The 115,343-nt window shown below is 72.7% G+C and carries 96 protein-coding genes (2 of these 96 running past the window's edge); 44 read left to right on the forward strand and 52 right to left on the reverse strand.

Features of this window, described 5'->3' with window-relative positions:
* Positions 1-1,842 carry the 3' portion of a fumarate reductase/succinate dehydrogenase flavoprotein subunit gene (locus AC0VX6_RS23620; RefSeq protein ID WP_475466103.1) on the forward strand. 267 nt of this gene lie to the left of the window's left edge, so only the last 1,842 of its 2,109 coding nucleotides appear in the window; the start codon falls outside the window, past its left edge; the stop codon is at positions 1,840-1,842.
* On the forward strand, positions 1,839-2,630 hold the full coding sequence (locus tag AC0VX6_RS23625; RefSeq protein ID WP_130395164.1) for a succinate dehydrogenase/fumarate reductase iron-sulfur subunit: 792 nt from the start codon (positions 1,839-1,841) through the stop codon (positions 2,628-2,630). The genes AC0VX6_RS23620 and AC0VX6_RS23625 overlap by 4 nt, the downstream gene beginning before the upstream one ends.
* Before the next feature lie 74 nt (positions 2,631-2,704).
* On the opposite strand, the gene AC0VX6_RS23630 is transcribed toward AC0VX6_RS23625, so the two are convergent.
* Positions 2,705-3,373, reverse strand: coding sequence for a hypothetical protein (locus AC0VX6_RS23630; RefSeq protein WP_475483701.1), 669 nt, complete (start codon positions 3,371-3,373; stop codon positions 2,705-2,707).
* A 336-nt stretch (positions 3,374-3,709) separates the two neighbouring features.
* Positions 3,710-3,808 carry a DUF397 domain-containing protein gene (locus AC0VX6_RS23635; RefSeq protein WP_475466105.1) on the reverse strand — a complete coding sequence of 33 codons (99 nt, stop codon included), beginning with the start codon at positions 3,806-3,808 and terminating at the stop codon, positions 3,710-3,712.
* A gap of 198 nt (positions 3,809-4,006) precedes the next feature.
* Between AC0VX6_RS23635 and AC0VX6_RS23640 the strand changes: the two genes are divergently transcribed.
* Positions 4,007-4,204, forward strand: coding sequence for a hypothetical protein (locus AC0VX6_RS23640; RefSeq protein ID WP_274974709.1), 198 nt, complete (start codon positions 4,007-4,009; stop codon positions 4,202-4,204).
* 132 nt (positions 4,205-4,336) lie between these two features.
* Positions 4,337-4,852 (forward strand): hypothetical protein, encoded by a 516-nt coding sequence (locus tag AC0VX6_RS23645; RefSeq protein ID WP_274974710.1) that lies wholly within the window; start codon positions 4,337-4,339, stop codon positions 4,850-4,852.
* A gap of 124 nt (positions 4,853-4,976) precedes the next feature.
* Here AC0VX6_RS23645 and AC0VX6_RS23650 read toward each other — a convergent pair whose 3' ends face one another.
* From AC0VX6_RS23650 to AC0VX6_RS23660, 3 genes are all read right to left on the reverse strand, one after another.
* Positions 4,977-5,612, reverse strand: a complete 636-nt coding sequence (locus tag AC0VX6_RS23650; RefSeq protein WP_274974711.1) for an MBL fold metallo-hydrolase — start codon at positions 5,610-5,612, stop codon at positions 4,977-4,979.
* Between the two features lie 98 nt (positions 5,613-5,710).
* Positions 5,711-6,694 (reverse strand): adenylate/guanylate cyclase domain-containing protein, encoded by a 984-nt coding sequence (locus AC0VX6_RS23655; protein WP_274974712.1) that lies wholly within the window; start codon positions 6,692-6,694, stop codon positions 5,711-5,713.
* Between the two features lie 293 nt (positions 6,695-6,987).
* The gene (locus tag AC0VX6_RS23660) at positions 6,988-7,848 is read right to left on the reverse strand and encodes a biotin--[acetyl-CoA-carboxylase] ligase (protein WP_274974713.1); all 861 of its coding nucleotides are present in this window, start codon (positions 7,846-7,848) and stop codon (positions 6,988-6,990) included.
* A gap of 183 nt (positions 7,849-8,031) precedes the next feature.
* Here AC0VX6_RS23660 and AC0VX6_RS23665 point away from each other — a divergent pair, with 183 nt between their 5' ends.
* Positions 8,032-8,739, forward strand: coding sequence for a Uma2 family endonuclease (locus AC0VX6_RS23665; RefSeq protein ID WP_475466107.1), 708 nt, complete (start codon positions 8,032-8,034; stop codon positions 8,737-8,739).
* A gap of 80 nt (positions 8,740-8,819) precedes the next feature.
* Here AC0VX6_RS23665 and AC0VX6_RS23670 read toward each other — a convergent pair whose 3' ends face one another.
* Positions 8,820-11,465, reverse strand: a complete 2,646-nt coding sequence (locus tag AC0VX6_RS23670; protein ID WP_475466109.1) for a phosphoenolpyruvate carboxylase — start codon at positions 11,463-11,465, stop codon at positions 8,820-8,822.
* A gap of 312 nt (positions 11,466-11,777) precedes the next feature.
* Here AC0VX6_RS23670 and AC0VX6_RS23675 point away from each other — a divergent pair, with 312 nt between their 5' ends.
* The 3 genes from AC0VX6_RS23675 to AC0VX6_RS23685 all read left to right on the forward strand — a co-directional run bounded on the left by AC0VX6_RS23675 (position 11,778) and on the right by AC0VX6_RS23685 (position 15,460).
* Positions 11,778-13,388: an acyl-CoA carboxylase subunit beta gene (locus AC0VX6_RS23675; protein ID WP_248772010.1), complete on the forward strand. Its 1,611-nt coding sequence runs from the start codon at positions 11,778-11,780 to the stop codon at positions 13,386-13,388.
* Positions 13,385-13,609: an acyl-CoA carboxylase subunit epsilon gene (locus tag AC0VX6_RS23680; protein ID WP_274974715.1), complete on the forward strand. Its 225-nt coding sequence runs from the start codon at positions 13,385-13,387 to the stop codon at positions 13,607-13,609. Before AC0VX6_RS23675 ends, AC0VX6_RS23680 begins: the two co-directional genes overlap by 4 nt.
* Positions 13,610-13,690: 81 nt before the next feature.
* Entirely contained in the window at positions 13,691-15,460 is a 1,770-nt protein-coding gene (locus AC0VX6_RS23685; protein ID WP_475466112.1) for an acetyl/propionyl/methylcrotonyl-CoA carboxylase subunit alpha, read from the forward strand.
* Positions 15,461-15,590: 130 nt separating this feature from the next.
* Here the strand turns inward: AC0VX6_RS23685 and AC0VX6_RS23690 are convergent, their stop codons facing one another.
* Positions 15,591-16,253 carry a Uma2 family endonuclease gene (locus AC0VX6_RS23690; protein WP_475469428.1) on the reverse strand — a complete coding sequence of 221 codons (663 nt, stop codon included), beginning with the start codon at positions 16,251-16,253 and terminating at the stop codon, positions 15,591-15,593.
* A gap of 431 nt (positions 16,254-16,684) precedes the next feature.
* On the opposite strand from AC0VX6_RS23690, the gene AC0VX6_RS23695 reads away from it, so the two are divergent.
* The 3 genes from AC0VX6_RS23695 to AC0VX6_RS23705 all read left to right on the forward strand — a co-directional run bounded on the left by AC0VX6_RS23695 (position 16,685) and on the right by AC0VX6_RS23705 (position 21,698).
* The gene (locus tag AC0VX6_RS23695) at positions 16,685-18,130 is read left to right on the forward strand and encodes a dicarboxylate/amino acid:cation symporter (RefSeq protein ID WP_475466114.1); all 1,446 of its coding nucleotides are present in this window, start codon (positions 16,685-16,687) and stop codon (positions 18,128-18,130) included.
* A gap of 351 nt (positions 18,131-18,481) precedes the next feature.
* A complete protein-coding gene (locus tag AC0VX6_RS23700; protein WP_475469430.1) occupies positions 18,482-19,726 on the forward strand; it encodes a chemotaxis protein CheA in 1,245 nt (414 codons plus the stop codon).
* Between the two features lie 673 nt (positions 19,727-20,399).
* The gene (locus tag AC0VX6_RS23705; RefSeq protein ID WP_475469432.1) at positions 20,400-21,698 is read left to right on the forward strand and encodes an HNH endonuclease signature motif containing protein; all 1,299 of its coding nucleotides are present in this window, start codon (positions 20,400-20,402) and stop codon (positions 21,696-21,698) included.
* A gap of 309 nt (positions 21,699-22,007) precedes the next feature.
* Here AC0VX6_RS23705 and AC0VX6_RS23710 read toward each other — a convergent pair whose 3' ends face one another.
* From AC0VX6_RS23710 to AC0VX6_RS23720, 3 genes are read right to left on the reverse strand one after another with little or no spacing between them, the layout of a single operon-like run.
* Positions 22,008-22,649, reverse strand: coding sequence for a P-loop nucleotide/nucleoside kinase family protein (locus AC0VX6_RS23710; protein ID WP_274974718.1), 642 nt, complete (start codon positions 22,647-22,649; stop codon positions 22,008-22,010).
* A 34-nt stretch (positions 22,650-22,683) separates the two neighbouring features.
* Entirely contained in the window at positions 22,684-23,079 is a 396-nt protein-coding gene (locus AC0VX6_RS23715; protein WP_302475368.1) for a TFIIB-type zinc ribbon-containing protein, read from the reverse strand.
* Positions 23,080-23,127: 48 nt separating this feature from the next.
* Complete coding sequence (locus AC0VX6_RS23720; RefSeq protein ID WP_274974720.1) at positions 23,128-24,507, reverse strand: NAD(P)H-quinone dehydrogenase; 1,380 nt, start codon at positions 24,505-24,507, stop codon at positions 23,128-23,130.
* Positions 24,508-24,672: 165 nt separating this feature from the next.
* Here AC0VX6_RS23720 and AC0VX6_RS23725 point away from each other — a divergent pair, with 165 nt between their 5' ends.
* On the forward strand, positions 24,673-25,227 hold the full coding sequence (locus AC0VX6_RS23725) for a gamma-glutamylcyclotransferase family protein (RefSeq protein WP_475466116.1): 555 nt from the start codon (positions 24,673-24,675) through the stop codon (positions 25,225-25,227).
* A gap of 87 nt (positions 25,228-25,314) precedes the next feature.
* Positions 25,315-26,139 carry a purine-nucleoside phosphorylase gene (locus AC0VX6_RS23730; RefSeq protein ID WP_274974722.1) on the forward strand — a complete coding sequence of 275 codons (825 nt, stop codon included), beginning with the start codon at positions 25,315-25,317 and terminating at the stop codon, positions 26,137-26,139.
* A gap of 411 nt (positions 26,140-26,550) precedes the next feature.
* Here the strand turns inward: AC0VX6_RS23730 and AC0VX6_RS23735 are convergent, their stop codons facing one another.
* From AC0VX6_RS23735 to AC0VX6_RS23755, 5 genes are all read right to left on the reverse strand, one after another.
* Positions 26,551-27,180: a PH domain-containing protein gene (locus AC0VX6_RS23735; protein WP_274974723.1), complete on the reverse strand. Its 630-nt coding sequence runs from the start codon at positions 27,178-27,180 to the stop codon at positions 26,551-26,553.
* The gene (locus AC0VX6_RS23740) at positions 27,180-28,274 is read right to left on the reverse strand and encodes an adenosine deaminase (protein WP_212642816.1); all 1,095 of its coding nucleotides are present in this window, start codon (positions 28,272-28,274) and stop codon (positions 27,180-27,182) included. Before AC0VX6_RS23740 ends, AC0VX6_RS23735 begins: the two co-directional genes overlap by 1 nt.
* Before the next feature lie 194 nt (positions 28,275-28,468).
* Positions 28,469-29,707: a M20 family metallopeptidase gene (locus AC0VX6_RS23745; protein ID WP_274974724.1), complete on the reverse strand. Its 1,239-nt coding sequence runs from the start codon at positions 29,705-29,707 to the stop codon at positions 28,469-28,471.
* 25 nt (positions 29,708-29,732) lie between these two features.
* Positions 29,733-30,905, reverse strand: coding sequence for a glutamate--cysteine ligase (locus AC0VX6_RS23750; RefSeq protein WP_274974725.1), 1,173 nt, complete (start codon positions 30,903-30,905; stop codon positions 29,733-29,735).
* A 181-nt stretch (positions 30,906-31,086) separates the two neighbouring features.
* Positions 31,087-32,211 carry a YihY/virulence factor BrkB family protein gene (locus AC0VX6_RS23755; protein WP_475466118.1) on the reverse strand — a complete coding sequence of 375 codons (1,125 nt, stop codon included), beginning with the start codon at positions 32,209-32,211 and terminating at the stop codon, positions 31,087-31,089.
* Positions 32,212-32,444: 233 nt separating this feature from the next.
* Here AC0VX6_RS23755 and AC0VX6_RS23760 point away from each other — a divergent pair, with 233 nt between their 5' ends.
* Both AC0VX6_RS23760 and AC0VX6_RS23765 read left to right on the forward strand, forming a co-directional pair.
* Complete coding sequence (locus AC0VX6_RS23760; RefSeq protein ID WP_274974727.1) at positions 32,445-33,566, forward strand: galactokinase family protein; 1,122 nt, start codon at positions 32,445-32,447, stop codon at positions 33,564-33,566.
* A 183-nt stretch (positions 33,567-33,749) separates the two neighbouring features.
* Complete coding sequence (locus tag AC0VX6_RS23765; RefSeq protein ID WP_274974728.1) at positions 33,750-35,045, forward strand: LCP family protein; 1,296 nt, start codon at positions 33,750-33,752, stop codon at positions 35,043-35,045.
* A 564-nt stretch (positions 35,046-35,609) separates the two neighbouring features.
* Here AC0VX6_RS23765 and AC0VX6_RS23770 read toward each other — a convergent pair.
* Both AC0VX6_RS23770 and AC0VX6_RS23775 read right to left on the reverse strand, forming a co-directional pair.
* Positions 35,610-36,827, reverse strand: a complete 1,218-nt coding sequence (locus AC0VX6_RS23770; RefSeq protein WP_013154964.1) for an NADP-dependent isocitrate dehydrogenase — start codon at positions 36,825-36,827, stop codon at positions 35,610-35,612.
* 183 nt (positions 36,828-37,010) lie between these two features.
* Positions 37,011-37,496, reverse strand: coding sequence for a DUF3017 domain-containing protein (locus tag AC0VX6_RS23775; protein ID WP_475466120.1), 486 nt, complete (start codon positions 37,494-37,496; stop codon positions 37,011-37,013).
* Between the two features lie 525 nt (positions 37,497-38,021).
* Here AC0VX6_RS23775 and AC0VX6_RS23780 point away from each other — a divergent pair.
* Entirely contained in the window at positions 38,022-38,627 is a 606-nt protein-coding gene (locus AC0VX6_RS23780) for an FHA domain-containing protein (RefSeq protein WP_274974730.1), read from the forward strand.
* Between the two features lie 327 nt (positions 38,628-38,954).
* Here AC0VX6_RS23780 and AC0VX6_RS23785 read toward each other — a convergent pair whose 3' ends face one another.
* Genes AC0VX6_RS23785 through purN form a run of 3 tightly spaced genes read right to left on the reverse strand, consistent with a single transcriptional unit; the run spans position 38,955 to position 42,029 of the window.
* Positions 38,955-39,812 (reverse strand): bifunctional methylenetetrahydrofolate dehydrogenase/methenyltetrahydrofolate cyclohydrolase, encoded by an 858-nt coding sequence (locus AC0VX6_RS23785; protein ID WP_274974731.1) that lies wholly within the window; start codon positions 39,810-39,812, stop codon positions 38,955-38,957.
* Between the two features lie 16 nt (positions 39,813-39,828).
* Complete coding sequence (gene purH, locus AC0VX6_RS23790; protein ID WP_475466122.1) at positions 39,829-41,397, reverse strand: bifunctional phosphoribosylaminoimidazolecarboxamide formyltransferase/IMP cyclohydrolase; 1,569 nt, start codon at positions 41,395-41,397, stop codon at positions 39,829-39,831.
* A complete protein-coding gene (purN, locus tag AC0VX6_RS23795) occupies positions 41,394-42,029 on the reverse strand; it encodes a phosphoribosylglycinamide formyltransferase (RefSeq protein ID WP_274978244.1) in 636 nt (211 codons plus the stop codon). The genes purH and purN overlap by 4 nt, the downstream gene beginning before the upstream one ends.
* Positions 42,030-42,468: 439 nt before the next feature.
* Between purN and AC0VX6_RS23800 the strand changes: the two genes are divergently transcribed.
* From AC0VX6_RS23800 to AC0VX6_RS23835, 8 genes are all read left to right on the forward strand, one after another.
* Entirely contained in the window at positions 42,469-42,861 is a 393-nt protein-coding gene (locus tag AC0VX6_RS23800; protein ID WP_274974733.1) for a DUF4190 domain-containing protein, read from the forward strand.
* Between the two features lie 215 nt (positions 42,862-43,076).
* Positions 43,077-45,680 (forward strand): lipopolysaccharide biosynthesis protein, encoded by a 2,604-nt coding sequence (locus AC0VX6_RS23805; protein ID WP_475466124.1) that lies wholly within the window; start codon positions 43,077-43,079, stop codon positions 45,678-45,680.
* Positions 45,680-47,107 carry a ligase gene (locus AC0VX6_RS23810; RefSeq protein ID WP_475466125.1) on the forward strand — a complete coding sequence of 476 codons (1,428 nt, stop codon included), beginning with the start codon at positions 45,680-45,682 and terminating at the stop codon, positions 47,105-47,107. The genes AC0VX6_RS23805 and AC0VX6_RS23810 overlap by 1 nt, the downstream gene beginning before the upstream one ends.
* Positions 47,104-48,327: an aminoglycoside phosphotransferase family protein gene (locus AC0VX6_RS23815; RefSeq protein WP_274974735.1), complete on the forward strand. Its 1,224-nt coding sequence runs from the start codon at positions 47,104-47,106 to the stop codon at positions 48,325-48,327. The genes AC0VX6_RS23810 and AC0VX6_RS23815 overlap by 4 nt, the downstream gene beginning before the upstream one ends.
* 144 nt (positions 48,328-48,471) lie before the next feature.
* Complete coding sequence (locus tag AC0VX6_RS23820) at positions 48,472-49,353, forward strand: sulfotransferase domain-containing protein (RefSeq protein ID WP_475466127.1); 882 nt, start codon at positions 48,472-48,474, stop codon at positions 49,351-49,353.
* Positions 49,323-50,990, forward strand: coding sequence for a lipopolysaccharide biosynthesis protein (locus AC0VX6_RS23825; RefSeq protein ID WP_475466129.1), 1,668 nt, complete (start codon positions 49,323-49,325; stop codon positions 50,988-50,990). Before AC0VX6_RS23820 ends, AC0VX6_RS23825 begins: the two co-directional genes overlap by 31 nt.
* 256 nt (positions 50,991-51,246) lie before the next feature.
* The gene (locus AC0VX6_RS23830) at positions 51,247-51,705 is read left to right on the forward strand and encodes a glycosyltransferase family 28 protein (protein ID WP_013154976.1); all 459 of its coding nucleotides are present in this window, start codon (positions 51,247-51,249) and stop codon (positions 51,703-51,705) included.
* Positions 51,702-53,264, forward strand: coding sequence for a glycosyltransferase (locus AC0VX6_RS23835; protein WP_274974738.1), 1,563 nt, complete (start codon positions 51,702-51,704; stop codon positions 53,262-53,264). Before AC0VX6_RS23830 ends, AC0VX6_RS23835 begins: the two co-directional genes overlap by 4 nt.
* A gap of 98 nt (positions 53,265-53,362) precedes the next feature.
* Here AC0VX6_RS23835 and AC0VX6_RS23840 read toward each other — a convergent pair whose 3' ends face one another.
* The 8 genes from AC0VX6_RS23840 to AC0VX6_RS23875 form a co-directional block, all read right to left on the reverse strand.
* On the reverse strand, positions 53,363-54,352 hold the full coding sequence (locus tag AC0VX6_RS23840; protein ID WP_372491863.1) for a glycoside hydrolase family 26 protein: 990 nt from the start codon (positions 54,350-54,352) through the stop codon (positions 53,363-53,365).
* Positions 54,353-54,590: 238 nt separating this feature from the next.
* The gene (locus AC0VX6_RS23845) at positions 54,591-55,481 is read right to left on the reverse strand and encodes a sulfotransferase (protein ID WP_274978245.1); all 891 of its coding nucleotides are present in this window, start codon (positions 55,479-55,481) and stop codon (positions 54,591-54,593) included.
* 241 nt (positions 55,482-55,722) lie between these two features.
* Entirely contained in the window at positions 55,723-56,883 is a 1,161-nt protein-coding gene (locus AC0VX6_RS23850) for a S8 family peptidase (protein ID WP_475466131.1), read from the reverse strand.
* Between the two features lie 536 nt (positions 56,884-57,419).
* Entirely contained in the window at positions 57,420-58,703 is a 1,284-nt protein-coding gene (cysN, locus tag AC0VX6_RS23855) for a sulfate adenylyltransferase subunit CysN (RefSeq protein WP_475466133.1), read from the reverse strand.
* 176 nt (positions 58,704-58,879) lie between these two features.
* Entirely contained in the window at positions 58,880-59,809 is a 930-nt protein-coding gene (gene cysD, locus AC0VX6_RS23860) for a sulfate adenylyltransferase subunit CysD (protein WP_047869798.1), read from the reverse strand.
* A gap of 50 nt (positions 59,810-59,859) precedes the next feature.
* A complete protein-coding gene (locus tag AC0VX6_RS23865; RefSeq protein ID WP_026338425.1) occupies positions 59,860-60,651 on the reverse strand; it encodes a 3'(2'),5'-bisphosphate nucleotidase CysQ in 792 nt (263 codons plus the stop codon).
* A gap of 3 nt (positions 60,652-60,654) precedes the next feature.
* Positions 60,655-62,223 carry a sugar transferase gene (locus AC0VX6_RS23870; RefSeq protein WP_475466134.1) on the reverse strand — a complete coding sequence of 523 codons (1,569 nt, stop codon included), beginning with the start codon at positions 62,221-62,223 and terminating at the stop codon, positions 60,655-60,657.
* A gap of 309 nt (positions 62,224-62,532) precedes the next feature.
* Complete coding sequence (locus AC0VX6_RS23875) at positions 62,533-63,519, reverse strand: DsbA family oxidoreductase (protein ID WP_475466135.1); 987 nt, start codon at positions 63,517-63,519, stop codon at positions 62,533-62,535.
* Between the two features lie 73 nt (positions 63,520-63,592).
* On the opposite strand from AC0VX6_RS23875, the gene AC0VX6_RS23880 reads away from it, so the two are divergent.
* A complete protein-coding gene (locus AC0VX6_RS23880; RefSeq protein WP_475466136.1) occupies positions 63,593-64,177 on the forward strand; it encodes a TetR/AcrR family transcriptional regulator in 585 nt (194 codons plus the stop codon).
* 257 nt (positions 64,178-64,434) lie between these two features.
* On the opposite strand, the gene AC0VX6_RS23885 is transcribed toward AC0VX6_RS23880, so the two are convergent.
* Positions 64,435-65,754 carry an SGNH/GDSL hydrolase family protein gene (locus AC0VX6_RS23885; protein ID WP_475466137.1) on the reverse strand — a complete coding sequence of 440 codons (1,320 nt, stop codon included), beginning with the start codon at positions 65,752-65,754 and terminating at the stop codon, positions 64,435-64,437.
* A gap of 108 nt (positions 65,755-65,862) precedes the next feature.
* Complete coding sequence (locus AC0VX6_RS23890) at positions 65,863-66,879, reverse strand: LacI family DNA-binding transcriptional regulator (protein ID WP_212642792.1); 1,017 nt, start codon at positions 66,877-66,879, stop codon at positions 65,863-65,865.
* Positions 66,880-67,042: 163 nt separating this feature from the next.
* Between AC0VX6_RS23890 and AC0VX6_RS23895 the strand changes: the two genes are divergently transcribed.
* Positions 67,043-68,212, forward strand: a complete 1,170-nt coding sequence (locus tag AC0VX6_RS23895; RefSeq protein WP_475466139.1) for an endo-1,4-beta-xylanase — start codon at positions 67,043-67,045, stop codon at positions 68,210-68,212.
* 79 nt (positions 68,213-68,291) lie between these two features.
* On the opposite strand, the gene pth is transcribed toward AC0VX6_RS23895, so the two are convergent.
* From pth to glmU, 4 genes are all read right to left on the reverse strand, one after another.
* The gene (gene pth / locus AC0VX6_RS23900; RefSeq protein WP_274974747.1) at positions 68,292-68,957 is read right to left on the reverse strand and encodes an aminoacyl-tRNA hydrolase; all 666 of its coding nucleotides are present in this window, start codon (positions 68,955-68,957) and stop codon (positions 68,292-68,294) included.
* A 91-nt stretch (positions 68,958-69,048) separates the two neighbouring features.
* Positions 69,049-69,672, reverse strand: coding sequence for a 50S ribosomal protein L25/general stress protein Ctc (locus AC0VX6_RS23905; protein WP_274974748.1), 624 nt, complete (start codon positions 69,670-69,672; stop codon positions 69,049-69,051).
* A 610-nt stretch (positions 69,673-70,282) separates the two neighbouring features.
* A complete protein-coding gene (locus AC0VX6_RS23910) occupies positions 70,283-71,251 on the reverse strand; it encodes a ribose-phosphate diphosphokinase (RefSeq protein WP_013154993.1) in 969 nt (322 codons plus the stop codon).
* Positions 71,252-71,268: 17 nt separating this feature from the next.
* The gene (gene glmU / locus AC0VX6_RS23915; protein ID WP_274974749.1) at positions 71,269-72,729 is read right to left on the reverse strand and encodes a bifunctional UDP-N-acetylglucosamine diphosphorylase/glucosamine-1-phosphate N-acetyltransferase GlmU; all 1,461 of its coding nucleotides are present in this window, start codon (positions 72,727-72,729) and stop codon (positions 71,269-71,271) included.
* A 569-nt stretch (positions 72,730-73,298) separates the two neighbouring features.
* Here glmU and AC0VX6_RS23920 point away from each other — a divergent pair.
* From AC0VX6_RS23920 to AC0VX6_RS23935, 4 genes are all read left to right on the forward strand, one after another.
* Positions 73,299-74,261 carry an acyl-CoA desaturase gene (locus AC0VX6_RS23920; RefSeq protein ID WP_475466143.1) on the forward strand — a complete coding sequence of 321 codons (963 nt, stop codon included), beginning with the start codon at positions 73,299-73,301 and terminating at the stop codon, positions 74,259-74,261.
* 14 nt (positions 74,262-74,275) lie between these two features.
* Positions 74,276-74,932, forward strand: coding sequence for a TetR family transcriptional regulator (locus AC0VX6_RS23925; RefSeq protein ID WP_475466144.1), 657 nt, complete (start codon positions 74,276-74,278; stop codon positions 74,930-74,932).
* 85 nt (positions 74,933-75,017) lie between these two features.
* Positions 75,018-75,527, forward strand: a complete 510-nt coding sequence (locus tag AC0VX6_RS23930; protein WP_274974752.1) for a MarR family winged helix-turn-helix transcriptional regulator — start codon at positions 75,018-75,020, stop codon at positions 75,525-75,527.
* Positions 75,528-75,781: 254 nt separating this feature from the next.
* Positions 75,782-76,765 carry a GDSL-type esterase/lipase family protein gene (locus AC0VX6_RS23935; RefSeq protein WP_475469434.1) on the forward strand — a complete coding sequence of 328 codons (984 nt, stop codon included), beginning with the start codon at positions 75,782-75,784 and terminating at the stop codon, positions 76,763-76,765.
* A gap of 64 nt (positions 76,766-76,829) precedes the next feature.
* On the opposite strand, the gene AC0VX6_RS23940 is transcribed toward AC0VX6_RS23935, so the two are convergent.
* Complete coding sequence (locus tag AC0VX6_RS23940) at positions 76,830-77,324, reverse strand: glutathione peroxidase (protein WP_475466145.1); 495 nt, start codon at positions 77,322-77,324, stop codon at positions 76,830-76,832.
* Positions 77,325-77,606: 282 nt separating this feature from the next.
* Between AC0VX6_RS23940 and AC0VX6_RS23945 the strand changes: the two genes are divergently transcribed.
* Both AC0VX6_RS23945 and AC0VX6_RS23950 read left to right on the forward strand, forming a co-directional pair.
* Positions 77,607-77,858 carry a type II toxin-antitoxin system Phd/YefM family antitoxin gene (locus AC0VX6_RS23945; protein ID WP_475466147.1) on the forward strand — a complete coding sequence of 84 codons (252 nt, stop codon included), beginning with the start codon at positions 77,607-77,609 and terminating at the stop codon, positions 77,856-77,858.
* Entirely contained in the window at positions 77,855-78,115 is a 261-nt protein-coding gene (locus tag AC0VX6_RS23950; RefSeq protein ID WP_475466149.1) for a Txe/YoeB family addiction module toxin, read from the forward strand. The genes AC0VX6_RS23945 and AC0VX6_RS23950 overlap by 4 nt, the downstream gene beginning before the upstream one ends.
* 90 nt (positions 78,116-78,205) lie before the next feature.
* Here AC0VX6_RS23950 and AC0VX6_RS23955 read toward each other — a convergent pair whose 3' ends face one another.
* On the reverse strand, positions 78,206-79,984 hold the full coding sequence (locus AC0VX6_RS23955; RefSeq protein WP_475466150.1) for an ATP-binding cassette domain-containing protein: 1,779 nt from the start codon (positions 79,982-79,984) through the stop codon (positions 78,206-78,208).
* Positions 79,985-80,054: 70 nt separating this feature from the next.
* Positions 80,055-80,993, reverse strand: a complete 939-nt coding sequence (locus AC0VX6_RS23960) for a sugar-binding transcriptional regulator (protein WP_274978246.1) — start codon at positions 80,991-80,993, stop codon at positions 80,055-80,057.
* 177 nt (positions 80,994-81,170) lie between these two features.
* Between AC0VX6_RS23960 and AC0VX6_RS23965 the strand changes: the two genes are divergently transcribed.
* From AC0VX6_RS23965 to AC0VX6_RS23980, 4 genes are read left to right on the forward strand one after another with little or no spacing between them, the layout of a single operon-like run.
* Entirely contained in the window at positions 81,171-82,172 is a 1,002-nt protein-coding gene (locus AC0VX6_RS23965; protein ID WP_274974758.1) for a zinc-dependent alcohol dehydrogenase family protein, read from the forward strand.
* An 18-nt stretch (positions 82,173-82,190) separates the two neighbouring features.
* Positions 82,191-83,549 (forward strand): ABC transporter substrate-binding protein, encoded by a 1,359-nt coding sequence (locus AC0VX6_RS23970; RefSeq protein WP_274974759.1) that lies wholly within the window; start codon positions 82,191-82,193, stop codon positions 83,547-83,549.
* Positions 83,546-84,502: a carbohydrate ABC transporter permease gene (locus tag AC0VX6_RS23975; protein WP_274974760.1), complete on the forward strand. Its 957-nt coding sequence runs from the start codon at positions 83,546-83,548 to the stop codon at positions 84,500-84,502. Before AC0VX6_RS23970 ends, AC0VX6_RS23975 begins: the two co-directional genes overlap by 4 nt.
* Entirely contained in the window at positions 84,499-85,395 is an 897-nt protein-coding gene (locus tag AC0VX6_RS23980) for a carbohydrate ABC transporter permease (protein WP_274974761.1), read from the forward strand. The genes AC0VX6_RS23975 and AC0VX6_RS23980 overlap by 4 nt, the downstream gene beginning before the upstream one ends.
* Before the next feature lie 120 nt (positions 85,396-85,515).
* Here AC0VX6_RS23980 and AC0VX6_RS23985 read toward each other — a convergent pair whose 3' ends face one another.
* The 3 genes from AC0VX6_RS23985 to AC0VX6_RS23995 form a co-directional block, all read right to left on the reverse strand.
* Positions 85,516-86,415, reverse strand: a complete 900-nt coding sequence (locus AC0VX6_RS23985; protein WP_274974762.1) for a transketolase family protein — start codon at positions 86,413-86,415, stop codon at positions 85,516-85,518.
* Between the two features lie 9 nt (positions 86,416-86,424).
* Entirely contained in the window at positions 86,425-87,129 is a 705-nt protein-coding gene (locus AC0VX6_RS23990) for a thiamine pyrophosphate-dependent enzyme (RefSeq protein WP_274974763.1), read from the reverse strand.
* 83 nt (positions 87,130-87,212) lie between these two features.
* Positions 87,213-88,193 (reverse strand): 4-(cytidine 5'-diphospho)-2-C-methyl-D-erythritol kinase, encoded by a 981-nt coding sequence (locus AC0VX6_RS23995; protein WP_475466152.1) that lies wholly within the window; start codon positions 88,191-88,193, stop codon positions 87,213-87,215.
* Positions 88,194-88,455: 262 nt separating this feature from the next.
* On the opposite strand from AC0VX6_RS23995, the gene AC0VX6_RS24000 reads away from it, so the two are divergent.
* Entirely contained in the window at positions 88,456-90,408 is a 1,953-nt protein-coding gene (locus AC0VX6_RS24000) for a serine/threonine-protein kinase (protein WP_274974765.1), read from the forward strand.
* Positions 90,409-90,679: 271 nt separating this feature from the next.
* Here the strand turns inward: AC0VX6_RS24000 and guaA are convergent, their stop codons facing one another.
* Positions 90,680-92,260: a glutamine-hydrolyzing GMP synthase gene (guaA, locus tag AC0VX6_RS24005; protein ID WP_274974766.1), complete on the reverse strand. Its 1,581-nt coding sequence runs from the start codon at positions 92,258-92,260 to the stop codon at positions 90,680-90,682.
* 136 nt (positions 92,261-92,396) lie between these two features.
* Positions 92,397-93,410: a UDP-glucose 4-epimerase GalE gene (gene galE, locus AC0VX6_RS24010; protein ID WP_475466154.1), complete on the reverse strand. Its 1,014-nt coding sequence runs from the start codon at positions 93,408-93,410 to the stop codon at positions 92,397-92,399.
* Between the two features lie 203 nt (positions 93,411-93,613).
* Here galE and AC0VX6_RS24015 point away from each other — a divergent pair, with 203 nt between their 5' ends.
* The 5 genes from AC0VX6_RS24015 (at position 93,614) to AC0VX6_RS24035 (ending at position 98,330) form a co-directional block, all read left to right on the forward strand.
* Positions 93,614-95,098, forward strand: coding sequence for a sensor histidine kinase (locus tag AC0VX6_RS24015; RefSeq protein WP_475466156.1), 1,485 nt, complete (start codon positions 93,614-93,616; stop codon positions 95,096-95,098).
* Positions 95,095-95,790: a response regulator gene (locus AC0VX6_RS24020; RefSeq protein WP_475466158.1), complete on the forward strand. Its 696-nt coding sequence runs from the start codon at positions 95,095-95,097 to the stop codon at positions 95,788-95,790. Before AC0VX6_RS24015 ends, AC0VX6_RS24020 begins: the two co-directional genes overlap by 4 nt.
* Positions 95,791-95,926: 136 nt before the next feature.
* Complete coding sequence (locus AC0VX6_RS24025) at positions 95,927-96,826, forward strand: ABC transporter ATP-binding protein (RefSeq protein WP_475466160.1); 900 nt, start codon at positions 95,927-95,929, stop codon at positions 96,824-96,826.
* Positions 96,823-97,578 carry an ABC transporter permease gene (locus tag AC0VX6_RS24030; RefSeq protein WP_368045804.1) on the forward strand — a complete coding sequence of 252 codons (756 nt, stop codon included), beginning with the start codon at positions 96,823-96,825 and terminating at the stop codon, positions 97,576-97,578. The genes AC0VX6_RS24025 and AC0VX6_RS24030 overlap by 4 nt, the downstream gene beginning before the upstream one ends.
* On the forward strand, positions 97,578-98,330 hold the full coding sequence (locus AC0VX6_RS24035; RefSeq protein WP_475466161.1) for an ABC transporter permease: 753 nt from the start codon (positions 97,578-97,580) through the stop codon (positions 98,328-98,330). Before AC0VX6_RS24030 ends, AC0VX6_RS24035 begins: the two co-directional genes overlap by 1 nt.
* A gap of 73 nt (positions 98,331-98,403) precedes the next feature.
* Here AC0VX6_RS24035 and AC0VX6_RS24040 read toward each other — a convergent pair whose 3' ends face one another.
* The 5 genes from AC0VX6_RS24040 to AC0VX6_RS24060 form a co-directional block, all read right to left on the reverse strand.
* On the reverse strand, positions 98,404-100,836 hold the full coding sequence (locus AC0VX6_RS24040; protein ID WP_475466162.1) for an endonuclease/exonuclease/phosphatase family protein: 2,433 nt from the start codon (positions 100,834-100,836) through the stop codon (positions 98,404-98,406).
* Between the two features lie 319 nt (positions 100,837-101,155).
* Entirely contained in the window at positions 101,156-103,750 is a 2,595-nt protein-coding gene (locus AC0VX6_RS24045) for a polynucleotide kinase-phosphatase (RefSeq protein ID WP_475466164.1), read from the reverse strand.
* Positions 103,747-105,333: a 3' terminal RNA ribose 2'-O-methyltransferase Hen1 gene (locus tag AC0VX6_RS24050; protein WP_475466165.1), complete on the reverse strand. Its 1,587-nt coding sequence runs from the start codon at positions 105,331-105,333 to the stop codon at positions 103,747-103,749. Before AC0VX6_RS24050 ends, AC0VX6_RS24045 begins: the two co-directional genes overlap by 4 nt.
* A gap of 67 nt (positions 105,334-105,400) precedes the next feature.
* On the reverse strand, positions 105,401-105,868 hold the full coding sequence (locus AC0VX6_RS24055; protein WP_475466167.1) for a transporter: 468 nt from the start codon (positions 105,866-105,868) through the stop codon (positions 105,401-105,403).
* A gap of 47 nt (positions 105,869-105,915) precedes the next feature.
* Positions 105,916-106,947 (reverse strand): hypothetical protein, encoded by a 1,032-nt coding sequence (locus AC0VX6_RS24060; RefSeq protein ID WP_274974777.1) that lies wholly within the window; start codon positions 106,945-106,947, stop codon positions 105,916-105,918.
* Between the two features lie 272 nt (positions 106,948-107,219).
* Between AC0VX6_RS24060 and AC0VX6_RS24065 the strand changes: the two genes are divergently transcribed.
* Positions 107,220-108,203 (forward strand): ABC transporter substrate-binding protein, encoded by a 984-nt coding sequence (locus tag AC0VX6_RS24065; protein WP_475469435.1) that lies wholly within the window; start codon positions 107,220-107,222, stop codon positions 108,201-108,203.
* Positions 108,204-108,335: 132 nt separating this feature from the next.
* Here AC0VX6_RS24065 and glpD read toward each other — a convergent pair whose 3' ends face one another.
* Positions 108,336-110,057 carry a glycerol-3-phosphate dehydrogenase gene (glpD, locus tag AC0VX6_RS24070; RefSeq protein WP_274974778.1) on the reverse strand — a complete coding sequence of 574 codons (1,722 nt, stop codon included), beginning with the start codon at positions 110,055-110,057 and terminating at the stop codon, positions 108,336-108,338.
* A gap of 165 nt (positions 110,058-110,222) precedes the next feature.
* The gene (locus tag AC0VX6_RS24075) at positions 110,223-111,779 is read right to left on the reverse strand and encodes an MFS transporter (protein WP_475466170.1); all 1,557 of its coding nucleotides are present in this window, start codon (positions 111,777-111,779) and stop codon (positions 110,223-110,225) included.
* A 108-nt stretch (positions 111,780-111,887) separates the two neighbouring features.
* On the opposite strand from AC0VX6_RS24075, the gene AC0VX6_RS24080 reads away from it, so the two are divergent.
* Complete coding sequence (locus AC0VX6_RS24080) at positions 111,888-112,400, forward strand: MarR family winged helix-turn-helix transcriptional regulator (RefSeq protein WP_274974780.1); 513 nt, start codon at positions 111,888-111,890, stop codon at positions 112,398-112,400.
* Between the two features lie 176 nt (positions 112,401-112,576).
* On the opposite strand, the gene AC0VX6_RS24085 is transcribed toward AC0VX6_RS24080, so the two are convergent.
* The 3 genes from AC0VX6_RS24085 to guaB all read right to left on the reverse strand — a co-directional run.
* Positions 112,577-113,446, reverse strand: coding sequence for a lytic transglycosylase domain-containing protein (locus tag AC0VX6_RS24085; RefSeq protein WP_274974781.1), 870 nt, complete (start codon positions 113,444-113,446; stop codon positions 112,577-112,579).
* Positions 113,447-113,638: 192 nt separating this feature from the next.
* A complete protein-coding gene (locus AC0VX6_RS24090) occupies positions 113,639-114,742 on the reverse strand; it encodes a GuaB3 family IMP dehydrogenase-related protein (protein ID WP_047868966.1) in 1,104 nt (367 codons plus the stop codon).
* A 120-nt stretch (positions 114,743-114,862) separates the two neighbouring features.
* Positions 114,863-115,343 carry the end of an IMP dehydrogenase gene (guaB, locus tag AC0VX6_RS24095; RefSeq protein ID WP_274974782.1) on the reverse strand. It continues 1,016 nt past the right edge of the window, so 481 of the gene's 1,497 nt are visible here — the last part of the coding sequence; its start codon lies off the right edge, out of view; its stop codon occupies positions 114,863-114,865.

A 115,343-nucleotide genomic window follows, 5' to 3' on the forward strand; every position in this document is an offset into this window, starting at 1 on the left:
CGCATGGCCGAGCTGCACGCCCGCGAGGCGCCCGAGCGCATCCTCGAACTGGAGTACTGGGGCGCGCTCTTCGACCGCACCGCGGAGGGGAGGATCAGCCAGCGCAACTTCGGCGGCCACGAGTACCCGAGGCTGGCGCACGTGGGCGACCGCACCGGCCTGGAGATGATCCGCACCCTCCAGCAGCGGGTCGTCGCGCTCCAGCAGGAGGACGCCGCGGAGCTGGGCGACCCCGAGGCGCGCATCCGCGTGTTCGCCGAGACCGCGATCACCCGCCTGATCACCGAGGACGACGGACCCGGTGCCGGTTCGGGTGCCGCCGTGGGAGGCGGTGCCGGTGCGACTGCCGTGGACGCGGCCGGGCGGCCGGGCGGCTGCGCGGACGGGGCCACCGCCGTGGACCCGGACACGGATGGAGCCGGGGACGCGGGCGCGGGCGCGACTGGGAACGCGAGGACGCCGGGACGGATCGTCGGCGCGTTCGGCTACCGCCGGGTGGACGGCGGGTTCGTCCTGTTCGAGGCGCCCTCGGTGGTCCTGGCCACCGGCGGCATCGGCAAGGCCTTCCGCACCACCTCCAACTCCTGGGAGTACACCGGCGACGGCCACGCGCTGGCGCTGCGGGCCGGGGCCTCCCTGATCAACATGGAGTTCGTCCAGTTCCACCCCACCGGGATGGTCTGGCCTCCGTCCGTGAAGGGCATCCTCGTCACCGAGTCGGTGCGCGGCGACGGCGGCGTGCTGCGCAACTCCGAGGGCGAGCGGTTCATGTTCGGCTACGTGCCGGACGTGTTCCGCTCCCAGTACGCCGAGAGCGAGGAGGAGGCCGACGGCTGGTACGACGACCCCGGCAAGCACCGGAGGCCGCCGGAGCTGCTGCCCCGCGACGAGGTCGCGCGGGCGATTAACACCGAGGTCAAGGAGGGCCGGGGATCGCCGCACGGCGGCGTGTTCCTGGACGTGTCCACCCGTCTGCCCGCCGAGGAGATCGTCAAGCGGCTGCCGTCCATGCACCACCAGTTCAAGGAGCTGGCGGACGTGGACATCACCGCCGAGCCCATGGAGGTGGGCCCCACCTGCCACTACGTGATGGGCGGGGTGCGGGTGGACGCCGACACCGCCGCCTCCGACGTGCCCGGGCTGTTCGCGGCCGGTGAGGTGGCGGGCGGCATGCACGGCTCCAACCGGCTGGGCGGCAACTCCCTGTCGGACCTGCTGGTGTTCGGTCGCAGGGCGGGGCTGGGCGCTGCGGCCTACGTGGACGGGCTCGGCGACCGGCCCGCACCGGCCGGGCTCCTGGACCGGGCGGCGGACGAGGCGTCCTCGTACGCGCTGCACTTCCTGAGGCAGGGCGGCGGCGAGAACCCGTACACGCTGCACACCGACCTCCAGGAGACCATGAACGACCTGGTGGGCATCATCCGCAAGGGTCCGGAGATGGAGCGGGCCCTGGAGCGGCTGGACGAGCTGGCGGAGCGGTCGCGCGCGCTCAGCGCCCCGGGCGACCGGGTCTACAACCCGGGCTGGCACCTGGCGCTGGCGCTGCCCAACATGGTCCTGGTCTCGCGCGCGGTGGCCGCGGCCGCCCTGGAGCGCACCGAGTCGCGCGGCGGGCACACGCGCGAGGACTTCCCCGGCATGTCGGCCGAGTGGCGACGGGTGAACCTGGCGGTGCGGGCCGACCGCTCCGACCGGGTGTCGCTGTCGCGGCTCGCGCTCGCCGACATCCCGGCCGGGCTGCTCGCCCTCTTCGAACGCGACGAGCTGGCCAAGTACCTGACGGAGGAGGAGCTGCCCGCGGCGGGGGCGGCGGACGGCGCGGCCGAGGAGGGCCAGTCATGAGCGAGCGTGTGTTCCGGGTGTGGCGGGGTTCGGGCGAGGGCGGGCTCGCCGAGTACCGGGTCGAGGTCAACGAGGGCGAGGTGGTGCTCGACGTGCTGCACCGCCTCCAGGCCACGCAGACCCCGGACCTGGCGGTGCGGTGGAACTGCAAGGCGGGCAAGTGCGGTTCGTGCTCGGTGGAGATCAACGGCCGTCCCCGGCTGTCGTGCATGACGCGGATGAGCGTGTTCGAGGACGACGAGGTGGTGACGGTGACGCCGATGCGCGCCTTCCCGGTGGTCCGGGACCTGGTGTGCGACGTGTCGTACAACTACCAGAAGGCGCGGGAGATCCCCTCGTTCACACCGGATCCGGCCAAGGCCCCGGGTGACTTCCGGATGAGCCAGGAGGACGTGGAACGCCAGCAGGAGTTCCGCAAGTGCATCGAGTGCTTCCTGTGCAACAACACCTGCCACGTGATCCGCGACCACGAGGAGAACAAGGAGCACTTCTCGGGTCCGCGCTACCTCATGCGGGTGGCGGAGCTGGAGATGCACCCCGAGGACACCGCCGACCGCAGGCTCATCGCCCAGGAGGAGTTCGGGCTGGGGTACTGCAACATCACCAAGTGCTGCACGGAGGTGTGCCCGGAGAACATCCGCATCACCGACAACGCGCTGATCCCGCTCAAGGAGCGGGTGGTGGACCGCAAGTACGACCCGCTGGTGTGGCTGGGGTCCAAGATCGGCGTGCGGCCCAAGGACACCCCGCCGGTGCCCAACGTCGGGCGGTACTCGGACCTGACCTGAGGCCGGTCCCGTCCGCCGACCCGGCACTGTCTTGCCTGGTCGGCGGACGGGGTGCTCCCCCGGGGCGGTGGCGTTCACGCCGTCGCGCCCTGCCGCTGCTGGAGCAGGAGGCGGATGCGGGAGGTGAGTTCGTCCCACTCTCCGTCCGGGGCGGGTGCGGGCGCGGGTCGCGGGGGTCCGACGACGCCGAACCGGGGTGCGGGGCCGCCGAGCAGGTCACCGCCGGGGTCCTCCCGCCACTGCCGGACGATGGCGGCGGCGCGTATCCGGACCTGCTCGAACGCGCGGCGCACCTCCTCGGTCTCGGTCTCCCGGGGTGCGGAGCTACCGGGCGCGGGACTGCCGGGCGCGGGGGTCCTGCGTTCGGCCTTGCGGGGTGCGGGAACCCGGGGCTCGGCGGCGCGGAGGCTTTCGTGGGCGGTGAAGTAGGGGCGTACGAGGGCTACTTCCTCTGCGTCGATCTGTTGCCTGGGCGGAGTGAGCCGCGGCGCGGGAACCCCGGGGCGCGCGGACGTTTCGCGGGGCCCGGAAGGCGCGGAACGTTCCGGAACCGCGCGACGTGAGGAGGCCGGGCTCCGACCGGCCTGCACGGGAGCGGCGGGCGGTGAGGGAGCGTAGCGGCGGACGCGGGAGGAGCGTCGGCGGCGGCCGACAACCGTGGAGTGGCGTCCGCACGGGTAGGAGAAGAACGCGATCAGCGGGCCGAGGGCACGGCTGAGAAGCGCAGCGCTAAACTGGCGCATGCTGGCAAATTCCTTGATCTAAAGGGTGGATGTTGCTGGCCACGACCCCGGGCGGTGGGAAACCGTCGCGGGGTCTTTCCGCGTATGGAGTTGTGTGTTCGGGTAGAAGATTAGGGCACACCGAGCGTGATGGCGAACTTTTCTTCGAACCCGGTTCGAAGAAACCACCCGGTCGGACATAAGCCCGGATCAGAGCACACGCCGGAAAAGGACAGGTGAGTTTTCATCCCCTGTCAGCTTTATTCTCTTCGCCCGAATTGGAATCATTTGTGAGTGCTCTGGCAGGCATGAAGGGCAGCGCCTCCCGTGGAGGTGCTGCCCTTGGTCAGGTGGACGTCAGCCGTGGAACTTGAGGGAGTCCACGAGCGCGGTCCACTCGCTGGCGGCGAACTCCAGCTGCGCCAGCTCGCGGTCCTGGGTGTCGCGCACGTCCACGCCTCCGGCGTGCTCCCGCGCCTCGACACAGTTCGAATGGTTTCCGCCGCGCCCAGACGACCATCACCCGTGTCCACCCCACCGCGCACTGGCGCTGCCCCGTGTCCGGCTGCGCGTGGACCTCCGTCAACCCGACTCTCCACGGTCCCTGTCCCGCCCCGGGATGAGCCCCCGACCCCCGAAACGGAACCGCACCCCGTGTCCACACTCATCACCGACCTCCTCGTCGCCCTGACCGAGGTCCACCGGCTCGCCCTGACCATCGGCGCCCACGACGAGGCGCCGACATCGCCCGCCTCATCAACACCCTCCGCACCACCGCCTGAATCCACAGAAGACCGCCGTCGAAACACCCGGCCGAACCGGTCGAACTCATCCGGGCATCGCATTCGGTGAAGCCCCGAACACTGGAAGCTCCATTCGAAGCGGCATCGACCACCCCGAAATGGAACGCGTTCGGACCTGCGCTAGCCTCTCTCCAGACACAGGACATTCTCGGGCTCGCGGTCGATATCTCCAAGAGCAGAAATGGAGATCCACATGAGCTTCCGCCATCGGCTGCGGCGATTCCACCTGATCCCCCTCATCGCGGTGGTCTCGGTCACACCCCTCGGCTGCGGCGTTCCCGCGCAGTTCTACGCCCATCCGGGAGGGAGGATCTCCCGCGAACACGTGATCGGCACGTGGGAGAACAGCCAGGGCCAGACCATTGAATTCCAAGAGGGCCATGCCTACACGGCCTTCGGTGACACCTTCGGCCCGGGCAAAGGGCAAGAGGTCCCGAATGGTCGCCTCGACGGCTCCTGGGAGCTCTGCTACAACATCGAGGAACTGGAAGAGCAGGAAGTCGGTGACCCGACGGGTCAAGGCGAATGCCTGATCAACTCGACAGGCCATTGGCTGTCCATGGATTCCCCTGACGTCTGGCAGGGTTACATGGTCGTCTCCTTCGATGAGGCGGACATCCGGCTCTATCTGTACACGCCCGGAGAAGGCCGTCACGACGACGACTTCTACACGAGGGCCGACCCGACTCCCTGGTGAGCCTTCGGCGGCACGTCGACGGCGGTCCGGGAAGCGGGCACCGCGGTCAGGCCCCGGGCCGGGGCCGTGAGGACCGGACTCCGTACCGGACCGGGGCGTTCCTCGTGGCCGGAGGTCGCGGAACTCAGAACCCCCGGGCCGCCCAGGCGTCGAGGTGCTCGGCTGCCTCGGCCACGGTGGTGGACTCCCCGTGGCCTGGGTGGACGACGGTGTCCGGCGGCAGGACCGCGAGGTGCTCGCGGATCGAGGCGATGATCGTCGGGAAGTCCGAGAACGGCTGCCCGGTGGCGCCGGGGCCGCCCGGGAAGAGGGTGTCGCCGGTGAAGACCGCCCCGAGCGCGGGCGCGTACAGGCACACCCCGCCCGGCGTGTGGCCCGGTGTGTGCAGCACCTCCAGCTCCACTCCCCCGACCATCAGCGTCTCGCCGTGCACCAGCAGGGCGTCCGGCTCCCGGTGCGGGTGCACGCGGTACCACAGTTCGGCGTCGTCGGGGTGCAGCAGGATCGGGCAGTAGGTCAGGTCGGCCAGCGCGGCGGCCGCGTTGACGTGGTCGTTGTGCCCGTGGGTGGCCACGATGGCCATGAGTTCGCGGTCGCCCAGGCCCCGGGCGATCGCCTCGTGGTCGTGGGCGGCGTCGATGACGATGGCGCTCTCGTCGTCTCCGACGATCCAGACGTTGTTCTCGACGTCGAAATCGCTGCCCTCAAGGCTGAAGACACCCGAGGTGCGCAGACGCTGGACGGGGGAAGGGGCGGTCACCGGCTCACCACCTGGCCTCTCACGGACTGGTGCGACGCCTTCGAGCCTATCCCGTCGGGTCGCGGCGCACACGGTGATCGTGGAGGAAGGCTGGGTTCTCAGCCCGCGGGCTCGAAGTTGCGGCGCAGGGCGTAGGGCTGGATGAGGCCGAGCCCGTGCGCGTGCCGGGCACGCACCTGCACCACCTGGAGTCCCTCCTCGTCGGCGAGGCTCTCGGCGAGGCTCTCGTCGATGAGGACGGTGCCGGGTCTGGCGAAGGAGGTCAGGCGGCTGGAGCGGTTGACGGTCGTGCCGAACACGTCGCCGTGCAGGGTCAGCACCGGCCCGGCGGCCAAGCCGACCCGCACGTCGGGCACCTCCACGTGGGTCTTGACGCCCGAGGCCAGGCGCAGCGCGATGTCGGCGGCCTCGGCCGGGGAGTCGGCGACGTAGAGGATCTCGTCGCCCAGGGTCTTGACCACGCGGCCGCCGCCGGAGGCGACGATGTCGGCGGCGGTGGCCTCGAAGCCCTCGACCACCCCGGCCAGCTCGACCTCGTCGAGTTCGCGGCTCAGCGTGGTGAAGGAGACCAGGTCCGCGAACCCGACGACCAACGGGTAGTAGTTGGGCACGGCGTCGTTGTCCGACATCACCGCGAGGGTGCGGGCCGAGGAGGCGGCGAGCTGTCTGCGCCAGATGTGCAGCAGGAGCCGCTCCACGTCCGGCAGCAGCTCCTTGACCTGGTTCATCAGCGGGCTGACGGAGTCCTCGCCCTCCTGGTAGATGAGGGTGCTCAGTATGCTGGTCTGCCAGTCGGCCAGGCGGGCCATGGTCTGACCCATCGCGCGGGCGAAGCGGACCACGCCCTCCTCGTCCAGGACGCCCTCCTGGACCAGGGAGTTGGCGATGCGCAGCGACTCGACGTCGCTCTCGGCGAAGGTGACCGTGTCGTCGCCCTGGTTGGGAAAGCCCAGGGCACGCCAGATGCGCCCGGCCAGCTCGTTGTCGGCGCCGGCGAGCTCGATCGCCTGCTCCCTGGTGTAGACCGCTTCACCGCCGAGCAGGGCGGACTCGATCGCTTTCGGGTCGGGACGCGACGGCATACGTTCTCTTTCACGGGCCATCCCCGCCGGGGCGGGGAACAGTCACTTCGGCACCGGCCAGCAGGCGGCACGGGGTTCCACTCCAGCTTACGCCCGCGGTTCGTCCCCTGACAGGGTGCCTGCCGACAGGCCCGCGCGGCCCGCGGTCGGCGGCGGCCGCACCCGGTGATGATCGCACACGCGGGGGTCGCCGCGGGAGTGCCCGAAGTTCCCTGTGGACGGCGGCGCAGCGGCGGCGGCGAACCGGTCGGCGGCCGGGACGCGGGTGGCGGCGCAGGGCCGGGCGGCGGGGCTCAGGAAGCGGGGCGCACGTGGACGACGTCGCCCGCGCTCAGGGCCCGCTCCCCGCCGGGTCCGCGCACCAGCAGCTGGGCGTCGGCGTCCACGCCGGTGGCGGCGCCCTCCAGCATCCGGTCCCCGGGCAGGTGGACCCGCACGCGGCGCCCGATGGTGACGCACGCGTCCCGGTAGGCGGCGGCCAGCCCGCTGGCCTCGGCGTCGCCTCCGGCGGCGGTCCACACCGTGTACAGCTCCTCGAACTCACCCAGGACGGCGGCGAGCAGGACGCCCCGGTCCAGTGCGTCCGACCCCTCCCCGCGCAGGGAGACAGCGGTGTCCACGGGGAGTTCGGCGCGCTCCTGGGACACGTTGAGGCCCATCCCCACGACCACACACGGCTGGCCGGAGGAGAAGTCGGCCTCGGAGAGGATGCCCGCGAGCTTGCCGTCGGCCGTCGCGGGCTCCGAGCGCAGGTGCGCGGGGACGATGACGTCGTTGGGCCACTTGAGCGCGGCCTTGACCCCCGTCACCCGGTGCACGGCGCCGACCGCGGCCACGCCCATGAGCGCGGGGAGCCAGCCCAGGCCGGTGACGGGCACCGCGGGGCGGACCAGGAGGGAGAAGGTGAGGGCGGCGCGCGGCGGGGTGGAGAAGCCGCGGCCCAGGCGTCCGCGCCCGGCGGTCTGGTGCTCGGTGACCAGCACGCTGCCGTGCGGGGCGCCCTCCACGGCGCGCGCGGTCAGCTCGGTGTTGGTGGACGCGGCCTCGGGGAGCACCTCGATCCGGTGCCACATGCCGCCCGGTCGGACGAGGGCGGCGTCGAGGGCCGCCGCGTCGAGCGGGGGTCGCGGGAAGGGGTCGTGTGCGCTGGCCATGCCCCCATTACAGCAGCGCCGCAACCCTGTCCGGAAACCCCTGTGCGGCAAAGGACCGCCCGTTAAGCTGAAACCAGCACATGGGTGATCACGCGTTGCTACGTTCAGTTACCGGAGGTGGCGCCAGAGATGAGCATCGCAGAGGCGGAGACGGCGACCCGAACGCCGTCGCACTGGGAAGTCTTGCTGCGCGCCTGGAAACACCTGGACCTGCCGGAGGGCTGGCGAGCCGAGATCATCGAAGGCGACATCATCATCACATTGTCGGCAGGGGTGGCGGAGTCCATGAGTATCGCGGAAGCGGAAGCACTCGGCATACCGTCCCGCTGGGAAGTCGTGTTGCGCGCCTGGGAGGAACTCGACCTACCAGAGGGCTGGCAGGCAGAGATCATCGAAGGCGACATCACAATCATGACCCCACCAAGCCTTGAACACAGCCGGATCGTGTGGCTGCTCAACAAGAGCCTCACCCGGGAGATCCTGCGTGAGGGCAGCGACCTGGGTGAGGCCGAGGTACACCAGGCTGTCGACGTGCAGATCCCCTCGCGGACCAGCGCTTTCATCCCGGACCTCATGGTGCTTCCCTACCCCGTGACGCAGTACTCCACCGAAAGCCCGGTGTCGGACGCCCTGCTGGTGGTCGAGGTGACCTCCAGGAGCACCGCACACAAGGACCGCAAGCCCAAGCTCTGGGGCTACGCCCACGCCGGGGTCCCCCTGTACCTTCTGGTGGACCGCTGGGACCCGCAGACCGGCAGGGGCGAGGTCACCCTCTACTCCGATCCGGAGAACGGCAGGTACACCAGCTCCACGAAGGTGCCCTTCGGCAAGGAGATCCACCTCCCCGAGCCGTTCGACCTCACCATCGACACCGGTGAGTTCCCGGAGTAACGGGCTCCGGCACGCGCGAGGGCGCCCCGCGACCCCCTCCCGGGTGCGGGGCGCCCTCGCGCGTGCGGGCCGACCGGCGGTCAGCCGGTGTTCTGGAGCCCGGCGGCCACGCCGTTGACCGAGAGCAGCAGCAGCCGCTCCAGGTGCTGCTGGTCCTCCTCCGACAGGGAGTCGGCCTCCTCGCCCCGCAGCGCCTCCAACGCGCGCAGCTGGAGGTGGGAGAGCGCGTCCACGTACGGGTTGCGCAGGTCCACCGCGCGCGAGAGCACCGCCCGGTTCTCCAGCAGGCGGCTGTGCCCGGTCACCTTGAGCACCAGGTCGCGGGTGCGGTCGTACTCGGCCAGCACCAGCTCGGTCAGCTCCGGCCGCCCGCCCAGCGCCAGGTAGCGCTCGGCGATGGTGCGGTCGGTCTTGGCCAGGCTCATCTCCGCGTTGTCCAGCAGGGACGAGAACATGGGCCACTCGCGGTAGGCGGCCTGGAGCACGCTCAGGTCCTCCACGGCGGCCAGGCCCGTGCCCAGGCCGAACCAGCCCGGCAGGTTGACCCGGGTCTGGGTCCAGGAGAACACCCACGGGATGGCGCGCAGGTCGCCGAGCCCGCGCGCCGCGCCGCGCCGCGAGGGGCGCGAGCCCAGCCGCAGCTCGCCGAGCTGCTCCAGGGGGGTGACCTGGGAGAACCACACCGCGAAGTCCTCGGTGTTGATCAGCTCCAGGTAGGCCTCCTGGGCGGCGCGGGCGATGGTGTCGGCGTGGGCGCGGTACTCGCGCTCGGCGGAGCGCTCGCGCTCCTGGACGGCGTCGGTGGAGGCCATCAGCACCGCGTGGCCGACCTGCTCGATGTGGCGGCGGGCGATCGCGGACTGCCCGTAGCGGGCGAAGATGACCTCGCCCTGCTCGGTGACCTTGAACCGTCCGCCGACCGAGCCGGGCGCCTGGGCGAGCAGGGCTCGGCTGGCCGGGCCCCCGCCGCGGCCGAGCGAGCCGCCGCGGCCGTGGAACAGGGTCAGGCGCACGTCGTGCTCGGCCGCCCACGCGGCCAGGCGGGCCTGGGCGTCGTAGAGGCGCAGGGTGGCGCTGACCGGCCCGACGTCCTTGGCCGAGTCGCTGTAGCCGAGCATGACCTCGATCCTGCGGCCGGTCTCGTCCAGGCGCCTGTTGACCTGGGGCAGTTCGAGCATGCCGTCGAGCACGTGCGGCGAGGCGTCCAGGTCGGCGCCGGTCTCGAACAGCGGGACCACGTCCAGGACCGGCACGCGTCCGGCGGGCAGCGCGTGGGCGGCCAGCTCGTACACGGCTGCGATGTCCTCGGCGGAGCGGGTGAAGCTGACGACGTAGCGGCGGCAGGCCTCCACCCCGAAGCGCTCCTGGATCCAGGCGATCACCCGGATCGTGGCGAGGACCTCCTCGGTGCGCTCGGACAGCTCCTTGCCCTCGCGCAGTTCGGCGAGCGCCGCGGCGTGCACCTCGCTGTGCTGGCGGATCTCCAGTTCGGCGAGGTGGAAGCCGAAGGTCTGGGCCTGCCAGACCAGGTGCTGGAGTTCGCCGTAGGCCTGGCGGACCGCGCCCGCCCCGGCCAGGGACTCCTGCACGGTGCGCAGGTCGGCCAGGAAGGCGTCGGCGTCGGGGTAGGCCAGGTCGGCGTCGCGCTCGCGCGTGGCGCGCAGCCGTGCGGCGGCCAGCAGCAGGAGCTGGCGGTGGGGTTCGTTGGGCGAGCGCGCCCCGATCTCCGCCGTCAGCTCGGGCTGTCCCGCCTTGGCCGAGGCGAGCGCGTCGAGCAGCGCCGGGCTGGCGGGGGTGAGGTTGGAGTAGGCGGTGAGGGTGCGGGCTACCTTGGTGCAGGAGGCCTCCAGGCCGCGCAGCACGTGCTCGGACTGGATGAGCACGGCCTCGCGGGTGATGTCGGAGGTGACGTAGGGGTTGCCGTCGCGGTCGCCGCCGATCCAGCTTCCGTAGCGCACGAAGGGCGTGGCGCGGGGCGGGCGCACACCGGTGCCCTCGGGGTCGATGGCGGCGTCCAGGCTCCGGTAGACCTGCGGGATGACGGAGAAGATGGTCTCGTCGAACGCGGCGAGGGCGGTGCGCACCTCGTCGAGCGGGTTGAGCCTGGTGTAGCGCAGCTGGGAGGTGCGCCAGAGCAGGTCGATCTCCTCCAGCAGGCGCCGGTGCGCCTCGGCGGCGGCGCTGCTGCCCTCGTGGGAGGCGTGCCAGGCCTCCAGCTGGGCGCTGACGCGCAGGATGGAGGTGGACACGGCGCGGCGGCGCGCCTCGGTCGGGTGGGCGGTGACCACGGGGCGGAACTCCATGCCCGCGATCAGCTCGTTGAGGCGTTCCTCGCCGCCCTCGCCCTCGCGGATGGCGCGGACGGCCGCCGCGAGGGACTCGCGGGGCGGGTTGGCGGCGTCGTCGCGCTCGCGCAGGGCCCGCATCCGCTGGTGTTCCTCGGCCAGGTTGGCCAGGTGGAAGTAGACGGTGAAGGCGCGCGCCACCTGCTTGGCGCGCTCCAGCGGCCAGGCGGCGACGATCGCGGTGATCTCCTCCCCCGTGACCGACCCGTCGCGGGCGCCGATGACCGCTCTCCTGAGCTTCTCGACATCGGCGAGGAGATCCTCGCCGCCGCTTTCGGCGAGGACCGTTCCGAGCATCTCGCCGAGCAGTTTGACGTCATTCCTGAGCTGCTCGGGAACTTCCTGTCGTGCACTGTCGCGTTCCGCGCTTACCGCTGTCATGGTCACCGACCCTACAGAGATCGCACCCGCCGCCAGGTGCGCGGGGGCGTATTTCCGATGTTTTGCCCGGGCGTTAAGCATTGTTGCTCACGAGAAAGGAGAGCACATTTCCTCACGCGTTTTCGGTGATACCGCGTTCCGTGCCGCGGACCCCGCGTGTACGTTCTGTGCGCTTCGCGTACGCTTCGTGCACGCTCCGGACGCGGGCCCGGGCGACGGGCCTGGTCGGGGGCCGCACCGCCGCGTAGTTACTCACCGGTAACCAGGGCTGGGTTCCCGTGTGACGTCCCCTCGCGGTTAACCTGCGTAGTTATGGCCACCGAAGCCCCTGAACCGCTGTCCGCGGACGAGATCGACATCCACACGACCGCGGGCAAGCTCGCCGACCTGCAACGACGCCGGTACGAGGCCGTACACGCAGGGTCTGCTCGAGCCGTTGAGAAACAGCACGCCAAAGGCAAGATGACCGCCCGCGAGCGGATCGACGCACTGCTCGATCCCGGCTCGTTCGTGGAGTTCGACGCCTTGGCCCGACACCGCTCCACCAGCTTCGGCCTGGAGAGCAACCGCCCCTACGGTGACGGCGTCGTCACCGGCCACGGAACGGTCGACGGACGTCCCGTGGCGGTGTTCAGCCAGGACGTCACCGTCTTCGGCGGATCGCTGGGCGAGGTCTACGGCGAGAAGATCGTCAAGGTCCTCGACCACGCCCTCACCAACGGGTGCCCCGTCGTGGGCATCAACGAGGGCGGCGGCGCGCGCATCCAGGAGGGGGTGGTCGCGCTCGGCCTGTACGCCGAGATCTTCCGCCGCAACACCCACGCCTCGGGCGTCATCCCGCAGATCTCCCTGATCATGGGCGCCGCCGCGGGCGGCCACGTCTACTCCCCCGCCCTCACCGACTTCGTCGTGATGGTGGACGAGACGTCGCAGATGTTCATCACCGGCCCCGACGTCATCAAGACGGTCACCGGCGAGGACGTCTCCATGGAGGAGCTGGGCGGCGCCCGCACCCACAACACCAGGTCGGGTGTGGCGCACTACATGGGCGCCGACGAGCAGGACGCGATCGAGTACGTCAGGACTCTGCTCTCGCACCTGCCCGACAACAACCTGGAGGAGGCGCCGCCGCTGCCTCCCGAGGACGCCCCGGGCGACGAGGCCACCGACACCGACCTGGCCCTGGACGCGTTCATCCCGGACTCGGCCAACCAGCCCTACGACATGCGCACGGTGGTCGAGGCCGTCCTGGACGACGGCGACTTCCTGGAGGTCCACGCCCAGTTCGCCACGAACATGGTGGTGGGCTTCGGCCGCGTGGACGGCCAGTCCGTCGGCATCGTCGCCAACCAGCCCATGAGCCTGGCGGGCTGCCTGGACATCGACGCCTCCGAGAAGGCCGCGCGCTTCGTGCGCACCTGCGACGCCTTCAACGTGCCGGTGCTGACCTTCGTGGACGTGCCCGGGTTCCTGCCCGGCACCGACCAGGAGTGGGACGGCATCATCCGCCGCGGCGCCAAGCTGCTGTACGCCTACGCCGAGGCCACGGTGCCCCTGATCACCGTCATCACGCGCAAGGCCTTCGGCGGCGCCTACGACGTCATGGGCTCCAAGCACCTGGGCGCGGACGTCAACCTGGCCTGGCCCACGGCGCAGATCGCGGTCATGGGCGCCCAGGGCGCGGTGAACATCCTGCACCGGCGCACCCTGGCCGCCGCCGACGACGTCGAGGCCGAGCGCACCCGGCTGGTCGGCGAGTACGAGGACACCCTCCTCAACCCCTACTCCGCCGCGGAGCGGGGGTACGTGGACGGGGTCATCATGCCCTCCGAGACCCGCGTCCGGATCGCCAAGTCCCTCAAGGCCCTGCGCAACAAGCGCAAGCAGCTGCCGCCCAAGAAGCACGGGAACATCCCGCTGTGAGCGCGCCGAAGAACCCGCCGCACCTGGCCGTGGTCCGCGGCGAGCCCACCGCCGAAGAGCTCGCGGCCCTGACCGCCGTGCTCAGCGCCCGTGCCCGGGCAGCCCGGACCGCCGAGGAGCCCGCCCCCGAACGCCCGTCCGGGTGGCGGGACCGCTCGCGCCTGGTGCGCGGCGCACCGCCCCGCCCGGGCCCCGGCGCCTGGCGGCTGAGCACGCGATGACCCCGCCATCCCCACCCGCAGACTCACCATGGAGCGGCCGGCGCGCTGTCCGCCCCGCGCCGAGCAGAAGGATTTCCCACCGTGCGTAAAGTACTGATCGCCAACCGCGGCGAGATCGCCGTGCGCATCGCCCGCGCCTGCCGCGACGCCGGGCTGGCCAGCGTCGCCGTCTACGCCGAGCCCGACCTGGACGCACTGCACGTCAAGGTCGCCGACGAGGCCCACTCGCTGGGCGGGGCCACCCCGGCCGACTCCTACCTGGACATCGCCAAACTCCTGGCGGTGGCCGAGGCCTCCGGGGCGGACGCCGTCCACCCCGGCTACGGGTTCCTGGCCGAGAACGCCGACTTCGCCCAGGCCGTCATCGACGCCGGGCTGACCTGGATCGGCCCGCCCCCCGCGGCGATCACCGCCCTGGGCGACAAGGTCCAGGCCCGCCACATCGCCCAGAAGGTCGGCGCACCGCTGGTGGCGGGCACCGCCGACCCCGTCGAGTCGGCCGAGGAGGTCGTGGCCTTCGCCGAGGAGCACGGCCTGCCCATCGCGATCAAGGCCGCCTTCGGCGGCGGCGGGCGCGGCCTCAAGGTCGCCCACACCCTGGACGAGGTCGCCGACGCCTACGAGTCCGCGGTGCGCGAGGCGGTCACCGCCTTCGGCCGGGGCGAGTGCTTCGTGGAGCGCTACCTGGACCGGCCCCGGCACGTGGAGACCCAGTGCCTGGCCGACACCCACGGCAACGTCGTGGTGGTCTCCACCCGCGACTGCTCGCTCCAGCGGCGCCACCAGAAGCTGGTGGAGGAGGCGCCCGCGCCGTTCCTGTCCGCGGAGCAGGTGGAGCGGCTGCACGCCTCCTCCAAGGCCATCCTCGCCGAGGCCGGGTACACCGGCGCGGGCACCTGCGAGTTCCTGGTGGGCGTGGACGGCACCATCTCCTTCCTGGAGGTCAACACCCGTCTGCAGGTCGAGCACCCCGTGACCGAGGAGGTCACCGGCATCGACCTGGTCCGGGAGATGTTCCGCATCGCCGACGGCGAGGAGCTGGGCTACGGCGACCCCGAGGTGCGCGGGCACTCCTTCGAGTTCCGCATCAACGCCGAGGACCCGGGGCGGAACTTCATGCCCGCGCCGGGCACCATCACCGAGCTGAACCTGCCCGGCGGCCCGGGCGTGCGCGTGGACACCGGCTGCGAGGCCGGGTTCACGGTGCCCCAGGCCTTCGACTCGATGGTCGCCAAGCTCGTGGTGACGGGCCGCACGCGCCAGGAGGCGTTGCAGCGCTCGCGGCGGGCCCTGGCCGAGTTCACGGTCGGCGGGATGCCCACGGTGATCCCGTTCCACCAGGCCGTGGTGAGCGACCCGGCCTTCGCCCCGGCCGACCCCGAGCAGCAGTTCGGGGTCTACACCCGGTGGATCGAGACCGAGTTCGAGAACACCGTCGAGCCGTGGTCGGGCACCCCGGGCGAGCCGGTCGAGGACGAGCGCGAGAGGGTCACCGTCGAGGTGGGCGGCAAGCGTGTGGAGGTGGTCCTGCCCACGGGCCTGGGCGCCTCGGCCGCCGCCCCGGCGGCGGGCGGTCAGCGCCGCGGCAGGCGGACCGCGCGCAGGGGCGGCGGGAACACCGTGGCGGCGGGCGGAGACTCTCTGGTCTCCCCGATGCAGGGCACCGTGGTCAAGCTGGTGGCCGAGGAGGGCCAGCAGGTCGCCGAGGGCGACACCGTGGTCGTCATCGAGGCCATGAAGATGGAGCAGCCGCTCAACGCGCACAAGGCCGGGACGGTGACGGGCTTGAGGATCACCGCGGGCGAGGCCGTGGGCAACGGCGCGGTGGTCTGCGAGATCAAGGACGCCTAGCGTCCGCGCCACGCGCGGGTGAAGGGGGAGGTACCGGCCGCCGGTGCCTCCCCCTGCTGTGTGCGCTCCCCCGAGGACACCGGGGGAAGGCACGTCCGGCGCCCCCGTTCCCCCTCCTCACGCGCACCTCTCAGCGGCGGGAGAATCCGGCCAGGTCGATGTCCAGATCGCAGGGCGCGCTGACCTTGAGCCGTTCCCGGTGCACGGTGAGACCGCCGTACGTACCCTTGAGTGGATCCAGTTCGTACGCGTACACCGCGATATCCCGTTCGCCCTCCTTCTCAACCAGCCAGAAGTGAGGGATTCCTGCTTCCGCGTAGAGCTCCGGCTTACGCCTGCGATCCCTGATCTCGGATTCGGGTGAGACCACCTCAACCACCAGCCGTACGTCCTCCGCCGCGAACGATGTAGCGTCCAAGTCGTGGAGTGCGTCTGCGCGGACCAGCATGAAATCGGGTTCGGGCCTCTGCCGCCTCCCGAGTACAGCCGTCATCTCCCGGCAGACCAGCATGTCTTCTGAGACTTGGACGTCCATCTGCCGGTGGAGCAGGGTGATGGCGAACATGTGGAAGAACTTCTGGGGGCTCACGAAGACCAGGTTTCCGTCGATGAGTTCTGTGTGTCGCGGAAGATCCGGAATGCGGTCGAGGTCCTCGGCGGTGAACCCGTCCTGCGGCGGCATCGGTAGCAGCACCGCACCATCAATCTCGGGGTCCGGGCGCGCGGCCACTACTGGAACGGACATGTCACGGTCTCCGATCGTCGGCTCGTTCTCGTCGCCCACGGTAGCCATCACTGTCACCCCGTAACGGTGTTCTCCACAGATTGTCCCACCCGGCCTCGCCCCCGGAGTGATCCTCGACGCATCCGCGCCGGGCGGAACGCACCGCAGAGCCCGTGGAGTGGACGTTGTGGCGCCAGGGACAGGAAGTTGTCGACACCCTCGTATGGAATAGATAAGGAACGAACGTTATTGTCCTTGTCTGTGACGAACATCTGGGGACTGACGCGACGGTGGCACATCGACCTGTGCCGCCGCGGCTGTCAGGCGTGTCGCTAGGTCCACGCGCGCCCTTCCGGGCAGCGCGCCGCGCACCCTTCTTCCCCGTGTCACCATCCCCTCGGTGATGCCCGCCGTTCCCCGTGCCGGAAACCCCGGCGGCGCCGACCGCTCCGCCGTGCGTACCCCTCCGGCTGCCTTCACCACCACTGGAGTCCCATCCCGTGTCCGCACAGAGCACAGACGCGCCCAAGAAGCGCAGAACCCTCCGTTTCCCGTTCGCGGCACAGGTCCTGGCGGGCCTGGTCCTCGGCGTCATTCTGGGCGCCGTCGCCTTCCAGATCAGTCCGCCCAACGCCGAGACCGGTGACGCCAGCAACTGGCTCGCCGTCACCCTCGACACCGTCGGCTCGACCTTCGTCACCCTGCTGCGGACCATCGTCCCGCCGCTGATCGTCCTCGCCGTCATCTCCTCCATCGCCAACCTGCGCAACGTCACCAACGCGGCGCGGCTGGCCTGGAAGACCCTGCTGTGGTTCGGCGCGACCGCCCTGGTCGCGGTGGGCATCGGCATCGCCCTGGGCCTGATCGTGCGGCCCGGCGTCAACAGCGGCGTGGACGCCGCCACCGCCGCCGAGCCCTCGGGCACCGGCTCCTGGATGGCGTTCATCGAGAGCATCGTCCCCGCCAACTTCCTCGGCTTGGGCGCGAGCGTCTCCGGCTCCGACGACGGCAGCTTCAGCGCCTCGCTGGACTTCAACGTCCTCCAGCTGATCGTCATCGCCATCGTCCTGGGCATCGCCGCGATCAAGGTCGGCAAGGCCGCCGAGCCCTTCATCGCCTTCACCGACTCCGCGCTCCAGATCGTGCTCAAGGCCCTGTGGTGGATCATCCGCCTGGCCCCGATCGGCACCGTGGGCCTGCTCGGCAACGCCGTGTACAGCTACGGCTGGACCACCATCGGCGCCCTGGGCAAGTTCGCGCTGACCATCTACATCGGCCTGGCGCTGGTGCTGTTCGTCGTCTACCCGGTGCTCGCCCGCGTCAACGGCCTGTCCCCGCTGAAGTACTTCAGCGGCGTGTGGCCCGCGGTCCAGCTGGCCTTCGTGTCCCGCTCCTCGATGGGCACCATGCCCGTCACCCAGCGCGTGACCGAGCAGAACCTGGGCGTGCCGCGCTACTACTCCGCGTTCGCCGTGCCCTTCGGCGCCACCACCAAGATGGACGGCTGCGCCGCGATCTACCCGGCGATCTCGGCGATCTTCATCGCCCAGTTCTTCCCCGGCATCAGCCTCGGCCTGACCGACTACCTGCTGATCGTGTTCGTGTCGGTGATCGGCTCGGCCGCGACCGCCGGAACCACCGGCGCGACCGTCATGCTGACCCTGACCCTGTCCACCCTGGGCCTGCCCCTGGAGGGCGTGGGCCTGCTGCTGGCCGTCGACCCGATCCTGGACATGGGCCGCACCGCGGTCAACGTGGCCGGTCAGGCGCTGGTCCCGGCCATCGTCGCCAAGCGCGAGGGCATCCTGGACGTGGCCCGCTACCACGCGCCGCGCGACGCCTCCGGGTTCGTGCCGCTGGACGACGAGGCGCACGACGACGTCGAGGGCGAGGTCGGCGAACCCGGCGTGAAGAAGGTTCCCGCCGGGGCCTCCGGCCAGGGCTGACCCACAGCCCCACCCCGTCCGCAGCGGCCCGCCGGAGCACCTCCGGCGGGCCGCGCCGCGTGTAGGACCGGTGGGGATGGGTGGGCCGTGTGGGACGGGGCCCGTGTGGGACGGGGCCCGTGTGGAACGGGGCCCGTGTGGAACGGGGCCCGTGTGGAACGGGGCCCGTGTGGAACGGGGCCCGTGTGGAACGGGGGCCGTGTAGGGCCAGTGAGACCGTGTACAACGGGTGAGCTTGTGTACTGCCGGTGAGTTCCGGCACAGGGGGAACCCCGCGGGGGCACCCGTTCGTCTAGGTTGGAGAGGGAGGCGAGAGGAACGATCATGTTGCGCCGCTTGGTAACACCCACAGTGCTGACCGCCGGACTCGCGGCGGCGATGGTGAGCGCCGCGGTGGTGCCCGCCTCGGCCGATACCCAGACCCAACCGCCCGAGTCCCAGGCGATCGCCGAGGAGCTCGGGAACGACAACGTCTTCATCGACCCGAGCATCGACGCGATCCCCGAGGCCGAGCAGGGAATCCTGGAGTCGACCGCCGCCGAGGCGGACGTCCCCGTCTACTACGTGATCCTGCCCACCGACAGCATCTCCTCCCAGGCCGGGCTCGACGCCCTGATGAACCCCGTCATGGACGAGGTCGGGGACGGGGTCTACGGCGTGTTCGCGGGTAGCCAGACCTTCCAGGTGCTGTCCCCCAACGTCGAGGACACCGAGGCGATCCGTGAGGTCGCCATGCGGGAGGGCGGCGGCAACCAGGTCGACACCCTCGTCGCCGTCCCCGACGCGGCCACCCAGGTCGAGGAGGCCGAGCAGGCCGGGGCCACCTCCGGGTTCGTGCTCCTCGGAGTCCTGCTGGCGGTCGTCGCCGCGGGCGCGTGGTTCGTCCACCGCAGCCGCAAGAGGCGCGAGGCCGAGAAGGCCAAACAGCTGGAGGAGATTCGGCAGATGGCCACCGAGGACGTCGTGCGCCTCGGTGAGGACGTCGCCCGGCTGGAGATCGACGTCTCCAAGGTCGACGACGCCACCCGCAACGACTACTCCCAGGCCATGGACGCCTACGACCAGGCCAAGGCCCAGCTGGACAACATCCGCGAGCCCGAGCAGGTCCGGCTGGTCACAAGCTCCCTGGAGGACGGCCGCTACTACATGACCGCCACCCGGGCCCGCCTCAACGGCGAACCGGTGCCCGAGCGGCGCGGCCCCTGCTTCTTCAACCCGCAGCACGGCCCGTCCGTGGAGGACGTGACCTGGGCCCCGCCCGGCGGCGCGCCCCGCGAGGTCACCGCCTGCGCCGACTGCGCGCGTGCGGTGCGCACCGGCGGCCAGCCCGACGTCCGCCTGGTCGAGGTGGACGGCGAGCGCCGCCCGTACTACGACGCCGGCCCGGCCTACTCGCCCTACGCGAGCGGCTACTTCGGGATGAACATGATGATGGGCATGTTCACCGGCATGATGATGGGCTCCATGATGGGGTCGATGATGGGCATGGGTATGGGCATGGGCGCCGGTGATGTCGGCGCCGGAGAGGACTTCGGGGGAGGCGACTTCGGAGGCGGGGACTTCGGGGGCGGCGACTTCGGCGGCTTCGACTTCTGACCCACACCCAGCAGACAGGACGATGACGGGCCCAGGGCCCCGGGCGGACCGCTCGGGGCCCTTCTCGTGTCTCCACGTTTTCCACAGGTGGTGGTTGGGGGTGGTCGTGGGTGGTGTGGTGATGGTTTCCTGGAAATAGGGGGGATCCCACCCAGGGGGCGTTTTGGTGTGCCCTGAAACGCTCTTCGTTCAATAACGGTAATGGATTGAGGGGCAGGGAGGGGCCGTCCACAGGGCCCCTCCCTACGCTATTCCTGCTGGGGGTTTCTGGCGGCAACGAAAGCGCGCCAGCTGCCGCGAAAGGGTGCGGGCGGCGGGGAACGGCGGGCGCCGGGTGGGGGCGTGGGCGACCGACGAAAAGCGGCACCAAAGGCGGGAGCGGCTACCGGAGGGCGACCAACGCCCGGGGTGTGGGGGTGGTCGGGCTCTGCTGCGTCGGCACCAACGGCAAGCAGGCCCTCCGGCCTCGGGCAACGATCCTGGCTCCTGTGGTCGGGGGGCGGCATCGCCGAGGTCAATATGGCATTCTGGGCGCACCTTTTTCGGACACCTTTTAACCCGACCCCATTGCATCCGACGAAACAAAGTGGCCTCCACAAAGAAAGTCGGCAATTGATGCCGAGAATAGTGGAGAAAGGGCGATCGGCGGCCTATAATAAGAAGTATGGAGATGATGACCGCAGCGCCCGAGACGGCCCCCGGGGAATGTTCCCCGGCCGTGGCCGCGCTGGCCGGTGCGCGCGAGATCATCGACCACGCGTTGAACGCCGACGTGCCGCCCGGAGCGGACGAGAGCGCCGCTGAGGAGATCGCGGCGCTGTGGGCCCAGCTGGACCAGATCCGGTACCAGGCGTTGGCGCGGATGGCGCGCCTGTACGCGCGGGGTGCGGTGGCCCGCTACAGCGGTTATTCCACGTTGGACAAGTGGTTGGTGCACCACGGCAAGTTGCCCACCTCCCAGGCCAAGGATTTGGCGCGGCTGGCCCAGCATGTGCACGAGGAGACTCTGCCCGCCACGGTGGAAGCGGTGGAGACGGGCGTGGTGGGGTTGGGTGAGGCGGTGGTGATCGCCAAGGTCACCGACAAGGCCGTCCAGACCCGCGACGCTCAGCATTTCCCTGAGGAGCAGGAGTATCGGGGCGGCTTTGAGTCGGCGTTGGTGGCCGCGAAGGCGGAGCGGCGTGCGTTGTCGGTCAACCAACTTCAGTCGGTGGCCCGCCAGGTCGCGCATCGTTTGGACCCCCACCGCCTGGACCGCGACCACGAGGCCGCTCACGCCTCGCGTGGGCTGGTCGTGCATGACACGTTCCAGGGCAGCTACCAGCTCCAAGCGTGGGGCGGCAGTGGGGATGCGTTGATCGTGCGCGCGGCCATCGACACCTTCACCACCCCACCCTCGGACGAGGACACCCGGTCGCGGTCGCAGCGTGAGCACGACGCGCTCATCGCGGCGCTGCGTTTCGCCACCACCCACACCGGATGCGCCAACACCCCCGCTCCACTGGCGCAGATCCGCATCGTCGTGCCGGTGCAGACCTACCTGGACACCCAAGGCCAGGAAGTGCCGGCGCTGGACGAGCGCGGACGGGTGATTCCGGTCGGGGTGGTGCACGAGTTGGCCGCCGACTCTGAGGTGGTGCGGATGCTCACCGCCCCGCCCACCGGGCAGGTCCTGGATGTGAGCCACAGCCGCCGCCTGGCCTCAGCCCGCCAGCGCACCGCCGCCTTCCACGGGCACACCACCTGCGCCCACCCGGGCGGGTGCGAAGTTCCGGTGGCCCTCTGCCAGGCCGACCACGTGCAGTCGTTCTCTCGGGGCGGGCGCACGGTGGTGGCGAACCTGCAACCGCTGTGCGGGCCGCATAACCGGGCCAAGTACCAACGCGAACTGCGCACACACCAACAGCAGGGACACGGGTGGGGACGAGACCATCCGCCCGACAGAATTCTGGTGCCACCGCCCCGGGAGTGACCCCGGCCGGGCCGGTCCCCGGCATGCCCGCGCCCGCCAGGCGGCCCGGGCCCTGCCGCCAGCCGTCGTCGCTGCCACCGTCGCCCACCCCCGCCACAGGGGCCGGTCGCGCTGCCCCAGGCCCGCCAGCCCCGCCGCCTTTGGTGCCAACGCAGCAAAGCCCCACCACCCCCGAACGCCAACCGTTGGTCGCCCGCCCGGGCCAATACGCGGCAGCAGGCGCCGCCGCCCCGGCCACCATCAGCAGGCGGGGCGCTGAACGGCGCCCTCACCCGCGTCCAGCCCGGGGCCTCCCCGGACCACATCAGGTCAGGAGGCGGCGGCCCGCACGTGCCGTTCCTCGATCCACCGGCACACGGCCTCGGCGGTCTCCCGGGGCTCGGCGCTGGTGGTGTCCAACAGGTCGACCGGGGGCTCCAGGCGCGCGGCCTCGGACTCCACCCAGGCCGCGTACTCCAGGGCCTCGGCGATCCGCTCCTCGTCCCACTCGCGCCAGGCGGGGCGGGCCCGCAGGCGCCCGGCCAGGACGTCGGGCTCGCAGGTCAGCGCAAGATAGTGGACATCGGTGAACAGGGCGCGCTCGGGCAGGTGCTCCAGCTCCGGCGGCACCACCGTGCCGCACAGCACGACGGGGCGTCCGCTCTGCTGGACCATGGCGGCGGTGCGCAGCCAGGTGGAGCGGAACAGGCGGTGGTGGTCGGCGGGGTCGCGGAGTCCGCCGACCCACAGGAGATCCTGTTCCAGGACGACGAAGCGGTCGCGGAGCCGCTCCAGCAGCGCCCCGGCGATGGTGGACTTGCCGGTGCCGCTCGGCCCCGACACGCAGTACAGGGGCAGGCGCAGGAACGGGCGAGTGCGCTGGCAGAAGGCGCAGCGCAGCACGGAGACCCCCGCGGCGGTGTCGGGGGTCTCGTCCCATTCCCCGCAGTGGGTACAGATCAGCGGGTGCACGGGTTACTCGTTCAGGTTGTCGGGACTGCTCGGCTCAGTCGAAGAGGCCTTCGAGGAAGCTCTTCTTACGGCGTCCGCCGTAGCCGCGCGGGGAGTCGGGGTAGCCGCCGTGACCGCCCCGGTAGCCCTTCGGCGAGTCCGGGTAGCCGCCGTGACCACCTCGGAAGCCCTTCGGGGAGTCGGGGTGACCGCCCCGGAAGCCCTTCGGCGAGTCCGGGTAGCCGCCGCGGTGCTGCTGCGGGTAGCCGTGGGGCGGAGCCTGGTGGGGGTCGGGCGGCGGCGCGACACCGTAGTGGCGCTGCTCGGCGTTGACGACGCGCTCCAGCTCACCCCGGTCGAGGAAGATGCCCTGGCATCCGTCACACCGGTCGATGTGGACGCCCTGGCGGTCGAACGTGCGCATGGTGCTTTGACACTTGGGACAGATCACGAAACGACATTACTCGATTCTTGTCAGGAGCGGGTAAAAAGGGGCGTCCTACTCCGGGGACGCCAGCATGAGCGAGCGGGCGGCCTCGGTCACGCTGCCCGACAGCGACGGGTACACCGAGAAGGTGTGCGCGATGTCGTCCACGGTCAGGCGCTGCTGGACGGCGATGGACACACCCAGGATGAGCTCGCTGGCGCGCGGGCCGACGATGACCCCGCCCAGCACGATGCCGGTGTGCTGGCGGCAGATCAGCTTGACGAAGCCGTCCTTGACCTCGTTCATCTTGGCGCGCGGGTTGGTGTTGAGCGGCAGGGTGACCGACCGGCCGTCGATCCGGCCGCTGCGCACGTCGTCCTCGCTGGCGCCCACGGCGGCCAGTTCGGGGTGGGTGAACACGGTGGAGGCCACGGTGGAGAGCTTGAGCGGGGACACGGCCTCGCCGAGCGCGTGCCACATGGCGATGCGGCCCTGCATGGCGGCCACGGAGGCCAGCATGTTCACGCCCGTGCAGTCGCCCGCGGCGTACACGCCGGGGACGGTGGTGCGCGAGACGCGGTCGACCTCGACGAAGCCGCCGTCGCCCAGGCGGACACCGGCCTCCTCCAGGCCCAGGTCCTGGGTGTTGGGGATCATGCCGACCGTCATCAGGCAGTGGCTGCCCTCCACCGTGCGGCCGTCGGAGAGGGTGACGAGCACGCCGTCGTCGGTGCGCACCACCGACTCCGCGCGGGTCTTGTTGAGGACGGTCATGCCGCGGCGCATGAAGACCTGCTCCAGCACCTCGGCGGCGTCGGCGTCCTGGGTGGGCATGACGCGGTCGCGCGAGGAGACCAGGGTGACCTCGGAGCCGAGGGACTGGTAGGCGCTGGCGAACTCGGCGCCGGTGACGCCGGAGCCGACCACGATCAGCCTCTCCGGCAGCTCCTCCATGTCGTAGAGGTGGCGCCAGGTGAGGATGCGCTCGCCGTCGGGCTTGGCGGAGGGCAGTTCGCGGGGGTGGGCGCCCGTGGCGATGAGGACGACGTCGGCGCGCAGGCGCTGGTCGCCCACGGCCACGATGTGCGGGTCGACCAGGCGGGCCTCGCCGCTGATCACCTCCACGCCCTCCTTGACCAGGCGGGCGCGGGTGTCGTCGGACTGCGCCCGGGCCAGGAGTTTGATGCGGGAGTTGATCCGGTCGGTGTCCACCCGGACCGCGTCCTCGTCCTGGGCGTCGCGGATGAGGATGCCGAGGCTGTCGGACTCGCGTACGTACGTGGTGCGGGTGGACGTGGCGATCAGGCTCTTGGAGGGCACGCAGTCGGTGAGGACGCAGGCGCCGCCGATGCCGTCGCGTTCCACCACCGTCACGTCCGCGCCGAGCTGTGCGGCGACCAGTGCCGCCTCGTAGCCCCCGGGTCCGCCACCGATGATCACGACCTTCGTCACGCTAGCCTCACTCCCTCTGCGGCCTGGCCGCCACGCGCGTCCCCGGTCCGGGTGATATGCGGGCATGGCGCGGCACCACCTGTTTTCGTCGCTTGCTCCCATTGTCGGCCATGCCGACCGGGGGAAATAGCAGGCACCCCGGGCCAACCGGTCTACGATGGCCCCGTGTCCATCTACGCGGCGTACGGAACCAGTCTCCACCCCGGGCAGATGGCCCGGCGGGCCCCGCACTCGCCCCTGATCACCACTGGCTGGTTGGAGGGTTGGCGGCTGACCTTCGGCGAGTGCCTGCCCGAGCCCGGGGGCGCGCTGGCGACCCTGGCCGAGGACGCCGGTCGGCGGGTCTTCGTGGCGCTGTACGACCTCATGGAATGGGACGAACCCCACTTGGACTTCTGGCAGGGCGCCCTGGAGGCGCCTCGCGGGGGTCACCGCCGCCCGCGGGGCGTGTCCGAGGACGAGTACGGGGAACTGCGGCGCAGGCGGGCGCTGTGGTCGGTCGCGGGCGACGGGCGGGCCTACCGCAAGGTCACGGTGCGCGCCCGGACGGCGGACCACGGTGTGGTGACGGCCTGGGCCTACGTGCTCGACGGCTACGAGGGCGGGATGCCCTCGGCGATCCAGCTGGGCGAGCTGGCGGTGGCCGCCGAGAAGGCCGGGGCGCCCGACTGGTACGTCTCCGAGTTGCTCGCCCGGGAGTGCCTGCCCACCGAGCTGTGACCAGCGCGTTCCCCTTCGGGCAGGGCGCGGGAACACACGTGCGCACGCTCCCGGACGGCACGGTCACCCGGGGGTAGCATCCGTCGTGTGACGGAACCAGAGCAGCAGCCGAGGACGGCCGGCGAGGCCGGGGAACTGGCGGCCGACGCGGCGCGCGAACTCCTGTCCCGTACCGGTGCCGACAGCTTCGACGCGCTGGTGGTGCTCGGCTCGGGCTGGGCGGGCGCGGTGGACACGCTGGGCTCGTACGACATCGAGCTGGACGCCACCGACCTTCCCGGCTTCCACGAGCCCGCCGCCGAGGGGCACTCCGGCAAGGTCCGCAGCATGTGGGTGGGCGACAAGCGCGTCATCGTGTTCATGGGGCGCGTGCACCTCTACGAGGGCCGCGGCCCGCTGGAGGTGGCCCACGCGGTCCGCACGGGCGTGGCCGCGGGTGCGGCGACCGCCGTGCTGACGGGCGCCGCCGGGTCGCTGCGCACCGACTTCGCCACGGGGCAGCCCGTGGTGGTGCGCGACCACATCAACCTGACCGCCCGGTCGCCGCTGGTGGGGCCCTCGTTCGTGGACCTGTCGTCGGCCTACAGCCCCCGGCTGCGGCGGGCCGTCCAGGAGGCGGACGCCTCGGTCCCCGAGGGCGTGTACGTGTGCACGACGGGGCCGCAGACGCAGACCCCGGCGGAGCTGAAGGTGCTGCGCCAGGCGGGCGCGGACCTGGTGGGCCACTCGATCGCCCTGGAGGCGGTCGCGGCGGTGGAGGCGGGCGCCGAGGTGCTGGGGCTGGCGGTGGTCAGCAACGACGCCGTGGGGACGGTGTTCGAGCCCTTCGAGGCCGAGCGCGCCCTGGAGGTGGTCACGCAGCGGGCCCGCAGGCTGGGCGAGCTGCTCAACAGGGTGATCGGCCAGGCCTAGGGATCCGGCCTCGACGGCTGTGGGGGTGGGGATGGGGGTGGGGCGCCTCCGACCGGGCCCGTCCGGTACCGGCGTGGCGAGCGTACACCCCGAGGCCTGGGGTGGACGGTACCGACCGGGTTCCGGTCGGAGGCAGTGCTTGCCCCGGTGCCCGCGCCGCGCGGAATCCCCGCAGATCCCGTTGGACTCGCGACCTGGGCACCTTGTACTTCCGTTATTCAGTTGAACCGCGCGCGTCACCCTCGGGCAAGGTCCGGGCGGACGGCCATCCGCGCGAAGTCGTCCGCCCGGAACACTCTCCCTTAGGCATGCCTTACCTAACCAGAACTCGGAGGGCGCGTCAACCCCCGACATGGCGGACCCGGCCGCCACACGGGGGTGGGGCCGGGTCGGATCCGGGAGGGTCGGCGCTCAGGCCAGCAGGAACACCGCCGCGAGCAGGGCCGCGGTCGCGCCGATGACCACGATCACCTCCAGGGGGACCATGGTCTGGGGCTCGTCCTGCGCGCCCAGCGCGGCGGGGCCCGCCTCGTCCACGTCCCTGACCGGCCCGCTGAGCGGGCGCGCCTTGTGGCGCTCGGCGTCCTGGCGCAGCTGCCGGGCGGCCAGGTCCACCGGACGCGTGGAGGCGGGGTCCCCGTCGTCGTCCGGATCGAGGAACCCCCCCTCCCGGCGCATGTTGTCGCGGACCCGCTGGCGCTTGGTCTCGCGCAGCGGCCACGAGCGCACCACGCCCCCGGGAGTGTGCACCCGCAGGACGTCGGTGACGTCCACCCAGAGCACCGCCGCCCACGGCACGAAGGTCTCGCGCAGCGGGTTGACCACCCTCAGGCCGCGCTCGGTGGAGACCACGCGCGGGCGCAGCCAGACCAGGTACACCGCGGAGACGGTCGTGATCAGCAGGGCCCCCGCGATCCAGGCCTGGCGGCCCTCGCCGCGCAGGAGCACGTCCACCAGCAGCAGGGCCGCGATCACGATCCACACGATCGCCGCCACCCTCGTGAAGGTGGAGTAGTGGGTGGTGGGGTTGGGACCGTCCATCAGGAGGTCGTCCACTTCAGCTGCGCGAAGCCGGGCTTGATGACCCCGTTGATCAGCGCCAGGCGCTCGTCGAAGGGTAGGAAGGCCGACTTCATCGCGTTGACCGTGAACCACTGGATGTCGTCCCAGCCGTACCCGAAGGCCTCGGAGAGCCGGGCGAACTCCTCCGACAGGCTGGTGCCGCTCTGGAGGCGGTTGTCGGTGTTGACGGTGACGCGGAAGCGCAGGTCGCGCAGGAGCCGGATGGGGTGGTCTGCGATGGACTCCGCGGCTCCGGTCTGCACGTTGGAGCTGGGGCACATCTCCAGCGGCACCCGCTTGTCGCGCACGTACTGGGCCAGGCGGCCCAGCCGCGGGGCGCCGCCGTCGGTGTCGATGTCGTCGATGATGCGCACGCCGTGGCCCAGGCGGTCGCACCCGCACCACTGAAGTGCCTCCCAGATGGAGGGCAGGCCGAAAGCCTCGCCCGCGTGGATGGTGAAGTGGAAGTTCTCCCGGCGCAGGTACTCGAACGCGTCCAGGTGCCGGGTGGGCGGGTTGCCGGCCTCGGCGCCCGCGATGTCGAACCCGGACACGCCCGCGTCGCGGTAGCGGACCGCCAGCTCGGCGATCTCCGAGGAGCGCGCGGCGTGGCGCATGGCGGTGACGAGCTGGCCGGTGCGGATGCTGCGCCCCTGGTCGGCGGCGCGCTTCTGGCCGAGTTCGAGGCCCTCCTGGACGGCCTCGACGACCTCCTCCAGGGTGAGCCCGGCCTCCAGGTGCTGCTCGGGGGCGTAGCGCTGCTCGGCGTAGACGACGCCGTCGGCGGCCAGGTCCTCCGCAGCCTCGGCGGCGACCCGCACCAGGGCGTCACGGGTCTGCATGACCGCCGTGGTGTGCGCGAACGTCTCCAGGTAGAGCTCCAGCGAGCCGGAGTCGGAGGCCTCGCGGAACCACCGCCCCAGCTCCTGCGCGTCGTAGGTGGGCAGACCGGTGTAGCCGGTCTCCCGGGCCAGTTCCACGACGGTGGCCGGGCGCAGCCCGCCGTCGAGGTGGTCGTGCAGCAGTACCTTCGGCGCCCGCCGGATCTGGTCGACTGTGAGTGGCTGGTTCATGGATTCAGGATGCCACCAGCCGGGGAGCCGCTCCGACAGGCGGACGCGGGTCGCCGCGCCGGACGGCCGGGGCGGCGGGCGGGAGCGGTACGGCGGGTCGGCGGGCGGGGAGCCGGGCGGTGCTATGCGCTCTGGCGCGCTGGGGTCCGCCGCGGTGCGCGCGGCGGCTGGGGGCTCCCCGCCCGCGGGCCGCCTCAGGCCATGGCCTCCTCGGTGCCCACGCGGGTGTCGCGGCGCGAGCTGTCCCACAGCGCGGTCAGCGCGGTGGTCACCATGAAGCGGGTGCCCGTGCCGATGGCGCGCTCGTCCACGTCGAAGGTGCCCCGGTGCAGGTCCAGCATGGGCCCGTCCCAGTCCGGGGAGTGGGTGCCCAGGCGGGCAAGCGCGCCGGGGACGTGCTCCAGGTACCAGGCGAAGTCCTCGCCGCCCAGGCTCTGCGGGGTGGAGGCCGCCGCCTCGGGGCCCAGGGCGGCGGCGACGGCCTCGCGCATGAGGGCCACGCTGGTCGCCTCGTTGATGGTGGGCGGCACGCCCCGCCGGTAGGTCACCTCGGCCTCGGCGCCGTAGGCCGAGGCCACCGACTCCACCAGCCCCTTGATGATGTCGGGGGCCGCGTGCCAGGCCTCGTCGTCCAGGCAGCGCACGGTGCCCTCGGCGACGGCGTCGTCGGGGATGACGTTGGGCGCGGAACCGGCGCTGATCCTGCCCCACACCAGGCTGAACCCGGCCCGGGGGTCGATCCGCCGCGACAGCGCGGCGGGCAGCTCGGTGACGACCTTGCCCAGGGCGTAGACGAGGTCGGAGGTCAGGTGCGGGCGCGCGGTGTGCCCGCCCGGGCCCGACAGCCGCACCATGAGCTGGTCGCAGGCGGCGGTGATGCCGCCGGTGCGCAGCCCGACCCGGCCCGTCATCAGGCGGGGGTCGCAGTGCAGGGCGAAGATGCGGTCCACGCCCTCCATAGCACCGGCGTTGACCACCTCCACCGCGCCGCCGGGGAGCTCCTCGGCGGGCTGGAAGATGAGGCGGACCCGGCCGGGCAGCGCGCCCGCCCGCTCCAGCTGCGCCAGGAAGACCCCGGCCGCCAGCACGACCGTGGTGTGCACGTCGTGCCCGCAGGCGTGGGCGACCCCCGGCACGGTGGAGCGGTAGGGGACGTCCTTCTCGTCCGTCAGGGGCAGGGCGTCGATGTCGGCCCGCAGGGCCACCAGGGGACCGGTGCCGGATCCGACGTCGCAGACCAGACCGGTGCCCTGGGGCAGTTCCCGCGGTTCGAGGCCCACCTCGCGCAGGCGTTCGGCGATCCGCCCCGTGGTGCGGTGTTCGGCGAAGGCGAGTTCGGGGTGCATGTGCAGGTCCCGGCGGAAGCCGCTCAGCTCCCGCCCGTGCCGCGCCAGGAAAGCGGTCAACTGTTCCGGCAGGTCATGTCCCTGCATGCGAGGGTCCCCTCTTCTCCACGTCTCAGCGCGTACCGGCTCCGTCGCCGGCACCGACCCTTGCGCGGGTGGGAGGACCGCCCTGGAGCTCGGCGGCGAGCATGTCCACGACGTCGTCGAGCGACCCGCCCTCGGCGATGACCGCGCGCTGACGTTCGTAGGAGGCGCCCTTGTCCAGGATCTCGGAGATCAGGTCCAGGTCCTCGGCGCAACCCAGGCGGGTCGCGACCGGTTTCAGCTCGCGGACCAGCTCGTACAGGTCGTCGCGGAGCGGAACCGTGGTTCCGCGCGCGTCCGTGATGACACGAGCGTCGAGTCCGTAGCGGGTGGCACGCCACTTGTTGTCCTTCACCACCCAGGACGGCGGGCTGGGCAGACCGTACCCGCGGTCGAGCTGGTGATCGAACAGCTCCACCAGGCTCTGAGAGAGCGCGGCGGCCATTCCCACCTCGCGCAGGGTGGGAATACCGTCGAACATCCGGATCTCGATGGTGCCGAAATCAGGGTGCGGACGGATGTCCCACCACACTTCCTTGATAGAGGCGATGGTACCTGCCCGGAGAAGCGTTTCGAGGTATTCCTCGAAAGCGGCCCAGTGCGGGAGGTTCGGCGGCGGCCCCGCGGTGGGCAGCGTGCCGAAGATGACGGACCGGGAGGAGGCCAGGCCGGTGTCCTGTCCGCCCCAGAACGGGCTGGACGCGCTCAGGGCGAGGAAGTGCGGCAGGTAGCGCGACAGGGCGTTGACCATGGGGATGGCCTTGTCCCTGTCGCGCACGCCGACGTGGACGTGGACACCGCACGTCAGGATGCGCCGGACCAGCCACTGCATCTGCTCGACCAGCTCGCCGTAGCGCTTGCCGGGGCTGAGCTCCTGGTCGCGCCAGTCGTCGATGGGATGGGTCCCCGAGCAGGTCAGCGTGGTCCCCCAGGGCGTGAGGACCTCCCTCATGCGGTCGAGGTTGCGGCCCAGGTCGCTCCTGGCCTCCTCGACCGTCTCGCAGATCCCGGTCACGACCTCCACCTGGGACTGCATGAGCTCGTGGCGCAGCGGCGGGGCGGAGTCGGAGCTGAGCTCGGGGAGTTCGGCGAGGAGCTTGGGCGCCTCCTGCCTCAGGTGCCGACTGCGCCGGTCGACGAGCTGGAGTTCCCACTCCACTCCGATCGTCGCGCGTTCGGACGAGTTGAATGCGATTCCCATCTGCCCTCCGAAGGGGGTGTTTGCGGCCGTCCTCGGCCGTCGCACCGTCGCGCCCCGGAGAACCGGTCAACCGGGACAGGGGAGGACTACCCCTCACGCACCGCACACATACGGGACAATCGCCTCGCTTCATACGAATTCCGTGGAAAGAATTTCTGTTTCGGGCGCGTCGCCGGAGCGCCTACGCGCGGTCGCCGCCGCGTCGGCGCAGCGCCCACGCCGCGGTGCCCGCGGCGCCGACCGCCCCCAGCAGGGACAACATCCCGGCCAGCGCGCGCCGGGCCCGGCGGCGCTCGGCCTCCTCGCTCGCCGACACCCGCGCCGAAACCCCCGTGGCCCAGTCCGGGCGGGTCCAGTCCATGCCGTATTCCTCCGGCAGGGGCAGGGAGCCGGTGTAGGGCGGCGGCATCGGCAGCCACGTGGCCGTCCACGCCGCGCTGAACATCACCAGGCGCATCACGAGGTTGATCCACACCAGCAGCCCCACCAGGACGGCGAAGGACGCGTATACGGGGTTGCTGAGCGTCCCGGCCAGCAGCACCGCCGCCGCGGCCTTGAGGACCTCGAACCCGACCGCGCCCAGCAGGGCTCCCCTCCACATCATCCGCGTGGGCCGCCCGCTGCCCGACAGCAGCGCGAAGGCCAGCACGAAGATCGCCATGTTGGCGCCGACCGCGATGACCAGGGCCAGCGCGCGCAGGGACAGGTTGGCCAGGAGGGAGCCGTCCAGGCCCACCAGCCCGAGGAGCCACTGCGTGGCGGCCTGGGCGACGCTGGTGAAGGCCACCGCGAGCAGCAGCGCCGCGCCCAGGCCCAGCATGACCAGCAGGTCGGCCAGCTTGCGCAGGAGGAGGTTGGGGCCCTCCTTGAGGTTCTTGAGCCAGATGGAGTGCAGGGCCTCGCGCAGCGCGGACACCGCGTTCAGGCCCGCGTAGAGCAGACCGAGCGCACCGATGACACCGGCGCCCACGCGGGCCTGGGCGATCTCGTCGATGGGCAGTTGCCCGGACAGCCCGGGCAGGACGCCGTCCAGCGCCTGCTGGAGGTAGTCGCCCACCTCGACCTGCACGGCGGCGAGGTAGCCGACCGCGGCGAAGGCCAGCGCCAGCAGGGGGAAGAAGGACAGGAAGGCGAAGTAGGTGACCGCGCCGGCCAGCTGGTTGCCGTTGCGGTCGGCGTAGCGCTCGTAGGCCCGGACCAGGTGGTCGACGGCGGGCCTGCGCCTGCGCAGCTCCCAGTACGTGTCCATGCCCAGGTTCCGGTAGTGCCTGCCGGTGTCCCTGGCCCTGTCCAGCGCTGCGGCCACGCGGCCTCCCTCTCCGTCGCACGTGTCACCCGTGTCCCTACCCCGCGCGGCCGCGCGGTCACCGGTGGCCCGTAACCGTAGCGGTGCCGCGCTCCCCCGTGAAGCCTCCGTGCCGGGTCCGGCGGCGCACACCCCCCGACGGGGACGAAGCGCTTCAGCGGGGGTGATCACGGACACGTCCGGGCCTTGGGCAGACTTGGGGACGGAGAACCGTCCGGCGGAAGGAGGCCTCGGTGGGGGGCGCGGGGGCGCGGCTGCGTGCCGTGTTGGGTGTGCGGTCGGCGGGTCCGCGGGGGGCCTGGCCCGAGGAGGCGCCGGACGCCGACGCACTGGTCGGTCGGTTCCGGGCACGGTTCCAGACGCCGCCCGCGGGCGTGTGGCACGCGCCCGGGCGTCTGGCGGTCATGGGCGAGCACACCGCGGCCGGCGCGGGGGCCGGGCTGTACGCCGCCCTGCCCTGGGGCGTGACGGCCGCCGTGGGCACCGCTCCGGACCCGGGCGTGCACGTGGCCGCCCCGAGCGGCCCGCTGCGCCCCCGGGACGCGGCGGCGCGCGCCGTGGCCGGGGCCGTGGCCGCCGCGCGCCGGACGGGCGTACTGGACGGCGACACGGGCGTGCGCGCGGTGCTGGACGCGGACCTGCCAGAACACGCCTCCCTGGGCTACACGGCCGCCGTGGGCGCGGCGGTGGCGCTGGCCCTGGCCGACCTGGGCGGCGGTCCCCCGCCCGAGGGCGCCACCGCCGACCAGCGGGTGGCCCTGGCGGCCCGTCCCGGGTGCGCGGTCCGGGTGAACCTGAGGAGCCTGCGCACCACCGTGCTGCCCTTCGACCTCGCCGAGGCCGGGCTGAGGCTCGTGGTGGTGGACACCGGAGCCCTGCCCCGGCGCGACCTGCGCGCGGCCCGCTCCGCCGAGCTGGAGCGCGCGCAGCGCACGCTCGGGCCGCTGCGCGCCGTCCAGGACCTGTCCGGGGCGCTGGCGAGCCTGCCGGACCCCGTGCTGCGCCGCCGGGTCGAGTACGCGGTGACCGAGGTGCACCGGCTCAACGCGGCCGTGGGGCTGCTGCGGGCCGGGCGCTTCGGGGAGGTCGGGCCGGTCCTGTCCGCCTCCCACCTGTCCCTGCGCGGCTTCGGGCTGCCCACGCCGGAGGTGGAGCTGGCCGCTGAGACCGCCGCGCGGGCCGGGGCGCGCGGGGTGCGGATGTCGGGCTGGGCGGGGACCGTGCTGGCCCTGGCCGCCGAGGAGCGGGTGGAGGGGATCGGCGAGGCGCTGGCCCGGGAGTTTCGCGCCGACGGCCGGGTCCCCCCGCGCGTGCGCGCCGCCGTGCCCTCCGCGGGCGCCCACCGGCTGCGCTGAGCCGGTCGGGCCGACGGGTCCCGGGCCCGGACCCGGTGCGGAGGCGGTCGCGCGGCGGGAGCCCTCGGGGTTCCCGGAGGCCGAACCGGGACATTGCGCCGAACCCCGCTACCCTTTTCGCGATCACACAGGGTGGAAGTAAGCGACGAGGCGATCCACGACGCTGAGCAGATGGGCGATGCGATGGCTGACCGACGGAACCGTGACGACCCCGGCCGCACCGGCGAGCACGACAGACAGGGCGTGTTCCGGCGCGGCGGGTCCCCGGGCAGGCCGGACGAGTTCGAGAAGCTCTACCGCCCGCGCGAGTCCGAGCAGAGGGTGGTCGGCGAGACGCGTCGGATCCCGCCCGCCGAGGACGTGCCCCCCGTACGGCCGAGGCGGTCCCAGAGGCCTCAGCAGTCCCAGAGGTCCCGGCGCACCCACAGCGCCGGACGCGTCTACGACGGCCGCGGCATCGAGCGCAGGCGCAAGGAGCGCAAGCGGCGGCTGGCCACCACCGTCACGGTGACCGTGCTGGTGCTGGTGCTGGTCGTTCCCCTGGTCTTCGTCGGCGGATTCTACGTGTACGCGAACTCGCGGCTGGAGCGGGTGGAGGCCCTGCTGGACTACGAGGGCCGCCCGGACGGGCAGCCCGGCACGACCTACATGGTCGTCGGCTCCGACAGCCGCCAGGGCCTGTCGGAGGAGCAGATGGACGAGATGGCCACCGGCTACGCCGAGGGCCGCCGGACCGACACCATCATGGTGCTCTACATCCCCGACGAGGGCGACCCCACCATCGTCAGCGTCCCCCGCGACTCCTACGTGCCCCTGGCCGTCCCCGGTTACGCCGACAACAAGATCAACACCGCCTTCGCCGACACCGTGTGCGGCACGAACGACGCGGGCGAGGAGGTCTGCGGCGGCCCCGCCCCCCTCGTGGAGACCTTCGAGCGCGCCTCGGGCGTGCACATCGACCACTACGTGGAGATCGGCATGGGCGGCTTCGTCGACATCGTGGACGCGGTGGGCGGTGTGGAGCTGTGCCCGGAGGAGGCCATGGCCGACCCCAAGGCCGGGCTGGACATCGAGGCGGGCTGCCAGACGATGGACGGCGGCACCGCCCTGGGCTACGTGCGCACCCGGGCCACGCCGCGCGCCGACCTGGACCGCATCGCCCGCCAGCGCGAGTTCTTCTCGGCGCTGGTCCAGACGGCCAGCGCGCCCTCCACGCTGTTCAACCCGTTCGAGTCCGTCCCGCTGGTGCTCGCGGGCACCGACACCTTCATGGTGGACGAGGGCGACGACCTGCGGCACCTGGGCAGCATGCTCCTGGCGATGCGCGGCGGTACGCAGACCACCGCGATCCCCGTGGGCCAGACCCCCACGCTGGACGGGGTCGGCTCGGTGGTGATCTGGGACGAGGCGCGCTCCGAGGAGATGTTCGCCGCCATGCGGGCCGGGGAGCCGATCCCCGAGAGCGCCTTCCAGGAGTAGGCCGGACTCCGGACCGCCGCGGGTCGTGGAAAGGCGGTCGGTCCGGGGAAAGGCGAAGGGCCCGTCGCCTGAGCGACGGGCCCTTCTTCGTGACGTTCCGTACTGTGCGCGCCTACCCCCCAGCGGGCGCACGGCCGGCACGTCGGTCACAGTGGCAGAGGAGCCGAAACCCGCTCTGGCCTGCCGATTCTCACCGGCACGTCTCCACAATAGGTCAAAGTTCGCTTAAGGTGCGAATCCTGTGCACGTGGCCTATGTCGCACCCTCGGGCCTCTGCGGTGGTCCGGCGTTGCCATCCTGCCACCGCCGACCCGCGCATGTACGCCGAACACCGGAAACACGCCGGGAAACTTTGGCCGACCGCGGGCCCAGAACCCCGCGAAGGCCGCGTTTGCGACACCCCGACCCCCTCGGAGGCGGGCCCCGCCCGCCCCGGACACGGCGAAGCCCGGCCGCCCCGAGGGGCGACCGGGCGTGAGCGAGGTCTCACCCGGACGGTCCGGATCAGGACCGTCCGGGTCCGGGCCCGCCGCGTGCACCGCCGCGCGGACGGAGCGCGGGGGCTCAGGCCAGGCGCTTGGCGAGGTTCTCGTCCAGCGCGGCCAGGAACTGCTCCGTGGTCAGGAACTCCTGGTCGCCGCCGACGAGCAGCGCGAGGTCCTTGGTCATCTGGCCGCCCTCGACGGTCTTGATGACGACGTCCTCCAGGGTGTTGGCGAACTCGACGACCTTGGGGGTGTTGTCGAGCTTGCCCCGGTGCTCCAGGCCGCGGGTCCACGCGAAGATGGAGGCGATCGGGTTGGTGGAGGTGGGCTTGCCCTGCTGGTGCTGGCGGTAGTGGCGGGTCACCGTGCCGTGGGCGGCCTCGGCCTCGACCGTGCGGCCGTCCGCGGTGCGCAGGACGGAGGTCATCAGACCGAGGGAGCCGAAGCCCTGGGCGACGGTGTCGGACTGCACGTCACCGTCGTAGTTCTTGCAGGCCCAGACGTAGCCGCCCTCCCACTTGAGCGCCGCGGCGACCATGTCGTCGATGAGGCGGTGCTCGTAGGTCAGGCCCGCGGAGTCGAAGCGGTCCTTGAACTCGGTCTCGAAGATCTCCTGGAACACGTCCTTGAACATGCCGTCGTAGGCCTTGAGGATCGTGTTCTTGGTGGACATGTAGACCGGGTAGTTGCGGTCCAGGCCGTAGTTCAGGCTCGCGCGCGCGAAGTCCTCGATGGACTTGCGGAAGTTGTACATGCCCATCGCGACGCCGCCCGCCTCGGGGAAGTTGGCGATGTCGAACTCGACCGGCTCGCTGCCGTCGGCCGGGGTGTAGGTCATGGTGACCGTGCCGGGGCCGGGCACCTTGAAGTCGGTGGCCTTGTACTGGTCGCCGTGGGCGTGGCGGCCGATGATGATCGGCTTGGTCCAGCCCGGGACCAGGCGGGGCACGTTCTCGCAGATGATGGGCTCGCGGAAGACGACGCCGCCGAGGATGTTGCGGATGGTGCCGTTGGGCGACCGCCACATCTTCTTGAGGCCGAACTCCTCCACCCGGGCCTCGTCCGGGGTGATGGTGGCGCACTTGACGCCGACGCCGTGCTCCTTGATGGCGTTGGCCGCGTCGACGGTGATCTGGTCGTCGGTGCGGTCGCGCTCCTCGATGCCCAGGTCGTAGTACTTCAGGTCGACGTCGAGGTAGGGGAGGATCAGACGGTCCTTGATGAAGGACCAGATGATCCGGGTCATCTCGTCGCCGTCGAGCTCGACTACGGGGTTCTCGACCTTGATCTTGGCCATGGCTGTGTGGCTGTCCCTTCAGTCTTCGCTGCCGCCTCGTGCGCCGCGGGCCCGTGTCCGGCTCGCGGCCGGAGGCCGGTCCGCGCACCCGGCGGTCCACCGGTCCCGCCCGGGGTCCGTGCTCCCCGGCGGGCAGGTAGCTTCTCGGTGTCGCGGTATCTCGACGTCAAGCTTATTCGACGCCTAAGCGGACAGTTGCGGCGCCACCCATGCCAGCACGATCAGCAGGACCGCGAGGGTGGTCAGGGTGAGCAGGTCGATCCACCGGCGGCGCACGGCGAGCATCCCGACCCAGTCCCGGGGCAGGAGCACCCGGAAGGTCGCCGCCAGCAGCAGCGCGCCCGCGATGATCGCCGGTCCGCGCTTGAAGTAGGCCGCGGCCACGACCACGGTCCCCGCCGCGAGCGCCGACATGACCAGGAAGTAGGGCACCTGCGAGAGCCAGTACGGCGCCTCGGGCCCCTCCGCGGTCGGTTCCCGCGCCACCTCCCCGGAATTTGCCCCTGAGCCCCTGGCGGAGCCGCCGCCGGGCTCCGGCCCCTCGGGTCCGTCCCCGCCCGGCGCTCCCCCCTCGGGTTCCCGCCCGCCGCGGGCCGCACCGCCGGGTGCCCTCGCACCGGGCGCGCCCTCGTCCGCGTCCGCCAAATCCGCCTGCCCCGCCTTGTCCACCGCGTCCCGACCCGTTCGGTTACGAATGTGCTTGGCCGCCTCGCGGCTCGTTCACGGTCTTCTCCCGGGAACTGGCACGGACCGGTCATCCGTCGAGGACTGGCTGTCCGAAAACCGAACACCGCTCCGGAGGCTCGCGTCCGTGAGGGTTTCGGCGGCGCCGCGCGGGAAGCGAGGCTTCCCGTCCGGGAGAGACTGCGCCCATTGTAGTGATCCGGACCGCCGACTCCTCAGGGCTCACGGAAACGGCCCGGCTCGGGCCCCGAACGCCCATGACCGTTTCCCGCTTCCGGTTCGGCAACAGAGCCGTATTTGCACGTCTTATCCGTCTAACTCCGGAGTAAGCGCGTAGAACGCTTACCGCCCGGGTAACCAAGCTGGAGATGAGTGCACCGGTGAGCGAGGACCACCCCCATGAAGCCCACTCCACGCGTAGACCGAACCGTCACCCCACGACAGCCTTCCCTCCACCACCGTCGCCCGCACCCCCACCGGCAGCGCCACCCCACTCCGGGAGGAACCACCGTGGACGGGCCCTACCTCCGCGTCGAAGAGACCGGGGACATACGCCAGCTCGCCGGTGAGGTCACCACGGTCGGCCGCGGGGAGGGCGCCGACATCCGGCTGAACGATCCGAGCGTCTCCCAGCTGCACGCCGAACTGGTCCGCCGCGGCCCCTACGTCTACGTGGTGGACCTGGGCCTGTCGCGCAACGGGACCCGGGTGAACGGCCGCCCCATCGCCCGCCGGGTGCTGGAGGAGGGCGACGTGGTGAGCTTCGGCACCGCGCGCTGCCGGGTCGGCGGACTGCCCAAGGAGCAGATCAGCCCCGACATCGAACTGCGCCGCGGCGCCGCCCCCGAGCTGACCCGCCGGGAGCTGGACGTGCTGACCGCGCTGTGCCAGCCCGCGCTGTCGGAGGAGGCCTTCGTGGCCCCCGCCACCGCCCGGGACATCGCCGAGGCGCTGGTGGTCACCGAGGCGGCGGTCAAACAGCACCTGTTGCGGCTGTACCAGAAGTTCCGCATCCCCGAGGGGCAGAACCGCAGGACGCGGCTGGCCAACGAGGTCGTGGCGCTGGGCCTGGTGCGGCCGATGCCGATCGGCGGATCGGCCCGCAAGGCCAGCTGAGCGCTCCCCCGGCCCCACCGGAGCGGTGCCGCGCGAACGAACAGGCCGAGGCCGGTCACTCGGTGTGACCAGTTTCGGCCCGTGTGTGACGCCGGAGCCGGGCCCCGCCTCGGACGGGGCCCGGCAGGGGTGCGGTTAGGGATGGTTCTCCGGACCGGCCTCAGCTTGTGGGGGTCGGTTCGGGCGCCCACGGGGTTCTGGAGGTGGCGGAGGCGGGTTCGCGAGGAACGAGCGAACCCGCCGTAGGCACCGCTGTGCCTGCTTCAACCCGATTCCCGTTCTCCGGGCGCCCGAACACGGGCCGAAGCGGAGGCCCAAAAAACACTGCTAGAGGGCGGCGGCCTGCCGCTCGGCGGCCTCCACCACGTTCACCAGCAGCATCGCCCGGGTCATCGGGCCCACGCCGCCGGGGTTGGGCGACAGGTGCCCGGCCACCTCGGCCACGTCGGGGACGACGTCGCCGACCAGGCCCGACTCGGTGCGCGAGACGCCCACGTCCAGCACGGCCGCGCCCGGCTTCACCATGTCCTTGGTGATGAGCCCGGGCACTCCGGCACCGGCGACGATGATGTCCGCGCGGCGCGTGTGCTCGGCCAGGTCACGGGTGCCGGTGTGGCACAGGGTGACGGTGGCGTTCTCCGACCGGCGGGTCAGCAGCAGGCCGAGGGGGCGGCCCACGGTCACGCCGCGCCCGACCACGACCACCTCGGCGCCCTTGAGCGGCACCTCGTAGCGGGTGAGCAGCTCCACGATGCCGCGCGGGGTGCACGGCAGCGGCGCCTCCTGCATCAGCACCAGTTTGCCGAGGTTGGAGGGCTGGAGCCCGTCCGCGTCCTTGACCGGGTCGATCAGGCCCAGCACGCGGTTCTCGTCCAGGCCCCCGGGCAGCGGGAGCTGCACGATGTAGCCGGTGCAGGCCGGGTCCGCGTTGAGTTCGTGGACGGCCTGCTCCACCTGCTCCTGGGTGGCGTCGGCGGGCAGGTCGCGGCGGATGCTGGCGATGCCCACCTGGGCGCAGTCGCGGTGCTTGCCGCGCACGTAGGAGTGGCTGCCCGGGTCGTCGCCGACCAGGACCGTGCCCAGACCGGGGGTGACGCCGCGGTCGTGCAGCTTTGCCACCCGCTCGGAGAGCTCCTCGCGGATGGACTTGGCGACGGCCTTGCCGTCCAGGACGATCGCGCTCATGCGTGTGTCTCCTCGCTCAGTGGAAGAAGTGCCGGGTCCCGGTGAGGTACATGGTCACGCCGGCCGCCTCGGCCGCGGCCACGACCTCCTCGTCGCGGACCGAGCCGCCGGGCTGGACGACGGCGCGGACCCCCGCGCCGGTGAGGATCTCCAGGCCGTCGGGGAAGGGGAAGAAGGCGTCGCTGGCCGCGACGGAGCCGGTCACCCTCTCGCCCGCGCGCGTGACCGCCAGGCGGGCGGAGTCCACGCGGTTGACCTGGCCCATGCCCACGCCCACGGTGGCGCCGCCGGAGGCGAGGAGGATGGCGTTGGACTTGACCGCGCGCACGGCCTTCCAGGCGAAGGCCAGGTCGGCCAGGGTGGCCTCGTCGGCGGGCTCGCCGGTGGCCAGGGTCCAGGTGGAGGGGTCGTCGCCGGGGGCGTCGATGGCGTCGCGCGACTGCACCAGCAGGCCGCCGCTGATCTGGCGGTGCTCCACGCCCGCGCCGGGGCCGGAGCCCTGCGCCACGAGCAGGCGGATGTTCTTCTTGCGGCTGAGGATCTCCACGGCCGCGGGCTCGAAGGCGGGGGCGACGACGACCTCGGTGAAGATCTCCGCGATCTGCCCGGCCAGCTCCTCGCCGACGGGTCGGTTGGTGGCGATGACGCCGCCGAAGGCCGACACCGGGTCGCAGGCGTGCGCCCTGCGGTGGGCCTCGGCGTTGTCGGCGCCGACGGCGATCCCGCACGGGTTGGCGTGCTTGATGATGGCCACGCACGGCTGGTCGAAGTCGTGGGCGGCGCGCAGCGCGGCGTCGGCGTCCACGTAGTTGTTGTAGGACATCGCCTTGCCGTGCAGCTGCTCGGCTCCGGCCAAACCGGTCTCCGGGGCGCCCGCGACGGTGTACAGCGCCGCCTTCTGGTGGGGGTTCTCGCCGTAGCGCAGGACGTCCCTGCGGTTGTGGACGGTGGCCAGGAAACCGGGCCAGCCCGACTCGGCGGCCTCGGCGTCGGGGGCGTAGTCGGCCGCGAACCAGTCGGCGACGGCCGCGTCGTAGGCGGCGGTGTGCTGGAAGGCGAGCCCGGCCAGGCGCTTGCGCTGCTCCAGGGTGAAGCCGCCGTCGCGGACGGCCTCCAGGGCGGCGTCGTAGCCGCCCGGGTCGACCACGATCGCCACGCTGCCGTGGTTCTTGGCCGAGGCGCGCACCATGGCGGGGCCGCCGATGTCGATCTTCTCGATGCAGTCGGCCTCGGAGGCGCCGGAGGCGACGGTGTCCCGGAAGGGGTAGAGGTTGACCACGACCAGGTCGAAGGGGGCGATGCCCAGCTCCTTGATCCTGGCGACGTGCTCGGGGTTGTTCTGGTCGGCCAGCAGCCCGGCGTGCACGGAGGGGTGCAGCGTCTTGACGCGGCCCTCCATGATCTCGGGGAAGCCGGTGACGTCCTCCACGGGGGTGACGGGGATGTCGGCGGCGCGCAGCCGCGCGGCGGTGGAGCCGGTGGAGACGATCTCCACCCCGGCCTCGGCCAGGCCGATGCCCAGCTCCTCCAGACCGGTCTTGTCGTAGACGCTGATCAACGCACGCCTGATGGCCTGCTGGGTCACCGGTTCTCCTTCGTGTCGGTCGCGTCGGTGACGCGCTGCTCGGTGCGGCCGAACCGCACGTGCCTGCCGTCGATGGTCCAGCCCTCGCGGGCGAGCCTGCCGACCGTGTCGACCAGCATCGCCCGCTCCACGGTCTTGATGCGCTCGTGGAGGCTGGCTTCGTCATCGCCGTCCTCGACGGGCACCGCGACCTGGTCGATGATCGGACCGGAGTCGACGCCCTCGTCGAGGAAGTGGATGGTGGTGCCGGTGACGCGGACACCGTGGGCGAGCGCGTCACGCACGGCGTGCGCGCCGGGGAAGGAGGGCAGCAGCGCGGGGTGGATGTTGACCGCGGGGTGGCTGCCGATCACGGCGGGGCCGAGGATGCGCATGAAGCCCGCGGAGACCACCAGGTCGGGGCGGTGCTCGCTGATGCGTTCGGCCATGGCGGCGTTCCACCGCGAGCGGTCGGGGTAGGCGCGGAAGGGGACGACGAACGCGGGCACACCGGCCTCCTCGGCCAGTGCGATTCCGCGGGTCCCCTCGCGGTCGGAGCCGACGGCGACGACGGTCGCCCCGTAGGCCGGGTCCCCGGCCGCCTCCAGCAGGGCGGCCATGTTGCTGCCCGTGCCCGATATGAGGACCACCACTCGCGCGGACAATGCTTCTCCCATTGTGTAGAGAACGGTGCGAGAGCCGCCTCCGGCCTTCCGGGGGCGCCGGGGGACGGCGCAGCATCCGGATCTCGCGTACGCCGGTCCGGGGCCGGCGCGCGCCGGAGCCGGAGGCGTGGTGTGCGGGTGACCCGATCATCCTCCGCCGGGCGCTCCCCCGCGGGCCTCCGTGGGCCGGAGACGTCCGTTGGGGGTGGCGGCGGGTGACGGGCGGGTGACGGGCGCGCCCGCTGGGCCCGCCCGCGTTCCCACCCTATCGGTCCAGGTAGCGTCTACCCACGGGGAGTGGGTGTTGGCCGGCCTGTGACGGGGGTCTCGGTGGCCCGCGGACCGGCGTGACCATGGACGACGGGTAGCCTCCGTGCGGCGGAGGCGACCACGGCGCCCCGAGCGGGGCGCGCATAAGGAGTGAACCTTGACCGACAACAGCCCGGAGCCCCGGAACGAGGGGCAGCCGCCCAGAGCCGAACGCGGCGGCCTGTGGGGCCTGTTCTTCGGGGCGGCCGGCCTGCTGCTGCCGCCCTACGGGGTCGTGCTGTCCGTGTTCGGTGTCGTGCAGGGCTTCCGGGCGAGGCGGGCCGCGCGGGCGAACCGCACCGAGGCGCCGGGCGCGCTGATGAGCGTGGTCGTGGGCGTGCTGGGGATCGTGATGTCGCTGTCGCTGTTCGCGGTGGCCGTGGTGTACCAGGAGCAGATGGCGCAGTACCGGGACTGCTCGGCCCTGGCGCACACGGTCTCCAGCCAGAACGAGTGCGACGAGGCGTGGGAGTCCTCCACCGGTCTTCCGCCCACGGTGGTCATCAGCTAGGTCGGTCGAGGCGTCCGAGGGGGCGGCGGGGGTGTCCCGCCGCCCCTTTCGCGTGCCCGGGGGTCTTCGTGGGTTGTGACCCGCTCTCCGGTTCCGGTCACTACCCGAGTCGGGAAACGGCCGCTCGCCCACACCGCGAAGATCCCCCAAGGGATTACACTTAGTATGCAATCAATCACTAAAAGTGTTGACTACCCTTGCGCGGAGAGGACTCGATGGACACCGACGCCCCCGGCCCGTCCGGACCGGAACTGAGGGAGTACACGGCACTGCTGCGCCGCCGCTGGCGGTTCGTCGGCGCCGGGGTGCTCGGCGGGCTGGCCCTGGCCTCCGCCGCGGCGGTCGGACTCCCCGCCGCCTACACCTCCGTCTCCGCCGTCCAGGTCCAGCCCAGCGGGATGGCCGAGTTCACCGGGGAGCGCTCGGGCCGCCTGGCCGGGGACGTCAACCTCGACACCGAGGCGCAGGTCCTGCTGTCGGACCGCGTGTCGTCCGCCGTGGCCGAGGCCCTGGCGGAGGAGGGCGGCGCCGCGCCCTCGGTGGCGGACCTGCGCGAGCGGGTGGACGTGAGCGTTCCCCCCAACAGCAGCGTCCTGGAGATCAGCTACTCCGCCGGGAGCCCGGAGGCCGCGCGGGCGGGCGCGCAGGCCTACGCCGACGCCTACCTCGAACTGCGCCGCGAGCGGATCGACGAACTGATCGACAGCCATCTGGAGGCGCTGCGCGGTGAGCAGGAGGCCCGCTACGAGGCCCTCGCCGAGGCCGCCGCGGAGCCAGCCGACCCCGGCGCGGACGCTCGGGTGGAGGCCCTGCGCGCGGAGATCACCGAGCTGGGCAACGGCATCAGCCCGCTCAGCGCCCTGGCCGAGACGGTCGAGCCCGGCAGTGTCATCACCCCGGCGGGGCTCCCCGAGCGCGCGAGCAGTCCGGTGCCCGCCCTGTGGCTGGTCGGCGGCGGTGCGCTCGGCCTGCTGGCGGGGCTGCTGGCGGCCGTGGTGCGCGACCGCCTCGATCCGGGGCTGCACGACGCCGGGGAGACCGGGCGGATCGGGGCGGTGCCGGTGCTGCTCGACCTGTCCGAGCGGGTCGGGCGCGGCCAGCGCTCCCCCGGGCTGCTGACGGACGGCGACCGGCGCGGGCAGCGGGTCAACGAGTTCGCGCACCTGGTGCGCGCCCGCCTCGCCGCGCTCCCCGTTCCCTCGGCGGCCGACCGGCCCTCGGAGGGTGCCGGGGCGGGCGGGACGGGAGCGTCCGACCGTGCCGGAGCGGCCGCGGACGCGGGCGGCGCCCGGGAGGAGGACGGGCTGGCCGAACTCCTCGGTGAGGAGGAGGCGGTCCTCGGCCGCGTGCTGCTGGTCACCGCGACCACCCCGGGCCGCGCCGGTGCGGCGGCCGCGGTGAACCTGGCCGCCTCCCTGGCCCGCACGGGCTCGGAGACGCTGCTGGTGTGCACCGACCCCCGCACCGACACGGTCGGCGAGCTGCTGGGACTGCCGGAGGGCCCCGGGCTGGCCGAGGCGCTGCTGGAGGGTGAGGACCCCGCCGACCTGGAGGTGCGGCCCGACACGGTGTCCCGGCTGCGGGTCCTGCGCTACGGGTCGCCGGGTCTGGACGCGCCGGTGCAGGGCACCGCCATGCCGGAACTGGTGCGGCTGCTGCGGGCGGGGGCGGAGTACGTGGTGGTGGCGGTGGCGCCGGTGAGCGAGCGCGCCGACGCGCACGCGCTGGCCGGTTCGGCCGACCTGATGCTGCCGGTGGTCGAACTGGACCGCACGCGCCGGGCGGAGCTGCGGGAGCTGCTCGTCCTCGCCGACCGGTTCGGGGTGCCCGTTCCGGGCACGGCGGTCCTGCCGCGCCAGCCGCTGGCCGGGCCCGCGCCGGTGGGGTCGCCGCCCGCCGCCGAGCCGGTCGCCGGGGAGCCGATCGCCGGGTCCGGCCGCACGCCCGGAAGGGACGGAGCGGTCGGGGCGGACGAGCGGGCCGAGGGGTCGGCCGGGGCCGCGAGGGGCCGCGCCGGTACGGGGATCGCGCTGACCGGCATCGTCAGCGAACTGCCCCCTGCCGGGGCCGCGGGGACGCGGGGACGCGGCGGGGCGGCACGGCCCCCGGCTCCCAGAGACGCCGAAGGGGTTCCCGGGGTGCCCGGTCCCCGGCGGGCGGAGGCCGCGGCAGGACGCGGGAAGGCCGTGGAGGGTCCGGCGGAGGACGCGGACTCGGCGGGCGCGGACGGCGGTGAGCGCGCCGGTGGCGTCGGCCCCGCCGAGGAGCGCTCCGGGGCGGCCGGGGCCGACACGGCCGAGCGGATGGCGGAGGCGGACGGAGCCGACGACGGCACCGCACAGGACGCGGCGGCTCCCCGCGACGGCGGGATACCCGCGGGCTTGGAGGTCCCCCGCGTGCTGGGCGGCGACGGCGCAACCCAGATCCCGGTGACGCCCGAGGCCACCGGGACCGGCCGGACCGGGAAGGACTCCGCGGCCCCGGACCTGAGCGGAGCGGACAGGACCGGCGTGGACAGGACCGGAGCGGACGGAACCGGCGGGGCCAGCGGCGGAGCCGCGGGGACCGCGGCGGCCCCGGGCTCGGCCTCGGAGGCGGAGATGGCCTTCGGGCTGGCCCGGACCGCTGAGGCGCGGGAGCCCCACGGCCCCGAGACGACCGTCAGCGGCGCCGAGGCCACGGAGGCCCTCGTGGCCTTCGCGACCGAGGGGACGGAGGGGACCGAGGAGTCCCGGCCGACCGGAGCCGCCGGGGACTCCGCCTCCCCGGACACCGCCCCGGACAGCACCCCCGACACCGCCCCGGGGACCCGGAACTGATGGCCTGGAGCACGTCCGCACGCGCCCCCCGGCCGACCGCCGGGGCGGCGGGCCCCGTCGTCGGGGGCCTCGGGGATCCGCTCCCGGCGGACGGAACCCGCGTCGGCACCGGTCGGCCGCTGCTCTGGCTGCTGGCCGGGTACCCGCTGTGGTGGGCGCTGGGCCTGGGGCAGTTCGCGTACTGGCTGTTCGCGGTCCCGATGGCCGCCGAACTGGTGCGCCGGCACCGCGCCACGGGGCTGCGGGTCCCCCCGGGATTCTGGCTGTGGGCGCTGTTCCTGCTGTGGACGGTGCTGGGCCTGTGCCTGGTCCACCTGGAGATGCCCGGGACCGTGCCGGGCAGCGGCGGATACGGCGGCGCCGTGCTCCGCGCGGTCAACTACCTGGTGCTGACGGTCCTGCTGCTCTACGTCGGCAACCTCTCCGAGCGCGAGCTGCCCACGCGCGCGGTCGTGGGCGCGCTGGCGGTGCTGTGCCTGACCACGATCGCGGGCGGCTTCCTGGGCATGCTCGCGCCCCGGTTCGAGTTCACGGCCCCGGCGGAGTACCTGCTCCCCGCCGCCCTCGCCGCCGACCCCTACATGCAGGCCCTCATCCACCCGGCGTCCGCGCAGGTCATGGACATCTTCGGGTACGAGTCGGCCCGACCGAAGGCACCCTGGGAGTACACCAACATCTGGGGCTACATGCTCTCCCTGCTGCTGGTGTGGCTGGTGGTGGGTTGGGTGGCGCAGGGTTCGGGCCGGGTGCGCTGGGGCGGGCTGGCCGCCGCCGCGCTGGCCTTGGTCCCCGCCGTGTACTCGCTCAACCGGGCCCTGTGGGCGGGGCTGGCGCTGTCCGCGGCCTTCGCGGCCCTGGTGGCGCTGCGCCGAGGCCGGGTGGTCCTGGTGGGGGCCTGCGCCGTCGCGGGCCTGGCGGTGCTGCTGGCGCTGGCCGCCTCACCGCTGGCCGACGTGGTGCGGGCCAGGCTCGACAACCCGCACAGCGACGACGGCCGGGCCGCCACCAACGCGGCGTCCGTGGAGGCCGCCCGGCTGTCCCCGGTCATGGGGTGGGGCACCACCCGCGAGAGCCTGGGCAGCTCGGAGTCGATCGCGATCGGCCCCACCTCCGAGTGCCCCGGCTGCGGCCAGCACGTCATCGGCAACGCGGGACAGCTGTGGATGACGCTGATCACCGGGGGCTGGGCGGGCACCGGCCTCATGCTCGCCTTCTTCGCGCACGTCGTGTGGCGCTACCGCCGCGCGGCATCGCTGGAGGGTCAGGGCGCGCTGCTGACCGTGCTGCTGCTGTTCTGGTACATGTTCTTCTACGTCGCGCTGATGTCCCCGCTGGCCGTCACCATGGTCGCCGTCGCCCTGCTGTGGCGGGGCGAGGAACCGGTGCTCCGGCGGCGGACCGCGCGCACCCGCGGGGGTCTTTGGTGAACAGCGAGACGACCTACCTGACCGACCTCGCCGCGGTGCTGTGGCCGTGCGGCGGGCTGCTCGGCCCCGGCGACCGCGGTATGCGGCGGCTGGTGCGCCGCGACCGGGGCACCCAGTACCTTCCGGTCCCCAACGCGCAGAACCCCCGGGTGATCCTGCCCGCGCACGACCGGTCGGCGGCCACCCGGGGCATCACGTCCTTCGCGCAGGGGCACTCGTTCCGGGAGAGGGCGCGCACACTGCTGCTGACCGGTGCGTTCGCCACCGGGCTGGCCCCGCTCCTGCTGCGGGACCGGCTGTACGTGGGGGCCGGTCCGGGCATCGAGCACGCGCTCACGGCGGCGCTGGACCGAGATCTGGCCGTCGCCATCCACGTGGGCCCGCCCCGGGCCAACCGCAAGCCGGTGCTCCTGCTGCTCACGCCCGGCGGACGCACGATCGGCTACGCCAAGGTGGCCGTCAACGACCTGACCTCGCGCCTGGTGCGCGCCGAGACGCGCGCTCTGCGCCAGCTCGCCGAGGCCCGCCTGCCGGACGTGACCGTCCCCCGGCTGCTGCACGAGGGCGAGTGGAACGGCCACCCGCTGCTGGTGCAGGAGGCGCTGCCGGTGGGCGTCCAGACCGACCGGCCCACGCGGCGCCAGCTGCTGAGATGCGTGACGCAGATCGTCGGACTGTCCAGGGTGCGGCGCCGGAGGCTGTCCGACAGCCCCTACCGGCGGTCCCTGGAGGAGCGGATCGTGACTCTGGGCACGCGCCCCGAGGTGGCGCCCCTGCGCGCGGCGCTGCGCCGCCTGCCCGACGTGTACGTGCCGTTCGGAGCCTGGCACGGCGACCTGACCAGGTGGAACATCGCCAGCACCGCGCGGCGCGCGTTCGTGTGGGACTGGGAGCGCCTCGCCATGGACGCCCCCGCGGGCTTCGACGCCCTGCACTACGACCTCAACGAGTGCGTGCAGGCCGGGGTCCACCCGGGGGTGCACCGGTGGCTGGAGAGCGGGTCGCGGCTGCTGCGCGACCCGCTGATGTCCGAGACCGGGGTGCGCTCCCACACGGTGTCCACGGTGATGGCGCTGTACCTGATCGACCTGGCCACCCGGTACCTGCACGACCGGCAGGACGAGAGCGGCGGCCACCTGGCGGCCGTGGACGACTGGCTGCTGCCCGCGCTGGAGGGGCTCCAGGAGAGGGCGGCCCACGAGGCCGCCCATCAGACCTGAACGTCCCCGCCGGGCCCGAGCGGTCCTTTCGGGTCCGGGCGGTCCGGCGAACCAGGCCACCCGATCGATCGACACGACCCGCCGAGCCCGGGCGCCGAGGACGGCTGCCGGGGTTGACCGAAACTGCGACAGAAGGAGCACGTGATGCCCCGGAGCACCGTTCCCGTCCTGTTCCACCGCATGGCCGTCCCGGCCAGGAAGGCGCTCCTGCCCCTCGCCGACGGCCTGGGCACGCTCACCGCACCGGCCCGCGCCCTGCCCGATCTCCTCGTCTGCGGGGCGCAGCGCTCGGGCACGACGTCGCTGTTCAGGACGCTGTGCCTGCACCCGTGCGTCACCGGTCCCACCCTGCGCAAGGGGGTGCACTACTTCGACACCGGCTACCGCGGCGGCCCGGACCGGTACCGGACGTACTTCCCCCTGCGCGCGTCGCTGTGGGCCCGGCCGGGGCGGCCCCGGGTGCGGGTGGTCGAGTCCAGCCCGTACTACCTGTTCCACCCGCTGGCCGCCGAGCGGATCGCCCGCGACCTGCCGGACGTGCGGGTGGTGGTCATCCTGCGCGACCCGGTGGAGCGGGCCTACTCGGCGCACGCGCACGAGACCGCGCGCGGCTTCGAAACCGAACCGTTCGAGCGGGCGCTGGAACTGGAGCCGGAGCGGCTGGCCGGTGAGGAGGAGCGGATGCTGGCCGATCCCGGGTACCTGTCGTACTCCCACCAGCACCACGGCTACGTGGCGCGCGGCCTCTACGCGGACCAGTTGGCGCGGATGGAGAAGCACCTGGGACGGGACCGGATGCACGTGGTGGACCACGCCGACCTGTTCGACGGCACGGCGAGGGCGCTGGGTGAGGTGGAGCGGTTCCTGGGGCTGCCGCCCGGACCGGGCGACGCCCCGGGCAGGCACAACGCGCGCGCCCGGACGAGCATGCCCGAGGGGCTGCGCGCGGAGCTGGCGGCGCGGTTCGCCGACAGCGACGCGCGGCTGGCGGACTGGTGGGGGCGCGTCCCCTCGTGGCGCGCGTGACCGCCGCGGCGGAGCGGGAGCGGGCGGGGCTGCGCCGCGTGCTGCGCGGCGGGGCGGTCAACATGGCGGGGGCCGTGGTCGGCGCCGCGCTGAACCTCGCGGTGATCGTGACGATCACGCGTGCGTTCTCCCAGGAGACGGCGGGGCTGCTGTTCTCGGCGACGTCGGTGTTCCTGATCGCCGCGGTGGTGGCCAACCTGGGCGCGTCGGACGGCTTGGTGTACTTCATCGCCCGGATGCGCGTGTTCGGCGAACCCGGGGGCGTGCCCCGGCTGCTGCGGACGGCCGCGGCCCCGGCCGTGCTGGCCGCGTGCGCGCTGGCGGTGCTGCTGCTGGTGTGCGCCGGGCCGGTGGCGCGGGGGCTGGGCGGCGGCGAGGCGGAAATCTACCTGCGGCTGCTGGCGGTGTTCCTGCCGTTCGCGGTGCTGGCGGACACGGCCCTGGCCGCGACGCGGGCCCACCACGACATGGCCGGGACCGTGCTGGTGGACAAGGTGGGCCGTCCGCTGGCGCAGCTGGCCCTGGTGGCGGGGGTCGCACTGTCGGGGGCGGCGGGACTGTTGGCGCTGGCGTGGGCGGGGCCGTACCTGCCCGCGGCCGTGGTGGCGTGGTTCTGGCTGGGGCGTGTCGTGCGCCGGGCCTTCCCCGAGGCCGGTGGCGCCTCCGGGAAGGCGGGTGGCTCCGGGGATGCGGATGCCCTCGGGAGCGCAGGTGGCTCCGGTGCCGCCGCGACGGCTGTGGCGTCGGGGACCGGCTGTGCCCGTGAGGAGCCCGCGACCACGGGGACGGCCGTGGTCCCGGAGGCCGTGGAAGAGACCGTGGAGAGGGTGGACGCGCGGACGTTCTGGGCCTTCTCCCTGCCGCGCGCGGTGGCCGCGGTCGCCCAGATGGGTGTGCAGCGCGGCGGCGTGGTCCTCGTGGCGCTCCTGGGCGGGCTGAGCGGGGCGGCGGTGTTCACGGCGGCCACGCGGGTCATGGTGGTCGGCCAGTTCGGCACGCAGGCGGTGCTGTACGCGGCCCAGCCCAGGTTCGCCGAACAGCTGGCGACGGGCGACCACGCCGGGGTCCGGACCCTCTACCAGGCGGGAACGGCTTGGCTGGTGTGCCTGCTGTGGCCTTTGTACCTGTCGGTGCTGGTGTTCGCCCCCCAGGTGATGCGGCTGTTCGGGCCGGAGTACGCGGCGGGGGCGACGGCGCTGGCCGTGGTGTGCGCGGGCCAGATGGCGGCCGCAGCGCTGGGGATGGGAGACCTGGTCCTGAGCATGACCGGGCTGACCCGGCTCAACCTGGTCAACAACGTGCTGTCGCTGACGGCGAACGTGCTGGTGTGCGTGCTGCTCGTACCCGCGGCCGGAGCGACCGGGGCGGCCGTGGCCCTGGTGGCCGCGATGCTGGTGCGCAAGCTGCTTCCGCTGTGGCAACTGCGCTCCCGCGTGGTGCTGCACCCGTTCAGCCGCCCGGTGCTGGCCGCGACGGCCAGCACGATGACCTGGTTCGGCGCCCTGCCTCTGCTGCTGGAGGCGCTGTTGGGCGGCGGGGTCGCGTCGCTGGCGATGGCGGTGGCCTCGGGAGCGGTGGGTCACCTGGTGACGGTGTGGTCGCTGCGCGGACTGCTGGGGCTGGATCCGCGCCGGTGAGGCGCGCCGAGGCGGGCGGAGGCGGTGGGGGCACACTGCGGCGACCGGAGGCGGCGCGGGGCCGAGGAGGCCGACCGAGGAGCCCGGGCGGAGGCGGTGAGGGCACGCCGAGGCGGGCGGGCCCTGGGGACCCCCCGTTATCCATGAAAGCCCCTGCGCGCGCCCGGCGGAAGACGTCCTCTCCCGCCTGTGGACAACAGGTGCGCCTCGCCGCGACCTTCCCAGTGACTACACAGAGTTATGGAATGATGACCCCATGTCTCCACGACCGGTTCTCCTGGTGGCCTCCAGCGGAGGGCACCTCGCCCAGTTGTGCTCACTGCGCCCCTGGTGGCGGCACCGCGAGCGCGTGTGGGTGACCTTCCGGACCCCCGACGCCGAGTCCGCCCTGACCGGCGAGCGCGTCCGGTGGGCCTTCCACCCCACCACCCGCCACGTGGGCAACCTGCTGCGCAACGCCTGGCTGGCCGTCCGCGTCCTGCGCGAACGGCGCCCGTGCGCCGTGGTCACCACCGGCGCCGGGGTGGCGCTGCCGTTCTTCGCCCTGGCGTGGCTGCTGCGGATACCGACCGTCTACATCGAGGTCTACGACCGCCTCGACACACCGACGCTCACCGCCCGGCTGTGCCGTCCGTTCACCCGGCTGTTCCTCGCCCAGTGGGAGGAACAGCGCGCCTTCATGCCGACCGCCATCACGGTAGGACCGCTGCTTTGACCGAACAGACCACGCGTCCCGTCCCGCGCCCCGACGACAGCGGCCACCCCGACGTGGTCGTCAGCCTCGGCACCGACCACCACTCCTTCGACCGGCTGGTCCGGTGGATCGACGACTACGCCCGGCGCCACCGGGGCCTGCGCTTCCTGGTCCAGCACGGGCACAGCGCCGCCCCCGCGGTGGCCGCGGGCGCCCAGTTCCTGCCCGGCGAGGAACTCGGCGAGCACATGCGCCGGGCCCGGGTGGTCGTCGCCCACGGCGGACCGGGCACCATCGTCCAGGCCCGCCGCGCCGGACGCCTGCCCATCGTCGTCGCCCGCGACCCCGAACTGGACGAGCACGTGGACGAGCACCAGCTCCTTTTCGTACGGCGCCTGGAGGAGGCGGGCCGGGTGCGCTCCTGCACGACCCCCCAGCAGCTCTGCGCGCTCCTGGACAGGGCGCTCGCCTCGCCCGGGGACTTCCGGGTCGACCCCGGCGACGGCGAGGGCACCGAGCGGGCCGCGCTGCGCGCCGGGGAGCTCATCGACCTCCTCACGCGGGGCCCGGGCGCGACGGCGGAACCCGCAGCACCCGCCGACACGGCCGCAGGCGGCGCGGACCCGCTGGCCGCCGCCCGCACCGCCGCGTCCGGTCCCGGCGACGGCGGGCCCCTGCCCGGTGTGACCGTGGTGGTGCCCACCCGCGACCGGCCGGAACTGCTGCGCCGGACCCTGCGGGCGATCAACGAGCAGGACTACTCCGGCCGCATCACCACGATCGTCGTCTTCGACAACGACCAGCCCGACCCCTCCCTGGCCCGCTCCGACGGCGACCGCCCCGTGCGGGTGGTCACCAACACCCTCACCCCCGGCCTGGCCGGGGCCCGCAACACCGGTGTGCTCGCCGCCGACACCGACCTGGTGGCCTTCTGCGACGACGACGACACGTGGCTGCCCGGGAAGCTCCGGGCGCAGGTCGACGTCATGCTCGACGAGCCCGGCACGGAGATGGTGTGCTGCGGCATCCGGGTGGTCTACGACAGGGTCGAGGCGGTCCGCAGCCTGGACCGCACCAGCGTGACCTTCGGCGACCTGCTGGGGTCGCGCCTGACCGAGCTGCACCCGTCCACGTTCCTCATCCGGCGCCGCGCCATGATCGACGGCTGCGGAACCGTCAGCGAGGAGATCCCCGGCAGCTACGCCGAGGACTACGAACTGCTGCTGCGCCTGGCCCGGCGCGGCCCCATCCGCAACATCCCCGAACCGGGCGTGCGGGTGCTGTGGCACCGCAGGTCGCACTTCTCCGGGCGCTGGCGGACCATCTCCACGGCCCTGCGCTGGCTGCTGGACCGCTACCCCGAGTTCGCGCTGGTGCCGCGCGGCCACGCGCGCGTGGCCGGGCAGATCGCCTTCGCCGAGGCCGCCTCCGGGCGTCGGCGCGCCGCGCTGCGCTGGATCGGCACCACCGTCCGCAGCCGCCCGGCCGAGGCCCGTGCCTACCTGGCGCTGGCGGTGGTGCTCGGGGTGCCCGCCGGGTGGGTCACGCGAGCGCTGCACCTGCGCGGCAGGGGCCTGTAACCCCGGTCCGCGCGCCGGGCCCCACACGCGCGGACCGCCGCCCCCTGCGGGAGCGGCGGTCCGCGCGAACCGTCCCGGACGGCCCGGGCCCCGGGCGGTCAGCCCCGTTCCTGGGCGTACTCGGCCAAGCGGCGCACCCGCTCGGGCAGGTACACGTACGGGTCCTGTCCGGCGGCCTCGAAGCCGCGCTGGGCGTACTCGTCGGCCCGGATCCGGAAGTCGCAGTCCGGGGACAGCTTGTTGTCCCACACCTTGACCGCGCGCACCCGCTCGTAGCGGCGCAGCACGTCCGGGATCTCGGAGTACCACTCCAGGGTCTCCTGCGGGCCGATGTGCGTGGTGCCCATCTCCCCGATCATCACCGGCTTGTCGGGGTCGATCCCGTGTTCGGGCCCCTCGTTCTGGAACCACTCGTAGGCGGGGCGCATCATGTCCTCGAAGGAGTACACCTCGTCCCAGTGCGGCTGGGAGTCGCAGCCGGTCATGTTGTACGCCTCCCAGCTGACCCAGTCGACGTAGTCGTTGCCGGGCCACAGGCCGGGGAGGCGGTCGAAGTTGCCCTCCCAGCCGGTCACGTTCCACACCCAGATGGCGTTGTCCGCGCCCTCCTCGCGGTACAGGTCCACGATGTGCCGCCAGGCCCGCACGAACTCCTCGGGCGTGCCGCGCCTGTTGTAGCGCGTGTTGGCGTCGGCCTCGTGGTCGAAGGTGACGAAGTAGGGCACGTCCAGTTCCGCGATGGCGCGGGCCTGGGAGCGCAGCGAGTCGTCGAACTCGCCGTCGATGAGGGACTCGTAGGAGACCGCCGGATGCCCGGATCGCGTGAACCGCCGGGCCTCGATGTTGGTGTGCACGAACCTGCCCTCGGCGATCAGCCGGCGTTCGCGCTCGCCGGGGACGTTGGCCTGGTCGACGCCGCGCCAGGTGTAGACGATGTCCATGCGGCGGTCGACCGCCTCCTCCAGGGGCTCGATCCGGTCCTGATAGGGGCTGGCCCCCCACCAGACGCCGCACGAGGGCTCCAGGATCTCCGAGACGGTGCACTCCTCGTCGGTGGCGTACCCCCCGCGCCAGGGCGGCTCCGTCACCCCCGCGGGCCGGTCAGAGGGTTGCCGTGGAGAGGACGGGGCCCCGCCCGCCGGGGCGTCCCCCGCTCCGACCAGTGTCAGGACGAGGGTCAGTGCCCCCGTCGTCGCCAGTGCCCGTACCGGTCCCCTGTCCACGTCGAACTCCCCCCAGTTCTCCAAAAGTGACTTAGAGTGTTCAGATGGACACCATACGTCATAATTGGGGCGAACAACAGTCCTTGAAGTGGCAAAACGGACTTCAGTAGCCGTAACGCCCCCGGGACGGCGCCGTCACCGCGGCCACCAGGCGCCGCCGCCAGGCGGGCATCCCCTCACGCCACCCGTGGTCGGCGCGGACCCCGACCCGCCCCGCCGTGAAGCGCATCGGGTTGCCTGACACGGCGTGCCCCTCCGACAGCTCGAAGCCGTCCCGCGCCGCGTCCGGCGGGGTGCCCGCGTACCCCGCGAACTCCGCGATCCGGGCGAACTCGCCCCCGGGGTCGGCGACGAAGTCCTCGTAGCGCACGCGCAGGGTCGGGACACCGCGTCGGGCCAGGGCGTCGAAGGAGGCGTTCTGGGCCATCCACTGCACCGACGCCCGTCCGGCCGAGTAGCGGGCCATCTCCGGCTCGCTGCTGTCGGGGGAGGCGTCCGGGCGCGCCACCCGCCTGGCCCAGGAGTGGGCCACCGCACGCGGGTCGCGCACCACGTGCAGCAGGCGCATCCGGGCGCCGTAGCGCCAGCGCAGGCAGGCGGCCAGGGAGGCGTGCTTGCTGGCGTCCACGATGACGTGGGCGCCGCTGACCAGGGACACCGCCGAGTACAGGCGGTGGTAGAGCTCGGTGTAGCGGTCGCAGCGCGAGGCGAGCAGCCCCTGGTGGGCACCGTTGAGCAGCACCGGCAGGAAGCGGGTGCGGTCGACGCGGTCCTTGAGCCGCAGCACCTCCCCGGTGTCCAGGCGGTCCCAGCCGCCGAAGGCCTCCTTGCCCACGTCGGACCAGAAGCCGCAGCCGGAGAACGGGCGGCCGCAGCCGCACAGCTCGTCCTCCACCAGTCCGCGCCGCCACAGGTGCACGACCTCGCCGACCGAACAGAACCCGGGCAGTTCGCCGAGGAGCCGCTCGATCAGGGTCGAGCCGGAGCGGCCCATTCCACCGACGAACACCAGTCGATAACCATCGTCCACCCCACCAGGCTATTACTTTCGGTCACCGAATATGACCTCCGGGTGACGTACGCGTGCCCGGGCCGGGGACCTCGGCCCGGACACGCGTCGGCCCCGGTCCGGGGAAGACCTCCCCCGGACCGGGGCCGAACGGTTCTTCGTCTGCTCCTCGCGCGGTGGCCGCGGAGCGGGCTGTGGACGAGCGGGGTCTCCACAACCCCCCGGGTCAGAGGCCCTGGACGTTGAGCAGCAGGTTGACCGTCCCCGAGGGAACGCCGCTGAGCTTGTCCACGCCGGCGTTGGAGACGAGCCAGTCCTGGATGGTGGCCTGGTCGTCGTCGCCGTTCACGCTCTTGTACAGGGCGGCCGCTCCGGCGACGTGCGGGCTGGCCATCGAGGTGCCGTCATAGGAGTCGGTCCCGCCGCCGGGAACGGTGGACTCCACGTCCACGCCGGGGGCGTAGATGTCGACGGACGAACCGTGGTTGGAGAAGTAGGCCGCGGCGTCGGTCGCGTCGGAGGCGCCGACCGTGGTCACGCCCTCGGCGCCGCCCGGGGAGGTGTTGCCCGCGTCCTGGCCCTCGTTGCCCGCCGCGACCGCGACGAACACACCGGAGGCGGCCAGGCTGTTGACGGCCTCGTCCAGGGTCGGGGAGGCGGGCCCGCCCAGGGACATGTTGGCCACCGCGTTGGGTCCGGCGTTGGCGGCCACCCAGTCGATACCGGCGATGACGTCGTCGTAGGAGCCCGAGCCGTTGTCGTCGAGCACCTTGACGCCGAAGAGGTCGGCGGCGGGGGCGACGCCGTACGTGGCGGAGCCGATGGTGCCCGCGACGTGGGTCCCGTGGCCGTTGCCGTCGCCGCCGTCGCCGCCGTAGGCGTCGAAGGCGGAGGAGGCGCGACCACCGAAGTCGGGGTGCGCGGCGTCGATGCCGCTGTCGATGATGTAGGCGGAGACCCCGGCCCCGTCGCCGGTGGTGCCGTAGGAGCCGTCCAGGGGCAGGTCCTCCTGGTCGATGCGGTCCTGGCCCCACGTGACGGTGGTGTGCGCGACGCCGACCTCCTCGACGTAGGCGACGCCCGACTGCCCGCGCAGTTCGCGCACCTCCTGCGCGCTCAGGCTGGCCGAGTAGCCGTTGACGACCTCGTCGTAGGTGTGGTTGACCTGGTCGGAGGAGATGCCGAGGGACGAGGGGGTGACGGAGGCGGCGCTGAGCGTGTCCTCCAGGACGACGAAGTAGTCGCCCGTGGCCGAGGAGCCGACGGTGTGGAGGGGGGCGAGCTCGTCGGCGCCGGCCGAGACGGCGCCCGACAGGGCCAGGGGGACGGAGAGGGCGCCGGCCGCGGCGAGGCCGAGCACCGTTCTCCTGGTGGTGTGCCTGTGCACTCGTATTCTCCTTTTGCGGGGGACGGTAATGGGAGGCACACAGCGGCTAATAACCCAGAGTAGTCAATCCATTCCAGGTTCGCTGCGCTTTGCCACCATAACCAGACTTCGCTCTCCACTCCAGGGTGGGAGGGCAACTTTTTTTGCGTCCAAGTACCTCGCGGCTGCTTCCGGGGTGCGTGCTCGCGCAGCGCCCGGGGGTGGAGGCACCGTGGGGAGGAGGCCCGAAAACACTCGCCTGTAGTGGTCAAACGTTTTTCGGACAGGCCTTTCGGCCACCCCCGGAGTCCTTACCGAGAAACATGGCGTTGACCGAAGGAAACCATTCCGTAAGAATCTGAGAACCAAAACAGATTTCTCGGTTAACCCGGTGGCGGGCATGGGCGGCCCACTCGACGGCGCCTTTTCCGGTGCCTCCGGACCAGCCGCGTCCGCACCCCGCCGGGCCTCCCGGCACGGTGGCGGAACACGTGGAAGGGGCCGCCCCGGCGGGCGGCCCCTTCCATGTTCCGGGCGTGCGGCGCCCCGGCCCCGGGTCAGTCGGTCTTGACGACCATCCCCGCGGCGACCGTGGTGTTGGTGGACTCGTCGATGAGGATGAACCCGCCCGTCTGGCGGTTCTTGGCGTACTCGTCCACGAACAGGGGCTGGGTGGAGCGCAGGCGCACCCGGCCGATCTCGTTGAGCGAGAGGTGGTCGGCCTGCTCGTCGCGGTGCAGCGTGTTGACGTCCAGCCGGTAGCGCAGGTCCTTGACCACGACCTTGGCGGTGCGGGTGGTGTGCTTGAGGATGAGCTTGGAGCGCGGCGTGAGCTTGCGCGCGTCCGTCATCCAGCACACCATCGCCTCCAGGTCCTGGGTGACCGCGGGGGCGTTGTTGGGGCGGCAGATCATGTCGCCCCGGGAGATGTCGATCTCGTCCTCCAGCAGGAGGGTGACCGACATCGGCGAGTAGGCCTCGGTGACGTCGCCGTCGGCGGTGACGATCCTGGCGATCCGCGTGTTCAGCCCGGACGGCAGGTGGGTGACCTCGTCGCCCGGCTTGAGGACGCCGCCCGCGAGCTGGCCCGCGTAGCCCCGGTAGTCGTGCAGCTCGGGGTCGGCCGACCTGTGCGGCCGGATCACGTACTGCACGGGGAAGCGCGCGTCGATGAGGTTGCGGTCGGAGGCGATGTGCACGTTCTCCAGGTGGTGGAGCAGGGAGGGCCCGGTGTACCAGGGCATGTTCTCCGAGCGGCTCACCACGTTGTCGCCGTTCAGGGCCGAGATCGGCACGAAGGTCAGGTCGCACACGTCCAGCTTGGTGGCGAAGTCGGCGAACTCGGCCCTGATCTCCTCGAAGCGTTCCTGGGAGTAGTCCACCAGGTCCATCTTGTTGACCGCCAGCACCAGGTGGGGCACCTGGAGCAGGGTGGTGAGGAAGGCGTGGCGGCGGCTCTGCTCCTGGAGGCCCTTGCGCGCGTCCACCAGGATGATGGCGAGGTCGGCCGTGGAGGCGCCGGTGACCATGTTCCGGGTGTACTGGATGTGCCCGGGGGTGTCGGCGATGATGAAGGTGCGCTTGGGGGTGGCGAAGTAGCGGTACGCCACGTCGATGGTGATGCCCTGCTCGCGCTCGGCGCGCAGGCCGTCGGTGAGCAGCGCCAGGTTGGTCTGCCCCTCGCCGCGCGCGGCACTGGTGCGCTCCACCGCGTCGAGCTGGTCCTCGAAGATGGACTTGGAGTCGAACAGCAGTCGGCCGATCAGGGTGCTCTTGCCGTCGTCGACGGAACCCGCCGTCGCGAACCGCAGGATGTCGTTGCTCATGCTTGCCTGGTCCAATGCGGAGTGTGTGGTCTGCGGGGAACGGGTTCCGGCGCGGGTGCCGCTGGATCGGCCCGGACGTCGCCGGTGTGGTGCGTGGGGTCCTGGTCCGCGCCCCGGTCGGCGCCCGACACCCGTCACGGGTTCGGGACGACGGCGGACGGGGCGGGCCCCGGGCCCTCCCGGCGGTCGCGCTAGAAGTAGCCCTCGCGCTTGCGGTCCTCCATGGCGGCCTCGCTGGTGCGGTCGTCCGCCCGCGTCTGCCCCCGCTCGGTCACCCGGGTCGCAGCGATCTCGGCGATGATGTCGTCGATCTCCGCGGCCGTGGACTTGACCGCCCCGGTGCAGGTGAGGTCGCCGACGGTGCGGTAGCGGACGGTCTCGGTGAACGGGACCTCGGTCTCGTCGCGGTTGATGATGGGCGAGTTCGACAGCAGGATGCCGTCGCGCTCGAAGACCTCGCGCTCGTGGGCGAAGTAGATCGAGGGCAGCTCCAGCCGCTCCCGCTTGATGTAGGCCCACACGTCCAGCTCGGTCCAGTTGGAGATCGGGAAGACCCGGATGTGCTCGCCCCGCTCGATGCGGGTGTTGAACACGCTCCACAGCTCGGGGCGCTGGTTCTTGGGGTCCCACTGGCCGAACTCGTCGCGGAAGGAGAAGACCCGCTCCTTGGCCCGGGCCTTCTCCTCGTCGCGTCGCGCGCCGCCGAAGGCGGCGTCGAAGCCGTTCTCCTCGATGGCCTCCAGCAGCGCCGAGGTCTGGAGGCGGTTGCGGCTGGCCCAGCGGCCGGTGGGCTCGGAGACCTTGCCCGCGTCGATCTGCTCCTGTACCGAGGCCACGACCAGGCGAACCCCCGCCTCGGCGACCCGGCGGTCGCGGAACTCGATGACCTCGTCGAAGTTGTGGCCGGTGTCCACGTGCATGACGGGGAACGGGACGGCGCCGGGCCAGAACGCCTTCTCGGCCAGGCGCAGCATCACGATGGAGTCCTTGCCGCCGGAGAAGAGCAGCACCGGCCGCTCGAACTCCGCGGCCACCTCGCGCATGATGAAGATGGCTTCGGCCTCCAGGACGTCCAGCTGGGAGAGCTGGTAGCGTCCGGCCTGCTGACTCGCCTGACCCATGAATCCGCCTTAGAAATACCGACAGGGCCGACGGCGGAGGGGTCGTCCTATCAGCCCCCCGCGTGCGGACCCGCGCTGTCCAGGTCCGCGCCGTCGCGGATGCTTGCCAACAACATACCCGACAATTCCGATCGGCATACAAGGACATCCGGCAGCAGCGGGTCCGCCGTGTTGTACCGCAGCGGGGAACCGTCGATCCGCGAGGTGTGCAGACCCGAGGCCCGGGCCACCGCCACCGGGGCGGCGCTGTCCCACTCGTACTGGCCGCCCGCGTGCACGTAGATGTCGGCGATGCCGAGCAGCACCGCGCAGATCTTGGCGCCCGCGGAGCCCATCGGGACCACCTCGGCGCCCAGCTGGGTGGCCATCCGCTGGACGAAGGCCGGGGGCCGGGTCCGGCTGGCGGTGATGCGCAGCCGCTGGTCCGAGGGGCGCTCCTCGGGCAGCCAGGGCGGGTCGACCGTGGACAGGGTGCTGCCCTGGGCGGGCAGCGCCACGGCGCCCGCGACCAGGTCGCCGTTCTCCCACAGCGCCACGTGCACGGCCCAGTCGGTGCGCCCGGCCTCGGCGAACTCGCGCGTGCCGTCGAGCGGGTCGATGATCCACACCCGGCGCGCGTTGAGCCGCGCGGGGTCGTCGGCGCCCTCCTCGGAGAGGACGGCGTCGCTGGGCCGCAGCCGCCCCAGCGCGGAGAACAGGAACTCGTGGGAGGTGCGGTCCCCCAGGGTGCGCAGGACGTCGGGCTCGTCGAAACCGTGCCGGGCGCGCAGGCGCAGCAGCAGCTGCCCCGCCTCGCTGGCCAGGTCGCGGGCCACCTCATGATCGTTTCGGATGTTCTTCACCGGCTAGTATGCTCCCGCCCCACGGATCACCGCTGACCACGTCTTCCACAAGATCTGGACGTCCAGTGTCAGCGACCAGTTTTCCACGTACCGCAGGTCGAGGCGGACCGATTCCTCCCAGGAGAGGTCGGAGCGGCCGCTCACCTGCCACAGACCCGTCATACCCGGCTTGACCACCAATCTGCGGCGGACGTCGTCCCCGTAGCGGGCGACCTCCTCCGGAAGCGGCGGCCTCGGGCCGACGAGCGACATCTCCCCCCGGACCACGTTGACGAGCTGGGGGAGCTCGTCGAGCGAGTACCGGCGCAGCCAGGCCCCCACGGCCGTCACCCTGGGGTCGCGGCGCATCTTGAACAGCACGCCCTCGTGCTCGTTGCGGGGCTGGAGCATCGCCTTCAACGCCTCGGCCCCCACCACCATCGTACGGAACTTGTAGACGGTGAACTCGCCCCCGCCCCTGCCCACGCGCGTCTGGGTGAAGAGGGCGGGTCCGCCGCCCTCGGCCCGGACCAGGACGCACAGCGCCAGGAACAGCGGTGACAGCAGCACCAGGGCCAGGGCGGCGGCGCAGCGGTCGAAGGCGCCCTTGAGGACGCGGCGCGCGCCCACGAGTTCGGGGTGCTCCACGTGCAGCAGGGGCAGCCCCGCGACCGGCCGGATGGAGGTGCGCGGCCCGGCCACGTCCATGAGCGCGGAGGCGACGATGAGGTCGGTGCCGGTCTCCTCCAGCCGCCAGGCCAGGCGGCGCAGCTCGGCCCCGTCCATCTCCGGGCAGGCCAGGACCGCGACGGTGTCGGCCCCGGCCAGGGCGGCGGCCTCGGCTGCGCCGGTGAAGGTGCCCAGGACCGGGCAGCCCTCCACCTCGTCGGCGCCCGGACCGGAGGCGGCCTCCTCCAGGGGCAGGCACACGCCCACCACGCGCATGCCGTGGTAGACCTCGCCGCGGAAGCGGCGGACCAGGTCGCGGACGGCCACGCGGTAGCCGACGACCACGACCCGGCTCATGCACTGGCCCGAACCGCGGCGCCGGTGCAGGGCCTTGCGGCGCGCGTACCTCAGGCCGAGGGTGAGCAGGAGGATGAGCGGCAGGGCGAGGAGCGCGTAGCCGCGGGCGAGGTCGAAGCGCAGGGCGTAGGCACCGACGGCGACGGTGGCGGCGAGGGCGATCCCGGCCGTGGCGACGCGGCGGTACTCCTCCGTGCCCACGCCCAGGAAGCGGCGGGCGTAGCCGCCGCCCAGGTAGACGAAGAGGATCCACGCGGGGGGCAGCAGGAGGGAGAGTGCCAGGTAGGGCAGGGTGGTGGCCGCTCCGAGGGCGGAGGGGAAGCGGACCGCCGTGCCGCTGAGGGTGGCCGTCAGGGCGGCGGCCAGGTCCAGGCCGACCAAGCTCACGACGTAGGGGCGCACCCAGGCGCCGCTGGTCCCGCCGTCGGGGGCGACCGCCGCGCGCCGCCCGGTGGCGCCCGCGGCGGCGGGGTTTCCTGGAATGCCTGGATCTCCGGGGGCTCCGGGGCCGACCACGATCCGCGCCGACTGTTCGCGGACGGTATCCGTCCGGCTGGTTGTGACCACGTACACTCCCCCAAGACCCACGACTCTTGCAGCTCACACGGCATCGCTCCGCGCGCCATGGGAGAGCACTCTGAGGACGTGAGCGGGGCAGGTGCGTCGGGCGCGGAGACCAACGCCCCGAACATTAACCAAAAGTAGTGGAAAAGTCGCGCAGTGTTGCGGCTTGTTGGGTAAGAAGGCCTGTTCAACACAAGAATGTGTCTGTGCCGAGATCCGCGCGGTCACGCGGAGGTGACCTGATCGGGACGCCGGTGACCGCGCGGGGGGCACAGCCGAAACCCGGGCCGCGCGGACGGCACGCGCAGCGGGTCAGACGTACTCGGGCGCCATGGCGCCGGCCAGGCGCAGGTGCGGTCCGGCCAGCTCCCGCTCCCCCTGGCGCTGGAGCGTGCGGCCCAGGAGCAGGCGCGCGTACGCGTCGTCCGGGCTCCGCGCCACCATCTCCTCCAGGGTGCGGCGGGCACGGCCCAGCTGCGCCGAGCGGTAGTAGGCGCGTGCGGCGAGCAGGCACACGTTCCGGTCGGCGGCGTGCTCGCCGAGCATCGGCCGGAGCAGGGCGAGCGCGCCGAGGGGGTCTCCCCGCTCCAGCAGGGACTCCGCCTGGCGGAAGCGCTCGACCTCCTCGGGGAGTCGGCGCGGGGCGTGCCCGGCGGCCGCGGTCAGGAAGTCGCGGATGGCGTCGGGGTGCCGGGCACCCTCCAGGGCCCTGCCGTTGACCACCAGGGTCGGGGAGGTGCGCACGCCCGTGGCCCTGCCGCGCAGGAGGAGTTCGCGGACCTCCTCCTCCCCTGAGCCCGCGGCCAGGAGGCGTCCGCCGTCGGGAAACCCGGCCTCGCGGGCGACGCGGTCCAGCGTCCCGGCGGAACCGATGTCCCCGGCCTCGGTGAAGTGGGCGCGCAGGACGCCCTCGGCGACGGCGCCCTGGAGTCCGGGGCCGCCGGTCTCCAGGGCCAGGGCCAGGAGGCGGTGGGAGTCGTGGCTGCTGACCCTCCACGCCGCGCCCCACCGGGGACCGAGCCCCTCGGCCGCGGCGGCCTCGGCCACCCGGGCGCGGTTCTGGTCCGGGGTGAGGCCGGGCGCGCAGGCCCGCAGGGCGGTGTCCACGCGGGGGTCGCGCAGCAGGGGGTCCAGGGGCTCGGCCGCGGCCGGGGCGGCGGGGTCGATCCGGTAGGGACGCCAGACCACCTCGGCCTCCTCGCGGAGCGCGTCGTCGAGCCCGGCGAGCGCCCGCTCCAGGCGCCGCTTGCCGATGTACGTCCAGGGGCAGACCGTGTCGGCCCAGATCTCGATCCTCATGGGGACAACATAAACGACGCCCGTTGCTTAAACAACATGTGTTCCTGAGATACAGGTGTCGTACACTGCCTCCGTGAACCCCGACGACCCCCGTGTCCAGCGCACCCGCGAGCGCCTGCGCACCGCCCTGCTGACACTGACCGCGGAGAGCCCGTCCGGCGCGGTCACGGTCTCCACCGTGGCCAGGCGGGCCGGGGTCAACCGCGCGACCGTCTACCAGCACTACGCCGACCTGGACGCGCTGGTCGCCGACGCCATGGAGAGCGCCGTCGCGCACGTGGCGCGCTGCGCGGCACTGTGCCCGCTGGACGCGCCCCGCGACCGGGCTCCGCGGCCGCTGGTGGAACTGTTCGGCCACGTGGCGGACAGCGCGGTGCTCTACCGCCGGATGCTGTCGGACCACGGCAGCGCCCGCTTCACGAACCGGCTGCGGGGACGGCTCGCCGAGGAGCTGGCCACGCGGTTCGCGCGGGGGGCGCGGCCGCCCGGGTTCGACGACGTGCCGGTGCGCACGCACGCCGCCTACCTGGCGGGGGCGCTGGTCGGCGTGATCGCCGACTGGGTCGGTGTGGGGGAGGCCTCGGAGGCGGAGGGGACGGAGGGGGCCGCCGCGCCGGAGGAGGCCGCGCTGGCCTTCTGGCGCCTGGTGCGCGGCTGAGGCGGGCCCGTACCCGGTCCGGCTAGGGTCTGTTTTTTGAACCGGTCTCAGCTTGTGGGGGGTTGGTTCGGGCGCCCACGGGGTTCTGGAGGGGCCGGAGACGGGTTCCAGTGGGGGAACTGCGCCGTAGGCGTCGTTTGAGGGTGGTGGTGGGCGACGGGTGGGCACGAGCGAACCCGTCGTAGGCGCCGAAGGTTCCCGTTCTCCGGGCGCCCGAACACGGACCGAAGCGGAGCGGAGGTCCAAAAAAACACTGCCTAGCCCTCCGGGTCCGGGCGGAAGAGCCGGGTCGGCACGGCGTCGGCCATGGCTGCCATACCGGCGTCGTTGGGGTGCAGGCCGTCGCCGCTGTCGTAGGCGGGCAGCAGGCTCCGCGGGTCGTCCGGGTCGCGCGTCACCTCGTCGAAGTCGATGACCGCGTCGTACTCCCCGCTCGTGCGGATCCACGCGTTGACCGCCTGGCGCTTGGCCTCGTTCTCCTCGGTGTGGAACCCGAGGGTGTCGCCCCGGAACGGCAGGATGGTGCCCCCGTAGACCCGCAGCCCGGCCGCGCGGGCGCGGGCGATGATCTGGCGGTGGGCGCCGATGACCTCCTCGGCCGTGACGGTCTCCGACACCGGGGCCACGGTTCCGGGGTGGCCCAGGTCGTTGACCCCCAGCAGGACGATGACGTGGCCTACGCCGGGCTGGGCCAGCACGTCCCGGTCGAAACGGCGCAGGGCGCTCTGCCCGAAGAAGGCCGCGAAGTCCTCGGCGTCGCCGCCCTCGGGCGGGTTGGGGTCGTGGAGCAGGCGGTTGCCCCCGATCCCGGAGTTGAGCACGCCGGTGTGCGGCAGGCGCCGGGCGAGCAGGTCCGGCCACCGGTGGTTGGCGTTGACCTCGGTCTCGGAGCCGTCGGTGATGGAGTCGCCCAGGGCCACGACCGCGTCGGCGAGCCGTGTGCGCGACCGCACGCTGACCCCCGACAGGAAGTGCCACTGGGTGAGCGTGCGGGTCGCCTCGACGGACGCGTCGCCGGTGACGTCGCCCGCGGCCACCGCGTTCTCCTGGAAGGAGGAGGCGTGCAGGGTGGTGACCGGCGTCTCCTCCGGCAGGTGGATGCTCACGACCAGGTCGGAGCGGGCGGGCAGTTCCAGCGGCACCGGGTCGCTGACCAGGGGGGCGCCCGCCGGGACGGTCACCGACGTACGGCCGCCGAAGGTGACGGTGCGGTCGGTGGCCGGGTCGATGTCGGTACCCGAGGCGCCCGCGCGCAGGGCCACGTGCACCCGGCCCACGCGCAGGGCGCTCTCCCCGAACTCGTTGGTCAGGCGCAGGCGCAGCCGGTCGCCGCCGACGCTGGTACGCACGACCTGTCGGACGGTCTCGTCGCGCAGGACCGGGGTGGCCGTGGCGGGCGCGGCGGTGGGCGCGGCCGCCCAGGTGCCGACCCAGTTCACGGCGTCGGGCTCCGGTTCGGCGGCGGCGCCGGTGGCGTTCCAGCCGCCGAGCAGGAGCAGTGTGCCGGCCATGGCGACGGCCAGGCCCCGCCGGGCGCGGGTGGGGGACGCGGTCTTTCCTCGGGGGGTGGTGGTCACGCTGGTCTCCTTGGTGCGGAGCCTGGGGGATTTCCGGAATATTCCGGCGAAATCAGCCTAAGGAGAGCCGCACGGGGGTGTCAACGCCGACACCCCTCCCCGCGCCCCTCACGGAGGCGGGGCGGTGCTGTCGCGCACGACGAGTTCGGTGGCCAGCTCGACCCGCGGGCTCTCGATGGTCTCGCGCTGCACCAGGCGGTGCACGGTGCGCACCGCGAGCCTGCCCATGTCCGACAGCGGCTGGCGCACGGTGGTCAGGGACGGCGAGGACCAGCGCGCCTCGGGCAGGTCGTCGAAGCCGACCACGCTGACGTCGGCGGGCACCCGCAGGCCGCGGCGGCGCAGCGCCTCGTAGACGCCCAGCGCCATCTGGTCGCTGGCCGCGAACACGGCCGTGGGCGGTTCGGCGAGGTCGAACAGCCGCTCGCCCGCCCGGAAGCCGGACTCGTAGCCGAACTCCCCCGGCACGACCAGCTCGTCGTCGACCGCGAGCCCCGCCGTCTCCAGGCCCGCCCGGTAGCCGTCGAGCCGGGCCCGGCTGCACCACAGCTCGGGGCGCCCGGCGACGAAGGCGATGCGCCGGTGGCCGAGGTGGATCAGGTGCTCGGTCGCGCTGAGGCCCCCGGCCCAGTTGGTGACGCCGACCGTGGGGGTGTCCAGGTCCGGGACGCCGACCGGGTCCACGACCACGGCGGGCACGTGCAGCTCCCGCAGCTCCTCGCGCAGCTCGGGGTCCAGGTCCGTGGTCACGAGGATCGCCCCGTCGGTGGCGCGCGAGCGCACGTTCTCCAGCCACTGGCGGGTGGAGCTGACCCGGCGGTGGATGGCCGACACCACGATGCCGGTCCCGCTCTCGTGCGCGGCGTCCTCCACCCCGCGGATGATCTCGACGGCCCACGGGCTGTCCAGGTCGTTGAAGACGAGGTCGAGCAGGCCGACGCGCTCCCGGGGCCGGCCCCCGCGGCGCCGGTAGCCGTGGGCGCGGATCAGGCTCTCCACGCGCTCGCGCGTGGCGGGGGCGACGTCGCCCCGGCCGTTGAGCACGCGCGAGACCGTCGGCGCGGAGACGCCCGCCTCCTCGGCGATGGCGGAGATCGTGACGTCTCGGGACGGGGTGTCGGACATGGTCCTCCTTCGTGCTCACCCAGAGTACGAGCACAGCTGGCGGGGCGACAGCGCCGAGACGGGATCTTGACGCTGCGCCCGGCGACGACCTAGGGTCCATTGACCTTCATATTTTACGGAACTTTCCGGAAGTTCCGTCGGTCGCCAGATCGGAGTTCCCCCCATGAAGCCGCTCCGCCTCGTCACCGCCGTCCTCGCCGCGACGGCGCTGGCGGTCCCCCTGGCCGCCCCCGCGGCCGCCGCACCCGGGCACGACCACGGCGGCGGCCACCGGCCGCCGCACCACCACCGGCACGACGCGAAACCGGGCACGCTGCGCTGGGCCGCGCCCGACGGCCTGGTCATCGGCACCGCCGTCGCGGGCGGCGGGCACCACGTGGACCAGGACTACCCCGACCCCTTCACCTCGGACCGGCGCTACCGCCGCATCCTGGCCCGGGAGTTCAGCTCGGTCTCCCCCGAGAACCAGATGAAGTGGGAGTACATCCACCCCGAGCCGGGCGAGTACGCGTTCGGGATGGCCGACAGGATCGTGGACTTCGCCGAGCGCAACGGCCAGGACGTGCGCGGGCACACCCTGCTGTGGCACAGCCAGAACCCGGCGTGGCTGGAGGAGGGGGACTTCACCGACGAGGAGCTGCGCGAGATCCTGCACGACCACATCACCACCGTCGTCGGCCGCTACGAGGGCCGGATCTCGCAGTGGGACGTGGCCAACGAGATCTTCGACGAGTCGGGGGAGCTGCGCACCGGGGACAACATCTGGATCCGCGAACTCGGACCGGGGATCATCGCCGACGCCTTCCGCTGGGCGCACGAGGCCGACCCCTCGGCGGAGCTGTACTTCAACGACTACGGCGTCGAGGACGTCAACGCCAAGAGCGACGCCTACCACGCACTGGTCCAGGAGCTGCTGGCGGACGGCGTGCCGGTGCACGGGTTCTCCGCCCAGGTGCACCTGAGCATGCGGTACGGCTTCCCGTCCGGTCTGGAGGAGAACCTCCGGCGCTTCGACGACCTCGGCCTGGGCACGGCGCTGACCGAGGTGGACGTGCGCATGGCGGTGCCCGAGGGCGGGGAACCCACCGGGGAGCAGCTGGAGCGGCAGGCCGACTACTACGGTCAGGCTCTGGAGGCCTGCCTGGCGGTGGAGGGCTGCGACTCCTTCACCATCTGGGGCTTCACCGACAAGTACTCGTGGGTGCCGGTGTTCTTCGAGGGCGAGGGAGCGGCGACCGTCATGGACGGCGACTTCGACCGCAAGCCCGCCTACTTCACCCTGAGGTCGCTCCTGCGGGAGGCCGGGGACGACGGGCCGGGCCGCGGCCGGTAGCCGGGTACCGCGCCCGTCGCCTCGCCCGTCGGCGCCGTTCCCGCGCCGACGGGCGAGGCGCCGCACGTCCCCGCGGGGGTCAGGCGGCGGTGTGGTAGATGTTCTGCGCCCGGCCCAGGCCCTCGGTGAGCACCGTGCGCACCGCGTCGGCCGCGCGTTCGACGTTGAGGTCGAGTTCGGCCCGCTCGGTGGAGGAGAAGTCCTTGAGCACGTACGCGGCCGGGTCCATCCGGCCCGGCGGGCGGCCCACCCCGAAGCGCACGCGGATGTAGTCCGGGCTGGCCAGGGACGAGGTCATCGACTTCAGGCCGTTGTGCCCGCCCGGCCCGCCGCCCTTCTTGAGCTTGAGCGCGCCGAAGTCGATGTCCATCTCGTCGTGCACCACGACGATCCGCTCGACCGGGACCTTGTAGAAGCGGGCCAGGCCGGAGACCGGGCCGCCCGACAGGTTCATGAAGCTGCGCGGCTTGGCCAGCACCACGGGGACGCCGTCCAGGCGGGTCTCCACCACCTCGGCGTGCGCCTTGTGCGCCTTCCAGCGCTCGCCGCCCGCGAGCGCCTCCACCACCAGGAATCCGGCGTTGTGCCTGTTCCCGGCGTACTTGGGCCCGGGATTGCCCAGCCCCACGACGAGCCAGCGCTCGGTATCGGCCATGTCCTCGTTCTCTCCGCCGACGCTTGCGTCCCCGGCGCCGCGCGCGCCGGAGCCCCTGCCGCCGAACAGCCTGCCCCACCAGTTGCCCATGGGGCACGACCCTACCGGGACGGCGGCTGACACGACGGACGCGCGGCCCCTGTCGGGAGACCGCGCGTCGCCGTGTGTGGCCTGTGACCGCCTACTCGGCGGCGGCCTCCTGGGCGGCCTCGTCGCCCTCGCCCTCGGCGGCCTGGGCGGCCTCCTCGCTGGTCTCCGGCTCCTCCTCCACGCGCGGGGCGGAGACGGTGAGCAGGATGGCCTCGGGGTCGGTGACCAGGGCGACGCCGGAGGGCAGCTTGACGTCGGCGGCGGTCGGGGTGGCGCCGATCTCCAGGTCCTCGACGACGAACTCGACGCCCTCGGGGATGTGGGTGGCCTCGGCCTCGACGGCCACGGTGACGAGCTCCTGGGTGAGCACACCCGGGGCCTTGACCTCACCGATCAGGTTGACCGGGATCTCGACCTCGACCTTCTCGCCCTTGGAGACGACCAGCAGGTCGATGTGCTCCAGGAAGCCCTTGATGGCGTCGCGCTGCACGCTCTTGGGCAGGGCGAGGTTGTCCTTGTCCAGGCCGTCGAGGCGGATCAGGACGTTGGGGGTCTTCAGGGCGAGCATGAGGTCGTGGCCCGGCAGGTTCAGGTGGCGGGGCTCGGTGCCGTGGCCGTAGAGGACGGCCGGCACCTTACCCGCGCGGCGGGCGCGACGAGAGGCGCCCTTGCCGAATTCCGTGCGGGGCTCGGCAGCGATACGTACCTCGGACACGACAAAACTCCTCGGGTTCAACCCCGCAGAACGGGGAACACGGCTCCAGTAGCACGAACGATTCCCGCCCTCGGCGGGGAATGCGGCGGGGACTGCCCTCAGGCAGGGACGCGACCGCCCTGGTTCCAGGCGTGCCCGGCGAGCCGTCACCGGACCCGCCCGGCCCGGGAACGCTCGTCGCGCACCCCTGCCCGCCTTCCGAACGCAGCCTTCTTAGGGCTCCGCCTGGGCACGGGGACACTCGGTCAAGTCTAATGGCTTCGCCGACGACTCCGAACATGGCCCGCGATTCCCTCCCCGGTCCGGACAAGCCCCCAGAGAAACCCGCCGGCCGGGCGGCCTCCGCGCTAACGCCCGGGAGGGGCACGACCGGCGGCGGACGCGGCCCGGGGCCCTCCAGACGGCCGTCGGGCCCCGGGGACGCGGTCCGGGCCCGTCCGACCCGGAAAGCGCCGGTCAGCGCGCTGGAGAGCGTCTGCGCCGCCCCGGACCGCGCCCTGCCCGCCGGGCGCGGTCCGGAGGCGGGCCGCGAACGACGGGGACCTCCCGCGGCGGCCCGGCGGGGCGGCCTCGGGAGGTCCCGGGCGGGGGGACGCGCGTCCCCCGACGTCTACTCGAACAGGCTCGTGACCGAGCCGTCGGTGAAGACCTCGCTGATGGCGCGGGCCACCAGCGGCGCGATCGAGAGCTGGGTCAGCTTCTCGAAGGAGCGCTCCTCCGGAACGGGCAGCGAGTTGGTGATGACCACCTCGGAGATCCGCGAGTTCTGGAGGCGCTCGGCGGCCGGACCGGACAGCACGCCGTGCGTGGCGGCCACCAGGACCTTGGCCGCGCCCTGCTCGAACAGGGCCTCGGAGGCCTTGACGATGGTGCCGCCGGTGTCGATCATGTCGTCCACCAGCACGCAGACGCGGCCCTTGACCTCGCCGACGACCTCGTGCACCCGGACCTGGTTGGCCACGTCCGGGTCGCGGCGCTTGTGGATGATCGCCAGCGGGGCGCCGAGGCGGTCCGCCCAGCGGTCGGCGGTGCGCACCCGGCCCGCGTCCGGGGAGACCACGGTGATCTCGGACTGGTCGACCCGGCCGGCGATGTGGTCGGCCAGTATCGGCAGCGCGAACAGGTGGTCCACCGGGCCGTCGAAGAAGCCCTGGATCTGGTCCGTGTGCAGGTCGACGGCCATCATCCGGTCCGCGCCCGCGGTGCGGAACAGGTCGGTCATGAGGCGGGCCGAGATGGGCTCGCGACCGCGGTGCTTCTTGTCCTGGCGGGCGTAGCCGAAGAACGGGGTCACCACGGTGATCCTCTTGGCGGACGCGCGCTTGAGCGCGTCCACCATGATCAGCTGCTCCATGATCGACTCGTTGATCGGGTCGGAGTGGCACTGGATGACGAACGCGTCCGAACCGCGCACCGACTCCAGGTAGCGGACGAAGATCTCACCGTTGGCGAAGGTGTCGAACCGGGTGGGGACCACGTCGATCCCCAGTTCCTTCGCGACCTCCTCGGCCAGGCTCGGGTGCGTGCGCCCCGAGAAGAGCATCAGGTTCTTCTGGCCGGTGGCCTTCATCCCGGTCACGTGTTTCTCCCCCACAGTCACTGCTTGTCGTCGGCTCTGTGCCGATCGGCCTGCTCCGCCGCCTCGGCGGAGGGCGTGCCCGGGCGCTTGCGCCGGGTCCAGCCCTCGACGTTGCGCTGGCGGTGCCCCTCGGAAACGGCGAGGGCACCGGGCGGCACGTCGTCGCGGACCACGGTCCCCGCCCCGGAGTAGGCGCCGTCGCCCACGCGGACCGGTGCGACGATGGTGTTGTCGCTGCCGATCCTGACGTGGTCGCCGATGACGCTCCGGGACTTGTTGACCCCGTCGTAGTTGACGAACACCGAGGAGCAGCCGATGTTGCTGCCCACGCCGATGTCCGCGTCGCCCACGTAGGTCAGGTGCGGGATCTTGGACTCGGCGCCAACGTTCGAGTTCTTGACCTCGACGAAGGCTCCGGCCTTGGACCGCTCGGCCAGGCGGGTGCCCGGCCGCAGGTAGGTGTAGGGGCCGACGGAGGCCCCGGGGCCGATCTCGGCCCGGTCCGCCGTGGTCTCGCGCACCGTGGCGCCCGCGCCGACGACCGTGTCCCTCAGGTCCGCGCGGGGGCCGACCACGGCGTCCTCGCCGACGGAGGTGGCGCCCAGTAGCCGGGTACCCGGTTCGATCACGGTGTCGCGGCCGATGGTGACCCGGGCGTCCACCCAGGTGGTGGCGGGGTCCACGACGGTGACCCCGGCGAGCATGTGCTCGTTGACCAGCCGGTCGTTGAGGACGCGGCGGGCCTCGGAGAGCTGGACGCGGTTGTTGACGCCCTGGACCTCGTGCCAGTCGTCCGCCGCCCAGGCGCCGACCCGGTGGCCGTCGCCGCGCAGCAGGGAGACCGCGTCGGTCACGTACTCCTCGCCCTTGGCGTTGTCGGTGGACAGGCGCTGGACGACCTCGGACAGCAGGGCGCCGTCGAAGGCGTACATGCCCGAGTTGATCTCGTCGATCGCGTGCTGCTCGGGGGTGGCGTCGGCGTGCTCGACGATGCCGGTGAAGTCGCCGTCGGCGTCGCGGACGATGCGGCCGTAACCGTGGGGGTCGGGTACGCGCGCGGAGAGCACCGTGACGGCGTTGCCCTCCTCGTCGTGGGCCGCGACGAGCTCCGCGAGCGTGGAACCGCGCAGGAGGGGGGTGTCGCCGCAGGTCAGGACCACGGTGCCGCTGAGCTTGACGCCCTTGGCGGCCAGGTCCTCGATCGCCATGCGCACGGCGTGGCCGGTGCCGTTCTGCTCCTCCTGGACCGCGGTGGCGGCCTGGGGGGCGATCTCCTCCAGATGGGATCTGACCTGCTCACGCGCGTGGCCGACGACCACGACCGCGTGCTGGGGGTCGAGTTCCCGCGCCGCCGCGAGCACGTGGCCGAGCATGCTGCGGCCGTTGAGTTCGTGGAGGACCTTGGGAAGCTTCGACTTCATTCGGGTGCCCTCGCCCGCCGCGAGGACGATGACGGCAGCCGGACGGTTCACGCTCACTGAGGAGTCCCTCGTGGTAGCTGGTGGCTGAGATGTCGGCTCACCCCTCGGCGGCGCGACCCGCATGCCGCACGGGCGGCCGTCGGATGACCAGCGGCCGACATGGGAAGGATACATGTGCGTCACCGGCGCCCCACGGGCGCGTGACGCGGGGGTGAGCGGCGGTTGGCCGTGCCGCGCCTGTGGCGGCGGTTTCCGGAGGCTCGGTGTGAGATGCGCCGCTCCGGATGGGTATGTCCGTATCCACGGGGACGCGCGGCGCGCGGGGAAACGCGCGGGTGCGCGTGAGGACGCCGGAAGGGCTCCCGGACCAGGGCTCGAACCTGGACGATGGGGACCAAAACCCCACATGCTGCCGATTACATCATCCGGGAACGCGCGGGGTGGACCACGCCACCCGTGCGCCAGCCACCAACATAGCGCCTTTCCCGGAGGGCTTGCCAAACCTACGGCATCGTAGGTTACGGTTACGTAGGAATAGGTTGGGTCGTCGCGGCGGTCACTTCGGTGTCGTTCGGACGCCGCCCTGACCACGACGACGACCGACTGCCCGACAGCGAGGAAGAACCATGACCGCTGCTCCCGAGCTACCGACCGAGAAGACAGAGCCCAAGCGCGAGGCGATCCCCGAGTACGAGCCCGAGCTGCGCGGCAAGGCCGAGCGGTACACGGTCTTCGCGTTCGTGTTCGTGCCGCTGATCGCCCTGCTGGCCTCGCTGCCCTTCTTCTGGGGCTGGGGCCTGACCCTGACCGACGTCGCCATCGCCTCGGTCTTCTACCTGATCAGCGGCCTGGGCATCACGGTGGGCTTCCACCGCCACTTCACGCACGGCTCGTTCAAGGCCAAGCGCCCGCTGCGCATCGCGCTCGCGGTCGCCGGTTCGCTGGCCATCGAGGGCAGCGTCATCAAGTGGGTGGCCGACCACCGCCGCCACCACAAGTACGCCGACGCCGAGGGCGACCCGCACTCGCCGTGGCGCTTCGGCGACGACTGGAAGTCGGTCGCCAAGGGCCTGTACTACGCGCACATGGCGTGGATGTACCTGGACGACAAGAAGACCTCGCCGCGCCGCTTCGCGCCCGACCTGCTCAAGGACAAGGACATCGTCCTGGTCGACAAGCTGTTCGTGCCGATCGTGCTCTTCTCCCTGGGCGCCCCGGCGCTCATCGGCGGCCTGGTCACCATGTCCTGGTGGGGCGCGTTCACCGCCTTCTTCTGGGCCAGCCTGGTCCGCGTCGCGCTGCTGCACCACGTCACCTGGTCGATCAACTCCATCTGCCACACCATCGGCGAGGAGAACTTCGAGGTGCGCGACCGCTCCCGCAACGTGTGGTGGCTGGCCATCCCGTCCTTCGGCGAGTCCTGGCACAACCTGCACCACGCCGACCCGACCTGCGCCCGCCACGGCGTGCTCAAGGGCCAGATCGACATCTCCGCCCGCGTCATCTGGTTCTTCGAGAAGTTCGGCTGGGCCTCCAAGGTCCGCTGGCCCAACAACGAACGACTCGCCGCCAAGCGGGTCAGCGTCTAGGATCGGTAGCCATCATGGGAGCAGCCGACAGCGATCAGAGGATCCGTGTGCGCCGCAAGCGCATGACGGGCAAGGAGCGTCGGCAACAGCTCGTGGAGATCGGACGGGAGCTGTTCGCCGAACGCGGGTTCGACGCGGCCTCCGTCGAGGAGATCGCCGCGCGGGCCGGTGTGTCCAAACCCGTGGTGTACGAGCACTTCGGCGGCAAGGAGGGCATCTACGCGGTCGTGGTCGACCGCGAGATGCGCACCCTCCTGGCGATGATGGGCGAGGCCCTCTCCGCCGACGGCGCCCGGAGCAAGATCGAGAACGCGGCCCTGGCCCTGCTGCGGTACGTGGAGGAGAACACCGTGGGGTTCCGGGTGCTGACCCGGGACTCGCACGCGGCCTCCGGCACGGGAAGCTTCGCCAGCCTGCTCAACGACATCGCCAGCCAGGTCGAGCACATCATGGTCGACGAGTTCGCCGAACGGGGTTACGACCCGGCGCTCGCCCCCATGTACGCCCAGGCCCTGGTGGGGATGTGGGCCCTGACCGGCCAGTGGTGGCTGGAGGTGCGCAGGCCCAAGCGCGAGGTGGTCGCCGCGCACCTGGTCAACCTGGCCTGGAACGGGCTGTCGAGCCTGGAGCCGAAGCCGAGGCTGAGCCCTGGCAAGCGCGGGACGGGCTGACGCCGGAAGGTCCTCTCGACCTGTGGGGCGGGTGTGCACGGCATACCCGCCCCACTATCTTGATGTCAAGAGATAAGCTGTCCCCATGCGCGATGAGGTGGATGGGCTGATCGAGGCGTGGCGCTCCGAACGCCCCGACGTGGACGTGACGCCGCTGGAGGTGTTCAGCCGGGTGTCGCGGCTCGCGCGCCACCTGGACCGCGCCCGGCGCACCGTCTTCACCGAGCACGACCTGGAGCCCTGGGAGTTCGACGTGCTCGCCGAACTGCGCCGCTCCGGACCCCCGTACGAGCTGAGCCCCGGACGGCTCCTGCGCGCCACCCTGGTGACCTCGGGGACCATGACCAACCGGGTGGACCGGCTGGCCGCGGCCGGGCTCGTGCGGCGCCGCCCCGACCCCGCCGACAAGCGCGGGGTGCTGGTCCGGCTGACCGAGCAGGGCGCCGAGCGCATCGACGCGGCCCTCAGGTCGCTCCTGAGCTACGAGGAGACCCTGCTGGCGCCGATGGCCGACGGCGACCGCGAACAGCTGGCATCGTTACTGAGACGCCTCCTGGCGCCCCTCGACAGGGGCCCCGACGCGCAGCAGGGCTAGGCACCGGGCGGGACCCGTCTCCCACCGGGGTCCGGACGTCCGCACCGGCGGGGCGGGCGCGCGGGAGGTCGCCGCCGTCTCCGCCGAACGGGTCCGCTGACCGGCGCGTACTCCTCCCCCGCCCCCCGAAGGCGGGCCCGCCTCCGTGTGTCGGACGCCGCACGGCCGCACCGCGTGAGAACCGCGCGTCCCGGGGTAGTGCAGCCCCGGTACGCGCAGTCGATCGTTCGGGGGGACACGTGCGGGTCCGTTGGATGGCCGCGGCGGCCGCGGCCGTGCTGGTCGCGGGGTGCTCGGGCAGCGGTGGCGGGGGCGCTGACGGCGGGGGCGCCGAGGACGGCGGGGCGGACCCAGGCGGCCGCTACCTGTCGCTGGGCGACTCGATCAGCGTGGGCGTGCAGCCCGACGAGAACGGCAGACCGGTGGAGACCTCAGAGGGCTACACCGACGTCCTGTACCGCACTCTGAAGGAGGAGCGCCCGGGGCTGCGGCACGAGCGGATGGGGTGCGCGGGCGAGGACACCACCACCTTCACGGAGGGCGGGCTGCCCGGCTGCGACCCGCGCTACGAGCACGGCTCGCAGCTGGAGGAGGCCGAGGCCTTCCTGGCCGGGCACGAGGGCGAGGTGGACCTGGTGACGCTGACCATCGGCGCCAACAACTTCACCCGCTGCGTGCGGGGGATCAACACCCCCGAGGGGCAGGCCCCCGACTCCGGGGACGTGGACATCGACCGCGCGTGCGTGGAGGGGGGCCTGGACCGGCTCCGGGAGGAGACCCCCGAGATCGCCGAGCGGCTGCGCGAGGCGGCGGGGCCGGACACGCAGATCATCGGGATGACCTACTACAACCCGTTCCTGGCCTTCCTGCTGCTGGACGGGGACCCCGCCCAGCAGGCGACCGCGGCGGCGGAGGAGGCCGAGGAGCTCTTCCCCGAGACCGAGGCGCGCGGGGGTCTGGCCGAGGAGGCGGTGGACATCCTGCTGGAGGTCAACGGGACGATCGCCGAGGCCTACCGGGCGGAGGGGATCGACGTGGCGGAGGTGGACGCGGTCTTCGAGTCCACCAATCAGGAGGTGCCCCGGGGCAGTGAGACCGGGCTGCCCGCCAACCTCCAGAACGTCTGCGATCTGACGTGGATGTGCCACGGCGAGCGGGGCCCGGACATCCACCCCAACGAGGAGGGCGCGCGCGAGATCGCCGCCGTCTTCGCCCGGCAGGTGGACCGGGCCGAGTGACCCGGCCGGACCCGGCGGCCGCGTTCGGGGCGGGCCGCCGGGGGGCGGGCGGGGGCGGCTCCGGCTACCCCGCGTCGCCGGGGAGCGCCTTCTCGATGAGCGCGGTGACCCTGGGGTCGTCGGGCTCGGTCGAGCTGCGGAAGCGGTGCACGGCGCCGTCGGGGAGGACGAGGAACTTCTCGAAGTTCCACTTGACCTTCCCGGCCTTGCCGTCCTCGTCCTCGGCGGAGGAGAGCGCCGCGTAGAGCGGGTGCTGCTGCCTGCCGTTGACCCTGGCCTTGGCCGTCATGGGGAAGGTGACGCCCCAGGTGGCCGAGCAGTACTCGGCGATCTTCTCCTCGCTGCCGAACTCCTGGAGGAACTGGTTGCTGGGCACGCCGAGCACGGTGAAGCCCCGGTCGCCGTACTGGTGCTGGAGCTTCTCCAGCCGCTCGTACTGCGGGGTGTAGCCGCAGCGCGAGGCGACGTTGACCACCAGCCTCACCTTGCCGGACCACTCGCCGAACGTCGTCTCGCGTCCGTCGATCAGGGTCACCGGGATCTCGTCCAGGTCGCTCATCCGCGTCCATCTCCTTGCTTGCCGGGGCGCCGACGCCCACCGCGCGGCGCGGTGCTTCACGACGTATTCGGAGCACGCGCCGCCGTGGCTCGGATTCTTTCTCAGGAAAGGGTCCCGGTCCAGCCGCGCCGTCCGCGCACCGCGCCTCCGCGCGGGCCGTTCCGACGTACTCGTGGACAACCGTCCCGCCTCCCATGGATGTCCCAGGACAATGTCCAGCACCGACGTACGCAATCTTGTACGATGAGAACTCCTTGTACGTCACAGCACTGGAGGCCGGACGTGAAGACGATGAGCTACTCGGAGTCCCGTGCCAACTACGCGGCCACGCTCGACTCCGTCGTCGACGACCGCGAGGAGGTGGTGATCACCAGAGCCGGACACGAGCCCGTGGTCATGATGGCGCTGTCGGAGTACGAGACCCTCAAGGAGACCGCCTACCTCCTCCGCAGCTCGGAGAACGCGCGGCGCCTGGTCACCGCCATCGAGGAGCTCGAGTCCGACCAGGGCATGGAACGGGACCTGGCCGAATGAGACTCGTCTGGGCACAGAGCGCGTGGGAGGACTACGTCTGGTGGCAGGGACAGGACCACAGGATCCTCAAACGCATCAATGCCCTGATCAAGGACATCGACCGCAACGGAAACGACGGTATGGGCAAACCCGAGCCGCTGCGGCACGGTTTCCAGGGCTACTGGTCCCGTCGCATCACCGACGAACACCGGCTGGTGCACAAGATCAGCGGGGATGAGATCCGGATAGCCGCCTGCCGCTACCACTACGGGAAGTGACGGCCGGGGCCGGCGTCCGCGCCCTCGAAGCCGAACGCCCGGCCGGGGTGCTCCGGCCGGGCGTCCTTCGCGGTCAGGCTCGCCGCGGCCTCACTCCCCGACGAGTTCGGCCTGCTCCAGCCAGACCTCCTCCAGCTCCCCGCGCTCGACGGCCAGGGCCTTGGCCTCGGCGTCGAGTTCGGCGAGCCGGGTGTAGTCCTCGGCCGCGGCGGCCATCAGCTCGTGCAGCTCCCCCTCGCGCTTGGCGATGCGGTCCATGCGCCGCTCGACGCGCTGCATCTCCTTCTGCGCGGCGCGCCGCTCGGCCGCGGACACCGCGGGCCCCTCCGCCGGGGCCTGGGCCGCGGCGGTCTCGGAGGCGCCCAGCGGCACGGTGGCCTCGCCCGCGCTGGCCGCGCGGCGCTGGAGGTACTCGTCCACGCCGCCGGGCAGGAAGGCCAGGCCGCCGTCGCCCATCAGGGCCAGCACGCGGTCGGTGATGCGCTCCAGGAAGTACCGGTCGTGGCTGACCAGCACCAGGGACCCGGGCCAGCCGTCGAGCAGGTCCTCCAGCTCGGTGAGGGTCTCGATGTCCAGGTCGTTGGTGGGCTCGTCCAGCAGCAGCACGTTGGGCTCGTCCATGAGCAGGCGCAGCAGCTGGAGGCGGCGGCGCTCACCGCCGGACAGGTCGCCGATCGGGGTCCACTGGCGCTCCCCGCGGAACCCGAACCGCTCCAGCATCTGGCTGGCGGTGTAGTCGCGCTTGCCGATGGTGATGTGCTCGCGCACGTCCATGACCGCCTGGAGGGGTCGGGCGGCGGGGTCGAGTTCGGCGACGTTCTGGGACAGGTGGGCGAGCTTGACGGTCCGGCCGGTGCGCACGGTGCCGGAGTCGGGTTCGCGCTCCCCGGCCAGGACCTTGAGCAGGGTGGACTTGCCCGCGCCGTTGACCCCGACCAGGCCGACCCGGTCGCCGGGGCCCAGCTGCCAGGTGAGGTGGTCGAGCAGGGTCCGGTCGGGGACGGCCACCGACACGTTCTTGAGGTCGATGACGGTCTTGCCGAGCCGGGAGCTGGCGAACTTGACCAGTTCGACGGTGTCGCGGGGCGGCGGCTCGTCGGCGATGAGCTGGTTGGCCGCCTCGATGCGGAACTTGGGCTTGGAGGTGCGCGCCGGGGCGCCGCGGCGCAGCCAGGCCAGCTCCTTGCGCATGAGGTTCTGGCGGCGCTCCTCGGACGCGGCGGCCTGGCGCTCGCGCTCGGCCTTGGCCAGGACGTAGGCGGCGTAGCCGCCCTCGTAGCGCTCGACCGCGCCGCGCCCGACCTCCCAGGTGCGGGTGGTGACGGCGTCCAGGAACCAGCGGTCGTGGGTGACGACCACGAGCGCCTCGGGACGGGCGCGCAGGTGCTCGGCGAGCCAGGCGATGCCCTCGATGTCGAGGTGGTTGGTGGGCTCGTCCAGGACGATGAGGTCGTGGTCGTCCACCAGGAGCCGGGCCAGGCCGGAGCGGCGGCGCTCGCCGCCGGAGAGGCCGCTCATGGGGGTGTCCAGGGCCCAGCCGCCGAGGAGTCCGCGCAGGATGTCGCGGACGCGGGCGTCGCCCGCCCACTCGTGCTCGGCCCGGTCGCCCAGGACGAACTCCCCGACCGTGGAGTCGGGGAAGGTGTCGCGCTGGTGCAGGAAGCCGATGCGCAGCCCGCGGTTGTGCACCACCCGCCCGGAGTCGGGTTCGGTGATGCCCGAGAGCACGGAGATGAGCGTGGACTTGCCGCCGCCGTTGCGGCCGACGACGCCGATGCGCTCACCCTCGTCGACGCCGAGCGACACCTTGTCGAGGAGTACGAGCGGCCCGTAGGCCAGGGACACGTCCTGAAGATTGACCAGATTCATCACTGTCCATTGTGGCGGCAGTGCCGTGGTGCGCTGACCGCCGCCGCTCCCCCGGGGCGGCGGCCGGTCCTCACTCCGCCTCCGGCTGCTCCCCGTCGAGCAGCAGCCGGGCCACGGAGTCGTCCGTCACCAGCGTGGACACCAGGCCGCTGCGCAGCGCGGCGCCGATCGCCCTGGCCTTGGCCTCGTCCCCGGCTCCGGCGACCGCCACCACCTCGGGCACCCGGCGCAGCTGGTCCGCCCGGACGCTGATGACCCTCTCGTCCAGGTCGGAGTGCACCTGGCGCCCGTCGGCGTCGAACAGCTGGGCGGACATCTCCGCGCGCACGCCCAGCGCGGTGTACCTGGCCCGCGAGTCCGGGTCCAGCGCCTGGAAGACGGTCGAGTTGCGCTCGTCCCAGCCCCCGATGGCCACCACGGCCGTCGTGAGGCGGTCGAAGTGCGCGAACGCGGAGGCGATGCCCGGGTCGGCGCGCAGCGTCGCCGCCGTCGCGGCGTCCGGCAGGATGAGCGGCGCGTAGATCGGGTACGCGGGTCCGCCCGAGAGCGCGGCCGCCCGGCGCACGGTCTCGACCGATCCGCCGCCCTCCGCCTGCTCGGACAGCACGCCGTTGAGCTGCACCACCGTGCAGCGGGGCAGGTCGACCATGTCCAGGCCCATCAGCTGGAGCGACCTGCTCCAGGCCAGCCCCAGCACCTCGTCGGGCCGCACGATCTCCGACAGCAGCCGCGCCGCCACCGACCCCAGCGCCCGGCGCGTGTCCCGCGGGTCCTCCAGGGCGTCCACGACGATCGCCCGGCGCAGGCCGAAGGCCGCGCGCATGCGCTCGGACAGCTCCCCGTCCAGCCGGGCGGGCAGGCGGATGTCGATGCGCACGATCCCGCTGCTGCGGGCGGCCTCCAGGTCCCGGGCGACCTTGAACCTGCTCAGGCCGAACTCCTCGGCGATCTCCACCTTGGACCGCCCGTCCAGGTAGAACCTGCGGGCGATGGCGGCGAGCCGCACCATCTCCGCGGGGCCGCTGGGGGCCGTCTCCTGAACCTCACCACGCTGATCGCTCATACGTGCAGGAGTGTACTCGAATGTGCCCGATCCATTGACAGCGCGTTTCCGATGGGAGTTCAATGTTCGAAACATATGTGACTCACGTCGCTCACATGAGCGTCCAACAGGAGGTTCCCAACCGTGCGTGCCGCCATCATCACCGAACCGGGCTCCGTCACCGTGGGGGACCGCCCCGACCCGCACCCCGCCGCCGACGGCGTGGTGGTCCGGGTCGGCGCCTGCGGGATCTGCGGGACGGACCTGCACATCGCCGACGGCGAGTTCCCGCCCAGCCCCTACCCGCTGGTGCCCGGGCACGAGTTCGCCGGAACGGTCACGGCCGTCGGCGAGAACGCCCCGGGGGACCTGCGCCCGGGCGACCGGGTGGCCGTGGACCCCTCCCTGTTCTGCGGGCACTGCGAGTACTGCCGCGCCGGACGGGGCAACCTGTGCGCCAACTGGGGCGCGATCGGCGACACCGTGGACGGCGCGTTCGCCGAGTACGTGGCCGTCCCCGCCGCCAACTGCTACCGCCTGCCCGACTCGGTGAGCATGCGCGAGGGCGCCCTGGTCGAGCCGCTCTCGTGCGCGGTCCACGGCGTCCGGCGCATCGGGGTGGAGAACGGCGAGCGCTTCCTGGTGGTGGGCGCCGGGACCATGGGCCTGCTCCTCCAGCAGCTGTTGCAGAACTCCGGCGCCCGCGTGACCGTGGTCGACCGCAACACCCGCCGCCTGGCCATCGCCGCCGACCTCGGCGCCGCCGCCACCGCGACGGACACCTCCGAGCTGGGCGACGAGCGCTTCGACGCCGCGGTGGACGTCACCGGCGCGCCCCCGGCCATCGAGGCGGCCTTCGACTCGCTGAGGCGGGGAGGGCGCCTGCTGGTCTTCGGTGTCGCCGACGAGGCCGCCCGCGTGGCGCTGTCGCCGTTCCGGATCTACAACGACGAGATCACCGTCGTGGGCTCCATGGCCGTGCTGAACAGCTACGGGGCGGCCGTGGACCTCATCAGCGCCGGGGCCGTGCGCACCGCTCCGCTGCTCACCGACGCCCTGCCCCTGGAGAAGTTCCCCGAGGCGCTGGCCATGATGCGCGCGGGCACCGGGGTGAAGGTCCAGATCGTCCCCGACGAGACCGCCTGACCCGGGAAGGCAGCGAACGTGCACACCACCTACGCCGTCCGGGCGACCGCCGTGGCCGCCTCCGGACTGCTGCTCACCGGGTGCGCCGGAATGGGCGCGCTCTCCTCCGAGGACGGCACCGTCCGGCTGACCGTCGCGATCGTGTCCAACCCGCAGATGCAGGACGCGATCTCGCTGGAGTCGCAGTTCCGCGAGGAGCACCCCGGCATCGGGATCGACTTCGTGTCCCTGCCGGAGAACGAGGCCCGCGCCAAGATCACCACCTCCGTGGCGACCGGCGGGGGCGAGTTCGACGTCGTCATGATCAGCAACTACGAGACCCGCCAGTGGGCCGAGTACGGCTGGCTGGAGAACCTGCAGCCCTCCATCGACGCCGCCGAGGGCTACGACCACGAGGACTTCATCCCCTCCATCCGCGAGGACCTGTCCTACGAGGGCGACATGTACTCGGTGCCCTTCTACGGCGAGTCCTCCTTCCTCGCCTACCGGAAGGACCTGTTCGAGGAGGCCGGCGTGGAGATGCCGGAGAACCCCACCTGGGAGGAGGTGGCGGACCTGGCCGCGGAGCTCGACGGCGTGGAGCCGGGGGTCTCGGGGATCTGCCTGCGCGGCCTCGCGGGCTGGGGCGAGGTGCTGAGCCCCTTCAACAGCCTCCTGAACACCTTCGGCGGGCGCTGGTACGACGAGGACTGGAACGCCGAGATCGACTCCCCCGAGTTCCGGCGCGCGGCCGAGTTCTACGTGGACCTGGCGCGCGAGCACGGCCAGCCGGGCGCCGCCAACAGCGGGTTCGGGGACTGCCTGAACCGCTACTCCCAGGGCCGCGCGGCCATGTTCTACGACTCCACCTCCATGGTCAGCACCATCGAGGACCCGGACTCCGCGACCGTGGCCGGGCTCAACGGCTACGCGGCGGCGCCGGTGGCCGAGACCGACTACGGCGGCTGGCTCTACACCTGGGCGCTGGGCATCCCCTCCACCTCCGAGCACAAGGAGGAGGCGTGGGCGTTCCTGGAGTGGATGACCGACAAGGACTACGTCCGCACCGTCGCCGAGGAGTACGGCTGGCAGCGGGTGCCGCCCGGCAACCGGCTCTCCACGTTCGAGGTACCCGAGTACCAGGAGGTGGCGGGAGCCTACGCCGATCCGATGCTCCAGGGCATCCAGGAGGCGGACCCCGAGGACCCGGGCACGCGTCCGGTCCCCTACGAGGGCATCGGCTTCCTCGCCATCCCCGAGTTCCAGGACCTGGGCACCCGGGTCAGCCAGCAGCTGAGCGCGGCCATAGCCGGGCAGATCACCGTCGAGCAGGCGCTCGAACAGAGCCAGGAGTACGCCGAGGTCGTCGGTGAGACCTACAAGGAGGACGACCGATGAGCGCTGTGACCGCGCCCGCGCGCGAGGCGCCCGCGGCGACGACGCCGCCCGAGCGGCCGAGGCGGGGCCGCGGCGAGGGCGGATGGGCCCGCCGGGCCCCGCTGCTGCCCGCCCTGGTGTTCATGCTGGTCGTCACCCAGCTGCCGTTCCTGGCGACGGTCGTGTACTCGCTGCGCTCGTGGAACCTGCTGCGGCCGGACTCCCAGGCGTGGGTGGGCCTGGCCAACTACGCGGCGGTCTTCACCGACCGGCAGTTCCTGGGCGCGGCGGCGAACACGGTGCTGATCACCGCCTCCTGCGTCGTGGTGGCGATGCTGCTGGGCATCGGACTGGCGCTGCTGCTGGACCGGAAGTTCCGGGGGCGCGGCGTGGTGCGCACGCTCGTCATCACCCCGTTCCTGATCCTGCCCGTGGCCACGGCCCTGCTGTGGAAGCACATCATGCTGGAGCCGGTGTTCGGCCTGGTGAACTTCGTGCTGTCGCCGTTCGGGGTCGAGTCGTTCGACTGGGTCTCCCAGGCGCCCGTGTTCTCCGTGGTGGCCGCGCTGGTCTGGCAGTGGACGCCGTTCATGATGCTGCTGGTGCTGGCGGGACTCCAGAGCCAGGGCGGTGACGTGCTGGAGGCGGGCCAGGTCGACGGCGCGTCCCGGTGGCAGATGTTCGCCTGGATCACCCTGCCGCACCTGCGCCGCTACATCGAGCTGGGCGTGCTGCTGGGGTCGGTCTACGTGGTGAACACCTTCGACACGATCTACATGATGACCCAGGGCGGGCCGGGCACCGCGAGCTCCAACCTGCCCTTCTACGTCTACCAGCGGACCTTCCTCGGGTTCGACATCGGCCAGTCCGCGGCCATGGGCGTCGTGGTGGTGGTCGGCACCATCATCGTGGCGACGCTGGCCCTGCGGCTGATCTTCCGCACGTTCATGAACGCACAGGAGGTGAGCTCGTGACCGCCCGAGCCCCCGAACGCCCCGCGGGCGCCGGAGGCGGCGCCGTCGCCGCACGCGCGCCGCGCGAGGCCCGCCGCTCCCGGGCACGGCTGGGCAGCGCCGCCCTGACCGCGTTCACGTGGGCCGTGGGACTGGTCTTCGTGTTCCCGGTGCTGTGGCTGGTGCTGACCGCGTTCAAGGAGGAGAACCAGGCCGCGACCGACCCGCCGACGCTCTTCTTCCAGCCGACGCTGGACCGGTTCACCACCGTCCTGGGCGCGGACTTCCTGCCGTACCTGGGCAACTCGATGATCGCCACCCTGGCGTCCACGCTCCTGGTGCTGCTGCTCGGGCTGCCCGCCGCCTACGCGCTGTCGGTGGCCCCGGTCAAGCGGACCCAGGACGTGCTGTTCTTCTTCATCTCGACGAAGATGCTGCCGGTGGTGGCGGTCGTGGTGCCGATCTACGTCGCCGCCTCGCAGCTGTCGATGCTGGACAACGTGTGGACCCTGGTGGTGCTGTACACGGCGATGAACCTGCCCATCGCGGTGTGGATGCTGCGGTCGTTCTTCCTGGAGGTGCCCAAGGCGATCGTGGAGGCGGCCCGGGTGGAGGGCGCCGGGCTGGCGCGCGTGCTGTGGTCGGTGATGATGCCGGTGATGGCCCCGGGCATCGCGGCGACCGCGCTGATCTGCATGATCTTCGCCTGGAACGAGTTCTTCTTCGCCGTCAACCTGACCGCCGCACGGGCCGCGACCGTCCCGGTGTTCCTGACCGGCTTCATCACGAGCGAGGGGTTGTTCGTGGCGCAGCTGGCGGCGGCGGCCGTCATGGCCTCGCTGCCCATCGTGGTGATCGGCTGGACGGCCCAGCGCCAGCTCGTGCGCGGCCTGTCGATGGGCGCCGTCAAGTAACGGACCCGAGGGGCGCCCGGGGCCGCACCACGCAGGGCCCCGGGCGGGTCCGGGTGATCGTCCCGCCCGCCGCGGCGGCGGGCGGGTCACACGGGAGGGCCGGTCACACCGGCAAGCGGGTCACACGAGGAAGAACGCACGGGCGGACTTGGCGATGCCCTCGGTGTCCAGCCCGTGCTCCCGGGCGTGCTGCGCCGGGGTCCCGTAGGCGCGCACCTCGCGGTCCCGCGCCACGCCCAGGCCGAGCTGGCGGTGGCGCCGGTCGGCCAGCGCCGCGGCGACCTCGTGCGCCGAGGTCCCGCTCAGGTAGGGCTCCACCACCAGCACGTCGGCGTTGCCCGCCGCGCCGACGAGCGCGCTCAGCCCCTCGCGGTCGAAGGGGCGCACGGTGGCCGTGTAGGCGACCGTCACGTCCAGGTCTGCGGTGGCCTCCAGCACCCGGTCCAGCATCGGCCCGACCGCCACCACCACCCCGGCCGAGCGCGGCGAGCCCGTGCGCACGACGCCGAGGCGTCCGTCCAGCGGCATCGCCGCGCGGTTGGCGGTCCCCGACAGGCGCACGTACACGCGGTCCTCGCCGGGCAGGGCGGCCTCCAGGGCGGCGTGCACCTCGTCGGGGTGCCCCGGCGCGTACACGGTCCACCCCGGCAGGGTGTCCAGCAGGGCCACGTCGCCGGGCGCCTGGTGGGTGCGCCCCTCCTCCGCGGCGTCGTAGGAGCCGCCGATGCTCACCAGGACGGCGCCCACGCCCTGGTGGCCCAGGTCCAGCTTGAGCTGTTCGAAGGGCCGCTCCACCAGGAACGGCGCGTAGCTGTGCACGACCGGGCGCATCCCGGTCAGGGCCAGTCCCCCGGCCACTCCGATCATGGCCTGCTCCCGGATGCCCACGTCGATCACCCGGCCGGGGTGCCGGGCGGCGGCGCCGCGGAACATGCCCGCGGAGATGGCGGCCAGGACGACGGTCAGGCGCGGGTCGGTGTCCATGGCCCGGTTGACGGTGGCGGCGAAGGTGTCACGCATGGGGCTCTCCTAGGAACGGACGCGGGCGACGACGGCCAGCGGCCGTCCGGGGTGGGGGCGGGTGAGCGCGCCGTACAGGGCGTCGTGGTCGCGTCCGGAGACGTCGCGGGCCTCCCAGCCCTCGATCCCGAAGCGGGCGCCGATCCCGCCCGGCCACCCGTGGCTGGCCGAGGCGTTGTCCACGGCGACGACGGTGAGGTTGTCCACACCGAGCCGTCCGGCGACCGCGATGGCCTCGTGGTTGCTGCCCTCGTCGAGTTCGCCGTCGCCGACGAGCACCACGACGCGGGGTTCGGTCCCGTCGGGGCGGCGGATCCCCTGGGCGCGCAGGCCGAGCGCGCTGCCCAACCCCAGGGGCAGTCCGTGGCCGAGCGACCCGCTGCCGATCTCCGCCCCCGGGACGAGCAGCCGGTCCGGGTGGTGGCCGAGCGGCGAGTCGAAGGCGGTCCATCCGCGCAGCGTCGGCACGTCCAGGAAGCCCTTGGCCGCGAGCACGGCGTAGAAGGCGGCGGGTCCGTGCCCCTTGGAGAGCAGGAAGCGGTCCCGGGCCGGGTCGTCGGCGGTGTCGGGGGTGACCGACAGCACGCGGTCGTAGAGCACCCACACGATGTCGAGCGTGGAGTGGGCCGCTCCGTTGTGCTTCTCGTCACCCTCCATGAGTCCGATGAGGGCAGGCAGGTCGGCGTAGCGCGAGAGGGCGGTTGCGGTGGTCATGTCCACCAGTGTTGAACCCCAACAAAGGTTGAGGTCAACTGGCGCGGACCTCCTCCGACCAGGAAAATCGGAGGTGATTTACATCACAGGACGGTGGCCCCGGGGACGTCCCCGTACGCCGTCACGACCTGCTCGCACAGCCCGCTGCCCTCCAGCGCCGCCACCACCGCGGCCTCCCGCTCCGCGACGACCGACTCCTCCTCGTCGCCGCCGCCGACCAGGAAGGCGCAGGTCGGACCCGATCCCGACACCAGGGAGCCCAGCGCCCCCGCACCGGCGCCGGTCTTGAGGGTGCGCTCCAGCTCCGGCAGCAGCGAGAGCGCGGCCTCCTGGAGGTCGTTGGTCAGCGCGGCGCCCAGGACCGCCGGATCGCCGCCGGCCAGCGCGTCGGCCAGCACCCGGTCCGGCAGGGGTTCGGGAGCGTCCGGGCGGATGCGGTCGTACTCGGCGAACACGCCGGCCGTGGACAGGCCGTGCGGCGACAGGGCGAAGACCCAGCGGAACCTTCCCGGGCTGGTCATCGGCCGCAGGAGCTCCCCGCGGCCCGTGCCCACGGCGGTGGCGCCCAGCAGCGCGAAGGGGACGTCGCTGCCCAGGTCGGCCGCGTACCCGAGCAGCTCCTCCAGCGGCAGGCCGCAGCCCCACAGGCGGTCGCAGGCCAGCAGGGCGGCCGCGGCGTCCGCGCTGCCCCCGGCCATGCCGCCCGCCACAGGGATGCTCTTGTCCAGGTGGACCGTGACCGGGCTGCCCCGGCCGGTCCGCTCCGCCAGCAGGGTCACCGCGCGCGCGGCCAGGTTGGACCCGTCCAGGGGCACGCGGGACAGGTGGGAGCCCAGCGCGCCGCCCGCGGTCAGTCCGGCGAAGGCCCCGGCGGCGGATCCGGCACCGCCGGACGGGCTCGGTCGGCGCGAGGAAGCCGCCCGGACGGTAACCTCATCGAACAGCGAGACGGCGTGGAACACGTTGACGAGGTCGTGGAACCCGTCCTCACGTCTGGGCCCCACCGCCAACTGGAGGTTCACCTTCGCGGGGACCCGCACGGTTACGGTGGTATTAACGGTCACGAGTCCCCAATCGTAAAGGAACCCCCACCTTGCGTGAACACAGTGCCCTCCGGGGGCTCCGGTGTGTTCACCGCCTCCCGTCGGCTCGTACGCCGTCAGAGGAAAACGGGAACCCCGGACGCGGTTCGGGGATCGTCACCACTGTCATGTCAGTTTCCGCCCGCCCCCAGAACGGCCCAATCAGGCCCGTGAGTGGGAATCCGGGCACAAACACCGCTACCTTGGGGCAAGGCGGGGTTTGGACACCGTCGGGGAGGGTCGCTTGCCGTCGGATGGGCTCCCGAAGAACCTGGAACCGCTGGCCGCCGGGGATCCGGCCACCATCGGTCCCTACGTGCTGTCCGGGAAGCTGGGTAGCGGCGGCATGGGAACCGTCTACCTGGGCAGCACTCCCGAGCGCAACAACCAGGTAGCCATCAAGGTCATCCGCCCGGAGCTCGCCTTCGACGAGGCGACGCGGGCGCGCTTTCGCGACGAGATGGAGAACGCCCGCAAGGTCGCCTCCTTCTGCACCGCCAAGGTGCTCGACCACGGGACGTTCGAGAACCGTCCCTACATGGTCACCGAGTACATCGCGGGCACCGCCCTGGCCGAGCACATCGCCGAGAACGGTCCCCTGGACTCCTCGACGCTGCACGGCTTCGCGCTGGGCGTGGCGGCCGCCCTGGCCGCCATCCACCGCACCGGGCTGGTCCACCGCGACCTCAAGCCCGCCAACGTGCTGCTGTCGCTCTCGGGCCCCCGGGTGATCGACTTCGGCATCGCCCGCGCGATGAACACCGCGACCAACCACACCCAGACCGGCATCGTCATGGGCAGCCCCGGCTGGATGGCGCCCGAGCAGCTGCTGGAGGAGAAGGTCACCACCTCGGCGGACATCTTCGCCTGGGGCTGCCTGGTGGCCTTCGCCGGGAACGGCACCCACCCCTTCGGCAACGGCGACGCCATGACGCTGGGCAAGCGGGTGCTGTTCGCCGAACCCCAGATCGGCAACCTGGACAGCCCCCTGGACCGCCTGGTGACGCGCGCGCTGGCCAAGGAGCCGGGCCGCCGCCCCACCGCGCAGGACCTGCTGCTGGAGCTGGCTGGCGGCGAGGACAACAGCAACCCCAACGACATCGTGTCCCACGCGCTGCACCAGTCGTGGCGGCCCAACCTGCCCCCGGTGCCCCCGCCCGGCATGCCCCACCCCCAGCAGGGGCCGCCCCAGACCATGGCGGGCATGCGCCACCCGGCGCCCGGCCAGTACCAGGGCGCGCCCCCCATGCCCCCGCCCGCGCACCAGACGGGCAACTACCCGCGTCCGCAGGGTCCGCCGCCGGGCCATCCGGGCGGCCCCCCGCCGGGGGGCCAGGCGCAGCAGGCGCACCAGGTCCCCGGAGTCCAGGCTCCGGGCGGGCAGCCCCAGGGCGGCCCGGTGCAGCAGCCGCGGCCCGTGCCCGGTCCCGGCCAGGCGCCGCACCCGGCCTCGACCGGGCCGATCCCGATGGTTCCCCCGGCCGACCAGCAGACTGGCCGCCGGGGCCCGCAGCCCTACGTTCCGCCGGTGCCGCCGCCACCGCACCAGCCCGCCGCGCCCAACCGGCGCAGGGGGACGGTCGTGGCCCTGGTGCTGGGCGCCGTGGCGCTGCTGGCGGCCCTGATCGTCATGGCGACCGTGCTGACCAACCTCAGCGACTGGTCGCTCTTCGGGGACGGCGACTCCCAGGGGGACGCCTCCGAGCAGTCGGGCGCCGCCCCGGAACCGCAGGCGCCCGCGCCCGGCGACGAGTCCCCCGGCGGCGCCGACGAGGAGGAGGCTCCAGAGGAGGTGCCCAGCGGGATGTCGGGCGCCTCCGCGGACCGCATGGTCGAGTACCGGATCAGCGGGGTCAGCTGCGGCCTGACCGAGCACAACATCCGCTCGGAGCTGCCGTCGACCGGCCAGTACTGCGTGGTGGACCTGGAGCTGTTCAACCTCAGCGACGAACTCGTGGAGTTCGAGCACACGGCGCAGCACATGACGACCAGCCGGGAGCCCGTCAACGCCCAGGCGCCGTCCGTGCGCGAGGTGGAGGCCCCGCTGTGGGACTCGGCCGGGATCGGCCCCGGGGTCGCCGCCGGGGGCGAGCTGGTGTTCATACTGCGCGACGACATGGAACCGCGCACGCTGGTGCTCAACCACCGGGCGGGCGCGGAGGCCACGGAGATCAACATCGAGCACATCGTGGACTGAGCCCCGGGCCGGGGGCGGGCCGCGCCCGTCGCGGGGCGGCACCGTTCGCAGGGCAGCACGGTGCCGACGGGGCGGGGAGCCCCCCTGTATCCAGGACACCGCATCGGCGCCCCGCTCCGCCACCCCCGGTCCGCGCCTGTGGACGACCGCTCCCCGGCGCGGCGCCGCGAGGACGGAACGGAAAACGGACGGGCCCGGGTGACGACGCGTCGTCACCCGGGCCCGTCCGCCGCTCGGGGGCCGCTCCCGCGGGTCCGGTCCCCGGCGGGGGCTACTCCCACTCGATGGTGCCCGGGGGCTTGCTGGTCACGTCCAGCGCCACCCGGTTGATCTCGCGCACCTCGTTGGTGATGCGGTTGGAGATCCCGGCCAGCACGTCGTAGGGCACGCGCGACCAGTCGGCGGTCATGGCGTCCTCGCTGCTGACCGGGCGCAGCACGACCGGGTGGCCGTAGGTGCGCCCGTCGCCCTGCACGCCCACCGACCGCACGTCGGCGAGCAGCACCACCGGGCACTGCCAGATGTCGCGGTCCAGTCCGGCGCGGGTCAGCTCCTCGCGGGCGATCGCGTCGGCCTCGCGCAGGATCTCCAGGCGCTCGCGGGTGACCTCGCCGATGATGCGGATGGCCAGGCCGGGGCCGGGGAAGGGCTGGCGCCAGACCATCTCGGCGGGCAGGCCCAGCTCCTCGCCGACCTTGCGCACCTCGTCCTTGAACAGCTCGCGCAGCGGTTCCACCAGCGTGAACTGGAGGTCGTCGGGCAGGCCGCCCACGTTGTGGTGGGACTTGATGTTGGCGGTCCCGGTGCCGCCGCCGGACTCCACCACGTCCGGGTAGAGGGTGCCCTGCACCAGGAACTCGACCTCGGCGCCGCTCTCGCCGCTCTCGGCGACGACCTCGCGGGCCGCCTGCTCGAACACGCGGATGAACTCGCGGCCGATGATCTTGCGCTTCTCCTCGGGGTCGGAGACCCCGGCGAGGGCGGACAGGAACCGCTCCTCGGCGTCCACGACCTTGAGCTTGGCGCCCGTGATCGCGACGAAGTCCTTCTCCACCTGCTCGGCCTCGCCCTTGCGCAGCAGACCGTGGTCCACGAAGACGCAGGTCAGCTGGTCGCCGACGGCGCGCTGCACCAGCGCGCCGGCCACCGCGGAGTCCACGCCGCCGCTCAGCGCGCAGATGACGCGCTTGTCGCCGATGTCCTCGCGGATGCGCTCCAGCTGCTCCTCGACGATGTTGACCATCGTCCAGGTGGGTCGGCACCCGGCGCCCTCGTACAGGAAGCGGCGCAGCACCTCCTGGCCGTGCTCGGTGTGCAGGACCTCGGGGTGGAACTGGACGCCGAAGAGGTTGCGGCCGGTGTGCTCGAACGCGGCGACCGGGGCGCCCGCGGTGCTGGCGGTCGTGGCGAAGCCCTCGGGGGCCTCCACCACCGAGTCGCCGTGCGACATCCAGACCAGCTGCTCGGCGGGCATCCCGGCGAACAGCAGGGAGTCGGTGACCGCCGACAGCTCGGTACGGCCGAACTCACTGAGGTCGGTCCTGGCGACGGTGCCGCCCAGGGCCCGGGTCATCGCTTGGAAGCCGTAGCAGATGCCGAAGGTGGGCACCCCGGTCTCGAACAGCTCGGGGCCCAGGTTCGGGGCCCCCTCGGCGTAGACCGACGACGGGCCGCCGGACAGGATGATGGCCTTGGGTTTCTTGGCGAGCATCTCCTCGACGGGCATGGTCGAGGGCACGATCTCACTGTGCACGTGGCATTCGCGGACCCGGCGTGCGATCAGCTGCGCGTACTGCGCGCCGAAGTCGACGACGAGAACGGTGTCGAACGTGCTCTCAGCACCAACGGACACGACGGAGGACCTTCCGCAGGAAGTACAGGGATGTCCGCCCAGTCTAGGGCGTTGCACACGCCCGGAAGGCCCCGCGCGCGTGTGCGGTCCGGCTCAGCGCGCGCGGCGGGGCCGCCGGGGGGGGCTCCCCCGGGGCTCAGGCGGTGAAGCCCGCGGGGTTGGCCGACTGCCAGCGCCACGCGTCGCGGCAGGCGTCGTCCACCGTGCGCACGGCCTTCCAGCCCAGGTCGCGGGCGGCGGCCGAGGGGTCGGCGAAGCACACGGCGATGTCGCCGGGGCGGCGGTCGACCACCTCGTACGGGACGGCCGCCCCGGTGGCGCGCACGAAGGCGCGCAGGCCCTCCAGGACGGAGGTGCCCTGCCCGGTGCCCAGGTTGTAGACGCGGTACCCGGACGCGTCGGCGAGGTGCTCCACGGCGGCCATGTGCCCCTGGGCCAGGTCCACCACGTGCAGGTAGTCGCGCACGCCGGTGCCGTCGGGGGTGTCGTAGTCGTCGCCGAACACGTTCAGCCGCTCGCGGCGGCCCGCGGCGACCTGCGCCACGTAGGGGAAGAGGTTGTTGGGGACGCCCTGGGGGTCCTCGCCGATCAGACCGCTGGGGTGGGCGCCGATGGGGTTGAAGTAGCGCAGGGAGGTGATCCGCCAGCGCGGGTCGGCGGCGGCCGTGTCCCGGAGGACTCGCTCGGCGAACAGCTTGGTGGCGCCGTAGGGGTTGGTGGCGGACAGGGCGCTGTCCTCGGTGATCGGCACCTGCTCGGGGTCGCCGTAGACGGTGGCCGAGGAGCTGAAGACCAGGTCGCGCACGCCGTGCTCGTCCATGACCTCGATGAGCGTGAACAGGGAGTCCATGTTGTTGCGGTAGTAGCGCAGCGGCTGCTCCACCGACTCCCCCACGGCCTTGAGCCCGGCCATGTGGATGACGGCGTCGACGCGGTGCTCGGCGAAGACCCGGCGCATCGCCTCGGGGTCGGCGCAGTCGGCCCGGTGGAAGGCGACGGTGCGCCCGGTGATGCGCTCGACGCGGCGCAGGGCCTCCTCGTGGCTGTTGGAGAGCAGGTCCACGACCACGACCTCGTGCCCGGCTTCGAGGAGTTCGACCGCCGTGTGGGAGCCGATGTACCCGGCACCACCGGTGAGCAGTACGTTCATGTCTCATTTCCCTGGGTGTAGTGCGCCCGCCGCGTCGCGGGCGCTCCCCAGGATAGGCGCCCCGCGGAAGCGGGCCCGTGGACACGCCCCGCCCCTGACCTGCCCTTCGTCGGTGTCCGGGGGCCGCGGGGCCGCCTTTCGGACCCCGCGGTCTCATGCCGGGGCATGAGGCCCGGCGGCCTCCGCGTCCCTATCGTGGAGGGATGGCCGACCTGACCGCGCGCACCCTCCTGGACCGCGCCACGCTCTGGGCCCGGGACCACGTACTCGCCGTGGACGCGCTCTGGGCCGCCGTCTGGTTCGGCATGTCGGTACTGACCCGGCCCGGGGGCGGCTTCACCGCCACCGAGTCGTGGGTCTACCTCGCCGTGTCCGCCGCGTGCTGCGCCGCCCTGGTCCTGCGCCGCGTCCGTCCGCTCACGTGCCTGGCGGTACTGGGGTTCCTGCTGGCGTTCCACATCCTCTGGTTCGACCAGCTCACGGCTCCGGTGGGCATCTGCGCCCTGGTCGCCTCCTACACGGCGCAGGCCGAACTCCCGCGCCCGTGGCGCGCCGTCGGCCTCGTCCTGCTCCTGACCGGGGCGGCCTGGGCCGTCCTCTCCATCTCGCCGGACAACCTCTCCCCGGACCTGGAGCTGCGTCTCAACAGCGTCTTCTCGGCGTGGACGGCGGTCGGGCTGTTCTCCCTGCTCGGAGCGTTCCGCAGGCGCAACCGCGAGGAGTTCGCCCGCGTCGTGGAGCACGCCCGGCTGCTGGAGACCCAGCGGGAGCAGGAGGTGCGCCTGGCCGCGCTCGACGAGCGGACCCGTATCGCCCGGGAGATGCACGACATCCTCGCGCACTCGCTGAACGTCATCGTCGCCCAGGCCGACGGCGGCCGCTACGCCGCGAAGGCCGCCCCGGAGCGCGCGGTGGCCGCCCTGGCCACCGTCGCCCAGGTGGGCCGCGAGTCGGCGGCGGAGCTGCACCAGCTCCTGGGCGTCCTGCGCGACGGCGAGGAGCGCGGGGCCGCCCCGGCCCCCGGGGTCGGCGACCTTCCCGGCCTGGTGGAGGAGTACCGCCGCGCCGGTCTGCGGATCCGCCTGGTCCAGCACGGGTCCCCGGCCGCCCCGCGCGGCGGGCGGACGGACAGCGGCGCCCCGGCGACCCTGCCCGCGACCGCGTCCCTGACGGTCTACCGCGTGGTGCAGGAGTCGCTGGCCAACGCGCTGAAGCACGGCGGGCCATCCGCCGTGCGGGTCGAGCTGACGTGGTCGCCCGGAAGGGTCGGGATCGACGTGGCCAACTCCGTCCGCGAGACCGTGCCCACCGCTCTCACCGCTCCCGCGGGCCCCACAGGCCGCTCGGAACCCGCGGGTCACCTGGTGTACAGAGTCCCCTCAGCACCCGCGAGTTCCTCCGGCACCGAAACGCCCTCCGTCACCGGAAGGCGCTCCGTCATCGGGAGGCATGTCGGAATCGGAAGCCCCTCCGATACCGGGGCGCCCTCTCCCGTCGGAGGCTCCTCCCCGGCGGGGGCGCCCTCCGCCGCCGGGACGGCCCCGGACCGCGCCCGGCGGGGCCCCGGCCACGGCCTGGTCGGCATGCGCGAGCGCGTGGGCCTGCACGGCGGCGCCCTGGAGGTCGGCGCCGACGACGTCACCGGCACCTGGCTGGTGCGCGCGGTGGTCCCCTGGGAGGAGGCGTGATCCGCGTGGGGCTGGCCGACGACCAGGTCCTGTTCACGGCGGGCATGGCGATGGTCATCGACTCCCAGCCGGACCTGACCGTGGCCTGGGAGGCGGCCGACGGGGCCCGGGCACTCGCCCGGCAGCACTCCGACCCCGTCGACGTCCTGCTCATGGACGTCCAGATGCCCGGCACGGACGGCCTGAGCGCCACGCGCTCCCTCGTCTCCTCCGGGGCTGGCTGCCGCGTCGTCATCCTCACGACCTTCGACACCGACGAGTACGTGGTCGAGGGCGTGGAGGCCGGGGCCGCGGGCTTCCTGCTCAAGAACACCCCGCCCGAGGAGCTGCTGGAGGCCGTGCGGACCGTGCACCGGGGCGACTCCGTCATCTCGGCCAGTTCCACGCGCAGGCTGCTCGGGCACGTGCGTCCGCTGCTGGGCGGTCCGTCCCCGCGTCCGGTCCCGCTCGACGGGGACACCCGCCGCGCCGCCGCCTCGCTGACCCCGCGCGAGCAGGAGGTCCTCGTCGCCGTGGCCCTGGGGTACACGAACACGGAGATCTGCGAGCGCCTCGTGCTGTCCATGCCCACGGTCAAGACCCACGTGGGCCACGTCCTGGCCAAGACCGGCTCCCGCGACCGGGTGCAGGCCGTGCTGTTCGCGTTCCGCGCCGGGCTGGTGGGCCGCGAGGACCTGCTCCGGGAGGCGTGAACGGGCCCGCCCCGTACCCTCCCCTCCCGGTGCCCCGCGCCCCCTCCTCCTACCGCGGTAGGAGCGCGTTTCCCCTCCCCCGGCACGATGCCCTCCCCGGTCCCGGTGCCGGAAGCTCCTCGGTGGAAGGAGTTCCATGGACCACATCATCACCACCCACCACCTGACGAAGGCCTACGGTGCGCGGACGGTCGTCGACGACCTCGACCTGCGGGTGCCGCCGGGCTGCGTCTACGGCTTCCTGGGCCCCAACGGCTCGGGCAAGTCCACCACCATGAAGATGCTGCTGTCGCTAGCCCGGCCGACCCGGGGCGCGATCACCGTCTTCGGACAGCCGATGAACCGGGACACGCGCCCCGCCCTGATGCGGGAGATCGGCTCCCTCATCGAGGCGCCTCCCGGCTACGCCCACCTGACCGGGCGGGAGAACATGGCGATCGTCCAGCGGATGCTCGGGCTCAGCGACCGGCAGGTCTTGCGCGCGGTCGCCACCGTGCGCCTCCAGGAGCACATGGGCAAGCTCGTCCGCGCGTACTCGCTGGGGATGAAGCAGCGCCTGGGCATCGCGATGGCCCTGGCGCGGGAGCCGCGTTTGCTCGTCCTCGACGAGCCCACCAACGGCCTGGACCCCGCGGGCATCGAGGAGATCCGCGAACTGCTGGTGACGCTGGCCGGGGAGGGCGTCACGGTCATGGTCTCCAGCCACCTGCTCGACGAGATCGACAGGATGGCCTCGGTTCTGGGCATCCTGGGCCGCGGAAAGCTGGTCTTCCAGGGCACCCGGACCGAACTGTTCCACCGCAGCGTGCCGGACCTGCTCGTGGACACCCCCGAACCCGACCGCGCCCTGGCCCTGGGCATCCCCGCCGTTCGCGCGGAGCGGGGCGTGCGCCTGTCCGGGTTCGGCGACGAGGACACCGCCGCGCTCGTGCGGCGCCTCGTCGAGGGCGACGTGCCGGTCCACGGGGTGCGGCGCGTCCAGCAGTCCCTGGAGGAGGTCTTCATGGACCTCACCGGCCGTGAGGGGCTGCTGTGATCGTGACGGCGTTGAGACTCGAACTGCGCAAGGCGCGCAGGCTCCGGGTCGTGCTGGTCTGCGCGGTCATGGTGGCCGCCGTCGTGGGCCTGTCCTGCATGAACCTGATGTCGGACTCCGTGCGGGAGGGCTTCGGCGACCCGGCCGCCCAGCCGTGGGAGGGCCTGCTCATGAGCTACGTCATGATCGCGGCCATGACCTCACCCCTCCTGGTCTCGGTGCTGGCCAGCAGGCAGGTGGACATCGAGCACCAGGGCCGGGGCTGGACGCTGTCGCAGGTGGCCGGGTTCGGTTCGGGGCTGCTGTGCCGGGCCAAGGTCGCGGTGCTGGGCCTGCTGCTGGCGGCCGCGGTGGCCGTCCAGACCGCGCTGGTCTTCACGGCGGGCCTGGCCGCGGGGATCACCGTGGAGCCGGACCCCGGCGTGTGGGTCCGGTACGCCTTCGGGCTGCTCCTGGTGGATCTGGCGGTGCTGTGCCTGCACGTGCTGCTGGCCGCGCTGGTGGAGAACCAGCTCGTCGGGCTGGCGCTCGGGCTGCTCGGCTCGTTCTGCGGGGTGTTCACCCTGCTGATGCCCCCGGCCCTGGCGCGCGTGCTGCCCTGGGGCTACTACGCGGTCGTCTCCCCGCTGGGGATGGACGAGGACGGCTTCGTCGCTATCACGCCCGGATACGGCTGGCTGGCCGCGTTCCTGGTGCTCGTGGCGGTTCTGTTCGCCGTGGCCAGCCACCGCTTCGACCGGACGGAGGCGTGATGGGGATGGTCCTCGCCGAACTCGCCAAGCTGCGCCGTTCGGCCCTGTGGATCGTGGCCGTGGTGCTGCCGCTGCTCGCGGTCGTCACGGGGACGGTGAACTACGGCGCCAACGAGGAGGCCCTCTCCTCCGGGTGGGCGTCCTACTGGTCCCAGGTGGTGCTCTTCTACGGCATGGTGTTCATGTCGATGGGGATCGCGGTGGCGGCGTCGGCCGCGTGGCGCATGGAGCACCGTGGCCACAACTGGAACCTGTTGATGGCCGCGCCCGCGCGGGCGTTCTCGGTCGTCGGCGCCAAGCTCGTCTCGCTCGCCCTGGTGGTCGTGGTGATGCAGTCCGTGCTGCTCGGGCTGGTGGTGCTGAGCGGCAAGCTCGTCCTGGGTCTGGACGGCTGGCTGCCCTGGCACAGCGCGGCCGCCGCCCTGCTGGGCGTCGTCGCCGCGCTGCCGGTGGCCGCGTTGCAGTCCCTGCTGTCGATGCTGGTCCGCTCCTTCGCCGCGCCCGTCGCCCTGGGCCTCCTGGGCTGCGTCGCCGGGGTCGGCCTCCTCTACTCCGGGGAGGGCGGAGTGGTCTCCTACCTCCTGCCGCAGTCGCTGGTCACCACGTCGCTCAGCCTGGGCAGCACGGCCGTCTCCGACGCGGGGTCCCTCGACCTGCCGACGGCGTTCTCCGTCGCGCTCGCGGCCACGGTGACCACCCTCGCCCTGTGGGTGCTCTCCGCGACGGTGCTGAGCCGCAGGGACGTGCGCTGACCCCGTCGGCGCGAGGGCGACCGGCCGGGGACCCGGCTCCCGGCGCGGGGGACGCGCCGGGAGCCGGGCGGCCTCAGGGGCGCCCGGGCGGGGTGCTGCGGCGGGTGTCCAGCCACAGCACCTGGGGGTCGTGGTCGCTGACCTGGTCGGAGAACTCGGAGTTGATCCGCGCGATGTCGTACTCGACCCGGCCCGCGAGCGCCTGGTTGACCAGGATGTGGTCCAGGGCCTGGGAGTTGCCGTCGAAGACGTAGTTGTAGCGCTCCTCCTCGGGCAGGTCCGTCATCGGGTTGTGCAGCGGCCCGTCGGCGGTGAGGATCTCCAGGGTCCGGGAGAACTGGAAGTCGTTCAGGTCGCCCATGACCACCAGGTTGGCCCCGGGGTCCACGGCCAGCAGCTCCTCGGCGAAGTCGCGCACGAGTTCGGCCTGGGCGTGGCGCTGGGTCTCGCTGGTGCGCCGCGGCGGCTGGTGGACGCCGTGCAGGGACTCGTCCCCGCCCTTGGAGTTGAAGTGGTTGGTGACCACGTAGACGTCCCGGTTCAGGGCGCGGAAGTGACCGACCAGCGGCTTGCGGCTGGACTCCCAGGCCTGGTCGCGCGGGCTGATCCGGCCCGGGGACACCGACAGCTCGGCGCCGCGTTCGCCCTCCACGACCTCCACGGCGGTGGTGGCGTCGCCGCCCTCGCGGTCGACGAACTCCACACGCTCGGGGTCGAACAGGAACGCGTTGCGGATGTTGCCGCCGGGCTGGCCGCCGTCCTGCTTGTCCTCGGGGCTGATCTGCCGCCACTCGTAGGCGGGGCCTCCGTGCGCCTCCACGGCCTCCACCAGCCGGTCCAGGGTGACGTCGGCGTCCACGACGCCGTCGTCGGTCGGGCCGGTGCTGTCCTGGATCTCCTCCAGGCCGATGATGTCGGGCGAGTCCAGGGACTCGACGATCCCGGCGGCCAGCGCGTCGTACTTGGCCTGGTCGTCGCGCCCGCCGAGGTTCTCGACGTTGTAGGTGGCGACGCTGACCTCGTGGCGGCGCGCGTCGCGGACGGCGGTGCGCTCCAGGTCGCCCCGCACGTGCTCTCCCAGGGTGGTGGCGCGGATGAGGTAGCCGCCGAACCGGCTGTAGTAGAGGGGGCCCTCGGTGACCCCGGCGAGGGTGTCGCCCACGTTCGCCTCGGGGAACGGGTGCCGGTCGCGGTCGAGCAGCGACTCGACCTTGATCCGTCCGGAGTTGGGGTCGTCGTAGGAGCCGTAGCGGGTGCCGCCGTTGACGGTGGGGTTGTGCCCGGGCTCGGTGGTCACCCAGAGCGCGGCGTAGTCGTCGGTGGCTCCGACGACGGGCGCGTCCTCCACGCGGACGAGCATGTGCTCGTGCGCGGCCCAGAAGTCCAGGGCGTAGGCGCCGGGGTCCAGCTCCAGTGCGGAGACGTCCCCGCCGGGCTCGGGCGCGTACGCCTCGGGGACGGCGCCCTCGTCGAGCAGGACCGGGTCGGGTACGGCGCGGCCCGAGGACAGGACGGTCCAGCGGGCCTGGTCGAGCTGGGTGATGGTCTGCGTGCCGGAGGCGGGGCGGTACTCGCTGACCCGTCCGGCGGCCAGGACCTCGTCGCCGACGGCCACGTCCGGGGTGGTGGACCCGGTGAAGACGAACAGCGCCTCGCTGGTGCGCGGGTCGCCGTCGCCCTCGGCGTCCTGGAACCAGAACCCCCGCGCGCCGCCGAAGGGGTTGACCGCCGTGACCACGCCGGGCAGGCCCGTGACCCGCTGTCCGGCGTAGGGGGAGGTGCGGGTGGTGCCCTGGACGTCGTGGACGCGCAGGTCGCCGGGCTCGACGGGCTCCTCGGGGTCGGTGCCGCCCCCGCCGGGGGTCTGGCCCGCGGTGTTGGTGGGCGAGGGGGCCGCGGCCGTGAAGTCGGCCGCGTTGTCGCCGGTGTCGGTGAGGGCGTCGTCGCGCGAGGCGGAGGTGGTGTTGCTCAGCCGGGGCGCGGGCGCTCCCTCGTGGACGACGGCGTCCCCGTAGCCGACGAGGTCGGCGACGGCGGCGTCCGCGGCGCACTCCGCGGCGGTCCGGCAGGTGACGGGGTCGGTGCCCCGCACGAGCAGGACCGTGCCGGAGGTGGCGGACATGTTGGTGCCGCCGGTGGCGTCGGGGGCGGGGAGGTCGACACTGCCCCCGGCACCCGCGGCGTGGCGCACGAGGTAGTGCCCGTCCGCGCCGATCTCGCCGTTCAGTGCGGTGACCTGCACCTGGGTGGCGGGCCTGGGGCTGGCGGGCAGGTACTGCACGCTCCAGCCGTCGAGGGAGAACGCCGCACCGGTGGGGTTGCCCAGTTCGACGAAGTCGTGGCGCAGTCGCGCGCCGCTGTTGCCGCCTCCGCCGTAGACCTCGCTGACCACCGGGGTGGCGGTGTCGGCGAGGGCGGACGGCGCGGACGTGAGCCCGAGGCCCAGGAGCACCGCCGCCGCGGCGGACGTGGACGCGACCAGGCGTCCGGGTCGGTTGGGGGACACATCTTCTCCGGAGGGGAGTGGTGGTTGACGGGCGTGCACATCATGGCCCCTGCGGATGGCCGACCGAAAGAGAAGGCGTGAAAAGGAGGCGAATCGGAACGCCGTCGGTGGGATCGGACCGGTCCGGCGGCGCCCCCGCCTCGTGGGTTCCTCCAGCCCGCGTTCCGCCGCGCCCGACCCCGGTTGGCCGGAGGCGGTGCTGATGTGACTGCGAACTCCTGACCTGGAGTGGTCTCGTACTTGTAGCGGGTTCGGGCCGTCGAACCCCGCTACAGGTACGAGGTCCCCGCGGGGAGGGGGCGGCGCCCGCCCCCTCCCCCTAAAGCCGGGGGTCGACCGGGACCGACTCCAGGGCCAGCACCGCGAACACCGGTTCGTGCACGCGCCACAGCGGTTCGCGCCGGGCGTGGCGGGCCAGCGCCTCCAGGCCCAGCTTGTGCTCGCGCATGGCCAGCCCGCTCTTGCGGCCCACCTGACGGTCCTTCAGGACCGCCATCCGCTCGGGGTCGGTGTAGTCGGGCCCGTAGACGATGCGCAGGTACTCGGGCCCGCGCACCTTCAGCCCGGGCTGCGCCAGGCCCTTGCGGCCCGTGGCGCGGGCGCCCAGGACGGGTTTGACCACCATCCCCTCGCCGCCGGTGGAGACCATGTCGGTCCACCAGTCGGCGGCCGAGGCGCACGCGCCCGGGTCGGTGGTGTCCACGACCCGGTAGCGGGTGGGGTGGACCAGGCCGCTCGCCTCGGCGAGCCGTTCGGCGACGGCCATGTGCCACAGGTGGTCGGCGTCCCCGTACTCGCGCCCCTCGGAGGCCAGCACCATGAACGGCGCGTACCGGAGTCCGGCGGTGCCGTCGGTGTCCCAGGAGTAGCGCCGGTAGACCCGGCTGAACTCCTCCACCTGCTCCGTCCGGCGCGCGACCCCCTCGATCAGCCCGTCCACGGGCACACCGCGCCCGGCCGCGGCGGCGAGCGCGATCCCGGCGGCGGGCAGGGCCGCGCGGGCGGCGGCGCCCACCGACGCGTACTGCTCGCGGATCAGCGACCGGGCCTTGGCCGACCACGGCAGCATCTCCCCGTCCAGGGCGACCCAGTCGGTGCCCAGCCGGTCCCACAGCCCTGCGTCGGTGACCGCCCGGCGGAGCTGGTCCACGACCTCGGCCTGGAGGGCAGGGTCGGAGAAGAAGGGCCGTCCTGTCCGGGTGTAGACGGTGCCCAGCCGGCCGGGCACGAACCGGCGTTCGGCGGCGTCGGCGTCCCGGCACAGCACTGCCACGGCCCGCGACCCCATGTGCTTCTCCTCGCACACGACCTCGCCGATCCCCGAGCCCCGGAAGGAGGCGAAGGCCTCGTTCGGGTGCTCCAGCAGCCCGGGCCCGGCCGAGGTCGGCGCGGGCGCCATGGTCGGCGGGAGGTAGAGCAGCCAGCGCGGGTCCACCGCGAACCTGCTCATGGCCTCCAGCGCGGCCAGGGTGCTGCCGCCGTCGGCGCGCACCAGGCCGTGCTCGGTCTCCACGAACATGCCCGTGCGGGTGTCGCCGACGCCGATGTCGGTGACGTCCACAGCGGCGTCGGGGCGCGTGGCGGTCTCCCCGTCCGCGGTGTCCGTCAGCGGCCGGGCGGGCTCGTACCAGGTGCGGCGCGCCCGCACGTCGACGATCTCGCGCTCGGGGTAGCGCAGCGCGGTGAGCCTGCCGCCGAACACGCAGCCGGTGTCCAGGCAGAGGGTGTTGTTGACCCACTCGGCCTTGGCCATGGGCGTGTGCCCGTAGACCACGGCGGCCCGGCCGCGGTACTCGCGCGCCCACGGCAGCCGCACCGGGAGCCCGTACTCGTCGGTCTCGCCGGTGGTCTGGCCGTACAGGGCGAAGGAGCGCACCCGTCCGGAGGCCCGCCCGTGGTACTCCTCCTTGAGTCCGGCGTGCGCGACGACCAGCGCGCCCCCGTCCAGGACGAGGTGGCTGACCAGCCCGTCGCAGAAGTCCAGCACGCGCCCCCGGAACTCCCCGCTCTCGCGTCCCAGCTGTTCCATGGTCTCGGCGAGGCCGTGCGTGAGCTGGGCCTTGCCGCCCTTGAGCACACGGACGAGCTTGTTCTCGTGGTTGCCGGGCACGCAGAGGGCGTCGCCGTCGGCGACCATGCCCATGACCAGGCGCAGGACGCCGGGGCTGTCGGGGCCCCGGTCCACGAGGTCGCCGACGAACACCGCCGTGCGCCCCCGCGGGTGCCGGGCGCCGACCGGGCGCCCGAGGCCGTCGCGGGTCAGCTCGTAGCCGAGGTCGCCCAGCAGCTCCTCCAGTTCCTCGCGGCAGCCGTGCACGTCGCCGACGATGTCGAAGGGGCCGGTGAGCTCCCTGCGGTCGGGCCAGGCGCGCTCCAGTCCGATGACGGCGGCGTCGATCTCCTCCGGCCCCTGGAGCACGTGCACCTTGCGGAAGCCCTCCCGGCGCAGGTGCCGCAGGCTCTGGCGCAGGTCGCGCCGCTGGCGGCGGATGACGTGGTCGCCGAAGTCGCGGTCGGACCGGTCCCGGTTGCGCTCGCGGGCCAGGGCCTCGGGGACGTCGAGCACGATGGCCGTGGACAGCACGTCGTTGTCCTTGGCGATGCGCACGAGTTCCTGACGGGCCCTGCTCTGCACGTTGGTGGCGTCGACCACGGCGAGCAGGCCCCGGCGCAGCCGGATGTCCACGACGGTGTGCAGGAGCGAGAACGCGTCGGCGGTGGCGGCCTGGTCGTTCTCGTCGTCGCTGACCATGCCCCGGCAGCGGTCGGAGCCGATCACCTGCGTGGGGGCGAAGTGCCGGGCGGCGAAGGTGGACTTACCGGAACCGGAGACCCCGACCAGCACGACGAGCCCCATCTCGGGCACGCCGAGCACGCGCGGCTCGGCGGCCCCGGTCCTCTCGGTCGTACTCATCGGACGAAGACTCCCATCTGGGTCGGTGCGCCGGTGTCGGGGTGTTCGGGCCCGACCGGCAGGTGGCGGACGCGGTAGCCGTACTTGTCGGCGATCCCGTCCGCCCACAGGGTGAACTCGGCGCGCGTCCACTCGAAGCGGTGGTCGCTGTGCCGGAAGGCGCCGTCCTCCAGCCCCTCGTAGTGGGTGTTGTACTCGGCGTTGGGCGTGGTGACCACGACGACGCGGGGCCGGGCGGAGCCGAACACGCTCTCCTCCATCGCGGGCAGCCGCGAGGGGTCCAGGTGCTCGACCACCTCCATGAGGACGGCGGCGTCGTAGCCCTCGAACCGCTTGTCGCGGTAGACGACCGAGCCGACGAGCAGTTCCGGCCCGGGCCGCGCGTCCCCGCGGTCGCGGGCCGCGACGGTGTCGGAGAACAGGGGCCGGTGGCGGTCGCGCCCGCCGGGGTCGCAGCCCCGGCACACCCTGCGGTGGGCGCGTTCGAGGCTGACGACGCTGACGTCGACTCCGGTGACGCGCTCCAGGGAGCGGTCGCGGGCCAGGCGGGTGAGCAGTTGTCCGGCGCCGCAGCCCAGGTCGATGACGCTGGTGGCGTTCTCGGCGGCGAGCACGGACATGACCGCCCCGGCCCGCTGTTCGGCCAGGCTGGGGGCGCGCTCCTCAGGGGGCGGCGCCGCGGCGGCCTCCTCGTCCCCGGGGTCGTCGCCCTCCCCGTCCCCGGTCAGGTCGTCGGCCTCGGCCAGGCGGGCCAGCGCGGTGCGCACGTAGCCGTCGCGGCGGTTGAGGTAGCGGCGGACGATCCAGGCCCGTTCGGGGTGTCCGGCGAGCCAGCCGGTCTCGGCGGACCCGTCACTCCCGTCCGCACCGTCGGTCCCGCCCGCACCGGCACCCTCGACGGCATCGTCGCCCTCGTCGGCACCGGCGTCACCGGTGGTCCCGGCGGCGACCCCGCCGGCCCGCAGCAGCTTGTCCACCTCGCTGCGGTCCACCCAGTAGTGCTTGTTGCCGTCCAGGACGGGCAGCAGCACGTACAGGTGGCTGAGCGCCTCGGACAGCCGCACGGTGCCGGTGAGGGTGAGCGACAGGTAGTGGGAGTCGCCCCATCCGGGCAGCCCCGGGTCGAGCGGGACCGGTTCGGCCTCCGCCGCCCACCCCAGGGGCTCGAACAGCGACCGTGCGCGCTCGGCGCCGCCCCGGCAGGGCACCGCGGGCATGCGCAGCTCCAGCGGGATCGGCGTGCGCGCCAGCTCGGGACGCTGCTTGCAGTCCCCCCGGAGCGCGGAGCGCATGACCCGCCCCAGCGCCACCGTGAACAGCGACGACGTCGCGTAGGGGCGGTCGTTGACGTACTGGGCCAGCGCGAAGTCGGGTGTGCTCACCGACGTGCGCGTGCGCAGCAGCGCCTGCGCGTCGACGTCGAGCATCAGCGCGGCGGTGCAGCGCTGCTCGGTGGCCTCGGGGTAGAAGACGTGGGCGGTGCCGAAGGACTGATCGAAGCTCTGCGCCCTGTCGGGGTGCTTGTGCAGCAGGAAGCCGAGGTCCGTCGCCGGGCTCGCCGTGGTCGTGATCGTCAGTAGCACCCGTGCATTGTGGCCGAGCCCTTACCGCCCTGGCGAGGGCTTTTCGGGCGCCGGGGTGCGTGCGCCCTCAGGAGCGGACGGCGGGGGCGGACCGGCCGCGGACGATCAGCGCGGCGGCGGCCAGCGCGACCGCGAGGATGAGCGCGTTGGCGGCGACCAGGCTCCAGGTGGACTCCAGCACGGGGTGCAGGAAGGAGTCCTGCGGCGTCCGGTCGGCCGCGCCGGGCCACAGGGTCCACACCACGACGGCCAGCAGCAGGTAGACGGGGGTGCAGACCAGCGCCGTGATCCCCGGGCGGGGCAGGCGGACGGCCAGGTTCAGCGGCCAGGCCATGACCGGGGCGAGGGGGAAGGGCAGGAGCAGCAGGGCCATCCCGGCGCCGATGTTGGCGTCGGGCGCCGTGTGGGCCGCGTCCATGGCGTGGGCGACGCCCCACCCGACCAGGTGGGCCAGGGCGACCGCGGCGAGGGCCGCGGCCGAGGCGAGCAGGACCGTGCGCGGGACGGAGGCGGGGGCGGGAGAGCGGTGGTTCATGTCCCCAGACTGCCCGGTGCGCGCCGCCCGCGCCTGAGTAGCGGTACTCAGACCGACGCCGGACCCTGGGCTCCCCGGCCCGGGTCGACCCCGAGTTCGGCCATCGCGCGGATCAGTTCGGTGTGGGCGGGGCCGAAGAAGGACCAGGGCATGTCGCACCGCACGTTTCCCACGGCGGCCAGGTGCCAGTGCGCCGCCTGCGCCATCCCGGCCCGGTGGAAGGCCCATCCGAACAGGTGGTGGGCCTGGGCGTCGCGCGGGTGCGCGACCGCCCCGGCGACCCACCCGCGCGCGAGTTCGAACAGCTCCTGGACCGACTCCCCGTGCAGGCGGCCCAGGGCCATGTCCACGATGGAGGGGAGGTTGCCCTCGGCGGTCAGGCGTTTCTGCTCCGCGCGCACGTGCTCGGCGTGGGCGAGGGCGAGCACGGAGGGCAGGGGGCTGCCCACGGGCGCGGTGTCGGCGGCGGCTCCGGCGAACGCGAACATCTCCTCGGCGCTGCCGCCCCGGGCGGCCGACAGGGTGCGCGTGCGGACCGTGTGGGCGGGGAACAGGTGGGGCGCGCGGGCGATGATCTCGCGCCAGATCCGGTCCTTCTCCTCCCGGTCCGCGCCCAGGCCCATAGCGGCGGTCTGGAGCCCGGCCCAGGGCGCCGCGTCGTCGGGGCGCAGCCGCGCGGCGGCCTCCAAAGCATCCCCCGCCTCGTGCAGGGCGGCGGAGGCGGCCTTCTCGTCGGCCATGGTCCCGCCGGAGGGCCGGACCAGGGCGCGGGCCAGCAGCGTGTGGCCCAGCCAGAGCATGGTGTCGGCCCGGTCGGCACCGGCCTCCAGGAGTCCGACGATCTCCCCGGGCAGGTCGGCGGCGGCCCTGGCCAGCGCCTCGACCCGCAGTACGCGGGTCTCGGGGTCCTCCCGGCTCTCCACGAGCAGGGAGGCGCCGGCTTCGATGTCGCCCTCGCGGACGGCGTCGCAGGCGGTCCTCAGGACCGGGTCGACTCCGAAGGCCTCCGGTACCAGGTGCGCCCCGATGTCGGCGCCCCGACGCGGCACCCTGGCTGGTTTGCGTACGAATCGCCACATGCGACCGAGCGTAGCGGGCCCTCGGACCCCGGGGCGTCGGGCCCGGGGCGGCCTGGTCGGGAACGCGCGGCGTCGGGCCCGGGGCGGCGCCCCTGTCCCGTGCCCGGAGGCCGCTTCGGGGAGGGCGGTGCGGCACCCTCCCGCCAACGGAGAATAAGGTAAGCCTTCCCTTAACCGCACGCGTGGCGCGGGATCCCCTACGGCTCCCCCACCGCCCGCCGTGCGGCGCGGAGCGGCGCTTCGCGGCGAGTGAGAGGTGTGCGTACGTGAGCATGGGACGAGAGCGCGCGGCGGTCGGCCGCGGGAGGCGCCGGGCCGCAGCGGCGATAGCACTGGCCGTCGCCGTGACCGGGTGCGGAGCCGGGGCCGGGACCGGGGAGGCCGGACAGACCTCCTCCCCCGGCGCGGACGGCTATCCCGTGACCGTCCAGACCCTCCACGGCGGCGTCACGGTCGGGGAGAGCCCGAGCCGGGTCCTGGCCCTGGGCTTCGCCGCGGCCGACGAGGCCCTCTCCCTGGGGGTGACGCCGGTCGCCGTCGCCGCCGACCCCCGGACCCTGGAGACCGCCACCCCCTGGCTGGCCGAGGAGCTGGCCGGGATCGCCGACCCCGGCCTGGTCTCGGCCGACGGCGGGCCCGACCTCGAAGCCATCGCCTCGGTGGAGCCCGACCTGATCCTGGCCGAGACCTACCAGGTTCCGGACGCGGCCACGTTCGAGCAGCTCAACGCCATCGCGCCGACGGTCGCCCCGGACTCCGAGGCCCTCAACGTGGACTGGGACACGCGGCTGCGCACCACCGCCCGGGCGCTGCGCAGGGAGGAGGAGGCCGAGGAGCTGATCACCGACATCGGCGCGGCGTTCGCCGAGGTCGGCGGGCGGGTGCCCGGCATCGGCTCCAGGACCTACCAGTGGGTGCGCGCCGACCCGGGGCAGTACGCCTTCGGCAACGGCTCGGTGCTCGAACTGTTCGGGCTGCGGCCGGCCGACAACCAGGACAACACCCAGACGGGCGAACCGCTGCCCCTGGAGCGCACCGAGGAACTCGACGCCGACGTGCTCATGGTGTGGGCCCCGACCGGGGAGGACCGCGACAGGCTGGCCGATGCCCCCCTCTTCCAGGAGCTGCCCGCGGTCGAGGCCTCGACCGTGTACCACGCCGACCTGGCCTTCGCCAACGCGCTGAACTCCCCCGCTCCCATCGGGCTGGAGTGGCTCAGGGGCGAACTGGAGCCGATCATCGGCCAGCTCTCCTGAGGGCGGCGGGCGGTCGGCCCCCGGCGGTCACGCCCCTGGAGGCGGAGCCGCCGGGGACCCGTCGGCCCCGGCCGCGCGGGCCCGGGCGGTTCCCGGCGGCGCTCCCCCGGGTGCGCCGCCCGCGCCCCGCGCTCAGGGCCGCGTGATGTTGGCCTCCGGGACGATCTCCGGGGCGCCGTGCTGGATCGCGTCCGCCTCCTGGTCGGTGTCCTGCTCCTGAGCCGCGCGCTCGGCCTCGATCCCCTTGCGGTAGTACTCGACCTCCCGCCCGACCTGCTCCTCGCTCCAGTCCAGGGGACCGGCGAGCAGTTCGGCGGCCTCCTCCGCGGCGGCGATGCCCCGGTCCCAGGTCTCGAAGGAGATCCGGGTGCGCCGGGACAGGACGTCCTCCAGGTGGCGGGCGCCCTCGGCCTCGGCCGCGTAGACGATCTCGGCGCGCAGGTAGTCCTCGGCGTGCGCGAGCGGTCGGCCGAGGTCGGGGCGCTCCCGGATCAGGTCGAGCAGGTCGTGGACCGAGGAGCCGTAGCGGCGCAGCAGGTGGGTGACGCGGGAGACGTGCAGCCCCGAGTTCCGGGCCAGCCGGTGGCGCTGGTTGTACAGCGCCCAGTAGCCGTCCGCGCCCACCAGGGGCAGCCGGTCGGTGACCGAGGCCGGGATCCCGTTGCCCAGGCCGTGCGCGACCGCGTCCACCGCGTCCTTGGCCATCACGCGGTAGGTCGTGTACTTGCCCCCGGCGATGAGGACCAGGCCGGGCACGGGGTGGGCCACCGTGTGCTCGCGGGAGAGCTTGGAGGTCTCCTCCGACTCCCCCGTCAGCAGCGGGCGCAGGCCCGCGTACACGCCCTCGACGTCGTCGCGGCCCAGGGGCGTGCGCAGGACCTGGTTGACGTGGTCGAGGACGTAGTCGATGTCGGCCCGGCTCGCCGCGGGGTTCTCCTTGTCCAGGTCCCACGCGGTGTCGGTGGTGCCGATGATCCAGTGGCGGCCCCACGGGATGACGAACAGCACGCTCTTCTCGGTCCGCAGGATCATCCCGGAGGAGGCCTGGATGCGGTCGCGCGGCACCACGAGGTGGATGCCCTTGGACGCGCTGACGTGGATCTGGCCCCGGCCGCCGACCATCTCCTGGATGTCGTCGGTCCACACCCCGGCGGCGTTGACCACCTGACGGGCGCGGACGCGCCGCTCCCCGCCGCCCTCCAGGTCGGCGACGGTGGCGCCGACGACGTGCTCTCCCTCGCGCAGGAACCCGACCGCCTGGGCGCGGGAGGCGATCTTGGCCCCCAGCCCGGCGGCGGTGCGCAGCACGCTGGTGACCAGGCGGGCGTCGTCCACCTGGCAGTCCCAGTACTGGATGGCCCCGGCGAGGGCGCTGCGCTTGAGCGCGGGGAAGACCCGCAGCGCCCCGGACCTGGTCAGGTGGCGGTGCGTGGGCAGTCCCCGGTTGTTGCGCGAGCTCATGGCGAGGGCGTCGTAGAGGGTGACGCCCGCGCCGATGTAGGCGCGCTCCCAGTGGTGGGCGAAGGGGAACAGGAACGGCACCGGGCGGACCAGGTGCGGGGCGATGGTGGTGAGGAGCAGGCCGCGCTCGTGCAGCGCCTCGCGGACGAGCTCGAAGTCGAACTGCTCCAGGTAGCGCAGGCCGCCGTGGATGAGCTTGCTGGACCGGCTGGAGGTGCCCGACGCGAAGTCGCGCGCCTCAACCAGCGCCGTGGACAGCCCGCGCGAGACCGCGTCCAGGGCGATGCCCGCCCCGACGATGCCTCCCCCGACCACGAGGACGTCGAGTTCCTCGTCGGCCATCGACGCGAGCGCCTCCGCGCGCCCCTTCGGTCCCAGCCAGGTGGTAGTCATCGGTCTCCTCCGTCTCGGTGGGTCTCCTCCCAGGCGCATACCCGCCCCGGGCCCCTGTCCATCCGGGAGGGCCCCAGGCTAACCGGGGGCGCTGATCACACCGGGTGTCCGGCACCGGCGTGTCCCGGGGAGTTCGGGCGGGGCGGACCGGGGGCAGGAGGCGGTTCACCTCCTGGGCAGAGCCAGGGCGAGGAGGGCTGCGGCCGCGGTGACCAGCCCTCCGACCAGAGCGGCGGCGCCCAGTCCGGCGCCGCCGGCCCCGGAGGCCGCGTCGGCGACCGCGACCAGCGCGGCCAGCCCGACCGCCCCGCCGATCTGCTGGGAGGTGGACACCGCGGACGAGCCCACGCCCTGTTCGGCGTCGTCCACGGCCGCCCCGGCGGCGGCGAACACGATCGGGTAGGCGGTACCGGCGGTGACGCCGAGCAGGACGACGGCCGGGAGCATCGCCCAGTAGGAGTCGGCCGCGACGGCGGCGGCGAAGAGCACGGTGGTGAGGCCGACCCCGGCGGTGCCCGCGAACAGGGCGCGGCGCACGCCCCAGCGGTTGAGCAGCGGGGGCAGCAGCAGGGCGGAGCCGAGCATGGCCGCGACGCCCTGCGGCAGGAAGCCGAGCCCGGCAGCGAGCGGGCTCAGGTCCAGGGTGGTCTGGACGTGGGTGGTGTAGACGTAGTGCAGCGTGTTGACCGCGCTCATGAGCACGAAGATCAGCGCCATGGTGACCAGCAGGGACCTGTTGGCGAGCAGGCGGGGAGGCAGCAGCGGGTCGGCGGAGCGGCGTTCGACCAGGAGCAGGGCGACCAGGGCCAGGAGGCCGAGCAGGACGGCCCCGGTGCTCTGCCACGAGGCCCAGCCGACGCTCTGTCCCCGGGAGATGCCGAGGACCAGCAGGAGAGATCCGGCGGTGACCGCCACCGCGCCGGGGGCGTCGAACCCGGTCAGGCTGGGGCGGCGGCCGTCGGCGGGCAGGGCGCGGGGCGCCAGGAGCGCGACGGCGAGCAGGAGCGGGACCAGCGCCCAGAACACCGAGGGCCAGCCGAAGGCGCTGGTGAGGACGCCGCCGACGGCACCGCCCGCGAGGGCGCCGAAGGCCCCGGCGGTTCCCCACACGGCCATGGCGCGGACGCGTTCGGGTCCGGTGGGGAAGACGGAGCCGACCAGGGCGAGGGTGGCGGGGAAGAGCGCGGCGGCGCCGAGGCCCTGGGCCGCGCGGGCGGCGACCAGCGCCGCGGGGTTCCAGGCCAGGGCGCCGACGACGGAGGCCGCGCCCATGAGCACGGCTCCGGCGACGAGCACGCGGCGGGCGCCGAGGCGGTCCACCGCCCTGCCGCCGAGGAGCAGGAACCCGCCGTAGCCGAGGGCGAAGGCGTTGACCACCCACTGGAGCGAGGACGGGGTGAAGCCGAGCGCGGCGCCGATCTCGGGCAGGGCGATGTAGACGATGTTGAAGTCGACCGAGAGGGCGAAGTGGGCCGTCGCCAGGAGGGCGAGCGCGAGCGTGCCCCGGCCCCGCGGGGTCGGGGGCACAGCGGAGGGGGACGGTGCCGTGGGCGTGTCCGGGGCGGCGGCGGGGTCGGGTGCGTCCCGGGGGACGGCGGTCCCGGGCGTGCCGGGGGCGACGGCGGGACCGGTTGGGGCCCGGGAGTCGGTGGACGCGGGGACGCCCGGGGGCTGGGCGGTCTCGGGGGCGGTTCGCGGCGCGGCGGGTTCGGTGGAGGACATGGGTCCGCTCTCTCCATGGGCCGAAGTTAGTTCAGCACTGGAATGTTCAGCACGAGAGTAAGTCCATTTACTTCAGTGCGCAACATTCCAGCGTGGTAATATCTGCGCATGAGTGGACACGAGTGCCTCGACACCGCCGAGGAGCGCACCTGGGACGCCGCCACGCTGGCCTTCCGCCTGCTGGACCAGCGCGTGGAGCAGGACCTCCAGGAGGAGGTCGACCTGCCCCTGACCTACTACGAGCTGCTCGTGCTCCTGTCCAAGGCCGACCACCGGTCGCTGCGGATGAGCGACCTGGCCGAGCTCACCCACACCCGGCCCAGCCGCGTCTCGCACGCGGTCAGGAAGCTCTCCGAGGCCGGCCTGGTGGAGCGCGTGCACTGCGAGCAGGACCGCCGCAGCTGGTTCGCCGTGCTCACCGACGCCGGACAGCGGATGCTCGACGAGGCGGGCGCGCGGCACGTGCGGAGCATGCGGGACAACCTGTTCGACGTGCTCAGTCCGCGGCAGCAGACGCAACTGCTCGACATCGGCCGGACCCTGCTCGCCCGGCTCGCCCCGGAGAGCGCCCTGGCCGGGGAGAAGGCCCCCACGCGCCAGGAGGTCCGCGCGCAGGGCTGACCGGGGCGGACGGCGGGTTCCCCCGAACTCCAGGAGACCACGGCGGCCGCCCCCGCGCACAGCCCCTCGTGCCGCCTGTGGACACCCCCCGGGAGGCGCGGCGCCCCCGCGGCGGGCCGGGGACGGCCCGCCCGCGGGGGCGGTAGTACGGTCAGGCCGCGGGGACGGCCGTACGGTCAGGCCGCGTCGGCGTAGGCGTGCGCGTAGGCCAGGACGTCGGCGACGTACTCGTCGGACTGGTTGTACTCCAGGATCGCCGCCTCCCAGTCCGCCGCGACGGTCAGGTCGCGCTCCTCCGCGCACAGGTACCGGGCCGCGGCGAGCGCGGCGTCGTCGATGTTGTGCGGGTCGGGGTCGTTTCCGGACGGGGAGTCGCCCCAGCGCTCCCAGGTGTGCGGGATGAACTGCATCGGGCCGATCGCCCGGTCCCACTCGGTGTCGCCGTCGTAGCGGCCGCCGTCGGTGTCCGGGATGGCCCGGGTCCGGTTGGTGCCGTCCAGCGGGATGCCGATGATGTCGACGGTGGTGTTGCCGTCGTCGCCGATCTCGCCCCCGGCGTAGGTGCCGTGGTGCGACTCGATGTAGCCGATCCCGGCCAGGGTGGGCCAGGACAGCTGGCAGGAGGGCTGGTCCCGGGCGACCGTCAGCTGCGCGCCCGCGTACCCCTCCAGGGCCCGGCGCGGGATGCCGGTCGCCTCCGACACCTGGTCGAGCCACTCGGCGCTGGGGCGCTCCTCCACGGCGGGGGTCTGGCGCTCGTCGGCGCCCGCCTCCTCGGGGGCGGGGTCGCCCTCCTCCGGGGCCACGTCCGCGGGCTCCGGCGGACCGGTGAGCTCGTCGTGGGGCGGGGTCTGGATCGTGCCCGCCGGGGGCTCGACGCCCGAGGCGCTGGGCGGCGGCCACTCGTTGAACGCGTCGGAGATCCGGTTGACCAGCACGACCACTCCACCGGTCAGCAGCAGGCACGCCGCCAGCGTCACGCAGACGGCGGCCAGCGGGCCACGACTCCGGCGCCCCTCGGCCCCGGACGCGCGTCGTTCACCCATGGGCTCTCCACATCGTCAAGGAAACATCAATTCCACATCACGCCGGAACCAAAGTACGCGACCGGCGACGCCTCGCAACCGGCGCCCTCGGGCACGGGGGTCGCCGCGCGGCGGGGCCGCGCACGCGAAGGGCCGCGCCGGCCGGGGCCGACGCGGCCCTTTCAGGTCCGTGTCCTGGGCGAACACACCCCTCTAGTGCGGGTTGACCACGACCTCGACCCGCTGGAACTCCTTGAGGTCGGTGTAGCCGGAGGTGGCCATCGTGCGACGAAGAGCACCCATGAGGTTCATGGAACCGTCGCTGGTGGAGGCCGGGCCGTGCAGGATCGACTTCAGGTCGCCGATCGTGCCGACGTGGAGGCGCTCGCCGCGCGGCAGCTCGTTGTGGTGCGCCTCGCTGCCCCAGTGGTAGCCGCCGCCGGGCGCCTCGGTGGCGCGCGCGAGCGGGGAGCCCACCATGACCGCGTCGGCGCCGCAGGCCAGGGCCTTGGCGATGTCGCCGCTGCCGGTCATGCCACCGTCGGCGATGACGTGCACGTACCGGCCGCCGGACTCGTCCAGGTAGTCGCGGCGGGCCGCGGCCACGTCGCCGATGGCGCTGGCCATCGGCACGGCCACGCCCAGCACGGAGCGGGTGGTGTGGCCCGATCCGCCGCCGAAGCCGACCAGCACGCCCGCGGCGCCGGTGCGCATCAGGTGCAGCGCCGCCGTGTAGGTGGCGCAGCCGCCGACCACGACCGGCACGTCCAGCTCGTGGATGAACTGCTTGAGGTTGAGCGGCTCGGCGCGGCCGGACACGTGCTCGGCCGACACCGTGGTGCCGCGGATCACGAAGATGTCCACGCCCGCGTCCACGACCGCCTTGTGGTACTGGGCGGTGCGCTGCGGCGACAGCCGGGCGGCGGTGACCAGGCCCGCGTCGCGGATCTCCTCGATCCGGCGGCCGATCAGCTCCTCCTGGATGGGCGCCGCGTAGATCTCCTGGAGCCGCTGGGTGGCGGCGACGTCGTCGAGCTCGCGGATCTCCTGGAGCAGCGGCTCCGGGTCCTCGTAGCGGGTCCAGAGCCCTTCGAGGTCGAGCACGCCGAGGCCGCCCTGCTCGCCCACGGCCACGACGGTCCGGGGCGAGGACACGCTGTCCATGGGGCTGACCACGAGCGGAGTCTCGAACCGGTAGGCGTCGATCTGCCAGGCGATGGACACCTCCTCCGGGTCCCGCGTCCGCCGGGCGGGCACGATCCCGATCTCGTCGAGCTCGTAGGCCCGGCGTCCGTTCTTGCCCAGCCCGATCTCCACCTGAGCCAACGTTTCGATCCCCTCTGACGTGCCTCGCCGGACGGTCTACCGGCGCGTTTCCTGCCGCCGTGAGTCTATCGACCCCGGAGGCGGGCGGCGCCGGGCCGCCCGGCCACCGCGTCAGCGGGCGTTGTAGTTGGGCGCCTCGACCGTCATCTTGATGTCGTGCGGGTGGCTCTCGCGCAGACCGGCGCTGGTGATGCGCATCAGCTGGCCGCGCTCGCGCAGCTCGGCCACCGTGCGGGTCCCGGCGTACCACATGGACTGGTGCAGACCGCCGACGAGCTGGTGGGCGACCGCCTGGAGCGGGCCGCGGAAGGGCACCTGGCCCTCGATGCCCTCGGGGACCAGCTTGTCCTCGGTGGCCACGTCGGCCTGCGCGTAGCGGTCCTTGGAGAAGGAGCGGCCGCGCATGGCGCCGAGCGAGCCCATGCCGCGGTAGGCCTTGAACTGCTTGCCGTTGATGAAGATCAGCTCGCCGGGGCTCTCCTCCACGCCCGCGAGCAGGCTGCCGAGCATCACGGTGCTGGCACCGGCCGCGATGGCCTTGGCGATCTCGCCGGAGTACTGGAGCCCGCCGTCGGCGATGAGCGGGACGCCC

It is taken from the genome of Nocardiopsis sp. iso_25, from assembly GCF_056173305.1.

What these genes read in the sequence shown, in the direction of transcription:
- AC0VX6_RS23625 (WP_130395164.1), top strand. Translation starts at nt 1,839, where the DNA reads ATGAGCGAGCGTGTGTTCCGGGTGTGGCGGGGTTCGGGCGAGGGCGGG.
- AC0VX6_RS23630 (WP_475483701.1), bottom strand. Translation starts at nt 3,373, where the DNA reads ATGCGCCAGTTTAGCGCTGCGCTTCTCAGCCGTGCCCTCGGCCCGCTG.
- AC0VX6_RS23645 (WP_274974710.1), top strand. Translation starts at nt 4,337, where the DNA reads ATGGAGATCCACATGAGCTTCCGCCATCGGCTGCGGCGATTCCACCTG.
- AC0VX6_RS23655 (WP_274974712.1), bottom strand. Translation starts at nt 6,694, where the DNA reads ATGCCGTCGCGTCCCGACCCGAAAGCGATCGAGTCCGCCCTGCTCGGC.
- AC0VX6_RS23660 (WP_274974713.1), bottom strand. Translation starts at nt 7,848, where the DNA reads ATGGCCAGCGCACACGACCCCTTCCCGCGACCCCCGCTCGACGCGGCG.
- AC0VX6_RS23670 (WP_475466109.1), bottom strand. Translation starts at nt 11,465, where the DNA reads ATGACAGCGGTAAGCGCGGAACGCGACAGTGCACGACAGGAAGTTCCC.
- AC0VX6_RS23675 (WP_248772010.1), top strand. Translation starts at nt 11,778, where the DNA reads ATGGCCACCGAAGCCCCTGAACCGCTGTCCGCGGACGAGATCGACATC.
- AC0VX6_RS23690 (WP_475469428.1), bottom strand. Translation starts at nt 16,253, where the DNA reads ATGGCTACCGTGGGCGACGAGAACGAGCCGACGATCGGAGACCGTGAC.
- AC0VX6_RS23705 (WP_475469432.1), top strand. Translation starts at nt 20,400, where the DNA reads ATGACCGCAGCGCCCGAGACGGCCCCCGGGGAATGTTCCCCGGCCGTG.
- AC0VX6_RS23735 (WP_274974723.1), bottom strand. Translation starts at nt 27,180, where the DNA reads ATGGACGGTCCCAACCCCACCACCCACTACTCCACCTTCACGAGGGTG.
- AC0VX6_RS23740 (WP_212642816.1), bottom strand. Translation starts at nt 28,274, where the DNA reads ATGAACCAGCCACTCACAGTCGACCAGATCCGGCGGGCGCCGAAGGTA.
- AC0VX6_RS23745 (WP_274974724.1), bottom strand. Translation starts at nt 29,707, where the DNA reads ATGCAGGGACATGACCTGCCGGAACAGTTGACCGCTTTCCTGGCGCGG.
- AC0VX6_RS23750 (WP_274974725.1), bottom strand. Translation starts at nt 30,905, where the DNA reads ATGGGAATCGCATTCAACTCGTCCGAACGCGCGACGATCGGAGTGGAG.
- AC0VX6_RS23765 (WP_274974728.1), top strand. Translation starts at nt 33,750, where the DNA reads ATGGCTGACCGACGGAACCGTGACGACCCCGGCCGCACCGGCGAGCAC.
- AC0VX6_RS23770 (WP_013154964.1), bottom strand. Translation starts at nt 36,827, where the DNA reads ATGGCCAAGATCAAGGTCGAGAACCCCGTAGTCGAGCTCGACGGCGAC.
- AC0VX6_RS23785 (WP_274974731.1), bottom strand. Translation starts at nt 39,812, where the DNA reads ATGAGCGCGATCGTCCTGGACGGCAAGGCCGTCGCCAAGTCCATCCGC.
- AC0VX6_RS23805 (WP_475466124.1), top strand. Translation starts at nt 43,077, where the DNA reads ATGGACACCGACGCCCCCGGCCCGTCCGGACCGGAACTGAGGGAGTAC.
- AC0VX6_RS23810 (WP_475466125.1), top strand. Translation starts at nt 45,680, where the DNA reads ATGGCCTGGAGCACGTCCGCACGCGCCCCCCGGCCGACCGCCGGGGCG.
- AC0VX6_RS23820 (WP_475466127.1), top strand. Translation starts at nt 48,472, where the DNA reads ATGCCCCGGAGCACCGTTCCCGTCCTGTTCCACCGCATGGCCGTCCCG.
- AC0VX6_RS23830 (WP_013154976.1), top strand. Translation starts at nt 51,247, where the DNA reads ATGTCTCCACGACCGGTTCTCCTGGTGGCCTCCAGCGGAGGGCACCTC.
- AC0VX6_RS23845 (WP_274978245.1), bottom strand. Translation starts at nt 55,481, where the DNA reads ATGGGCCGCTCCGGCTCGACCCTGATCGAGCGGCTCCTCGGCGAACTG.
- cysD (WP_047869798.1), bottom strand. Translation starts at nt 59,809, where the DNA reads ATGGGTCAGGCGAGTCAGCAGGCCGGACGCTACCAGCTCTCCCAGCTG.
- AC0VX6_RS23875 (WP_475466135.1), bottom strand. Translation starts at nt 63,519, where the DNA reads ATGAGGATCGAGATCTGGGCCGACACGGTCTGCCCCTGGACGTACATC.
- AC0VX6_RS23890 (WP_212642792.1), bottom strand. Translation starts at nt 66,879, where the DNA reads ATGTCCGACACCCCGTCCCGAGACGTCACGATCTCCGCCATCGCCGAG.
- AC0VX6_RS23895 (WP_475466139.1), top strand. Translation starts at nt 67,043, where the DNA reads ATGAAGCCGCTCCGCCTCGTCACCGCCGTCCTCGCCGCGACGGCGCTG.
- pth (WP_274974747.1), bottom strand. Translation starts at nt 68,957, where the DNA reads ATGGGCAACTGGTGGGGCAGGCTGTTCGGCGGCAGGGGCTCCGGCGCG.
- AC0VX6_RS23920 (WP_475466143.1), top strand. Translation starts at nt 73,299, where the DNA reads ATGACCGCTGCTCCCGAGCTACCGACCGAGAAGACAGAGCCCAAGCGC.
- AC0VX6_RS23925 (WP_475466144.1), top strand. Translation starts at nt 74,276, where the DNA reads ATGGGAGCAGCCGACAGCGATCAGAGGATCCGTGTGCGCCGCAAGCGC.
- AC0VX6_RS23930 (WP_274974752.1), top strand. Translation starts at nt 75,018, where the DNA reads ATGCGCGATGAGGTGGATGGGCTGATCGAGGCGTGGCGCTCCGAACGC.
- AC0VX6_RS23935 (WP_475469434.1), top strand. Translation starts at nt 75,782, where the DNA reads ATGGCCGCGGCGGCCGCGGCCGTGCTGGTCGCGGGGTGCTCGGGCAGC.
- AC0VX6_RS23940 (WP_475466145.1), bottom strand. Translation starts at nt 77,324, where the DNA reads ATGAGCGACCTGGACGAGATCCCGGTGACCCTGATCGACGGACGCGAG.
- AC0VX6_RS23950 (WP_475466149.1), top strand. Translation starts at nt 77,855, where the DNA reads ATGAGACTCGTCTGGGCACAGAGCGCGTGGGAGGACTACGTCTGGTGG.
- AC0VX6_RS23955 (WP_475466150.1), bottom strand. Translation starts at nt 79,984, where the DNA reads ATGAATCTGGTCAATCTTCAGGACGTGTCCCTGGCCTACGGGCCGCTC.
- AC0VX6_RS23960 (WP_274978246.1), bottom strand. Translation starts at nt 80,993, where the DNA reads ATGGTGCGGCTCGCCGCCATCGCCCGCAGGTTCTACCTGGACGGGCGG.
- AC0VX6_RS23975 (WP_274974760.1), top strand. Translation starts at nt 83,546, where the DNA reads ATGAGCGCTGTGACCGCGCCCGCGCGCGAGGCGCCCGCGGCGACGACG.
- AC0VX6_RS23985 (WP_274974762.1), bottom strand. Translation starts at nt 86,415, where the DNA reads ATGCGTGACACCTTCGCCGCCACCGTCAACCGGGCCATGGACACCGAC.
- AC0VX6_RS23990 (WP_274974763.1), bottom strand. Translation starts at nt 87,129, where the DNA reads ATGACCACCGCAACCGCCCTCTCGCGCTACGCCGACCTGCCTGCCCTC.
- galE (WP_475466154.1), bottom strand. Translation starts at nt 93,410, where the DNA reads ATGAACGTACTGCTCACCGGTGGTGCCGGGTACATCGGCTCCCACACG.
- AC0VX6_RS24015 (WP_475466156.1), top strand. Translation starts at nt 93,614, where the DNA reads ATGGCCGACCTGACCGCGCGCACCCTCCTGGACCGCGCCACGCTCTGG.
- AC0VX6_RS24025 (WP_475466160.1), top strand. Translation starts at nt 95,927, where the DNA reads ATGGACCACATCATCACCACCCACCACCTGACGAAGGCCTACGGTGCG.
- AC0VX6_RS24035 (WP_475466161.1), top strand. Translation starts at nt 97,578, where the DNA reads ATGGGGATGGTCCTCGCCGAACTCGCCAAGCTGCGCCGTTCGGCCCTG.
- AC0VX6_RS24045 (WP_475466164.1), bottom strand. Translation starts at nt 103,750, where the DNA reads ATGAGTACGACCGAGAGGACCGGGGCCGCCGAGCCGCGCGTGCTCGGC.
- AC0VX6_RS24055 (WP_475466167.1), bottom strand. Translation starts at nt 105,868, where the DNA reads ATGAACCACCGCTCTCCCGCCCCCGCCTCCGTCCCGCGCACGGTCCTG.
- AC0VX6_RS24060 (WP_274974777.1), bottom strand. Translation starts at nt 106,947, where the DNA reads ATGTGGCGATTCGTACGCAAACCAGCCAGGGTGCCGCGTCGGGGCGCC.
- AC0VX6_RS24065 (WP_475469435.1), top strand. Translation starts at nt 107,220, where the DNA reads ATGGGACGAGAGCGCGCGGCGGTCGGCCGCGGGAGGCGCCGGGCCGCA.
- glpD (WP_274974778.1), bottom strand. Translation starts at nt 110,057, where the DNA reads ATGACTACCACCTGGCTGGGACCGAAGGGGCGCGCGGAGGCGCTCGCG.
- AC0VX6_RS24075 (WP_475466170.1), bottom strand. Translation starts at nt 111,779, where the DNA reads ATGTCCTCCACCGAACCCGCCGCGCCGCGAACCGCCCCCGAGACCGCC.
- AC0VX6_RS24080 (WP_274974780.1), top strand. Translation starts at nt 111,888, where the DNA reads ATGAGTGGACACGAGTGCCTCGACACCGCCGAGGAGCGCACCTGGGAC.
- AC0VX6_RS24085 (WP_274974781.1), bottom strand. Translation starts at nt 113,446, where the DNA reads ATGGGTGAACGACGCGCGTCCGGGGCCGAGGGGCGCCGGAGTCGTGGC.